The organism is Nocardia sp. CA-120079 (assembly GCF_050955745.1).
In the GTDB taxonomy this organism is placed as follows: domain Bacteria; phylum Actinomycetota; class Actinomycetes; order Mycobacteriales; family Mycobacteriaceae; genus Nocardia.
The window spans coordinates 2,635,869-2,751,211 of the sequence record NZ_CP192088.1; the positions used below are offsets into that span (position 1 = coordinate 2,635,869).

Annotated in this window: 81 protein-coding genes and 1 pseudogene (1 of these 82 only partly in view); 55 read left to right on the forward strand and 27 right to left on the reverse strand. The window is 65.5% G+C overall.

Annotated features, from left to right (window positions below; translation table 11 throughout):
- Positions 1–225: 225 nt before the first annotated feature.
- The 4 genes from ACQPYR_RS12185 (at position 226) to ACQPYR_RS12200 (ending at position 5,122) form a co-directional block, all read left to right on the forward strand.
- A complete protein-coding gene (locus ACQPYR_RS12185) occupies positions 226–1,614 on the forward strand; it encodes an MFS transporter (RefSeq protein WP_433631234.1) in 1,389 nt (462 codons plus the stop codon).
- A gap of 184 nt (positions 1,615–1,798) precedes the next feature.
- The gene (locus ACQPYR_RS12190) at positions 1,799–2,560 is read left to right on the forward strand and encodes a DUF4239 domain-containing protein (protein ID WP_433631237.1); all 762 of its coding nucleotides are present in this window, start codon (positions 1,799–1,801) and stop codon (positions 2,558–2,560) included.
- A gap of 87 nt (positions 2,561–2,647) precedes the next feature.
- Positions 2,648–3,505, forward strand: a complete 858-nt coding sequence (locus ACQPYR_RS12195) for a hypothetical protein (protein ID WP_433631240.1) — start codon at positions 2,648–2,650, stop codon at positions 3,503–3,505.
- A 342-nt stretch (positions 3,506–3,847) separates the two neighbouring features.
- Positions 3,848–5,122 carry a cytochrome P450 gene (locus ACQPYR_RS12200; protein ID WP_433631243.1) on the forward strand — a complete coding sequence of 425 codons (1,275 nt, stop codon included), beginning with the start codon at positions 3,848–3,850 and terminating at the stop codon, positions 5,120–5,122.
- Positions 5,123–5,178: 56 nt separating this feature from the next.
- Here ACQPYR_RS12200 and ACQPYR_RS12205 read toward each other — a convergent pair whose 3' ends face one another.
- The 5 genes from ACQPYR_RS12205 to ACQPYR_RS12225 all read right to left on the reverse strand — a co-directional run bounded on the left by ACQPYR_RS12205 (position 5,179) and on the right by ACQPYR_RS12225 (position 12,961).
- A complete protein-coding gene (locus ACQPYR_RS12205) occupies positions 5,179–6,468 on the reverse strand; it encodes a cytochrome P450 (RefSeq protein WP_433631245.1) in 1,290 nt (429 codons plus the stop codon).
- A gap of 232 nt (positions 6,469–6,700) precedes the next feature.
- A complete protein-coding gene (locus tag ACQPYR_RS12210; protein ID WP_433631247.1) occupies positions 6,701–7,936 on the reverse strand; it encodes a cation:proton antiporter in 1,236 nt (411 codons plus the stop codon).
- Between the two features lie 36 nt (positions 7,937–7,972).
- Positions 7,973–9,700 carry a 3-deoxy-7-phosphoheptulonate synthase gene (locus ACQPYR_RS12215; RefSeq protein ID WP_433631249.1) on the reverse strand — a complete coding sequence of 576 codons (1,728 nt, stop codon included), beginning with the start codon at positions 9,698–9,700 and terminating at the stop codon, positions 7,973–7,975.
- A gap of 40 nt (positions 9,701–9,740) precedes the next feature.
- Positions 9,741–11,228 (reverse strand): NAD(P)/FAD-dependent oxidoreductase, encoded by a 1,488-nt coding sequence (locus tag ACQPYR_RS12220; protein ID WP_433631252.1) that lies wholly within the window; start codon positions 11,226–11,228, stop codon positions 9,741–9,743.
- A gap of 617 nt (positions 11,229–11,845) precedes the next feature.
- Complete coding sequence (locus ACQPYR_RS12225; RefSeq protein ID WP_433631255.1) at positions 11,846–12,961, reverse strand: hypothetical protein; 1,116 nt, start codon at positions 12,959–12,961, stop codon at positions 11,846–11,848.
- Between the two features lie 269 nt (positions 12,962–13,230).
- On the opposite strand from ACQPYR_RS12225, the gene ACQPYR_RS12230 reads away from it, so the two are divergent.
- The 6 genes from ACQPYR_RS12230 (at position 13,231) to ACQPYR_RS12255 (ending at position 33,212) form a co-directional block, all read left to right on the forward strand.
- Positions 13,231–13,401 (forward strand): hypothetical protein, encoded by a 171-nt coding sequence (locus ACQPYR_RS12230; RefSeq protein WP_040692895.1) that lies wholly within the window; start codon positions 13,231–13,233, stop codon positions 13,399–13,401.
- Positions 13,402–13,521: 120 nt separating this feature from the next.
- Entirely contained in the window at positions 13,522–14,226 is a 705-nt protein-coding gene (locus tag ACQPYR_RS12235; RefSeq protein WP_433631258.1) for a PIG-L deacetylase family protein, read from the forward strand.
- 461 nt (positions 14,227–14,687) lie between these two features.
- Entirely contained in the window at positions 14,688–28,715 is a 14,028-nt protein-coding gene (locus ACQPYR_RS12240) for an amino acid adenylation domain-containing protein (protein WP_433631261.1), read from the forward strand.
- 10 nt (positions 28,716–28,725) lie between these two features.
- A complete protein-coding gene (locus tag ACQPYR_RS12245) occupies positions 28,726–29,655 on the forward strand; it encodes an aldo/keto reductase (RefSeq protein WP_433631264.1) in 930 nt (309 codons plus the stop codon).
- 136 nt (positions 29,656–29,791) lie between these two features.
- Positions 29,792–31,150: a wax ester/triacylglycerol synthase domain-containing protein gene (locus ACQPYR_RS12250; protein WP_433631266.1), complete on the forward strand. Its 1,359-nt coding sequence runs from the start codon at positions 29,792–29,794 to the stop codon at positions 31,148–31,150.
- 607 nt (positions 31,151–31,757) lie between these two features.
- The gene (locus ACQPYR_RS12255) at positions 31,758–33,212 is read left to right on the forward strand and encodes a class I adenylate-forming enzyme family protein (protein ID WP_433631269.1); all 1,455 of its coding nucleotides are present in this window, start codon (positions 31,758–31,760) and stop codon (positions 33,210–33,212) included.
- A gap of 296 nt (positions 33,213–33,508) precedes the next feature.
- On the opposite strand, the gene ACQPYR_RS12260 is transcribed toward ACQPYR_RS12255, so the two are convergent.
- Complete coding sequence (locus ACQPYR_RS12260; protein ID WP_433631272.1) at positions 33,509–35,851, reverse strand: hypothetical protein; 2,343 nt, start codon at positions 35,849–35,851, stop codon at positions 33,509–33,511.
- Between the two features lie 130 nt (positions 35,852–35,981).
- A complete protein-coding gene (locus ACQPYR_RS12265) occupies positions 35,982–36,683 on the reverse strand; it encodes a MerR family transcriptional regulator (protein WP_387296684.1) in 702 nt (233 codons plus the stop codon).
- A gap of 264 nt (positions 36,684–36,947) precedes the next feature.
- Here ACQPYR_RS12265 and ACQPYR_RS12270 point away from each other — a divergent pair, with 264 nt between their 5' ends.
- From ACQPYR_RS12270 to ACQPYR_RS12315, 10 genes are all read left to right on the forward strand, one after another.
- On the forward strand, positions 36,948–37,400 hold the full coding sequence (locus ACQPYR_RS12270) for a hypothetical protein (RefSeq protein ID WP_433631275.1): 453 nt from the start codon (positions 36,948–36,950) through the stop codon (positions 37,398–37,400).
- Between the two features lie 53 nt (positions 37,401–37,453).
- Positions 37,454–38,347, forward strand: a complete 894-nt coding sequence (locus ACQPYR_RS12275) for an ROK family protein (protein ID WP_433631277.1) — start codon at positions 37,454–37,456, stop codon at positions 38,345–38,347.
- Between the two features lie 310 nt (positions 38,348–38,657).
- Entirely contained in the window at positions 38,658–39,809 is a 1,152-nt protein-coding gene (locus ACQPYR_RS12280) for a GAF domain-containing protein (RefSeq protein ID WP_433631280.1), read from the forward strand.
- A 77-nt stretch (positions 39,810–39,886) separates the two neighbouring features.
- A complete protein-coding gene (locus ACQPYR_RS12285; protein WP_433635111.1) occupies positions 39,887–40,927 on the forward strand; it encodes a conjugal transfer protein in 1,041 nt (346 codons plus the stop codon).
- A gap of 18 nt (positions 40,928–40,945) precedes the next feature.
- Positions 40,946–41,206, forward strand: a complete 261-nt coding sequence (locus ACQPYR_RS12290) for a hypothetical protein (RefSeq protein WP_062991015.1) — start codon at positions 40,946–40,948, stop codon at positions 41,204–41,206.
- Positions 41,207–41,214: 8 nt separating this feature from the next.
- Entirely contained in the window at positions 41,215–41,733 is a 519-nt protein-coding gene (locus tag ACQPYR_RS12295; protein ID WP_433631283.1) for a hypothetical protein, read from the forward strand.
- The gene (locus tag ACQPYR_RS12300) at positions 41,733–44,261 is read left to right on the forward strand and encodes an ATP-binding protein (protein WP_433631285.1); all 2,529 of its coding nucleotides are present in this window, start codon (positions 41,733–41,735) and stop codon (positions 44,259–44,261) included. The genes ACQPYR_RS12295 and ACQPYR_RS12300 overlap by 1 nt, the downstream gene beginning before the upstream one ends.
- Positions 44,262–44,308: 47 nt before the next feature.
- Positions 44,309–46,816 (forward strand): hypothetical protein, encoded by a 2,508-nt coding sequence (locus ACQPYR_RS12305; RefSeq protein WP_433631288.1) that lies wholly within the window; start codon positions 44,309–44,311, stop codon positions 46,814–46,816.
- Between the two features lie 51 nt (positions 46,817–46,867).
- A complete protein-coding gene (locus ACQPYR_RS12310; RefSeq protein WP_433631291.1) occupies positions 46,868–47,776 on the forward strand; it encodes a hypothetical protein in 909 nt (302 codons plus the stop codon).
- On the forward strand, positions 47,773–49,200 hold the full coding sequence (locus ACQPYR_RS12315) for a DUF4226 domain-containing protein (protein ID WP_433631294.1): 1,428 nt from the start codon (positions 47,773–47,775) through the stop codon (positions 49,198–49,200). Before ACQPYR_RS12310 ends, ACQPYR_RS12315 begins: the two co-directional genes overlap by 4 nt.
- 27 nt (positions 49,201–49,227) lie before the next feature.
- On the opposite strand, the gene ACQPYR_RS12320 is transcribed toward ACQPYR_RS12315, so the two are convergent.
- Both ACQPYR_RS12320 and ACQPYR_RS12325 read right to left on the reverse strand, forming a co-directional pair.
- Positions 49,228–50,412, reverse strand: coding sequence for a transglycosylase SLT domain-containing protein (locus tag ACQPYR_RS12320; protein WP_433631297.1), 1,185 nt, complete (start codon positions 50,410–50,412; stop codon positions 49,228–49,230).
- Positions 50,412–51,839 (reverse strand): DUF4226 domain-containing protein, encoded by a 1,428-nt coding sequence (locus ACQPYR_RS12325; protein ID WP_433631299.1) that lies wholly within the window; start codon positions 51,837–51,839, stop codon positions 50,412–50,414. The genes ACQPYR_RS12320 and ACQPYR_RS12325 overlap by 1 nt, the downstream gene beginning before the upstream one ends.
- Positions 51,840–52,155: 316 nt before the next feature.
- Between ACQPYR_RS12325 and ACQPYR_RS12330 the strand changes: the two genes are divergently transcribed.
- Genes ACQPYR_RS12330 through ACQPYR_RS12365 form a run of 8 tightly spaced genes read left to right on the forward strand, consistent with a single transcriptional unit; the run spans position 52,156 to position 60,062 of the window.
- Positions 52,156–52,596, forward strand: coding sequence for a hypothetical protein (locus ACQPYR_RS12330; protein WP_433631302.1), 441 nt, complete (start codon positions 52,156–52,158; stop codon positions 52,594–52,596).
- Between the two features lie 45 nt (positions 52,597–52,641).
- Positions 52,642–54,237 (forward strand): hypothetical protein, encoded by a 1,596-nt coding sequence (locus ACQPYR_RS12335; protein WP_433631305.1) that lies wholly within the window; start codon positions 52,642–52,644, stop codon positions 54,235–54,237.
- A 30-nt stretch (positions 54,238–54,267) separates the two neighbouring features.
- Complete coding sequence (locus tag ACQPYR_RS12340) at positions 54,268–55,764, forward strand: PPE domain-containing protein (protein ID WP_433631308.1); 1,497 nt, start codon at positions 54,268–54,270, stop codon at positions 55,762–55,764.
- Positions 55,761–56,144 (forward strand): YbaB/EbfC family nucleoid-associated protein, encoded by a 384-nt coding sequence (locus tag ACQPYR_RS12345; protein WP_433602239.1) that lies wholly within the window; start codon positions 55,761–55,763, stop codon positions 56,142–56,144. The genes ACQPYR_RS12340 and ACQPYR_RS12345 overlap by 4 nt, the downstream gene beginning before the upstream one ends.
- Positions 56,141–56,857: a hypothetical protein gene (locus ACQPYR_RS12350; RefSeq protein ID WP_433602241.1), complete on the forward strand. Its 717-nt coding sequence runs from the start codon at positions 56,141–56,143 to the stop codon at positions 56,855–56,857. The genes ACQPYR_RS12345 and ACQPYR_RS12350 overlap by 4 nt, the downstream gene beginning before the upstream one ends.
- An 11-nt stretch (positions 56,858–56,868) precedes the next feature.
- On the forward strand, positions 56,869–57,222 hold the full coding sequence (locus tag ACQPYR_RS12355) for a hypothetical protein (protein ID WP_433602242.1): 354 nt from the start codon (positions 56,869–56,871) through the stop codon (positions 57,220–57,222).
- 31 nt (positions 57,223–57,253) lie between these two features.
- Positions 57,254–57,562, forward strand: coding sequence for a hypothetical protein (locus tag ACQPYR_RS12360; RefSeq protein ID WP_433631311.1), 309 nt, complete (start codon positions 57,254–57,256; stop codon positions 57,560–57,562).
- 7 nt (positions 57,563–57,569) lie between these two features.
- Positions 57,570–60,062: a hypothetical protein gene (locus ACQPYR_RS12365; RefSeq protein WP_433631314.1), complete on the forward strand. Its 2,493-nt coding sequence runs from the start codon at positions 57,570–57,572 to the stop codon at positions 60,060–60,062.
- On the opposite strand, the gene ACQPYR_RS12370 is transcribed toward ACQPYR_RS12365, so the two are convergent.
- The 6 genes from ACQPYR_RS12370 to ACQPYR_RS12395 form a co-directional block, all read right to left on the reverse strand.
- A complete protein-coding gene (locus tag ACQPYR_RS12370) occupies positions 60,053–60,448 on the reverse strand; it encodes a YbaB/EbfC family nucleoid-associated protein (RefSeq protein WP_433631317.1) in 396 nt (131 codons plus the stop codon). The genes ACQPYR_RS12365 and ACQPYR_RS12370 overlap by 10 nt on opposite strands.
- A gap of 10 nt (positions 60,449–60,458) precedes the next feature.
- Positions 60,459–60,884: a hypothetical protein gene (locus tag ACQPYR_RS12375; protein ID WP_433631320.1), complete on the reverse strand. Its 426-nt coding sequence runs from the start codon at positions 60,882–60,884 to the stop codon at positions 60,459–60,461.
- On the reverse strand, positions 60,865–63,879 hold the full coding sequence (locus ACQPYR_RS12380; RefSeq protein ID WP_433631323.1) for a T3SS effector HopA1 family protein: 3,015 nt from the start codon (positions 63,877–63,879) through the stop codon (positions 60,865–60,867). The genes ACQPYR_RS12375 and ACQPYR_RS12380 overlap by 20 nt, the downstream gene beginning before the upstream one ends.
- The gene (locus tag ACQPYR_RS12385) at positions 63,876–64,157 is read right to left on the reverse strand and encodes a hypothetical protein (RefSeq protein WP_433631325.1); all 282 of its coding nucleotides are present in this window, start codon (positions 64,155–64,157) and stop codon (positions 63,876–63,878) included. The genes ACQPYR_RS12380 and ACQPYR_RS12385 overlap by 4 nt, the downstream gene beginning before the upstream one ends.
- Entirely contained in the window at positions 64,154–65,836 is a 1,683-nt protein-coding gene (locus tag ACQPYR_RS12390) for a hypothetical protein (RefSeq protein ID WP_433631327.1), read from the reverse strand. Before ACQPYR_RS12390 ends, ACQPYR_RS12385 begins: the two co-directional genes overlap by 4 nt.
- A gap of 69 nt (positions 65,837–65,905) precedes the next feature.
- Positions 65,906–66,358: a YbaB/EbfC family nucleoid-associated protein gene (locus ACQPYR_RS12395; RefSeq protein WP_433631330.1), complete on the reverse strand. Its 453-nt coding sequence runs from the start codon at positions 66,356–66,358 to the stop codon at positions 65,906–65,908.
- A gap of 152 nt (positions 66,359–66,510) precedes the next feature.
- Here ACQPYR_RS12395 and ACQPYR_RS12400 point away from each other — a divergent pair, with 152 nt between their 5' ends.
- Positions 66,511–68,421 (forward strand): type VII secretion target, encoded by a 1,911-nt coding sequence (locus ACQPYR_RS12400; RefSeq protein ID WP_433631333.1) that lies wholly within the window; start codon positions 66,511–66,513, stop codon positions 68,419–68,421.
- 68 nt (positions 68,422–68,489) lie between these two features.
- On the opposite strand, the gene ACQPYR_RS12405 is transcribed toward ACQPYR_RS12400, so the two are convergent.
- The gene (locus ACQPYR_RS12405; RefSeq protein ID WP_433631335.1) at positions 68,490–69,416 is read right to left on the reverse strand and encodes a hypothetical protein; all 927 of its coding nucleotides are present in this window, start codon (positions 69,414–69,416) and stop codon (positions 68,490–68,492) included.
- A gap of 181 nt (positions 69,417–69,597) precedes the next feature.
- Positions 69,598–70,860, reverse strand: coding sequence for an FAD-binding protein (locus tag ACQPYR_RS12410; RefSeq protein ID WP_433631338.1), 1,263 nt, complete (start codon positions 70,858–70,860; stop codon positions 69,598–69,600).
- A 72-nt stretch (positions 70,861–70,932) separates the two neighbouring features.
- On the opposite strand from ACQPYR_RS12410, the gene ACQPYR_RS12415 reads away from it, so the two are divergent.
- The 4 genes and pseudogenes from ACQPYR_RS12415 to ACQPYR_RS12430 form a co-directional block, all read left to right on the forward strand.
- Positions 70,933–71,349: a hypothetical protein gene (locus ACQPYR_RS12415; protein ID WP_433631341.1), complete on the forward strand. Its 417-nt coding sequence runs from the start codon at positions 70,933–70,935 to the stop codon at positions 71,347–71,349.
- 34 nt (positions 71,350–71,383) lie between these two features.
- The gene (locus ACQPYR_RS12420) at positions 71,384–73,333 is read left to right on the forward strand and encodes a type VII secretion target (protein WP_433631344.1); all 1,950 of its coding nucleotides are present in this window, start codon (positions 71,384–71,386) and stop codon (positions 73,331–73,333) included.
- Positions 73,333–75,453 (forward strand): hypothetical protein, encoded by a 2,121-nt coding sequence (locus ACQPYR_RS12425; RefSeq protein WP_433631347.1) that lies wholly within the window; start codon positions 73,333–73,335, stop codon positions 75,451–75,453. The genes ACQPYR_RS12420 and ACQPYR_RS12425 overlap by 1 nt, the downstream gene beginning before the upstream one ends.
- A gap of 278 nt (positions 75,454–75,731) precedes the next feature.
- A pseudogene (locus ACQPYR_RS12430) lies at positions 75,732–75,888 on the forward strand (hypothetical protein); the annotation flags it as partial.
- 230 nt (positions 75,889–76,118) lie between these two features.
- Here the strand turns inward: ACQPYR_RS12430 and ACQPYR_RS12435 are convergent.
- Positions 76,119–77,192 (reverse strand): hypothetical protein, encoded by a 1,074-nt coding sequence (locus ACQPYR_RS12435; RefSeq protein ID WP_433631350.1) that lies wholly within the window; start codon positions 77,190–77,192, stop codon positions 76,119–76,121.
- Positions 77,193–77,670: 478 nt separating this feature from the next.
- Between ACQPYR_RS12435 and ACQPYR_RS12440 the strand changes: the two genes are divergently transcribed.
- The 18 genes from ACQPYR_RS12440 (at position 77,671) to ACQPYR_RS12525 (ending at position 104,688) form a co-directional block, all read left to right on the forward strand.
- Positions 77,671–78,627, forward strand: a complete 957-nt coding sequence (locus ACQPYR_RS12440; protein WP_433631353.1) for a C40 family peptidase — start codon at positions 77,671–77,673, stop codon at positions 78,625–78,627.
- A 5-nt stretch (positions 78,628–78,632) separates the two neighbouring features.
- Positions 78,633–80,048, forward strand: a complete 1,416-nt coding sequence (locus ACQPYR_RS12445; RefSeq protein WP_433631356.1) for a hypothetical protein — start codon at positions 78,633–78,635, stop codon at positions 80,046–80,048.
- 363 nt (positions 80,049–80,411) lie between these two features.
- Complete coding sequence (eccA, locus tag ACQPYR_RS12450) at positions 80,412–82,172, forward strand: type VII secretion AAA-ATPase EccA (protein WP_433631359.1); 1,761 nt, start codon at positions 80,412–80,414, stop codon at positions 82,170–82,172.
- 5 nt (positions 82,173–82,177) lie between these two features.
- Positions 82,178–83,737 (forward strand): type VII secretion protein EccB, encoded by a 1,560-nt coding sequence (gene eccB / locus ACQPYR_RS12455; RefSeq protein WP_433631361.1) that lies wholly within the window; start codon positions 82,178–82,180, stop codon positions 83,735–83,737.
- On the forward strand, positions 83,734–87,747 hold the full coding sequence (gene eccCa / locus ACQPYR_RS12460) for a type VII secretion protein EccCa (protein ID WP_433631364.1): 4,014 nt from the start codon (positions 83,734–83,736) through the stop codon (positions 87,745–87,747). Before eccB ends, eccCa begins: the two co-directional genes overlap by 4 nt.
- A gap of 129 nt (positions 87,748–87,876) precedes the next feature.
- A complete protein-coding gene (locus ACQPYR_RS12465) occupies positions 87,877–88,206 on the forward strand; it encodes a hypothetical protein (RefSeq protein ID WP_433631366.1) in 330 nt (109 codons plus the stop codon).
- 33 nt (positions 88,207–88,239) lie between these two features.
- On the forward strand, positions 88,240–89,586 hold the full coding sequence (locus tag ACQPYR_RS12470; RefSeq protein WP_433631369.1) for a PPE family protein: 1,347 nt from the start codon (positions 88,240–88,242) through the stop codon (positions 89,584–89,586).
- A gap of 44 nt (positions 89,587–89,630) precedes the next feature.
- Entirely contained in the window at positions 89,631–89,975 is a 345-nt protein-coding gene (locus ACQPYR_RS12475) for a hypothetical protein (protein ID WP_397048986.1), read from the forward strand.
- A 53-nt stretch (positions 89,976–90,028) separates the two neighbouring features.
- Positions 90,029–90,349: a hypothetical protein gene (locus tag ACQPYR_RS12480; protein ID WP_397048984.1), complete on the forward strand. Its 321-nt coding sequence runs from the start codon at positions 90,029–90,031 to the stop codon at positions 90,347–90,349.
- 70 nt (positions 90,350–90,419) lie between these two features.
- Positions 90,420–91,250: an ESX secretion-associated protein EspG gene (locus ACQPYR_RS12485; protein WP_433631371.1), complete on the forward strand. Its 831-nt coding sequence runs from the start codon at positions 90,420–90,422 to the stop codon at positions 91,248–91,250.
- Positions 91,251–91,285: 35 nt separating this feature from the next.
- Positions 91,286–92,785: an AAA family ATPase gene (locus ACQPYR_RS12490; protein ID WP_433631374.1), complete on the forward strand. Its 1,500-nt coding sequence runs from the start codon at positions 91,286–91,288 to the stop codon at positions 92,783–92,785.
- Positions 92,782–94,314: a type VII secretion integral membrane protein EccD gene (eccD, locus tag ACQPYR_RS12495; protein WP_433631377.1), complete on the forward strand. Its 1,533-nt coding sequence runs from the start codon at positions 92,782–92,784 to the stop codon at positions 94,312–94,314. Before ACQPYR_RS12490 ends, eccD begins: the two co-directional genes overlap by 4 nt.
- Positions 94,314–95,663, forward strand: coding sequence for a type VII secretion-associated serine protease mycosin (gene mycP / locus ACQPYR_RS12500; RefSeq protein ID WP_433631380.1), 1,350 nt, complete (start codon positions 94,314–94,316; stop codon positions 95,661–95,663). The genes eccD and mycP overlap by 1 nt, the downstream gene beginning before the upstream one ends.
- Positions 95,660–97,384 (forward strand): type VII secretion protein EccE, encoded by a 1,725-nt coding sequence (eccE, locus tag ACQPYR_RS12505; protein WP_433631382.1) that lies wholly within the window; start codon positions 95,660–95,662, stop codon positions 97,382–97,384. Before mycP ends, eccE begins: the two co-directional genes overlap by 4 nt.
- Positions 97,385–97,397: 13 nt before the next feature.
- Complete coding sequence (locus ACQPYR_RS12510; protein ID WP_387296775.1) at positions 97,398–97,751, forward strand: helix-turn-helix domain-containing protein; 354 nt, start codon at positions 97,398–97,400, stop codon at positions 97,749–97,751.
- 69 nt (positions 97,752–97,820) lie between these two features.
- Positions 97,821–98,888: a hypothetical protein gene (locus ACQPYR_RS12515; protein ID WP_433631386.1), complete on the forward strand. Its 1,068-nt coding sequence runs from the start codon at positions 97,821–97,823 to the stop codon at positions 98,886–98,888.
- A gap of 10 nt (positions 98,889–98,898) precedes the next feature.
- Positions 98,899–99,633: a hypothetical protein gene (locus tag ACQPYR_RS12520; protein WP_433631389.1), complete on the forward strand. Its 735-nt coding sequence runs from the start codon at positions 98,899–98,901 to the stop codon at positions 99,631–99,633.
- A gap of 156 nt (positions 99,634–99,789) precedes the next feature.
- Positions 99,790–104,688, forward strand: coding sequence for an NAD-glutamate dehydrogenase (locus tag ACQPYR_RS12525; RefSeq protein WP_433631392.1), 4,899 nt, complete (start codon positions 99,790–99,792; stop codon positions 104,686–104,688).
- Between the two features lie 193 nt (positions 104,689–104,881).
- Here ACQPYR_RS12525 and ACQPYR_RS12530 read toward each other — a convergent pair whose 3' ends face one another.
- The 6 genes from ACQPYR_RS12530 to ACQPYR_RS12555 form a co-directional block, all read right to left on the reverse strand.
- Positions 104,882–105,148: a type II toxin-antitoxin system RelE family toxin gene (locus tag ACQPYR_RS12530; RefSeq protein WP_433631395.1), complete on the reverse strand. Its 267-nt coding sequence runs from the start codon at positions 105,146–105,148 to the stop codon at positions 104,882–104,884.
- Complete coding sequence (locus ACQPYR_RS12535; RefSeq protein ID WP_433631397.1) at positions 105,145–105,408, reverse strand: type II toxin-antitoxin system Phd/YefM family antitoxin; 264 nt, start codon at positions 105,406–105,408, stop codon at positions 105,145–105,147. The genes ACQPYR_RS12530 and ACQPYR_RS12535 overlap by 4 nt, the downstream gene beginning before the upstream one ends.
- 127 nt (positions 105,409–105,535) lie before the next feature.
- Positions 105,536–106,258, reverse strand: a complete 723-nt coding sequence (locus tag ACQPYR_RS12540) for an ESX secretion-associated protein EspG (RefSeq protein ID WP_433631400.1) — start codon at positions 106,256–106,258, stop codon at positions 105,536–105,538.
- Positions 106,259–106,387: 129 nt separating this feature from the next.
- A complete protein-coding gene (locus tag ACQPYR_RS12545) occupies positions 106,388–106,723 on the reverse strand; it encodes a hypothetical protein (RefSeq protein WP_433631403.1) in 336 nt (111 codons plus the stop codon).
- Between the two features lie 6 nt (positions 106,724–106,729).
- Entirely contained in the window at positions 106,730–107,068 is a 339-nt protein-coding gene (locus ACQPYR_RS12550; protein ID WP_433631406.1) for a hypothetical protein, read from the reverse strand.
- Positions 107,068–107,454: a hypothetical protein gene (locus ACQPYR_RS12555; RefSeq protein ID WP_433631408.1), complete on the reverse strand. Its 387-nt coding sequence runs from the start codon at positions 107,452–107,454 to the stop codon at positions 107,068–107,070. The genes ACQPYR_RS12550 and ACQPYR_RS12555 overlap by 1 nt, the downstream gene beginning before the upstream one ends.
- A gap of 203 nt (positions 107,455–107,657) precedes the next feature.
- Here ACQPYR_RS12555 and ACQPYR_RS12560 point away from each other — a divergent pair, with 203 nt between their 5' ends.
- Positions 107,658–108,539: a helix-turn-helix domain-containing protein gene (locus ACQPYR_RS12560; protein ID WP_433631410.1), complete on the forward strand. Its 882-nt coding sequence runs from the start codon at positions 107,658–107,660 to the stop codon at positions 108,537–108,539.
- Positions 108,536–108,745, forward strand: coding sequence for a DUF397 domain-containing protein (locus tag ACQPYR_RS12565; RefSeq protein WP_433631413.1), 210 nt, complete (start codon positions 108,536–108,538; stop codon positions 108,743–108,745). The genes ACQPYR_RS12560 and ACQPYR_RS12565 overlap by 4 nt, the downstream gene beginning before the upstream one ends.
- Positions 108,746–108,928: 183 nt before the next feature.
- On the opposite strand, the gene ACQPYR_RS12570 is transcribed toward ACQPYR_RS12565, so the two are convergent.
- From ACQPYR_RS12570 to ACQPYR_RS12580, 3 genes are all read right to left on the reverse strand, one after another.
- Complete coding sequence (locus tag ACQPYR_RS12570) at positions 108,929–109,402, reverse strand: hypothetical protein (RefSeq protein WP_433631416.1); 474 nt, start codon at positions 109,400–109,402, stop codon at positions 108,929–108,931.
- Between the two features lie 35 nt (positions 109,403–109,437).
- Positions 109,438–110,013, reverse strand: a complete 576-nt coding sequence (locus ACQPYR_RS12575; RefSeq protein ID WP_433631419.1) for a DUF3558 domain-containing protein — start codon at positions 110,011–110,013, stop codon at positions 109,438–109,440.
- Between the two features lie 316 nt (positions 110,014–110,329).
- Positions 110,330–111,385, reverse strand: coding sequence for an SPFH domain-containing protein (locus ACQPYR_RS12580; protein ID WP_433631422.1), 1,056 nt, complete (start codon positions 111,383–111,385; stop codon positions 110,330–110,332).
- A gap of 198 nt (positions 111,386–111,583) precedes the next feature.
- Here ACQPYR_RS12580 and ACQPYR_RS12585 point away from each other — a divergent pair, with 198 nt between their 5' ends.
- Complete coding sequence (locus ACQPYR_RS12585) at positions 111,584–113,113, forward strand: amino acid permease (protein WP_433631424.1); 1,530 nt, start codon at positions 111,584–111,586, stop codon at positions 113,111–113,113.
- 164 nt (positions 113,114–113,277) lie between these two features.
- Positions 113,278–115,343, forward strand: partial view of a tetratricopeptide repeat protein gene (locus ACQPYR_RS12590; RefSeq protein WP_433631426.1) — the 5' portion only. It continues 355 nt past the right edge of the window; 2,066 of the gene's 2,421 nt are visible here — the first part of the coding sequence; it begins with the start codon at positions 113,278–113,280; its stop codon lies beyond the right edge, outside the window.

Consider the following 115,343-nt stretch of genomic DNA (forward strand, 5'->3'; position numbering starts at 1 on the left):
GGAGATTAGGTCCGGCACCTGATGCCGGTCCAACACTGTTTTGAAATCAACCGATACTCGAATGGCATCGGATCCGACTGTGCTCTCGCCGACCGGCACCCTCTCGTTCGGGTATCGCTCAATACCGAATTGGTGTTCGACGGGTATCGCTTCCGGCCTTTAGCCTCCTTTCACACCCATTGCAGGGTGATCCGGCGCACACCGGCCGGTCACAGGAGGACAGTGATGTTGAAACGTGAGACTATCCCCGCCGTCGGCGGCACCCGCGAAGTGGTGGCACCCACCGAACAGCGGCGCGGTCGTCGCATTCCCACGCGCTATCTGGTGCTCGGGCTCTTGTTCATCATCACGGCCGTGAATTACGCCGACCGCAGCAGCCTTTCGATCACGGGCAGTGCGGTCCGGGCAGATCTCGGGTTTTCCACCGTCCAGCTGGGCTACATCTTCTCGGCATTCAGCTGGGCCTATGTCGTCGCGCAATTGCCCGGTGGGATGCTGCTCGATAGATTCGGCGCACGGCGGGTCTATGCGGCGAGTCTGGCATTGTGGACGCTGGTCACCGCGGCGACCAGCCTGGTCGGCCTGATCACCACGCCGGTGCTGGTCGCATTGTCGATCGTATTCGGGCTGCGATTGCTGCTCGGCGTCTTCGAATCACCGGCCTTCCCCGGTAATGCACGGGTGTCGACCATGTGGTTTCCGACCGCCGAACGTGGCCGGGCGACAGCGGTTTTCAATTCGGCACAGTATTTCGCGACCGTAATGTTCGCCCCGGTAATGGCCTGGATCACCAATCAATTCGGCTGGCGCTGGGTATTCGTGCTGCTCGGTGTGCTCGGCTTCGGCTTGGCCGTGTTCTGGTGGCGCTGGCTGTATCCGCCGCGTGCGCACCGCCGCGTCAACCCGGCCGAACTCGATACGATCGTTTCCGGTGGTGCGCTGGTCGATCTCGATACGACCAAGGGCGAGAACGCGACTCGACGCACGCGACTCGATCGGCGCATGCTCGCGCGCGTCTTCTCCACCCGGCCGCTGTGGGGCGTCTACGTCTTCCAGTACGCGGTGAACGCACTGACCTACTTCTTCATCACCTGGTTCCCGATCTATCTGAACAAGGGCCGCGGCCTGTCGCTGGTGCATGTGGGATTCGTCGCCGCACTGCCCGCGCTTGCCGCCTTCATCGGCGGCCTGGTGGGCGGCATCGTGTCCGATGCCCTATTGCGTCGCGGTCGATCACTGACGGCGGCACGCAAAATCCCGGCGGCCGTTGGCATGTTGCTGGCCACCCTCATCGCGCTGTCCAACTTCAGCGACAGCACCACTGTGATCGTGGCGATCTTGACCGTGGCCTTCTTCGGCAAGGGCATCGGTTCCCTTGGCTGGGCGATCACCACGGATATCGCACCGACGCAGGCGGTCAGCTTCGTGAGCTCCACCATGAACGCGTTCGGCAATATCGCGGGCATTGTCACCCCGATCGTCATCGGCTATCTGGTTTCCTCGACGGGCTCGTTCGATACCGCGCTGTGGTTCGTATCGGCACACGGGCTGCTCGCCGTGGTCGCGCTCATCGGTATGGGCGCCATCCGGCGTATCGAGTTCGATATGCCCTGAGTAGCACCACTTTCCATGGACGTTCCGTCGCGCGACACGCGGAATGTGTTGGGAGGTCATCCATCCGGGCTTCGGCTCCGAATAACAGTTGATCGACGTTGCTGACGCTCGCCGAGCTCGATCTCGGCGAGCCGCGTCACGCGGCGCAGATCTGGTTGGTGGGTTCCGGGAGGTGCGTCGCTACATGCTCTTGATATTCATCGTTCCCGTCCTTGCGGCAACTATCGCTGTGGCCATCTTCGTGATCGGAGATCGGCTGCGACCGAAGTCTTGGGCGTCGACCGACGAGGAAGCGGCTGGTTCCCTCGTACTCGAACTGATCAACACGCTCTTCCTGGCGGTGGTCGCCTTTGTCGTGGTGATCTGCTGGCAGGAGTACGACAACGCGCGCAATCACACAATTGCCGAGGCGAAGGCGCTGGTGGATACCTATTCGACCGCGCATTCCATGCCGGATCCCGAGCATCGCCAGATCCAGGACCTGGTACGGGATTACACCGATCAGGTGCTCACGCGGGAGTGGCCGGTCATGCAGGCGGACCGGCGGCTGAGTCAGCCCACCCAGGACACGTTCGACAGCCTGCGCGATGCCGTCGCGTCGGTGAATACGACGGATCCGGATGTCGCGGACCTGCGCACGAGCGCCATGGCCAGCCTCGATGCGGCTGCCGAGGCGCGCCAGGACCGGGCCATGGACGCGAGTTACAAGATGCCCGTATTCCTTTACGCGGCACTGTGGTTCGGCACCATCCTGCTGCTGTGCACCGGGGTGCTCTCAGGTGTGGAGGTCACCAGGCGCAGTGTGCTGATGACCGCGCTGCTCGGTATCGTCGTCGGCACGACGGTGCTGGCGATCTACAACCTCGACCGGCCGTTCTCCGGCGGAAACAGTGTCCCGAAGGACGCCTTCGAATACGCCATGTCCCGCTACGCGCACATCACCTGAGAGGCCGCCCGAGACCTGCGGAGCTGCGACGGATGGGATATCGGCAACATGGCGTTTGTTGTGCAAAGACGAAGGGCCGCATTTGGCTTGGCCGTGGCAACGGCGGTGCCGTTGTTCGCGGGTGCGCCTGCGGCCGCGGATTCGACCGGCCCCGAGTGGCCGGTTATCGGTGATATCGCCACCGGGAGTGCTGCTGTCGACGCGACTGGGACCGGAAGTGCGGCTGCGGATTCCGGGAGCAGCGCCTACGGCGGCGTCCTGGATCTCGAACCAAGGGGTGTCGCCACTGGCAGTGCGGCGCCGGGGACGGCGATGTCGGCGAATGCGAAGCGGGGCGGCGCGGCGACCGGCACAGGTGGCATCGACAACGGCGCCGATAGCCCACGCGTCGGCGGGCACGCGGATGCGACGGCCGGAGCGGGCGAATCCCTCGGCCTCGACCCGGGCAGCGTCCAGACCGCCTGCACCGGCAGCGCCGTAATCGGCAGCGCGACAATACTGCTCGGACTCGCGACCGGCAGTGGCATAACCGGCTCCGGTTTGATCGGCGCCGGTTCGGTCGGTTCGAGCGGATCCGGCCTCGGCAGCGTCGTCGTCGGCAGCGCGATGACCGGCAGCGCACTGCTGACCTGCCTGCTGCTACTCCCCGCCCCTGAACCGCCCGGCATTCCCCTCCAACTCGGCCCACCGCCGCCCGCTCCAGCGATACCCGCACCGGCCGCGCTGATCGCCCCACCGGAATTCCCGACAGCCGCACCGGCACTCGCGATCGCGCCGGAAACGCCGATCCGCACCACCCCGCACCGGCCACCGGCCGTGGCGGCCGAATCCGCCATGGAGGATCCGATCGCCTGGAACATGCTGGAGCTGGTGACGGTCATGGTGGTCACCGTCCTGACCGTGGTCCGCAAGATTGCTGTAGGTCGCAACAGGCGAGCCGAATGACGCCCGCGGGGAGAGCCCTGATCTGCTGAACCGGGCGAATGCTTGCTCGAACGGCGGTTGGGGCTGCGCGCCTCATGAGCGGTGGCTATCATGACGGACGACACTCAAGAACTGGTCTGGGGCAACGGATTTGGATCATGGGCACCGGCAGGATGTTCATGACCCGCACCACACGTGCTGCCCACGTGGGGCAGATCGGCGCGGCTGAAGTCGTGCGAGCAGTTTGTTCGTAATTCGTTGTCATCAACCTGCCGAAGCTCGCCGCTGTGACGTAACCGAGGTCAGTGCTGGGTCCGCTCGATTGTCAAGGTTCTTTAGCTTTCAAAAGTTCGGAGTTCATCTGTGGCAACGCATACGCATCACCCACCGGAATCACGGTCCTCGGTCGGCGGCTCACCGGGCTTCGGGGCCGGTCCGCGCATCGTGATGTACACCCCGGAATTCGCCGCCGACCCGCACCGGGCCTACGAGCAGATGCGCAAGAAGTTCGGTTCGCTGGTGCCGGTAGATCTCGCGCCGGGCGTACCGGCCACTTTGGTGATCGGCTACTACACGGCGGTCCGCATCCTGACCGATCCGGACCACTTCCCGGCGGATCCCCGGACGTGGGAGCGAAACATCCCGCCCGAGTGCCCGGTGCTCGGCATGATGAAGCGGCGCGAGAATGCCCTGCGCACCGACGGGCAGGAACATAAACGCTATCGCGACTCCACCAGCGCGGCGATCAATGACGTCGATCTGCTCGGCATGCACGCGGTAATCGAGCAGATCGCGATCCCGCTGATCAATACGTTCTGTGCCGATGGACACGCTGATGTGTTGCAACGCTATGTTTTTCCGCTGGTGTTCACCGCGGTGAACACCATGCTGGGAGTCGACTCCGATATCGGCGCGCGGGTCGCGGCGGCGTTGGACGCCATGTTCGATGCGGGGGCCGAGGTCGGTGCGGGCGACCGCATGCTGCACGAGGCGCTGCGGCTGCACACCGAACGCAAGCGGGAGGAGCCCGGTGACGACATCACGACTCGATTGATGCGTCACCCGAGTGGTCTGACCGATGAGGAGGTGATCCAGCAGTTGGTGACGCATTACGCGATCGGGGTCGAGCCGCTGGTCCACCTCATCGGCAACGCGTTGCGGCTGATGCTCACCGACGATCGATTCGCCGCGGGCATGCACAGCGGTAGTCTGTCGACCCGGGATGCGCTGGACGAGGTGCTGTTCACCGACCCGCCGTTGGCGAACTACTGCATTTCCTATCCCCGGCAACCGATTCTGCTCAATAGCGTGTGGTTGCCGGCCCACCAGCCTGTCGTCATCAGCATGGCGGCGTGCAACAGCGATCCCACCGTCAATGCCGTCGACGGCGTCGAGCGCGATGGCAATCGTTCACACCTGGCCTTCAGCGCCGGACCACACATGTGCCCGGCACAGGACGCCGCCTATCTGATCGCACAGGACGCGATCGACCAACTGCTCGATGCACTGCCGGAGATCGAGTTGGCCGGTCCGGCTGCCGAACTCGGTTGGCGCACCGGGCCGTTCCACCGCGCGTTGACCGCGCTGCCGGTCGTCTTCCCGAAGTCCGCTCCGTTCCCGGAGTTTCCGCCTCCCTGAGAACCATGTCGTGCCCAGGGCCGAGATCGCCGTACGTCGACGATCTCGGCCCCCGGCTACATGATTTTCATCGGCGCCGACGGTGAGAAAACGACCGGGAATGCCGCCATGGCACGGTGGAAGGGACCGGGCCGCCAGATCAGCTGATCCGGGTGCACCCCCAGCTGGATGTCGGGAAGTGCGTCGAAGAGCTGATCGATGGCGTACTGAACAGTCAGGTACGCAACGCCTTTGGCCGGACAGGTGTGTGGTCCGGCGCTCCACGCCAGGTGTGAGCGATTACCCAGACGTCGTCCGTCGGCGTCGTCGTTGCCGCGGATCTCCGGGTCGTTATTGCAGCCGGTGAGGCTGATGACGACCGGTTGGTCCGCGGGCAACCAGATATCGTCGACCATGATCGGCTGGCGCGGGTAGGTGGTGCAGAAGTTCGCCATGGGTGGGTCGTTGAACAGAACTTCGTCGATCGCCGTGATCGTCGAGAGGTTTCGTCCGAGGACGTCCGCGCACTTGAACCGGTCGTCGGTGATCATCAGCAGCAGCGCATTGGTGATCAGGTTGCGCTGTGCTTCGAATCCGGCGCCGTAGAAGCTCATCAGCTGGGCGAAGATTTCTATGTCGTCCATGGCGGCCGGGTGATGTGCCAGCCGTGAGGTGACGTCGTCGCCGGGATGCTCGCGTTTGAGCTGGATCAACTCCATCAGTGCCTCTTTGAGCATCGCCATGCCCTGGGCGCTACGGACCGTGTCGAAGCGCGCCGCCATGCCGCTCGCGACACGCTGCCCGATGTCGGGTGGGCAGCCGACCATTTGGTTCAGGACGCCGAGCACAAGCGGAAATGCATACTGGGTAACCAGATTGGCATTCCCGGCCTTGCAGAAGGTGTTGATCAGCGGGATGGCGATCTGCTCGATGATCGAGGGCAGTCCGTGCACATCGATTCCGTCGATACTCGCGACGGAGGCATCCCGATAGCGGGCGTGGGTCGGTCCGTCGTTGTTCCGTGCGGCCGGGAGCCAGGCCATCATCGGCCGCACCGGGCAGTCCTCGGGGACCGTCTTCTGCCAGGTCCGGGGGTCGGCGGGAAAGTGCGTGGGGTCGTTGAGGATTCGCACTGCGGTCGCGTAGCCGATCACGAGTGTGGCCGGGACGCCGGGAGCCAACTCGATCGGGACCAGCGTGCCGTACTTGCGCCGCATCTCGTCATAGGCGTGGTGCGGATCGGCGACGAACTCCGGCGTGTACAGCGGAATCCGCTCGGCGGTAGTGCTCGATGATCCGTGCGGAACGGGGCAGACTCCGGTCATGGTGGTGTGCGGATCGGAGGTGGGGGGATGCGGTGTGGTCAAAGACGTTACTCCAAACGGTGGAACAGAATTCGACAAAGACTGAATCAATGAGCGCGGGCAGATTCCTCGAACAAGATCATCGGTGCGTCGTCGAGCATTCGAAACGACACACCCTCTCTAGGACCTTTCCGGAACCTGGCGACTCGCCCACGCTAGCAACATAGCAACGGGCAGACGACGTTGCCCGGGGAACCTGGTTGCTACCCGGTTGGTTCGAGCGTGTCGTGGACGACTATTCGACCGGACTGCCGATGGGTAAGCGGCTGACCGGGGTGGACTGATCGGTCGGTGGCGCTTCGTCGAAACCGATCAGCTTCAGCATCGGTGCCGTCATCGCCGTAGTCACCAAGGCCATCACCACCAGCACCGAATACAATTGTGGGCCAATGAGTCCCGTGCTGAGACCGACGTTGAGGATGACGAGTTCTGTCAATCCGCGGGTGTTCAGCAAGGCCGCCAAGGCGCCCGCCGATCGCGACGGCAGACCTGTCAGTCGTCCAGCCACATAGACACTTCCGAGCTTCCCCACGACGGCCACCACCATGATCACCACCAACTCGCCGATCGCGGCCCGGTCGATCGCCCCGAGATCGACCGCGAGCCCCGCCACGACGAAGAATCCGGGCAGCAACACCAAGCTCAGGATCCGGGCGCCGGATTCGACCGCCTCGCGCCGCGCTCGGGGGAACACCACACCGAAGGCGAACGCACCGAAGATCAAATGCAGCCCGATCCATTCGGTGACCGCGCCGAGCAGCAGCGCGCCGCCGACACCGACCACGATCATCGTCTGCTCGGTGCCCGCCGCGGCGATCCGCGCCAATGCCGGGCGCACGATCCACCACGTCACAGCTACCACAGGAACCAGCAACGCCAGTCGCCATTGGCTGCCCGTTCCGGGGTGCGCGACGGCCAGCACGACGGCGAGTGCCGTCCAGGCGAAGATGTCGACCAGCGCCGCACAGGCGAGGCTGAGCTGACCGATTCCGGTGCGTGTCAGTCCACGATCGTGCAGGATCCGGGCCAACACCGGAAATGCGGTCACCGCCAGCGCGCAGCCGATGAACAGCGTGAAGCTCGGTAGGTCACCGGTTCGGTGTCGGGCGAGCGCGGTCGCGGCGATGCCGCAACCCAAGACGAACGGCACGGCATAGGCGGCGACCGATACCGCCGGGATCGACCGTCGGCTGCCCGCGAATACGCTGCGGTCGAGTTCCAGTCCGGCGACGAACATGAACACGGCGACGCCCACATTGGCGAGCAGGGTCAGATACGAGCGGATCTCGTGCGGGAACAACATGTCCGACAGATGCGTCCCCAACACGGTCGGGCCCGCGAGTATTCCGGCGGTGATCTCCCCGATCACCGCGGGCTGGCCGATGCGTTCGGCCAGCAGGCCCAAGATCCGAGCCGCCGCCATGATCAGGACGAGATCCATTAGGACTACGACGATTTGGCTACTTTGCACTCACTTCTCCCTCGCGATTCGACGTGCGTGCGCCGATCAGCTTGCCCACATCGCGCTCAATGTGGTGACGACACAGCGCAATGCTCGTCCGGTATCCAGTCTGGTATCGAGGCGATTGCGGGGTTCGCAGTCCAGGTGCAGGCCGGCCGGCACGGTCCCCGTGGTCCGGCAAGCGCTGACGAAGGTGTGAATCGCGGTGGCGGGATCGTCGGCCCGCATCGGATCACACACCCAGCACACCGGGGTACCGCACCGGGTGGCCGCCTGCAACAACGCGGGAAGTGCGTCGGCGGTACGGGTGCCCGACAGTGCGGGGACGAGCGTGAGCCGACCGGGCCGACGCTCGGGATTCAGGTATCGGCACAGGAACTCGACATCGTCCGGCGTCGCGGTGGGGCCGAGGGTTACCGCCACCGGGTTGCGGACGCGGGCGGCGAAAGACAGTTGCTGGGAAGTGAATTCGTGGTTCCGGTCGCCGATCCAGAGCAGTTGGGTCGAGCGGTCCCACTCCGGCCGCGTCAGCCGAGGTCGAGTCGCATTCGAATCGCAGGACCGGGCGGTACGCGAGATATGCAGGGGGGCAACGGAACTGTACAGTTCACGGGAAGCGGCCGGCGCGCTTGCCGCGATGGGGAGCATTGCGGCGACCTCGACCAGCAGATCCCGCCCCACCGACGCCGGGTAATGGTCCGCAGCGCCGCGCAGCATGTTCGTGCAGAGCGCGATGGGCGGGTTCGGGTCGCGCCAACTTCCGAGCAGTGCCGCGGCCCGGCGATATCCCGCCGGCAGCCGATCCCCAGTAGAAATGCTGGAATCGGCTGGTGCACCGCATAATTCGTCGTCGTAACGCAGTTGGCCGATGGTTACGATCGGCGTGTCCAGTCCGTGCTTCAGTACTGCGGCGGCACTGATCGCCAGCGCACGGCGGGCGGGCAGGGTCGTGACATCGAGGGCCGCGGAAGTGCGGGCGCCGAGATGCACTACGAATGCACGCCCGCGCGCTGCGGCGGCCAAATGGGTGGTGAGCGAGTCGGATTCACGCGGATGGACCAGCTCGGGTAGGGCTCGCGAACACTGTCCGCCGGTGCGCGGTGCGTCGATATCGCAGCCACCCCGGCGTGCTGTCGCGGGGTGGGCCGATTGTGTTCGGGTGTAATCGGGCTCGTCGGCCCAACTCAGATCTTCATCCGCGAGGGGGGCATGCTCCGGTGGGACAACGCTGGGATTGAATATCTCGCGGATATAGCACAGCGGCTGATGATCTCCGAGCATGATGACGTACGCCTTGGCCGCGCAGAGGCGACCATCGGGCCATCTCGTGACGCCCGCCCGCAGCACATGTCGCCGCTGGGACAGGCCCCGAGAAATCAAACCGCGACCGATAGGCACATGCAGATCGTCGGTGCCCGCCGCGGTCGCCTGCCCGCTCACGGCGACGACATAGTTCATCGATGCGGTGACCATGTCGGCATTGATCAGACACGAGCGACGGACGATGACGCGGTCGGGACCGGCCAACCGCAATGCGTCGGCGACGGTGGCGGGCAGTTGGTGAGCGGCGAGTTCGTCCTGGCGCAGCACCCGCACCTGGAGATCCGTGCCGAGGATGGCCTCTAGTCTCGGCTGGGTGAAGCCGTCGCTGGCCAGCAGCCGCCGAGTGATCGGATCGCCGAAGCGCGCGATCTGTTGTGTGGCTGTCCGGGAACCCGAACCACCGACCGGGGAATCGCCCGGTGGTTCGGGGTCGGAGCGCGTGATCGTCATAGTGACCGGCTTCGCGCTGTGGTTTTCACGAAGGCCGCAACTAGAGTACGGGGACGTCGGCCGCCTTCGGGGGGAGCACCGGCCGCGCTATGGCCTCGACCTCGGCGACGGCGCGGGGCCGGGTGGTCAGGCCGAGTACCGGTTCGGTGGTGATCCGCACACCGTCGAGCACCGTGTCCGCCAGCGGGTCACGCCAGTGGTCCCAGACGACCGACATGTCCAGATGACCCATGTACTCGAGGTTGGCCGAGTCCGCGTGCAGTTTTTCGGTCTCGGTGAGCGCGGAGGCGATGGTGTCGGTCGGGGTGCGCTCTTGTTCTCCCGAGCTTTCGTCGACATCGGTGAGCCCGGCCATGATTCGGGTGAACGACACCTCTGGGGTGTCGCCTGCGTGCGTCTCGGTGAGTCTGTCCGCGTGCGCGAAGTATTCGTCGGAACCGATGTACTGCTCGTACATCCGCGAGACCAACACGAGGAAGCGTGAGTAGGCCCGGCGGGCAGTGTGCTCGTAGAAGGCCAGTGCGTCGGTCTCGCTCATTTCACCACGCAGGCTGGTCGCGATCGCGGCGGCGGCGACGAGTCCGCCATACGTCGCCAGATGCACGCCGGTGGACAGCAGCGGATCGAGGAAGGCGGCCGAATCGCCGACCAGGGCATAGCCCGGACCGGAGAACCGATCCGACACATAGGAGTAGTCCTGTTCGGCCTTGACCTCGGCGACCTGCCTGGCGCCTTCGAGCAATTCGCTCATGGCCTTGCTGTCGCGAATCGTATTGTGGTAGTAGGCATCTCGACCCTGCTCGCGTAGTCGCTCGCCCGCCTTGCGCGCGGAGACCACATAGCCGACGCTGAATCGGCCATTGGACAGGGGGATATGCCAGAACCAGCCGCCCTCGGGGGTGGACACGACGTTGATCGCGCCCTCCGGGCTGTCCGGGTGCAGGCGCGCGCCTTCCCAGTACGACCAGACCGCGACATTGCGGAAAGCGGGGTGCTGCCGCCGCATGTTGAAGCGTCGTTTGGCGAGCAGGCCGTGTCGTCCCGAGGCATCGACGAGAAAGTCGAATCGGGTGGTCCGGGTACCGTTGTCACCAGGGCCGGTCCATTCGACGGCTACCGGGCGGTCACCATCGAAAATCACGTTCTCGACATTGGCGTTCTCGATCACCTGCGCGCCTTGTTCGGCCGCGTTGCGCAGCAGAATGTCGTCGAACGCGTCCCGCTCGACCTGGTAGGACCAGGCTTCGGCATCGACGAGCTGGGACCAGTCCAGCAGCCAGTTATCGTTCTGCCACTGGAAATAGCCGCCTCGCTTGATCTGGAAGCCATGCGCCGCGACCTTGTCGAACGCGCCGGAGAGACGCAGTGTCGACAGGCATGATGCGAGCATCGACTCGCCAATGTGATACCGCGGGAACGTATCTCGTTCCAGAAGCGTCACGCGGATTCCTGCTCGAGCCAGCAGAGCTGCGGTTGTCGACCCCGCTGGGCCGCCACCGACAACGAGGACATGCGGATCGTTCGCCATATGCACACTCCTTGGAACAGCGGACACCGACGCGGACTGTGCGCCCACATCGGTAACCGAACCAACTCCGGTCCCACGGTGGTGGATCAACCCGGACCGAGCGTCGCCGCCAGTTAGCCATGCGTGACGACGCCCTCGTCAAATTGTAGCGGCAACGATCGAATCATCAACTACCGGAGTCGGTTTGGCGAACCAGACAATAGGTGGTAACCGGTGTCTGAAGGGTTGCGAAATCTCGGAATCGGACCTGCTCGCCGACCCGCCCTTACGAAGCACGCCTGGGTGGGTGTCGGATGCGGCGGCGCGGTGTCCGCGGATGCATGTCAGAGCAGCACTTTTCGTGGAGATCGTGCGCCGCGATCAGAGGGAATCGCCTGGGCGTGACAGGCGAGGCTGTTCGTTGTCGTTTGGCATCACCCCCGCTCTTCCGGCAAATTCAGAGTAAAGCCCAAATCAGGACCGCGCGAGGCGTTCGCAAAGTTGACTTCTGCGGTTGGCGACCGAGGCGCAGTGATCAACGCGCGGATTCCGCTGCGGCGGAAGTGATTTGCCCGGTCGCGCACCCAGCAACGCGGGTGCGAACTGTCAAGGGCACCCGCGTTATCTGATCGTGACGCCTATTCGGGTGTCTGCTCGACGGCCCCTGCCACCGCGACCGTGGCTTCGGCGGCGTGCCGGGCGACCTCGGGGGTGCATCGTCCGAGTCCGCACGCGGTGGCGACTCCGAAGGCATTGCGACCCAACGCATCCTCGAAAAGCGCACGCGCTCGGTTGCTGTTCTCGACCGAATCCGTGGAAACCACGCCCGCGATCACCCGCCAGTCGGTGGACAGTGTTCGCAGGGGAGCGTAGAAGCGAGGTTCCAGTGGTGCGGGCTCGGCGCCGTACGCACACGGAATATGTACCGGAGGCAGCGGCGCCCCTTGTCGATCCAATAGTCGCGCAGTGCGATTGAGCAGCGTCACCGCGGGTGCCAGACTGCGCGGGGACAGCAGGCTTTCGTGCTGATAGTCGCCGTAGCACAGGTGCACAACGGTTTCCGCGCCGATCTCGTGCAACTGCCCGAGGACGCCGGCGAGCTGGCGCGCCACCAGCGGGGCCAGCGCCCAGCGCGAACCCAGCTGTGTCGCTTTGACCATGCTCAACAGCGCGAAGGGGGATTCCAACTGCCAGACGACACGGTCGCCGTGCCGACCGACCACCTCCGATACCTCCTGCACCACCGCTTCGGTGAACACCGGCAGCCTGCGCAATGCGGCGATCGCGAGATCGAAGTGCCGCAATGCCTTTGCGACCGGCAGCCCGCCGGACACGGCCGCGCCCGCGAATACGAACATGGCCAGATCCAGTGGATTCGGCAGGCTTATCTGGACTTTCGTCTCGGCCAGCTGCGGCTGTTCGCGCTGCAGCGAGTCGAACGCCGCCACCACTTCACCGATGCGCTCGACCCGGTCCATCGACACGTGCCGCGGTTCGAGCTTGCGACCGGATCGGAGTCCATAGCTGGGAAAGTCGCTGTAGTCGGCATATCCGCCGTCCTGGACGATCTCGAAGACATCGGAATGCTGCTTGCGGGTCAGCAGATAGTCCATGATCCAGTCGGGGTCCAGATCGCAGGGGAGCGCGGTGACCGGCCGGCCCGCGGTGCGGTCGGCAAACCATTGCAGGACAGCGCGATCGCCCGTCATCAGGTCCGCCGGAAGACTGCCGACATAATGTGCGTACCTGGTCATGGGTGGCCCCTTAAGGTTCGGAATACGTGCGAGCGGACAGCCAATAGTGACGCAGGTGCGCAACGCCGACAACTTCGACGTTTTCCGTTGTCGCACTTGGCGACTTCGGAAATCGGACGGGCCGTCAGGGTGCTGAGCAGAGGTCAGGGTGAACCCTGATCTTCACCCGGATATCGGTGCTGAGCTGGTGATTTATCACCATCCGGCTGCCAGCATGGAGGAGTCGGATCGTCGGATGGCGGTTCGCCCGAGACCTTCTGGAGGCTGGCATGTTGTGGAAAATCATCGGTGTCGTAGCGGTCGTCTGGATCGCGCTCGCCATCATCGGTGCGTTGATCAAGGGGCTGTTTCCGATTCTGGTGATCAGCGCGGTCGTCTTCGGGCTGTACCTGCTGTACAAGGCGGTCGCGGGCTCGGACAACTCCGTGAGCAAGCTGTAGCGTCCGCCCGCGGGCCCGCCGGGACTCGGGCGCCGCGGTTTCGAGAGGTGGGCCGTGTGCCGCCCGCTGCGGGCAGCGCGCGGCCCACCCGCGTTCGGGGCGTCTGCTTGAATAAGCCGTGTGGAGCAGGTTCCCGAGGATTGGCAGCGCGGCCTCGTCGTCGTGGCGCATCCGGACGATATCGAATACGGTGCGGCCGCCGCGGTGGCGCGTTGGACGGGGCAGGGCAAGGACATTCGCTACGTGCTGGTGACCTCCGGCGAGGCCGGAATCGCGGGCATGCCGCCGGCCGAGGCCGGACCGCTGCGGGAGGCCGAGGAGGTCGCCGCCGCCAAGGTGGTCGGGGTGCACGAGGTGGAATTCCTCGGTTATCCGGACGGTCGCGTCGAAGAAACCCTTGCGCTGCGCCGCGACCTGGCCGCCGTGATTCGTCGTCATCGTCCGGAATTCGTGGTGCTGTTCAATTTCGGCGACACCTGGGCTCCCGGCTATGCCAACAGCGCCGACCATCGCGCGGTCGGCCGCGCCGCCCTCGATGCCATATCCGATGCGGGCAACGAGTGGATTTTTCCGGATCTCGCCGAACCGGCGTGGTCGCCCCGGCTGGCCGCGGTGGTCGGCCCGAGTGCCACCCACGCCGTCGACGTCACCGACACCATCGAGCAGGCCGCCGCCTCGCTGGCCGAGCACCGCCGCTATCTCGAGGTGCTCAGCCCCGAGCCGGTCGCGGACCAGGTGCGCGCGGTGGTCGACATGGCGACCGCCCCGAAGCCGGGATTTCCCGCAGCGCGTGCCGTCGGCTTCGAGCTCTACTACTTCGGCTGATCGCTGTGACGGCAGTCACGTCGACAACCGGTCTCGAGGCTGTTTTCGCGAAAATGTCGCGGAAATCACGTTCGATGGTGGCAACAGGTCCGGTCGTAGGTGGTCGCGAGCCATTGCCGTGATAGCGATACCGTACTAACGCCGGTGTTGCGGCCGAGGTTGGAAACGTCGTGACCGACCTTCACCTAGGCTGTTACGGGCCGCGTTGTGAGGCCGATCGCGTTTCTTCGAGCGATGTCGTAACAGATGCCCGCTCTTGGGGATATGTGACGAGTTCGCTCTTGTAAACTCGAACGCTTGGCTCGCGGCGGTATAGCGGCCCGGTAGTGAAGTACGTGCGTTCCATTATGCGGGTGCGGTCTTTAGGCGCGCAATAGGTGAGAGGTGTAGTACCGGAAATGGCAAGGGATCGTCGTTCCGCACGTGGTAGTCGTCGCCGAGTCGGTCTACTCTTCGGAAATTTGCTCGCGGCCGCTGTGGAGTCCGCCGCCGATGCCGTCGCCATCCGGTTCAACCCTTCGGGCGATCCGTCCGATGACAGACAGCTGACCTACCGCGAACTCGACGAGGCGTCGTCGCGGTTGGCGCGCGAACTCATCGAACACGGCGTTGGCGCGGGCGATGTGGTGGCGATCGGTATCGCGCGCAGCATCGAATCCGTGCTCGCCGTGTGGGCGATCGCGAAGACCGGCGCCGCATACGTGCCCGTGGATCCCGGATATCCGTCCGACCGGATCGCACACATCCTCGCCGATTCCGGCGCCGTTCTCGGGTTGACCACCACGGCCCACCGCTCGGTGCTCGGCACGAGTGTGGACTGGATCGAACTCGACGACCCGGCGCACGCCGGGCGCATCGCCGAACGCCCGGCACATCCGATCTCCTACGCCGACCGGGTCCGTCGGCTGGACGAGCGGCACCCCGCCTACGTCATCTACACCTCCGGATCGACCGGACGGCCCAAGGGCGTCGTGGTCTCGCACAGCGGCCTGGCCGGACTGGTCGCCGCGCAGAGCGAGCAGTACGCGGTGACCGGGGAGTCACGGGTCCTGCATGTCTGCTCGCCCAACTTCGACGTTTCGGTGCTCGAGCTCCTGCTGGCATTCTCCACCGGTGCGACCTTGGTGATCGCGCCGCCTTCGGTGTTCGGCGGGGCCGAACTCGCGGATCTGCTGCGGCGCGAGCGCGTCAGCCACATGCTCATCACCCCGGCCGCCCTGGAATCGGTGGATCCGGACGGTCTGGACGAGCTGCGGGTCGTGGTGGTGGCCGGTGACAAGTTCGGCACCGAGCTGGTCGGCCGCTGGGCGGGCGAGCGCGCGTTCCACAACGGCTACGGCCCCACCGAGGCGACGATTCTCGCCACCGGCACCCCGCCGCTGGTGCCGGGCGAGCCCATCACGATCGGCACGGCCATTGCCGGTGTCGGTGCGTTCGTCCTGGACGCGCGCTTGCGTCCGGTGCCCGCCGGGGTGATCGGCGAACTGTACCTGTCGGGTCCCGCGCTGGCACAGGGGTATCTCGGGCGGCCGGGGCTGACCTCGGAACGGTTCGTGGCCAGCCCGTTCGGCGCCGATATCGGCAACCCGGGCGCGCGGCTGTACCGGACCGGAGATCTGGTGCGGCGCACCGAAGACAGTGGTGTCATCGAGTACCTGGGTCGCTCCGACTTCCAGGTGAAGATTCGCGGCTTCCGCATCGAGCTCGGCGAGATCGACAACGCGCTCACCAGCCACCCCGATATCGACTTCGCGGCGACCCTCGGCAAGACGCTGCCGTCGGGTGCGACCGCGCTGGTGGCCTATGTGCTGCCGAGAATCGGGGCCGTCGTGGACACCGATGCGCTCGCCGAATTCCTCGGAGAGTCGCTGCCCGCGTACATGATTCCGGCAGCCTTCGTGGTGCTGGACGAGATTCCGCTGACCCCGGTCGGCAAGCTCGACCGTGCGGCACTGCCCGAGCCGGTCTTCGCCCCGCGCGCATTCCGTGCCGCCGAGACGCCGGTCGAGGAAATCATCGCCGAGGTATTCGCCGGGTTGCTCGGTGTCGAGCGCGTCGGCCGGGACGACTCGTTCTTCGCATTGGGTGGCGATTCGATCCTGTCGATCCAGCTGGTCTCGCGGGCGAAGGCGCGCGGTGTCGTATTCACCGCCGCGGAGGTGTTCGAACATCGCACGGTCGAGGCGTTGGCCGAGATCGCCAGATCGGCCGATGCGGTGGAGCAGCAGCGGCTGGCTGAGCTGCCCGGCGGCGGGGTGGGTGAGCTGCCGTTGCTGCCGATCATGACGGCGATGCTGCCGAGCGACTCGTCGTATCGGCGGTTCTCGCAGACGATGGCGCTGCGGCTGCCAGACGGCATCGATCGGGAGACCCTGGTCGCGACCATCGGCGCGGTCTTCGATCACCACGACATGCTGCGCGCTCGGTTGCGTGAAGCCACCTCGGATACCGCCCGGACCTTCGAGGCCTTGGCGCGCGGCGCCGTGGACGTCGACGCGCTGGTGCATCGGGTCGAGGTGCCCGCCGATATCGACGATGCCGAGTTGTCGCGGCGGGCGAGTGTCGAATACGACGCCGCGCTGGGCCGGCTCGATCCGGCGAACGCCGTGATGGCGCAGTTCGTCTGGTTCGCTTTCCCACAGGGCGGGCGCCGTCGTGATGTCTTGCTGGTCGTCGCACACCACATCGTGGTCGACGGGGTGTCCTGGCGGATTCTGATTCCGGACCTGGCGATGGCCTGGTCGCAGCTCGCGGCGGGGCAGCAGGTGGCGTTGCCCGCCAACGGAACCTCGATGCGGCGCTGGGCGCACGCCCTGCGCGATGCGGCGCAGGATCCGGCGCGGCTTGCGGAACTGCCTTTCTGGCAACAGGTTTCGGGCACCGAAGACCCGCTGTTCGGTGCGCGTGCGTTCGATCCGGCGGTGGACACCTTCGCCACCGTCGACCGCGTCGAGGTGACGCTGCCCGTCGAGGTGACCGATGCGCTGCTGACCGCGATACCGGGCCGGTATCGCGGTGGTGTCAACGACGGCCTGCTCTCGGCGCTGGCGCTGGCGGTGAGCAAGTGGCGTGGCGAAAGCGCGGGCGGCACCGCGCTGGTCAAGCTGGAAGGCCATGGCCGCGAAGAGGAGATCGTCTCCGGCGCGGATCTGTCCAGGACCGTCGGCTGGTTCACCAGTGCGTACCCGGTCCGGCTCGATCTCGGAGGCGCGGACCTCGCCGAGGCGTTCGCGGGCGGAAAAGCTCTGGGCGACATCGTGAAATCGGTGAAGGAGCAGCTGCTCGCGGTCCCCGACAAGGGACTCGGCTACGGCCTGCTGCGCTACCTGAACCCCGAGACCGCCGGACAGCTGAGCACCGCCACCGAACCGGGTGGTGCCGCACAGATCAGCTTCAACTACTTGGGCCGGATGTCGACGGGAGAGATTCCGGCGCAGCTCGGTGCGTTGGGTTGGGTGCCGGTCGCGGATCTGGGGCAGCTGGATGCCGAGATGGATCCGGATATGCCCGCGAACGGCGTGATCGACATCAATGCGATCGTCACCGACGGTGCGGACGGACCGCAGCTGGGTGCGTCGCTCGCCTTCCCGCGCGGGTTGTTGTCGCGGGAGCGGGTGCAGGAGTTCGCCGACCTGTGGGTCGCGGCGCTGCACGCACTGGCCGAGCACGCGCGGCATCCGGATGCCGGTGGGCTGACGCCGTCGGATCTGCCGTTGGTCACGGTCGGTCAGTCGGATATCGAAGTGTGGGAACGGAATTACCCGGCGCTGTCGGACGTGTGGCCGCTCTCGCCGTTGCAGTCCGGTCTGCTGTTCCACGCGCAGCTCGCCGAGTCGAGTATCGACGTCTACACCTCGCAGGCGACGGTCGACCTGGGCGGTGACGTGGACGCCGAGCGACTGCGGGCGGCGGCCCAGGCCATCCTGGACCGCTATCCGAATCTGCGGACCGCATTCGTCGCCGGCGCCGACGGCCGCGCCGTACAGGTTGTCCTGGATCGGGTCGACGTGCCTTGGCGGGCAGTGGATCTGACGCATCTGCCCGATTCGGAGCGGTTGGCCGAACTGCGGCGACAGGTGGCCGCGGAGCGGGAGACCGGCTTCGATATGTCGGCCGCGCCGCTGATGCGGTTCACCCTGTATCACACGGATCAGTGGCATCTGGTGATCACCACCCACCACATCCTGCTCGACGGCTGGTCGATGCCGCTGCTGATGCGAGATGTGCTGGTGCTCTACGCGACTCGGGGCGATCGGTCCGCGCTGCCGCGGGTGCCCTCCTATCGCACCTTCCTGAGCTGGCTGGCCGGCCGGGATCGGGAGGCGTCGCTGCGGGCGTGGGAACAGGCGCTGTCCGGTGTGGCGGAGCCGACGCTGCTCGCCCCGCAATCGCGGACGGTCGCAGGCCACGGCAGCGGCAAGGTGGTCACCGAGATCGACACCGAGCGCACCCGCCGGATCAGCGAGCTGGCCGCCGAACTCGGCGTCACCGTGAACACCGTGCTGCAGGCGGCGTTGGGCATCCTGCTCGGGCGGTTCACCGGTCGCGACGACGTGGTGTTCGGCACCACGGTGTCCGGCCGTCCGGCCGAGCTGTCCGGCGTCGAGTCGATGGTCGGTTTGTTCATCAACACGCTGCCGGTGCGCGTGCGGGTCGACGGCAGGCTCGCGGTCCGCGAGTTCCTGCAGTCGCTGCAGCGTGAGCAGGCCGGTCTGCTCGACCACCACTATGTGGGTCTCACCGACATCCAGCGGATCGCTGGTGCCGGAGCGCAATTCGACACCCTGCTCGTCTTCGAGTCCTACCCGATCGACCGCGAGGCGATCGCCGCCGCCGATTCCATCGACGGCATGTCGGTGACCGCCGTCGGTATGGAGGACGGCGCGCACTACCCGCTGACGCTGGTGGCGATCGCGGCGTCGACGATCGAGCTGACGTGGCGGTATGCCGGTGGCGGGTTCACCGCCGATGAGGTGGGAACCCTTGCCGCGCGGCTGATCCGGGTGCTCGACGCGCTGGTCGGCGAACCCGCGGCCCTGGTCGGCGATATCGACATCATGCTGACCGACGCCGAGCGGGATCGCATCCTGCTGGAGTGGAACGATACCGGTCATGCGGTCGAACCCGAGCTGCTGCTGGACGGCTACCGGCGCGCGGTATCGGCGCATCCGGATCGGGTCGCGGTGGCCTACGAGGGCGCCGAGCTCACGTACGGGGAACTCGACGAACGGGTGAATCGCCTTGCCCGCCTGCTGATCTCGCACGGCGTCGGCGCGGAATCACTGGTCGGCCTCGCGGTCCGGCGCTCGCTGGATCTGGTCGTCGGCATGTACGCGGTCCTCACCGCGGGTGGTGCGTACGTGCCCGTGGATCCGGATCATCCGGCCGACCGCGTCGAGCACGTGCTGAACGCGGCGCGGCCGGCGTGCGTGCTCACCACGACCGCGGACGCTGTGCCGGTGCCGGACGGAATTCCGTTGCTGCACATCGACACCGCCGATCTGGACGGATTCGCCGGTACCCCGCTGGCGGCCGGGGAACTGCTGCGGCCGGTGCGCCCGGAGAGCCTGGCGTATGTGCTGTTCACCTCCGGCTCCACCGGACGGCCCAAGGGTGTCGCGGTCTCGCACCGGGCGATCGGCAATCATCTGGCCTGGATGCAGTCCCGCTATCCGCTGCATGCCGACGATGTGTACCTGCAGAAGGCCGCCTTCACCTTCGACGCATCGATGTGGGGCTACTTCATTCCGCTGCGGCTCGGCGCCAAGCTGCTGATGGCCACCCCCGATGGTCATCGCGACGCTACCTACATCGCCGAAACCATTGCGGCGCAGCAGGTTACCGTCACCGACTTCGTGCCGTCGATGCTCGCGGTGTTCGCCGCGCACACGCCCGTCGGGACACTTCCGACGCTGCGGCACATCATCGTCGGCGGCGAGCTGCTGCCCGCGGAGACCGTGGCCGCGGTGCGCGCGGTCTGCGACGCGTCGGTGCTCAACGTGTACGGTCCGACCGAGACCGCGGTCGCCGTCACCACCTGGCTCGCGACCGTCGACGATCAGGGCGGCCTGCCGATCGGATCGCCGGTCTGGAACAGCCGACTGTACGTACTGGATTCCCGCCTGCGGCCGGTGCCGGCCGGTGTCACCGGTGAGCTCTACATCGCCGGTGATCAGCTGGCCCGCAGCTATCTGGGGCGCGCGGATCTGACCGCCGAACGGTTCGTGGCCAACCCGTTCGGAACGGGTGAGCGAATGTACCGGACCGGCGACCTGGTGGCTTGGAGTGCGCCGAGTGTTCTGAAATACCTGGGCCGCACCGACTTCCAGGTGAAACTGCGCGGACAGCGCATCGAACTCGGCGATATCGAGGCGGCGCTGCTGGCGCAGCCGTCGGTGAACCAGGCGGCCGTCCTGGTGGTGCCGACCGAACTCGGCGACCAGCTGGTGGCCTACGCGGTCCCGGTGCCCGGCGCACACCTCGAGGTGGAGCCGCTGCGTGCCGCGCTGGCAGGCACCCTGCCCCAGTACATGGTTCCGGCCACGATCGTGGAGCTTGCCGAGTTCCCGCTCAGTACCGCGGGCAAGCTGGACCGCAAGGCGCTGCCGCGGCCGACTCTGGCCGGCCGGGAGTTCCGTGCGCCGGCCACTCCGCTCGAGGAGATCGTTGCCGGTGTGTTCGCCGAGGTGCTCGGTGTGGATCGGGTGGGTGCCGACGACGACTTCTTCACCCTGGGCGGCAACTCACTGGTCGCCACCCAGGTCGTAGCCCGGCTGAGTGCGGCGTTGGGCGCGCGGGTGCCGGTGCGCACGCTGTTCGACGCACCGGTGGTCGCCGACCTGGCGGCGCGTATCGTGCCGGATTCCGAGCACGCGGATCGGCCCCCGTTGACACGGGCCGTGCGACCGGCGCGCATCCCGCTGTCGCTGGCGCAGCATCGGATGTGGGTGCTCAACCAGGTCGACATCGAATCCCCGTCCTACAACCTGCCGTTCGCCATCCGGCTCACGGGCACCCTGGACGTGCCCGCATTGCGTGCGGCCGTCGCGGATGTCCTGGAGCGGCACGAGGCGCTGCGCACACGGTTCCCGGTCGACGGCCCGGACGCGACGCCGCGCCAGGAGATCCTGTCCGTGGCCGAAACGCTGCCGAACGGACTGGAGGTCGAGACGACCGCCGATCCGGACCGGGTCGCGGCACTGTTGTCCGCCGGATTCGATGTCACCGAACATCCGCCCGTGCGCATCCGGTTGTTCTCCGATCCGGCGCGCGACGAGCATCTGCTCGTCCTCGTCACGCATCACATTTCGGCGGACGGCGTCTCGCTGGCACCGCTGGCGCGGGATCTGGCGACCGCCTACCTCGCCCGCACCGCGGGGATCGCCCCGGGTTGGGCTCCGCTGCCGGTGCAGTACGCCGATTTCGCGCTCTGGCAGCGCGAAGTCATCGGCACCGAAGACGACGAGAACTCCATTGCCGCACAGCAATTGGCTTACTGGCGGCGACAGCTGGCCGGTGTGAGCGAAACCGCGCGGCTGCCGCTGGACCGCCCGCGTCCGGCGCAGGCATCGATGCGCGGTGCGGCGACCGAAATCGCGGTGCCGGCCCAGGTGCACGCCGGGCTGGCCGACCTTGCGCGTCAGCACAATTCGTCGCTGTTCATGGTCGTGCACGCCGCGCTGGCCGCACTGCTCGCGCGGCTGTCCGGTGGCTCGGACATCGCGATCGGCACGCCGATCGCGGGTCGCGGTTCGGCCGAACTGGACGATCTGGTCGGCATGTTCGTCAATACGCTGACCCTGCGCACCGATGTCGATCGCGACGCCCCGTTCGCGGCATTCGTCCAGCAGGTCCGCGAAACCGACCTGTCCGCCTTCGCCAATGCGGAGATCCCGTTCGAGCGGGTGGTCGAGGAGGTGCTGCCCGCACGTGCCGTCTCGGCTAATCCGCTGTTCCAGGTGATGCTGTCGTTCCAGAACATCGAGCAGCCGACACTGGAGCTGCCCGGTCTGACGGTTTCGGCCGTCGATACCGGTGAGATCGTCGCGAAATTCGACCTGCAGGTGATCGTCGAGGCGCGCCGGCACGACGATGGCACGCCGGACGAGCTGGTAATCGGTTTCGCCTATGCGACAGATCTTTTCGAGGAAGCCACCATAGTGGGCCTCGGCCGCCGATTCGAGCGGATCCTCGCCGCGGTCGCCGCCGACGCGCAGGTGATCGTCGGTGCCATCGACATCCTCGACGAGGCCGAACGGGACCGGGCGCTCGCCGCGCCCGTCCGGACCGCCGAACCGGTCCCGGCCGAAGAGGTCACGCTGCTGCCGCAACTGTTGGCCGATGCCGTCGACGCCAATCCGGACGGTGTCGCGGTGATCTTCGCCGATGCCACCGAGCAACTGGCCGAATGGGAGTACGTCGACCTCGACGAGCGCTCGAGCAGGCTGGCTCGACTGCTGATCGATCGTGGCGTCGGCCCGGAGGATCTGGTGGCGATCGGCATTCCGCGCTCGGCGGAGTCCGTGCTCGCGGTGTGGGCGATCGCCAAGACCGGTGCCGGATTCGTCCCGGTGGATCCCAACTATCCCGCCGAGCGGGTCCGGCACATGATCGCCGATTCGCATGCGGTACTGGGACTTACGGTCACCGAGATCGGCGCCGACCTGCCCGACGAGGTGCAGTGGCTGACCATCGACGCCGACGACATCGATCGGCGGCTCGACGACTACAGCGCCGATCCGGTGACGGACGCGGATCGGTTGCGGCCGTTGCGCGCGACCCATCCGGCCTATGTCATCTACACCTCCGGATCGACCGGTAAGCCCAAGGGCGTGGTCGTCACGCAGGCCGGTTTGTCGAGTTTCTGCGCGGAACAGCGCGAGCGCTACCGGGTGACGAGCAGTTCGCGCACACTGCATTTCGCATCGCCGTCATTCGACGCCTCGGTGCTGGAACTGCTGCTGGCCATCGGTGGCGCGGCGACCATGGTGGTGGCCGCACCGTCGGTCTACGGCGGCGAGGAGCTGGCCGCGCTGCTGCGCCGGGAGCGGGTGACGCATGCGTTCATCACGCCGGCGGCGCTGGCTTCCGTCGACCCGGCGGGCCTGGACAAGCTCCGCGTCGTCATCGCCGGTGGCGAGGCCTGCCCGCCGGAGCTGGTGCGGCGCTGGACGATTCCGATCGCCGGACGGCGCACCCGCGAGTTCTACAACGGGTACGGGCCGACCGAGACCACGATCATGACCAATATCAGCGCGCCGCTGGTGCCGGGGGAGACCGTCACCATCGGCGGGCCGATCCGCGCCATCACCGAATACGTATTGGACGATCGGCTCTCGCCGGTGCCGGACCGCGCCGTCGGCGAGCTCTACATCACCGGCGCACAGGTGGCCCGCGGCTACCATGAGCGCCCCGCGCTGACCGCCGCCCGGTTCGTGGCGAATCCGTTCGACCGTGACGGCGCGAGGCTCTACCGGACCGGCGATCTGGTGCGCCGGACGGTCGACGGTGCGCTGGAATATCTGGGCCGCAACGACTTCCAGGTCAAGGTCCGCGGCTTCCGCATCGAACTCGGCGAGATCGACGCCGTCCTCGCGGCGCATGAAACCGTCGATTTCGCGGTCACCATCGGACATGAAATCGCCAGCGGTGCAACCATTCTCGTCTCCTATGTGCATGCCGCCACCGGTGCGGTGGCCGACGCCGACGAACTCACCGCATTCGCGGCGACCAGCCTGCCCGCGCATATGGTGCCGACCACCGTCATGGTGCTCGACGAGATTCCGCTGACCCCGGTCGGCAAGCTCGATCGTGCCGCCCTGCCCGCGCCGGTGCTGCACACCAGGGCATACCGCGCGCCGTCCGGGCGATGGGAAGAGCTGGTCGCGAGCGTCTTCACCGAATTGCTCGCGCCCGCGACACCGGTCGGCGCCGACGACGACTTCTTCGAATTGGGCGGCAACTCGCTGATCGCCACCCGGCTGGCGGCGCGGCTGGGCGCCGCATCCGATACCCGGGTGCCGGTGCGCCTGCTGTTCGAGGCATCGTCGGTGTCCGCGCTCGCGGCCAGGCTGAGCGAGAACGAGGCCGGAAGCGACCGTCCGGAGCTGATCGCGGGTCCGCGACCGGAGCGGATCCCGTTGTCGGCGGCGCAGCAGGGCATGTGGTTCCTCAACCGCTTGGATACGAACTCGCTGGCCTACAACGTGCCGATGGCGGTGCGCTTGACCGGTGCCGTCGACACGCAGGCGCTGCGGGCGGCGATCGGGGATCTGGTGACCCGTCACGAGATCCTGCGCACGGTCTACCCGCCCATCGATGCGGGCCCGGTGCAGGTGATCCTGCCTGCGGCGCAGGCGATTCCGCCGATGCTGGTCCAGGCCATCGACCCGGCCGAAATCGTGGACGCGGTGGCCGCCATGGTGCGGACCGCCTTCGATCTCACCGTCGAGGTGCCGGTCCGGGTCAGCCTGTTCGACCTCGGTGATGGTGCGGATGGACGCGAATATGTGCTGGCGATGGTCGTGCACCACATCGCTGGCGACGGTTCGTCGATCGGACCGCTGGCCCGCGATCTGATGACCGCGTATGTGGCGCGCAGCGCCGGACAGGCGCCGAATTGGACCCCGCTGCCGGTGCAGTACGCCGACTACGCCATCTGGCAGCGCGAACTGCTCGGTGCCGAGGACGATCCGGAATCGTTGGCGGCCAAGCAGATCGGGTACTGGCAGCAGGAATTGGCCGGCTTGCCGGAGCAGCTCGACCTGCCCTCGGATCGGCCGCGGCCGCTGGTGCGGTCCTTCGCCGGTGGTCAGGTGTCGGTGCGGATCGACGCCGAAACCCATAGCGCGCTGGCCGAATTGGCGCGGGCCCAGGGGGCGACCGTGTTCATGGTCGTGCACACCGCACTCGCCGTGCTGCTGGCGCGGTTGTCCGGGACCAACGACATCGCCATCGGTACGCCGACCGCCGGACGCGGCGACGCCGTGCTCGACGACGTCATCGGCATGTTCATCAATACCTTGGTATTCCGAACCCGATACGACGGCGGCGCGCGTTTCACCGAACTGCTGGCGCGGCAGCGGGAAACCGATCTGCAGGCCTTCGCGAACTCGGATGTGCCGTTCGAGCGGTTGGTCAATGTGCTGAACCCGGTGCGCTCGCCATCGCGGCATCCGCTGTACCAGGTGGGGCTGTCGTTCCAGAACCTGGACCGCGTCGCACTGGAACTGCCGGGGCTGACCGTCACGAGCCTGGATATCGGTGTCGAGGTATCGCAGTTCGATCTGCACTGGTATATCGGCGATGCTTACGACGAGGCGGGCACGCCGCTGGGTATCGGCGGCATGGTCACCTACGCCGCCGATATGTTCGATCCCGCCACCGTGCAGGGTTTCGTGGACCGGTTCGCGCGCCTGCTCACCGCCATCGCCGCCGATCCCGGTGTGGTGCTGGGTGAGATCGAGCTGACTGATGCGACCGAACGGGCCGCGCTGCTCTCGGATGCGGCCGACACCGCGCACCCGGTGTCGGCGGACTACCTGCTGACCGGCTACCGCCGTGCTGTGGCGACGACCCCGGATGCGGTGGCCGTCGTGCACGACGAGACCGCCTGGACCTATCGGGAATTCGACGAGCGCGTCAACCGCCTCGCCAGGTACTTGACAGCGCAGGGCGTCGGTCCCGAATCCGTTGTGGCGCTGGCGATACCGCGTTCGCCGCAGCTGCTCGCCGCGATGTATGCGGTGCTGACCGCGGGCGGCGCGTATCTGCCGCTGGACCTCGATCATCCGGCCGACCGGATCGGGTACATGGTGGCGACGGCCGAGCCGGTCTGCGTGCTGACCACCGACGGCAATTCGGTACCCGTCACGGGAGTTCCCGTTGTCGATATCGACTCCCTCGAGCTGTCGGAATACTCCGGTGAGCCGGTCGAGTTCGGCGAGCTGCGTGCGCCGCTGCACGCCGATCATCCGGCCTACGTGCTGTTCACCTCGGGCTCGACCGGTCGGCCCAAGGGCGTCATGGTCTCGCACGGCGCGATCACCAACCAGATCGAATGGATGGTGGCGGAGTACGGGTTCGGCGCCGAGGATGTCTACCTGCAGAAGACGGCGACGACCTTCGACGTATCGCTGTGGGGTTATTTCGCCCCGCTGTGGGTGGGCGCGCGGCTGGTGCTCGCGGCACCGCATGGACAGCGCGATCCCGGCTATATCGCCGAGCTGATCGAGACGCATCAGGTCACGGTCACCGATTTCGTTCCGTCGGTACTGCAGGTCTTCCTGGCCGCTGCCCAGGTGGATCAATTGGCGTCACTGCGTGCGGTTTTCGTTATCGGTGAGGCCTTGCCGCCCAACACCGTCGCCGATTTCGCCGCGCTGTCGGATGCCGGACTGCACAACCTGTACGGCCCCACCGAGGCAGCGGTCTCGGTGACGTACCGGCCCGCCTCCATCGACGACCGGTTGACGGTGCCGATCGGTGTGGCGCTGTGGAATACCCGCACCTATGTGCTGGATTCCCGGCTGCATCTGGTACCCGCCGGCGTCGTCGGCGAACTGTATTTGGCGGGAAGCCAATTGGCGCGCGGCTACCTCGGTCGTGCCGATCTGACCTCGGATCGGTTCGTCGCCGACCCGCACGGTCCGGCGGGTGCGCGGATGTACCGGACCGGTGATCTGGTGCGTCGCCGCGCCGACGGGGTACTGGAGTATCTTGGGCGCACGGACTTCCAGGCGAAGATCCGTGGTCACCGGGTCGAGCTGGGCGAGATCGAGGCCGCGCTGCTGGCCGATCCGTCCGTCGCCCAGGCTGTCGTTGTGGTGGCGAAGTCGGAGACCGGCGATCAGTTGGTCGCCTATGTGGTGCCCGTGACCGAGCTCGAGGCAGATAGCCTGCGCGAATCGCTGTCACACATGCTTCCGGGCTACATGTTGCCCTCGGCCATCATGGTCCTGGAATCCTTCCCGGTGAACAGCAGCGGCAAACTGGATCGGGCGGCGCTGCCGCGGCCGGTCCTGCGCGCCCGCGAGTTCGTCGCACCGGCGACCGATACCGAGCGCGCCGTCGCCGAGGTATTCGCCGAGGTGCTCGGCATCGCCAGGGCCGGAGCCGAGGACGATTTCTTCGATCTCGGCGGCACCTCGCTGCTCGCCTTCACGCTGCAGCGCGCATTGGCCACCCGGCTCGGTACCGATGTGCCGATGGCGGCGCTGTTCATCGCGCCCACCGTGCGCGGTCTGGCCACCCGTCTCGACAATCCGGACGAGCCGGCGGACGTGTCCCCCGGCACCGACACCGCGACGATCACCACCGACGCCGTGCTCGAACCGGAGATCGATGGTGCGGGTCGCGCACCCGTTCGTGCCGAGGCACCGCGCGACGTACTGCTCACCGGCGCAACCGGATTCGTCGGTGTACATCTGCTGCGGGAACTGCTGTCCAGTACCGGGGCGACGGTCTGGTGCCTGGTGCGCGGCGACGATAGCGAGCGGGCCTACAAGCGGATTCGCGACGCGATGCAGCTGTACCGGATCTGGGACGATGCCTATCAGGGGCGAATCGTCGCTGTCGCAGGTGATCTGGCCGCACCCGGACTCGGGCTCGACCAGTCCGACTGGTCCCGGCTCGCCGAGCAGATCGACGCGATCTACCACAACGGAGCTCGCGTCAATCACATCGAGCCGTATGCGCGGTTGCGCGCCGCCAATGTGTCGGGCACTCGTGAGGTGCTGCGGCTGGCGACCACGGGTCGGGTCAAACCGGTGCATTTCGTCTCCACGGTCAATGCCGTGATTCCGAATGCGCCCGCACCGGATTTCATCGCCCGTGAGGATGTGCAACTGCACGTCGACGAGGTTTCCGGAAACGGTTATGTGGCAAGTAAATGGGTCGCCGAACAACTGATCCGCCAGGCCGGTGCACGTGGTGTGCCGGTGACGATCTACCGTCCGGGCACGGTGTCCGGTGATCCGCGGCTCGGAGTGAACAGTGTCGACGACTCGTTCTGGAATATGATCCGGGCGGCCGCCATTCTCGGACTCGCCCCGGAGATCGGCGACGCCACCATGTCGCTGGTGCCGGTGAACTACGTGGTGGGCGCCATCGTCGCGCTGGCGGAGCAGGCGCCGGTCGGCGCGGCCTACCACCTGGTGAACGCTCGTCCGGTGGCGATCGGCGATATCTTCGAAGCCCTGCGCAGGCACGGGATTCCGATCGAGATCGCATCGATCGAGGAGATCGCGACCAAACTGGCCGAGGAAGCGGCGGCGCGCGATGCGACCGGCGACGATTCACTGGTGCGCGCCGCCTTGGTCAGCGGCAACTACGGCGGGGCCGCGGCCGCCGTCGACGACACCGACACCCGAATCGAATTGGCGCAGTACGGTATCCACTGCCCGCCCATCGATGCCGCAGCCCTGGACGCCTATGTCAGGTCCTTCATCGATGCGGGTTTCTTCCCCGCCCCGAGCGACGTTCAGCTGTAGAGAGGAAAGCATGACCGCCGAAGCCCAGTCCCGTCCCGCCGCTGCCTCGGGCACCTTCGCCCTCGGTGGTGACCTACCGGTCACGCGCCTGGGCTATGGCGCAATGCAGCTGACCGGTGACGGTGTGTGGGGCGACCCGAAGGATCCCGATGAGGCCGTGCGCGTACTGCGTCGTGCCGTCGAGCTGGGTATCACCCTCATCGATACCGCGGATTCCTACGGACCGTTCGTCAGCGAAACTCTCATCCGCCGCGCCCTGCACCCGTATCCGGACGACCTGGTCATCGCGACCAAAGCCGGGCTGGCCCGGCCCCGTCCCGGTGAGTGGGTGCCGATCGGCCGTCCCGAATATCTGCGCCAGCAGCTGGAATTGAGCCTGCGTCATCTCGGCGTCGACCGCATCGATCTGTTCCAGCTGCACCGAATCGACCCGCAGGTGCCGCTCGCCGACCAGCTCGGCGAGCTGGCGTCGCTGCAGCAAGAGGGCAAGATCCGCCATATCGGCCTGTCCGAGGTGACCGTCGCTCAGCTCGACAAGGCCCGCAAGATCGCCGATATCGTCTCGGTACAGAACCAGTACAACCTCGCCAACCGCAGCGCGGAGGACGTACTCGAATACGCCGAGGCCAACAACATCGCCTTCATCCCGTGGTTCCCCATGGCCACCGGCGATCTCGCGCGTCCGGGTGGTCCGCTGGACAGCCTCGTGCGCGAGGATGCCAGCCCGTCCCAACTCGCGCTCGCCTGGCTGCTGCGCCGCTCGCCGGTCATCCTGCCCATTCCCGGCACCTCCAGCGTGGCGCATCTCGAGGAGAACACCGCCGCCGCCACCATCACGCTCACCGATGACGAATTCGCCGCGCTGTCCGCGGTGAGCACCCCCGCAGCGGGGGGCGCCCGCGGTTGGCGTTCCTTGCTGCCGAAAGTGTCGCGTAGCTGAGGAAACGCCGGGTCCCTTGCGATGCGGCCGGGGACCCGGGAGTTGATCGGTAGCGCCGACAACCGATTTTCGATTCCAGCGACGAGATCGCCCCTGACGGATGGCATAGTGCAGCAATCGGATCGACGAGAGCAGCATGATGTATGAAGCGCAGCTGGTGGCCAATGACGCCGCCTATTACTACTTGGCCCGCTCGGGCCGGGGCACCGACTGGCCGATGTGGTGGGTATTCGACAACGGCGACACACCGCTGACCGCTGCCGATATCGCCGACCACTTCGGGGAACGAGCCGAACTGCTCGAACCGCTGCGACGTCGGATCCAGGAGGTGCCAGGCGGGCTCGGGCATCCGTTCTGGGTGGTCGACGACAGTCCGATCGACGCGCACATCGTTACTCATGCTGCGGCGCAACTGGATTGGGCGCAGTGCCAGGACGAGGTCGGGCGCATTCTGGCGCAGCCGCTGGATGCCCGGGTCAGTGCCTGGCAGCTGCACGTATTTCCGAACGTGACCGGTATCGCGACGCCGAGCGGTGTGGGTGCCGTTGTGCTGATGCATATCAGTCATGCGCTGATGGCCGGTCCGGCCATGACATCGCTGTCGGAGGCGTTGTTCGCCTCGGTGCCGTTGCGGATCGATGGGCAGGGTCCGGCCACGCGTCGCCCGCGCCCGGCGCTCGCTTCCGTGGTCGGTGTGCTGAGTTGGCCATTGCGGGCCTTGCGGTTCAACGTCCGCGTCCGGCGTGAGATGCGTCGGATCGCTCGTGAAAACGACGACAGCGGCCCGAACACGCCACCGGTCACCGCTACGGTGCTCAATCGCCGGATCGGGCCGGGACGCGCCATGCGGTCGATTCCGTTGGAACTGCGGGCCGTTCGTGCACCGGGGATCACGGTGACGGCCCTCGGACTGACGGCGATATCCCGCGCCATGCAGCGCTATCTGGAAAAGCGGGATGGCTCGTGTCCTGACGATCTCGCGGTATTGGTGACCGTCGCGGTGCCCGACGCGCCGGTGATGGGTGTCAATTGTGTCGGGGCGGCCGCGGTCGAGCTGGCCGCTGCGGAACCCGACCTCGCCGCTCGTGCACGGGCGGTCGACGCCACACTTCGCGTGCGCCGCGATTCGCCGTTGGGTCGCCGGGAACTCAATCGACTCGGACTCATCGACCTGCTGCCCAGTCGCACCTACCGAACGCGATTCGGTACGCTCGCGCCCGCCGATCCGGATGCCCCTGCCTATGCACACACCATCCTGACCAGCATTCGCTGTGAGCCGACCGTCGAATGGTCACTGGCGGGCAAGCCGTTTCGCTTCGCAGGCATGCTGCCGCCGGTGTATCCGGAGATCGGTTTGGCGCATTCGTTCGTCGGCGCGGGCGACACCTTCACCGTATCGGTGGCGTGTGATCCCGAGATCGTCCCCGACCTGGACGACTACTGCGACATCCTCCGGGAGTCGTGCCACGAAGTCGCGGCCGCCCTCACAGCGTGACAAGTCCGCGCGGCCCGAGGCTGTTTCCGCGCACTGATTTCGCCCGCCGCGCACGTTTTCGCCCCGCGATTTCGTGCGCGCCTTGACGACGGGTGCGCGGGGCTACGACGTTATCGCCGCGATCTGTGTACTGCCGCAACCGGTCCCAGGCGTTTCGGACTCCTTCGGAATGGTCGCCAACCCGAAGCACTTCCAGCGCGCCCAACAGCAACTGCGACGCCGCGCCGCGCGTCGGCGTGGCCCGGACAAAAGCACCGGCACCACACCGTCGAAACGGTGGCAGCGCACCACAGTGCAGCGTAAGTCGCGTTCCCAAAAATGGGAACGGGGATTGTGCGGGCGGCGATGTTGTGGCGGTACAGTTCTGCCCTGGCACCGCTAAGAATTGGACCTCGATGTGGTGCCGGAGGCGTCACGATGCGGAAAGGCGTTGGTCGCGCAGCCCTTCGGGTTCCATTGCTCACCTCTTGTTCCCCCTTGCCGGGAGGTGCCGGGGAAAGCTGCCGCGACCTGCGATGGGTGCCGTTCGTGACCCCACTCCCGATTGCGGAATCTCTAATTCCGCAACGGGAGTGGGACACCGCCCGCGCCATCGGAAGGACAATTGATGGATGTCCGCGATCGGCCGTTTCTTGTTTCCGCCGATGCCGATCCGCTTCTATCATTCGGTCAGCTTGAGGCGTGGGCCGAAACCGTCGCACGGAGTTTGCGGAAGAATGGCGTCGGTGCCGGTGACGTAGTGGTCGCCGAGCTACCGAATTCGCCTGCCTTCGCCGTCGTAATGTCGGCCGCCTGGAATATCGGTGCGGTATTCGCGCCGGTGGATCCGCGGCTGAGTGCGCGGGAGAAACAGCAGATTTTTACATTGGCTCGGCCTCGAGTGGTGGTCGCGCCGACCCTCGCTTCGATCGATTCGCCGACACTATTGTGGCGCAACCCGTTCGAGCCTCCGGCACAGCTGGAGTGGATCCCGGCCCCGCCTGCGCGCCGCGGGGGCTGGATGCCGACGGTGCCCGCACCGACGGTGCACGAGGACGACCGGCTGATCCTGTTCACCTCCGGCTCCACCGGAGCGCCGAAGGCAGTGGCATTGTCCGAGGCCAATATCGCCGCCGGAATCGCCGCTGTCGCAGACCATTTCGCACTCATACCGAACGACCGCACTATCGCACTGCTGCCGTGGGCGCAGAGCCACGGCCTGTTCGCGAACCTCATGGCGACACTGCGTAGCCGGTCCACCATGGTGCTGCCCGCCACGGGCGAGGCGCGTCAAACGCACCGGCTGCTGGATGCGGCGGCGCCGACCTGGCTCACGGTGATGCCGATGCAGCTGGCCGGTATCACCGCGGGACTGGTGGCATCGCGAAAGCGCGCACGCGGCATGCGTTTCCTGCGCACCGCCTCGGCCCCGCTGTCCCGTCTCGCGGCCGAGCGCGCGGAACGGCTGCTCGACTGCCCGGTCGTGGAGGCCCTGGAACTCGCCGAAACCAGCCACCAGGCGGCGGCCGATCCGCCGTCGTGGGAGCGGGTGCCCGGTACGGTCGGTACCCCGACCGGCGTCGAATTCCGCTTGGCCGGCGACGAAATCGCCGGCGGGCGCGAACTGGAAGTCCGCGGCACGGCACTGTTCAGCAGATATGTCGGCAATCCTGCCGCCACCGCTGCCGCCTTCACCGCCGACGGCTGGCTGCGGACGCGTGACGTGGCGCGCCGGGAAGAAGACGGACGCCTGCGAATCCTGGGTCGGCTCAGCGAAATCGCGCACCGTGGCGACCACGCGGTGGCACCGGTCGACGTGGAGGCCGCGCTCGACGAACATCCGGATGTCCTCTCGTCGCTCGCGACGCGGGTGCCGCATCCGCATCTCGGCGATGACGTCGCGGCGGTCGTCCATTTGCGTGCGGGTTCGCAGACCACCAAGCGTGACATCGTGCGCCACTGCCACTCCCACTTGGCCGAGCACCAGATTCCGGGCCAGTTGCGCCTGGTGAACCGGCTCCCGCAACTGCCGAACGGAAAACCCAGCCGTCGCATGGCGGCACAGCTGTTCGAAGTCGGCTGAAACAACCGACCGGACGGATGAATCATCCTGTCCTGCACGGCTTTACCGTGGCGCACTCCGACTGAAGCATGCCTTCCCGGCAGGTTTGGGTCGAGCTCGGAAGCTCGTTGAAGCGGATGCCGAGGACCACCGAGCGTAGTCGAGTTGTGGCTGGTCAGTCAGCACCAAACCACCTTTCGACTACCCTCGGCGGGCTTCGGGCCGCCGCAGCACCACCGATGCCGTTGACCTGTACCTGGCGGTAGCACCGGACAGTGGGCCACGATCAACCTGCGGCCGCGATTATTTGCGAGGCGCTAGAACGTTGGTATGGCCTTCGACGGGGTGAGGGTGCTGCTGCCGGTCCAGTATTCGGGCAGTGCCATCTTCTGCAGGATTCCCGATGCCGTCGCGAAGTCCTCGGCCTCGGCGGCTGCCAAGTACTCCCGACTCAGATGCACATTGATGAACCTGTTCATCAACGCGGCGCGCTCTCGGGTCACGGTGCCGGTCAAGGTGGGCAACGTATTCCCGGTGCCAGACACGACATCCCGGATGGCATGGATGACCGGCTCGGTGGGGTTGTCGAAGTAGTCGCGCAGGAACTGCTGCTCCGGCATGGTGAAGCTGCTGAACTGCAGATCGGGATCGGCGAAGCGCCGTTCCGCGAGCCGATGCGCGGTCCGCTTGAACAGCGCGACATTGGCCGGCGTCTCGCCCAGTTTGAGCACACCGAGCGAGGCGATCGCCTGCCCGACATGCTTGTCCCCGTCCCACATATTCGGCCCCCAACTCGTGCGGTAGTTGTAGGCCTTGATGGCGTTGGTCCGCATTTCCTTGTCCTTGAATCCGGCGCTGAACAAAGCCGCTTCGGCATCGCCGAGGCTGGCGCCGCGGTCGACCACCCGGTCGATCGCGACAGCGGCACCCATCGGCGTATGGCCATATGTCGCGGCCGCGGACCTGGCGGAGTCGATGATCTGCTCGCGGGTGCGGTAGTAATTGCGGATCCAGCCGAACCGGTCCGCCTCCACGGCCATCCGCATATTCGCCAGCTCCGCTTGCTGCCGCATCCCGGCGCGCGAACTCAACGGTGATCGTTTGCGGCCCATGAGATATTCGGCTACCGGACTGGCGTTGACCGTGTTGATCGCCGCGAGTGCCGTGACAAGCCGCTGGCTTCCGGACATGCCGCCCGACCCCATCATGGGTCCCCCGCCACCACCGGCCGGGGCGGCATGTCCACTCGCGAGCACACCACCGATCCGACCCGCTATGCGGCCGGGTGCAGCGGCTAGATTTCGACTCATCCGGCGCAGCAAGACGATCCCGACGAGCATGAACGACCCACCGATGAAAATCACCGCGATGCCATGGCCCTGCGCCTGCTTGAACACATCACCCAGCACGAGAGCGTAAATGCCGAGATAGACGGTGAAGGCGATCATTTTTCCGGCCGAGACGAAGGCATCGACCAGATTGCGCACCAGGAAGGTCTGGCTCGGTCCGTAGACGAATCCGCCTGCGGCGAATCCGAAGATGGCCATGAAGGCGTGATAGATCGCCTCGGCCGCGGCAACCACGATCTTTCCGGAGAGGTATACGCCGAACATGAGCAGCACGGCGGCGAAAATCAGCAATAGCAGGCCGGTGCAGATCTGACCCGCATTGGGATTGTCGGCTTTGGCGTAAGCCGCGATGTCACCGCAACGCTTCATGCCGCTGGCGACCTTGTCATCGCTACCGGCCGCAACTGCGGCCGACCATGCGGCGCGGCAGGCGGGTGATTCGTCCACCACATGGCCGAAGTTCCACACCTGCAACGGATACCGGACGAAATTGTCCGCGAGCGTGCCTTCGATGGAAGTGACGATCGCATCGGTATTCGGGTTCGCTTGGCCGTTGAGACCTGCGGCGACCGCGACACCGACGTCGCGGCCCTGCGCGAGCAGCCCGTCCGAGGACAGCACATCGGCCATCGGATGCGCCAGGTACGTCACGCCGAATAGACCGACCGCGAGCATTGTCACGACCTGAAGAGTGGCCTTGGAGAAGTGTCCACGTAATACGAACCAGGCGACGAAGAATGCGCCGATCGATACGGCCAGTGTCAGCACGATCGGCGTGGCGATCTGGCCGGAGAGGGTATCGGCGACCCGCGTCAACGGTTGCGCGATGAGGTCGAGCCAACGGAAGCTCACCACATAGCGGATCACCCAGATGCCGGTGACCTCGGTGGCCATGAACCCGGCGAATTCCAGATCTAAAATGGTCGACAGCGCCGCATTCCCGGGGTGTAGGACGTTGCCGTGGTTCGTAGTGAAAACGTAATTGGCCAGCGGCACTCCCGATGAATCCCGGACCTCCATCCAGCCGATGGCATCGATCGTCGAGGACCCGGCGCTATCTGTCTGCGTCTGCGCCGTCGCCACCGCACCGATTGTCATCGGAACAACGAAGATTACGAATACGGCGAATAGCAGTCTGGCCGCTATTCGGCGCAGCCGAGTTGCGCCGATCCAGTGCCCGCAGCGACGCAGCACCGCACGCGGCCGCCAACGCGCCGTATCCCAGAACTCCAAGTCCGACAATGCATTCGGGCGGCCCGCGCGGCCGTCCCTGATCCGCTTGCCAACGAGACTATCCGATCGCCCGAACACGCATACGAATATAATTGGTGGTCGAACACCGAAAACCCTTTGGGCTCAGGGTGATTCGTATAAAATTCGCAGGGAAATCCGCGTGACTGTTACCGACAGCACATCGAATTGTTTTGGGCAGAATTCGGTATCAGCTCGGCGGCAGTTCGGAATGTCTGGCGAAGGCCTGATCGATCAGCTCCGATGTGGCGCGCGTGGCGATCAGCCGCGCGATGGCCAAATCCGATTCGAGTTTGGCGCGGTCCTTCGGTGTGCGCCCGGACTGTTCATAGGTCTGGCCCGCCAGGAAGTAGAACAGTTGGGTCGCATACTGATCGGCGATCTGATTGCAATCGGCTCTGAGCCGCTCGACCAGTTCGAAGGCGTCGCGCGCGGAAATACCCGCATCGACGAGTCGGGTGGTCAGGTCGCCGCAGCGCGGATTGGTCACCCGGTAGGCCTCGTGCGGATCGCCGCTGGCGGCGAGCGCCTGCTGCACGTACTCCGGAAGTTCCGGGGGTGCCTGTCTGCGCTGCGGCCGGGGGGAGCCGGGCGCAGCGACCGTCGTCGGCTCGGAGACGGGCTGGTCGTTGACGCCGAGCACCTCCGCCAATCCGTCACCGCGATCCCAAGCTTCGAGCAGTTCCCGAATCCCGTTCAACTTCATGCCCCGACTGAGCAGACGACTGATCGTCTGCAATCTGTTGAGGTGATCCGACCCGTAATAGCCGATGCGCCCCCGGACATCGGGGGACGGGAGGAGTCCTCGTTCGTGGTACACGCGGACGCTCCGCACGGTGGTATCTGCCGCCCGCGCCAGTTCGTCGATCGTGTACTCGGACCCAACAGCCATATCCATAGGAAACCACAATTCGCCCCAAGCGGATGGCCCGCGAACAAATGTACCGTTAACTAACGATACGCCAAGATCACATGTTGGTCAACGTGCCGTTAAGTAGCGGCAGAAGCGATTGCTCGCTGACGAATCGTGAGTTAACGTTCGTGGACCAGCATTCAACGCTGGCCTTCCGGGGACTGTTGAGCAGCCCTGATGACCGCCTGACCAATGGGCCCGCACAACGGAGTTGGCGCGCCCTCGGCATCCCCGGAGACGGCTATGAGCATCACGCAATCTTCTTCCCTCGTCGTGGAAACCGTTGTGACAGCAAAGGTTTCGACGCTTCCCAGTGGTTCGGCCCATCGGCCGCCCTGTGCGGACGGTCCCGACGACTGGGATCTGGACGTCGGCACTCCGGACTCCTGGCGTGCAGCGATGCGAATCTGCGAGAGCTGCCCGGTTTTCGCGAAATGTGAACAGTTGGCGCAGACGCTCATCGAGCGCGGCACCGGTCCCCGCGCGATGATCTGGGCCGGAATTCCCTATGACAGCGCGGGCAAGGTCGTCTCTGACCTGGACCGTCATCGCATCACCCCGATCGACCACAAGCGGCCGCTGCGGATCATCCGAACCGGCTCGCGTCCGGCCCCCGCCGAACCCGCTCCGGCGGCCCCGCGCCGTCACATCGTGCTGGGCCGAAGGCTGGAACCGACCGGAACCGGCGCACACTGACCTATGCTTCGTCCACTGTTCACGACGGACTTCATTCTGGCGGTGTGTAACTCATGACGATGTTGGCTCTGGAGATCGGGCCGAACGGTTTCGCGGCGAGTCGGGTGGCCGACAATGTCGGCGAGGACGAGATCCGGCGGGCCCCGATCCCGGCCCGCGCGGCCTGGGACAGCTGCCGTGACCTGCTGCTCGAGGCCGCCGGCGGCGAGGATGTGACCCGGGTCGGCATCGGCTCCGTCGGCCCGCTCGATATGGCCGCCGGTGTGGTCGCACCGCCCGGTATCGCCGAGTGGGGGACGGGTTTCGGGATCGTGGCGGCCGTGGAAAAGCTGTTTCCGAACGCCATCGTCCTGTTGGCGCTCGACGGCGTGTGCCTCGGCCTGGCCGAGCGCAACTTCGGTGCCACGAACGACGTGCTCGACGCACTCGCGGTCATGGTCTCGGACCGGATCGGTGCCGGGGTGATGGTCGGTGGTTTCGTGGTGGTCGGTCGGACCGGAAACGCGGGAAACCTCGGCCATGTGCTGGTGCCGGGCTTCGATGAGCGCTGTGAGTGCGGGGGCCGGGGCTGCCTGGAGGCGGTGGCGGGCGGAATCTCGGCGGTGAAATGGGCACGCGCGCAAGGCTGGCAGGGCACCTCGGTCGACGACCTGGTCGGTCAGGCACGTGCGGGTGACGAACTCGCGGATGCCGCGCTGACCCGGGCCGGAACGGCGCTCGGCGGCGCGATCGCCTCGGTGGCCGCACTGCTCGACCTGGACCTGGTCGTCCTCGGCGGCACGCTGGCGGCACCGGGCACCTCGCTCTGGAAGGCGCTCGGCGCCGCTGTCGCGACGCATGCCAGGCTCGGCTATCTGACCGGATTGCGGGTCGTGCCATCGGAACTCGGCGAGGTCGGCGTGCTGGCGGGTGCCGGCGTATTGGCGTTGACGGCGGGAGAGGGCTAGCCCGTCGCGGTTGCGGGCGTGGAATTACAGCCTGGGATCAGCGAGTTCGTCGCTGGTCCCAGGCTTTGCGCTGCGATTTGCCGCATCTCGCGCGAACTGCGCTGAGCTGCGGGAATTCTGACGTCCGTACACACGTTCTTAAGCGGACGTTAAGAAAAGACCGCTCGGTGAACATGGGGTGGTCGCGTCATGCAGACTGCAACTGATGTCGACATCTGTAAGCCTGTTGAACGAGCCGTTATATAGCGGTACATTATCCGTGTCACACACAGGTGGCGGCTTCCGACGAACGGTTGATACGGGCAGTGCGATGACAAGTGGCGCAGTAAATCCTTGGATAACGATCGAGACGTTGACGCCCGAGGCCATGTCGGTGGCGTCGGTAGGGGACGCTCCGCGTGGATTCGCCGACTGGCAGCGAGTGCTGCAGCGGCTGATGGCGCGGACTCCGGCGCTCTACGACAGCCTCAAGACTCGCAGCCTGATCGATGCGATCCGGGCAGCGCGCGACGAGGCCGAGGATGTGGATCTGACGCTCGCGACCGGTTCGGGTCCACATGCGCTGCGGATACGACCGGTGTTCGGGCCGGGTGGTGATGTGCACGCAGTCCGTTTGTGGATGGGCTCCGCCACCGCGACCTGCCCCGAATTACCGCCTGCGGTTGGTGCGATCTGGGACCTCGATACCCAGACCATTCAGCAGCCGATCGGTGCGACCCGGCTGACCGGGAACTCGGCCGAGCAACACGTGCCGGTGATGTCGATCGCGGAGTTGTTCCATCGGATCTCGGCCTTCAATCGACATGCCGAGGTCCTGGATCTGCTCTACAGTCCTACGGCCGGTGACAAGCTCCAGTTCGAGGTCACGGTGACCGATGGTCCCGAGCGGCCGGGACGGTGGCGGATCAGTATCCGGGCCCGCGACGACGCTCGCACGCACGGCGCGTGGTTGTTGATCGAGGATGTCACCTCGGACAATGAGCTCTCGGAGTGGCCGACCCTGGAGCGGGTCGGATTGCGCGAGGCCCACCGCCGGGCCGGAACCCACCTCGCGATCGTCCAGACCGAGCGCGCCAGCATCTCGCACTGGCTCACGGATCCGGCTCCCTGGATTCGATGGGACTACCTGTTCCGGCCGGTGGACGTCTTCCATCCGGATGACCGCGTCCGTCTGATGGCGCTGAGCGACCGGCTGCAGTCCGGTGATACGGCGGGTGTCACGGTGCGAGCCCTCAACTACGGCGGCGGCTACACACCGACGTCGCTGCTGCTTTATCCGTATCCGGGCTATCCGAGTCGGCAACTCGCGATCGCCCAGTTGGTGCGCGTCGCCGATGACATGCCGATGCTGGAATCCGGGCGCAACGCGCTGGAAACCCCGCAGGGGCAGGCGCCGATCGGGTACGACGATCAGCTGCAGTATCGGCTCGCACATCGCTTGAAACGTAGCCCTGTGTACTGACCCGCTGTCCCCATTACTGGGAACGATGACGGGGGCTGGAAATGATGCTGCTCTCTACCATTTCGGGAGTGCGGACAATGGTTGGCAGATCGACGGATTCGGGCGATGAATTACTTCGCCGAATGGTCGCACGCCGCCGCCGCGACAATGTGATCGTCGCGGTGCTCGCGGTGCTGGCCGTACTGGGTGGCGGGCACGCGATCCTCGATTTCTTCGCCTCGGATCCGCCGCCGCCATCCGACAGTGCGACGCCCGCGACCATTGGTCGCGCGCAATTGGCCGGTTCCTTCGCCCAGCAGTTCATTGTGACCTACCTGAGTTCGGTTGCCGGACAACAGGATCGGCTCGGCGAATATGTCGGAGCCAGTGCGCAGCAGATCACCCTGCCCGCGACGGCCCGGCAGGTATCCGACCCTGCCGTGGTGTACGTGTCGCGCGTGGGCAGCTTCGACACACTCGAGGTCTGGTCGGTGACCGTATCGGTCAAGGTGGGCAAATCCGCTCCGACTGCCGGCAGTGCTTCCAGCACCGCCACCGCCAACAACAGCGCTGGTGCCGACACCCGCCAGTTCTATCGGGTCGGGGTATCGGTTCTCAACGGTCGACTGCGCGCGCTTGCGCTGCCCGCTCTGGTCGAACCGCCCAGCCGCGGCGCCGATCTGGCGCAGGCATACTCCTCGCCGTGTACGGCGGACACGCCGCTCACACAAGTGGCTTCGGGCTTTCTGGCGACCTATCTGACAGGTAACGGCGATGTAGGCCGGTACGTCACGCTGGACGCCGGCATCGCCGCGCTGCGCCCGGCCCCGTTCACCGCCGTGGAGACCGTCGCGGTCACCTCGGACGACAACAGTTGTGGCACAGCGCGTACGCACGCGCAGGTGCTCGTCACCGTCAATCCCAAGGCCGACGGCGGGGCGGTCGCGACGCTCGCCTATCCGCTGACCATGGTCCGCGACGGTGGCCAGTGGCAGGTGCAGTCGGTCGATGCCGTACCCGCGATGACCAACCCGCCTGCCGTGATCGCCGACCAGCAGAACTCGCGCGCAAGTGCGCCAAGCTCGACGACCTCGCTGCCGTCGACGACGGTGCAGATTCCGCGGGCTACCCAGAACTGATACGAAAGAGGCACGGCCATGGGTAATTTGAGCGCCATCCTGTACAACATCCTGATCTTCGTCCGCTGGGCGGGCCTGATCCTGATCACCATCCTGAGCATGGGTGTGCTGATATCCGAGGCGGCCAAATCCAAGCTGTCGCCCGCGAAGATCCTCGCCGTCGCCGGATCGGCGCTGCTGGCCGCGGTCCTGTTCTGGATACTCCCGACACTGGTCAACTACGCGCGCACCGACTCCAACATCGTGGTCCCCGATCACCCCATCGGTGGCTATCGATGAGTCAGCAGGTGATCAAGGTCTTCACGCCGATCAAGCGGGTTCCCACCATGATCGGCAAGGCCCAGAACGGGCAGAAGCTGCCCTTCGGGCCTTACACGCTGCCGCAGGTCGCGGGAGCGGTGGTGTTGATGGTGATCACCTCGGTATGCGCGATGGTATTTCCGGTCAATCCGGCAGTCACCTTTTTGGTTGGGCTGGTGCTGACGATCGGCGTCGTCTTCGCTATCGGACTGGTGCCGTACACCGGCGTCCGAATGATTTCCCGGGCGTTGTGGGTGGGGCGGCTCATCGTATTTCGCAAGCCGGTGTCCGCATCAGGTATGCCGGTCAACGCCGATTCGGCGCGTCACACCATGTTCATCGAAGAGTCCGTCGTCTTGGTCCTGCCGGATAGTCCGACAAAAGCAGTGGAGAGCGCGAAACCCGATATCCAGTTGCTCGATGTGATCGGTGTCGGCGGCAGCGGGACGGACCTGCGCAACTGGATCAACGGTAACGGTGGCCCAACATCGGAAGGGAGCCGCTGATGGCGTTCGGACGAGATCTACAGCCCACCGCCGCGATTCGCGGAAATCTGCAATTCACCCATTCGGGTCTGGTCACCGCGACCTACTTCATCAATCCGCTCGGCTACGGATTGCGCAAGGCGAGTGACAAATATGACGTGAAGATGGCCCACCATGCGTTGATCAACAGTCTGCCGAGTGGTTCATTGTTGCTCGGCATCCAGGCGCGGCTGAATACGATCGACGTGCTGACCAAGATGGTGGAGGGCGTCGATCTCGACGAATGTGAGGATTACGCCGACGAGGTCGTGGCATCGTACGAGCGAGTCCGTGCGATCGCACCGCAGACCCGGATCTTTCTGCTGACAATTCCGGTCGGCACCGCGAACTCCGGTATTTCGGCGCTGTCGCGGATGTGGCGTGGCAGCACCACAACGATCGACGCGACCGCCATCTCACGCGCTGACCTGGATGCCTACGACGATAAGGCGAACGAGATCCTGTCCCGGATCGGCGGCGATTTCGATCCGATTCCGGTGCCCGCCGCGCTTTTCCAGTGGCTGTGGGAGCACTACCTGTCGCGCGGCGCGGCGGGCGATCCGGTGGCACCGACCCGGGTGGGCGCGCTGGACGACGCGACGGCGGCGGTGTTTTCCTCCGCGGCGCTGGACGAGGGCGCCCAAGCCGACAGCAATCGGCGGATTCGGCCATCCTTCGTTCCGGTGATCAAGGTCGTTCAACCGGATTACGAGTATCGCCCGTCCTATCAGGCGATGCTCACTCCGCATTCATTCCCCTACGCGGGCATGCGATTTCCCGGGGGCAGCGAGTTCCTGAATGTGCTCGAGGGCCTTGGCGACGTCACGGTCGACTGGGGGATGCGGGTGTCGACCAAGCCCGCGGACCAGGTGCTGAAGAACAATGAACTGAGCCTGCGCCGACTTGGTGAGCAGATGGATCAGCGCGACCAGGAGGTGTCGTTCGCGCAGAACACGCTGACTTCGAAGGCCCAGATGCTGGGCGAATACAACCAGCATTTCGAGGTCAACGGCGGTGAGTCGGAGGTGTCCTTCACGACTGTCATCGCCATCGGTGGTCCTTCGCGTGAGATCACGATGGACGCGGTCAATAATCTCAAGCGCCGCTACAAGCGATTCCAGGTCGATATGACGGCACCGCTCGGCACGCAGGTCGATCTGTGGTCGATGCTGGTCCCGGGCAGCCCACCGCGCCGCGCGTTCGACGATTTCGCGCATATCGTGCCCTCGGATATGTGGTCGGGTTTCGTCCCGTTCATCACCAGTCAGATCGGCGACGACAGTGGCCCGGTGATCGGGATCAACCTCTTATCCGGTCAATACGAGCCGATCCACTTCGGCATCATGGAGGCCGCACTGCACGATCTGTCCGCTTCGTTCGCGGTCACCGGTGAACTCGGGTCGGGCAAATCCTATTTCCTGAAGCTCATGGCGGCGCTCGTACACGATATGGGCGGGCAATTCCTGGCCATCGACCGCAGTCAGGTCGGGGAATGGGCGCATTTCGCCGCGGCGATCGATAATGCCGTCGTCATCGATTTGGCGAATCCGACGGTGTCTTTGGACCCGCTGCGCATGTTCGAACCCAAAATCGCCGGCGAGCGCGCGCTCGACTCGATCCTGCCGCTGCTGGATCTGTCGCCGACCTCGGGTGCGGGCGCCGCCGCGAGCAATCTGCTGACCGCCCGCGGCATTGCCGAACACGGCATCCGCAGCTTGCTGGATCTGTTCCATGTCGTGCGGCGACTGCGCGATCAGCCCGGCAATCAGGAGGAATACGCCGACCTGGCCGCGCGCCTCGGCACGATTGTCGAGCGCGTGCCGGTGCTGTTCGACCCTTCGCTCAAAACATTGCGGCTCAATGCCGCTGCCACGGTCATCCGCAGCCACCAGCTGGCGCTGCCGACCGCGGAAGAGCTCACCACCCCGCATCTGTACAACCGCTTGCCGCTGACCAAACGACTCGGAACCGCACTCTACGAACTCGTCGGCGTCGCTGCCCGCGAGGCCTTCCTCACCGATAACGGCAGGTTCGGGCTGCTGGTGGGTGATGAGGCGCACCATTTCACACAGACCCAGGTGGGATCCGCCGTCACCTCGGACTTCAGCCGGGACGGCCGTAAGCATCTGGCGGCGATCGGCTTGGCCTCGCACGATCCGGCGACCGACTTCCAGGGCGCGGCGCACAATCTCATCCCGAACCGGTTCGTTTTCCGTCAGCGCGATGAGACCTTGGCGCGCAACAGTTTGGAATGGCTCGGCGTCGATTTGGAGGAAGCGCCGTTTCTACTGCAGGTCTTGCGTGAGGAGACCTCTCCGCCGGTCGGTACCGGCCGTCAGGTGCCCGAGGAACGCCGCGGTGAGATGTTCATGCGTGATGCGCTGAACCGGATCGGGCGCGGCAAGGTGCTCGGACCGGCCCGGATCGATCGGGCTGCGGCGATTACCAGCACGCCGACTTCCGGTGGGGCCGCGCGTACCGCTGCTCCGGAGAGACAGGCAGTCCGGTGAGATTCGGTACCGGTCGCGATGGTCGACGAGGATTGTCCGACTTCGGAATGGCCGAAGAATCGGAGCTATTCGATCCGGTTCGATGGCGCCCGTCAGCGATATTCCGACGATGTCGCAAGTGGATCGGCGCGACGCGCCGTCGGCGCTGGACCACATGGACGATTATCGCTCTTGTCGTGCTGTTCCTCTGTCCGGGCATCATGGCGGTGCTGGCCACGGCGGAAACCAGCACGGGGACCGTGTCCGCTCCCAATAGTGCGCTGAGCTGGATGCGCGTCAAAGATTCTTCGGGCGTGGAACTTTCGAGTTACTTGTTCGCCACCAATCGCGGCGGTGTGTTGAACCCGGGAAACCTCGTAATGTCGTTCCTGATCATCGTGCTGTTTGCGATCTGGCTTGTTATTACGGTTACCGCGATCTGGTTGCCCACCGATACCCTGGACTTCGGGTGGCTGACCGTCGTCAGCAAGCCGCTGGAGGCTGTTGCGCACAGTCTGTCGGGGCAGATCGCGACACCGATCATGCTGCTGACTTTTGTGGCGATCGGCGCGATTCCGGTTGGCGTATTCATTGTGCGCGGCTATTTCTCCAAGGCCTCGATGCAGGTCGTGATGATGGTGGGGGTGGCGATACTCGGGCCGCTCTTCCTGGCCGAGCCGCTTGCTGAGGTACTGGCCCCTGACGGACTGCTGGCGCAGGGGCGGAACCTGGGCATTTCGGTGGCGGCCGGTTTGAACGGCAATAGCAATCCGAATCCGAACCAGTTGATCCAGACGATGCAGGCGGACATGGCGGACAATTTCGCCCGAAGTCCGTTGCAGGTGTGGAACTTCGGGCATGTGGTCGACGACCGGGCGTCCTGCCGGGCGGCGTGGTCGGCCGGTGTCATGGCCGGTGACGAGGACCGGGTCAAGAACGGGATGAAGTCGTGCGGGGACAGCGCCGCCTATTCTGCGGCCGACAATCCGAGCGTCGGTCAAATCGGCGCCGGAATTCTGCTGCTGTTGTCCGGCACGGTGCTATTGCTATTCGGTGCATACCTGGCCATCAAGGTCATATGGGCCGCGCTCGATTCGATCTACTACGGATTCATGACCATATTCGGATTCGCCGCGGGCGGATTCGTGTACGGGCCGACGCAGACGTTCACCATTCGCTGTGTCGTACACGGATTCGTGTCGGCCGGGCGTATGGCTGTGTTCGTCATATTCCTAGGCGTCTATGAGCTGTTTCTCGGCGATCTGTTCCAGCAGGCGCGCGGTCAGGTCATGTCTGTATTCGTCATCGTAGCGATCGTGGAAATCGTCGCCATCTTCCAGTTGAAGCGACTCAACGCGGGTCTGGAGAAAGGCAACGACTGGATTGCCAACCGTTTTGCGCTGGCCATTCAGAACGGTGGCGCCAGAGCCGGCTCGGGCGGTGGTGGCGGTGGCGGGACCGCGCTCGGTATGGGGCAATTCGGCACGAGCCACAAGATGGGGGGCATGGGGTTGATGGCGCTGATGGGCGGCGCGAGCACGCTTGCCAACTCGCCATTGACCGAATGGATGATGATGGGGCTGCCCGGATCGTTCCACCCGCAATCCAGGCTGAAGAAGGCAATTACGGAAGCGCAGGGAGGTGTGTGGGCCGAGGACGGTCGGTTCGGTGGGCGATTCGGCTGGTATTCGCAGTCTTACATGAACCGCGAACTCTTTGCGGCTAATGCCGCCGCGGAAGCTGGAGCATACGGCGGTTTGGACTCGTTCCTGGGCAATGCCGCAGCGGTGCAAGGTGTTATCGACGTCGGTGGCACTGCGGCTGATGCGTACGGGGCCATGATCGGTTCCGGTGCACGAAACGAGGAAAGGGCGCGACTCGCGGCACGTTCGCGTGCGACCATCGCCGGGGCTGCTGCCAACGAACCACTTCAGGATCGCGACCTGGCGTTCTTGGCTGCCTCATTGCGGCACACCCAGAATTCGGCACGCCTGCTGATCAATGGCAACGGCACTGCCGAGGAGGTCGCGGCCAATATGGGGACCCTGCAGCAGGCGGCCCGGGAGTTCCGCCGAGTCAGGGCGGGCGGCGTTACTCTGGCCAATAACGTCGATCCATATTTATCGCATGAGCGTTACGTCCAGGAGTACATGAATAATGGCCGCCCCCGTCATGTCAACTATGATCCTGATGCGGCTCGAGCGAAGATGGAGGCGCTCAATGATGTGATAAACAACGGTTCCGCCGGATATGTCCGTGGGAGCGGGAGCGCCGAAAGGGACAGGCTGTTCGATGCCGGTGTCGATGAGACAACGGCGGATCGTATGAAGCAGTGGGTTATGAACGAGCATGCGAAGGACGCGCAGACGGCCACCGAACGGCTGATTAATAACGCGGCTGACCCGGAGGCAATTCGTGATCTCCGGGATACGGTCTACCAGGCTGTTCGAACAGAACATTTGGCCGCCGGTCGTACCGGCGATCTGTCGAATACGGTGACGCCGCGCGGAACAAATGCGAATCATCCTAGCTGGGCAAGGACAATGAGTCAGGTCGAACGGCTGCTGCGGAATTAGGTCTACACCTCGGAAAGATAAAGTCGCTCGTCCTGTGCGGAGAGGTATTCGATGATCGGTCGGCTCATGTTCCTCGCCATGGTTCCCGCTTGGGCGTGGTTGTTGCTGGCGGTGGTATCCGGACTGGGCACGTTTCTCGTCATCATGGTGCTCGTGGTCGGCGGAACGACATCGGCCATCTCAGCCGACCTGCACTATCAGTGCGACAGTGCGGTGGGTCCCGACCCGTCGCTGACCGAGACCTCCACCCCGCGCACGACCGCTGCCTCCAGTTCGGGGGCGGCCGCTGCACCCTCGACCGCCCCTAGCGCCAACCCCTACGCGGAATTGACTGTGGCACCGGATGACACGACCGCCTCCGATTGGCAGCGCGCTTGCGTGAGCGCGATCCACACCGCGCCGTATCAACTGCCGCCGCTGCAGACGACCATGAGCGGACTGCTCGGTGACTGTGCCCGCGAATTGGCCATCAATCACGCGTTGAAAGCGTCGGCGGGAAGTGCCGACGGTGCGCCGAGTGGCGCCTCGAGCGCGGCAGGGTTGACGCGGGATGTGATCTATCAGGCCTCGGCTGCCGCGGTGACCGGGCATTGCGATCCGACGACGCAACCGCCGGACGACACCGAACCCGTCGCACCCCCCAACAGGGCTACGTCATCGCAGCCAGGATCGACGGCGGCCGCGTGCGGGCAGTCGTCCAGTATCGGGAAAGCGGTGATCGTGCTTCCGAAAACCGTTGCGGCCCAGGCGGCGTGCGGACAGCGGGTCGATCCCGGCGCGGTCTCGGCGGGTGATCTGGTCTTCTGGGACTACCGCAGCAACGCGCCCACCCGGACCGGAATCGCCCTGGGCGCAACACAAGTCATGACTTATGATCCCTATTCCGGACGGTTCGTCGAGCAGTCGATGCCGACGGGCCGTGATGTCCGCATCAAACGAGTGCTGGGGGGTGGATCGTGACCAGCGCGGAGGTGTGGCCTGCGGACTACCAGGTCGAAGTTGTCGACGAGCCGACCGAAGGCGCTGGGGGAGAGGGGGATTCGCAATCCGGCTCGGCGACGCCGTGGTCGGGTAAACAAGAGCGCAAGGAAAAACCGCGCGCGGGCACCGGTCCGGCTAATCCGGGGTCCGGTACGTCGCCTGGGCAGAACGGTTCATCACCGGCACCGGGGCAGAACGGTGCGCCCGCGACGCCGCAGGGGCAAGCTGCCCTGGGCGGATCCGCTCCGGGTTCGGCTGCGGCGCCGCAGGGAAATATTGTTGCGCCGCCGGGTCAGTCGGTGGGGCAACCGCCCCCTGCTGCGCAGCCGGCGCCGCAGGCGCAGGCTGAGCCTGGTCCTTTGGTGGATCCGGATACGGTGGCGGCGTTGGCGCCCGCGGCGCTCTCGGCGGGGGCGATGGCGTTGGGTGTATTGCCGATGCTGGCCTCGGCGTTGGCCGGTTTGGGCTCCGGTGGTGGCAGTGGTGGCGGTACGGGTACCGGTAGCGGTTCTGCCGGTGATGGTGCGGATGGGGCCGAGGGTGGGTTGTCGCCGGAAGCGCAGAAAGCGTTGCAGGCGTTGAAGTTGCTGGCCGCTGTTTATGGTGACGGTAAGACCGATGACCCGGAGGTCAAGCAGTTACGGCAGCAGTTGGGGATCAACGGGACCGGTTCGGGGGCGACCGCGATCAAGGCGCGGCAGCTATTCCAGCGCAACGCGGCGACCGCGTTCAACAACCTCGACAACCAATTAGCTTCCTACATCACGGGTTTGGCCGGTAACCACAAGGTCGACAAGAAAGCGGTCACCGCGCTGATCCGTGAGGTCAACGTCGCGCTGGCCGAACTCGGACCCCAGGCCTACACCAAGGCCGGACGCCAGAAGGTCCACCAAATCCTCACCAACGCACTACAAAAAGCCAGCCAAATCGTCACCGGCAGCAACGCCAGCGCATCCGACACGGCAAGCGCGATCAACAGACTCACCAACCAGTACCTCTACAACATCGCCGGGAAAAAATATGCGGGCTCGACCGCCGGTACGTCCGCTGCCGCGGACAAGGCGGTCCAGGTCGCCCTGGCCCAACGCGGTGATCCGTATGTGTGGGGTGCCGAAGGTCCGAATTCCTTCGACTGCTCGGGATTGATGCAATACGCCGCAGCTCAGGCGGGTGTGAAGATCCCACGCGTGGCCTCCGCCCAGTATCAACAGTTGCCGAAGGTCAATCCGGCCGATATCCGCCCCGGCGACTTGATCTTCCCCGACGCCCAGTTCAACGGGGGCAGCCCTGGTCACGTCATGATGTATATCGGAAACGGCCAATGCGTCGAGGCCCCGCATACCGGTGATGTCGTCAAAGTGGTCAATCTGCCGAGCGGTTATCACGCCAGCCGGTGGTCTTGACAGTCGAACTCCCGCCCCCGCGTCCGCTCAGTAGCCGACGTAATGTCCGCCCTCGTGCATCGACTGGATGCCGGGCACATTGCTGACCGAACCGTAGCGATGGATGGCGTAGCGCACGCCCGCGATGATGTTGTCGACCGGGTTCCATACATCGCGGTGGCCGGGCAGCGAGTAGGCGTTGAAGGTGGGATCGATGGTCTGCATCAGGCCCTTGGACGGAGTTCCCTTGGCGGCGTTGCTGTCCCAGAGATTGATCGCATTCGGGTCGCCCGCGGATTCGTGCTGGATGATCGCCGCGATATCGGCGGGATTGATGTGCCGGGTGTCGTAGCCGTTGGCGGCCAGGATGCGCAAGGCGTCGTTGATCCACTGACCTTGGCGACCCGACGGGCGTGTGCGCGGCGGACGTGCGCTGGACCCGCTGGTGCTCGGCTGGGCCCTGCGCTGCGGCGGCTGCCGGGTAGGGCGCGCGTTCCGCAGGAAGCGGTCGGCCAGTGCGGCAACTTTGTCCGCGGTGATCGCCGCGGCGGCCTGTCCCTGTCCGAGCACGGTGCCCGCACGCTGTAAGGCATTGCTGAGTGTGGTGGTAAGCATTTGCCGTCCGGCGGCGGTATCCGCGACGCCGCCGAGTGCGGTTATTGCCGTATTGACCTCGGCGATAATGCCATCGATGGCGGCCCGGCCCCGGATGGTGCTATCGGCGGTGCCGCCGAGCAGGCGGCCGAGTTCGGCGTTCAATGACTGTGTCGATTGCGCACGATTTGCCGTGTCGAGGTTGTTCGCCGCGTACCGGTCGCCCGATTCGCCGGGCCATGACGTCGGTTGTCCGGAGCCGAGCGCGGGTGGTGCGTAGGACTGACCGGTATCGGCGGTGGGGTCGGCCCTGCCGTACTGGGCGGCCATGGACGCCAGCGCACCGAGAGCCGCCGCCGCGTATGGTGCGCTGGTGCCGAATCCGGCGAGTGCGTCGGGTCGGGCGATGGGCGATCCGGTTGCGGCGGTACCGGATTCGGCCACCGGTGCCGCGGCCTGGCCGCGCGCGGCGGCGGTCGCGGCAGGCTGCTGCGCGAGTGCGGGCGCCGGTCCGGTCGGTGCCCGCGGCGAACCGCGTCGCGTCGCGTTCCGGTGTGGTGTGGATGTCGTTGTGCCGGGCCGGGGCTCGTGCGCGTCGCCGAGGCTCGGATCCGGTGTGTCCCGCTGCGGTGGTGGCATCAGTAGGGCTCGTACGCTCGGCCGCTGCGTACCGCCTTGACGCCCGGCACATTACTCACGGAGCCGTATCGGCTTATCGAATAGCGGACCCCGGCGACGATATTGTCGACCGGGTTATAGATGTTCTTGTGCCCGGGCGCGGCGTACTGATTGAAGGTCGGACCGATGGTCTGCATGAGCCCGATCGAGGGGGTGCCCGCGGCGGCATTGGAATCGTAGTTGTTGGTGGCACTGGGATTGCCGCCTGATTCGTACTGGATGATGATCGCGATGGCTTGCGGGTCGATCGTGCTGATGTCGTAGCCCAACTGCTGCAGCACCTGCAGTGCCTGCTTGATCCAGTCGCCGACGGTGCCGCCGGGCATCTCGCCGCTCGTGCCGCCCGAGTATTTCTTTCCGGCGATGTTGTAGAGGTACTGGTTTGTGAGCCGATTGATGGCACTGGCGGTACTTTTCGCGCTGGCGTTGCTGCCGGTGACGATTTGGCTGGCTTTTTGTAGCGCGTTGGTGAGGATTTGGTGGACCTTCTGGCGTCCGGCCTTGGTGTAGGCCTGGGGTCCGAGTTCGGCCAGCGCGACGTTGACCTCACGGATCAGCGCGGTGACCGCTTTCTTGTCGACCTTGTGGTTACCGGCCAAACCCGTGATGTAGGAAGCCAATTGGTTGTCGAGGTTGTTGAACGCGGTCGCCGCGTTGCGCTGGAATAGCTGCCGCGCCTTGATCGCGGTCGCCCCCGAACCGGTCCCGTTGATCCCCAACTGCTGCCGTAACTGCTTGACCTCCGGGTCATCGGTCTTACCGTCACCATAAACAGCGGCCAGCAACTTCAACGCCTGCAACGCCTTCTGCGCTTCCGGCGACAACCCACCCTCGGACCCATCCGCACCATCACCGGCAGAACCGCTACCGGTACCCGTACCGCCACCACTGCCACTACCACCACCAGAGCCCAAACCGGCCAACGCCGAGGCCAGCATCGGCAACACACCCAACGCCATCGCCCCCGCCGAGAGCGCCGCGGGCGCCAACGCCGCCACCGTATCCGGATCCACCAAAGGACCAGGCTCAGCCTGCGCCTGCGGCGCCGGCTGCGCAGCAGGAGGCGGTTGCCCCACCGACTGACCCGGCGGCGCAACAATATTTCCCTGCGGCACCGCAGCCGAACCCGGAGCAGAGCCCGAACCAGCAGGCTGGGCACCCGAATTCGGGCCCTGGGCAGCCGCTCCCGGCGGCACCGCATTGTTCGTCGCCCCCTGGTTCGCCGGTGCCGAGCCGTTTTGGCCCGGCGCCGCCGGCTGGCCGGGCGCAGCTGGATTCGTGCGTCGCTGTCGGTTCGACCAAGGGGTTACCGGAGCGGATGGCCCCGGCTCGGCATTGTCACCATCGGTCGGATGCTCAACGGCGATTTCCGCTTCGGCGCTGGTCACCGCACACCGCCGAGCGTCCACCGCGGGCGGGTACAGGTGACCGGCGGCGCCGGACGCCCGAGCGGTAGGCGGGGGAGGAGGTGCATGCGGTTTCTCCTCCTGCGACGATCGCCCGGCGGACCGGAACAACTTGGTGGCGACGGAAATTCGTGCACGTCAGTGCATGCTCTACCGTCATCATCCTGACTCGTTCGGCGCGCGCCGAGTTCCCACTGCTGGGAATCCTAAACAATGAGGGGGTCGATAGACCGTCCGTGCATGGTCGTCAACGATCTATTGCGGGTAGGTGCGCGCCGACATCGGATAGGTGATCACAATGGGTTTCAGTTTATTCGGCCTCAGCGGGGCGGACCTGGCCATCGGCGGCTTGACGACCGCGCTCTCATTTGTTCCGGGAGTCGGGACGGGCCTTTCCATGGTCATCGGTGGCGCGGCAGCGGCACTGCAGGCCAAGCTCGAGGGCAAGGGCTGGGACGAAGCTCTCGAAAAGGGCATCGTTGTCGGCGCCACGAGTGGGATCGCCGGCAAGCTCGTTGGTAAAGCGGTACTGGGTTTGGCGCGGGGGGCAGGCGGGAAGCTGGCCACGAAAGGCGTGCAGGCCGGGGCTCAAAAGCTACGCTACGCACCATGGGGGATGACTGCGACGCGAGCCGTGGGCCGCGGCGCGGGTGCCGCAATTGCGAACTCACTCTACGGTTCGTTCACGGGAGGATCGTCCAGCGCTGTTGGTGAACTACCCATCAAACCCATCTCGTAACGGATCCGGCCGAGGAGCAGCTCCTTGAAAATTCACCAAATGTGGATGCCTGATCCCAGTCAGATGGGCGACGGGACAGAGTATGCGCAGTACAGGCCGCTGCCGTCGACGACAGATTGGTACACGAAGCTGCCCAAGCAGTTCCAAGCCTATTTCGACAGTTGCGGCAACGGCGACGAGAATAAGGGCAGCCCGCCGGATATGCCAGTGCCCGACCAGGTCAAGGATTCGGCCGTGGCCCAGGCCCATTTCTCGAACTACGGGAGCACGGCGACCAGCCTGCGTCAGGCGGCTGACTTGATCGATGACTCGGCCAAAACGATTGCGCCCCTGGCCAAGAAGACCGAGGAAATCTCCATTGCCGCGCAGAAGGCCGTCAATGCAGGAATCGACCACATTACCAACCAAGCCCCGACTGTGCCCAAACCGGGGATGAAGGAAGATCAGCACATCTACGAGTTCTGCAACGAGGCGATCCAGTCCGTCGCAAGCGCTTTCGACGAGGCGAGCGGCGCTAACAAGGACACTGCGGGCAATGCCGACAAAGAGTCCGCGAAACTCAAAGAGCTGGAAGAGCAGATCAAGAAGCTCCAGCAGGAGAACGCGAGCCTGAAGAAGCAACTTGCCGACCCGGCGGACGTGTCCCAGGTGCCTGCGGTGAACCCCGCCCAGGATCCCGCCAACGTTGGTTCCGTCGATGACGGTTCCACGGTCCCCGGGCTGGACGATCTCAATTCGGATACCCCCGGAGTCGACACCGGAACCACGCCGACCGGTGAGTCGCTCGACGACAAGGTGCAGCAGGCGCTCGACGGCCTCAACAACAGCGGCACGACGCCGAGTGCCACCACACCGGCATCGGTGCCGGATACGTCCGCCGCGGCATCACCGGCGAGTTCCGGTATGGACATGATGAGTTCGATGCTGCCGATGCTGATGGCGCAGATGATGAACCGCGGTCAGGCCGATACCGATCTGAACAACCGGCGCAGCGAATACGATCCGTACCAAGATCAAGTCGCCCCCGTACCCGCGGCCGTCGCACCGGCCCAACCGGCGGTGCAGGCCGCGACCAGCACGCCTGCGCCGGCGACCAATACCGGACCTCCGGCGAATTCGTCGTCGTCGCAGCCGACGGCCGGAATGCCGGGCCGTACACCGAATTCCGATGGAACCGTGGTGTACACGTTCCCGGACGGCCGGACCCAGAAGGTATCCGTCACTGTCGCACAGGCTTTGGATGCGGCGTTCGGCAACGCCAGCGGCACCGACGCTCAGGCGGCATACGCGAAGACCCCGGCCAAGTGGTCGGACAAGAAGCAGATCGGCACCCCGGTCGATCCGTATCAGCTGATGACCGGCGATGTCGCGGTCTGGGACGGGCGCACCGCGATCGTGGTGGCCTTCCCTGCCGACGACGGTGGCACGCTGGAGGTCGTGGTCAACGGCCAGATGAAGCAGTTCGCCCCGGAAATGTCCGACAGCGCTGGTGAATTCGGCCAGTTCGTCGGCTTCAACCATCCGAAAGGCATCGAGGCGACCGCGCCGGAGGATCACGATCAGGGCAAGATGGGCGGTATGCCGGTCACTGGCGATCCGTCGGCGGGTGCGGCCATGCCGGCCGTGGCCGCTCCGGCATGATCGTGAGCCGGATGGTGAGAGGAGGAGACGATGCCGCTGAATGTCGATCCGGCGCAACTCGTCGATGTGGCCTCGAAGCTGGCCGCACTGGCGCGTGACACCGGAGCTGGCTTGCCGAACGGTTGGGTGCAGCCCGCGGGGGCCGACCCCATCTCCGGGGCACATGTGCCACGGCTCAACGCACAGGCCGCCTCGCTGTTCAATGGCGTCCTCGGCGTGCTCAATGAAGTGCAGCGCCACGCGCACCACGTCGGCGGCGCGGCAGCCGATTACACCGCGACCGATGATCAGAACGCGCGCATTATCAATGGCAGCGGCGCGGAGATCCTCGCCAATCCGGTAGGCGAGGTGCAGGAATTCGGTCTCCGGCAAGCGCCGACCTTCTCCCTGCCCGCCGCCACCGGATCGGTCGACCCGCTCACCTTCGCGAAGCAATTGCACACCGGCCCGGGTCCTGGCCCGGCGACCAGCTTCGCGGCCGATATCCGCAAGTACACCGGCGGGTTCCACGCCGCGGCCGCCGAAGGTGTCGACGGTGCGGCCACGCTGATGCAGAACTGGACGCCGGTCGGTAGCACGGTGGCCGAGCACCTGACCCAGCATCGGAATTGGCTGGGCCAGCTCGGCGCCGGATTGGGGGCGCTGGCCGACAATGTCGACGCCTACAGCAATGCGTTCACGGTCGCGAAGGCCAAACATCCGACACCCGAGGAGATCATCGCGGCCCGCAAGCGGTTGCTGGCCGCGATGAAATCGAAGAACGAATTGGCGATCCAAGCGGCGCTTGCCGAATTCCAGGAGCAGAACGCCCGCTCTGCCGAGGCGATCACCGGCTACACCACGACTGTCAACTCCAAGGTTCCCGAGGATGGTACGAGCGACACGGGTGGCAGCGGCAAGGGCAGCAGCAGTGGCAGCGACTCGAGCAGCATGCTGTCCCAGATGCTGCCCGCGATGATGCAGGCCATGTCCTCGGCGGCCAGCATGGCTCAGAACCAGGACACCTCGGATCTCGGCGTCGATGACGAGTACAGCGACTATGGATACGACGACCTCGGTATTCCCAGCGGCCTCGGGTCGTCGCTGGCCTCCGGGGGAGCCGGCAGTTCGATCTCGGGCGCCGGGATCCCGGACATCACCGGGGCGAGTACCTCGATGTCGGTGGGCGCCATGCCGATCGTCGCGACCGCTGGTGCGGCATCGAACACCCCGGTCGGGATGGCGCGGACACCAGTCATCGAGCCGCTGTCGTCCGCGTCGTCGGGCGCGGCGGCGGCCGCGCGCGGTGCCGGTACGGGCACCGGGATGATGCCGTATATGCCGATGTCCCCTGGTATGGGCGGTGCCGGTGGCAGCGGTAACGAACGCAATCGGGTGGTCGCCTGGCATCCCGATCGGTTGATGTACGTCGACGACACCCCCCATACCGAACAGGTCATCGGGGAACGGCCGACGATCGCCCCGACCGTGACACCGCCGACGCCATCGCCTGGCCAGGGCCCGACTCAATCCGGAGGTTCCGTGTGAGTGATATCCACCCCGATGTCCAGGCGGCCCTCGACGCCGCCCGTGAGTTGCGGCATCGAATTGCCGATATGCGTGAGCGAATCGACGGCATCCGTGCGCGTCGGCCCTCGCCCAGCGGTGCGATCATCCCCGAGGTGGATGCGATGGGCCGGCTGACGGATCTGTTCATGGCGCCGGGCACCGTGGACCGGCTCACCAATCAAGAACTGGTCACCGAGATCATGGCGGCCATTCGGGAAAGTACCGCTGACGCGGCACGGCAGTACCAGAGCGTGATGGAAGCGGTGCCGCCGCCCGAGCCGTTCGAGTCGACCGGTCCTTCGGGGCCGGTCGGGCCCTCCGTGCCGCCCCCGGCGACAGCGGGTGCGGTGCCGTCATGACAGAACCCGGTGCGGTCACCGTTGCCGATACCGTGCGGTGGCTGCACGACGAGGGCCTGGTCCGGTTGGCCGGTGTCGCGGAACGAATGCCGAGTCTGGTGGCCGCCTACACCGTCGACGTCGCGACCGGAACTGTCGTCGCCCATCCAGCGACCGGTGTCGGTGTCGGATCGGATGTGGTGACTCTCGGCGCCGACGATCTGCCCTATCCGGTCGGCACCGCCAAGCGCTTGGTGATCGTGGGTGTCACCACAGCCGAGGCATTACTGGTTGTCGACCTGGCGACCGCATTGACGATCGCCGTCAATGCCGATCGACCGGAGCTCGCGGCTCGGGCCTGGGCGATGCAATTGCTGCTCAACTCCGAGATCACGGTGACCACAAATAGCGCCGATATCGCGATCGCGAACAGTCCGCGCTGCCGCCAAAGTTTCATCCCCGGTGGCGGCGCGACGATCATGAATATCGACGACGCGCGCCCACCGATCACGACGGTTACGCTCAACCCGACGAACGAAGGGCCGGATCATCTCGATGTCGCCCCGGACGGAACCGCCGAGATGTACCTCGGCGCTCGATTCTGGCAGCTGCGCCAGATCATGAGCATCGATGATGCCGCGTGGAGTGCGCTGGCCACACGACTGGACGCACCCGATGAGGATCCGTCCGTGCGCAGTGCATCCTCGAATCGTCAATCTGCCGAACGACTTTAGGAGGGACTCCGTTGACCGAGCCACATTCGGACGAATTCGACGTGGACGAGGGGGCACCGGCTCCCGACTGGCGGAGCATGGTCTATGAAGTTTTCAATCCCGACCACACCTGCGGCGTCGCCTGCGACCGTGACGGTGAGATCGTCGGGCTGCACATCACCGACGACGCTCGTGACAACGGTGATGCCTGGTTGGCCGCGGAGATTCTGAAGCTCGCGCGCTTGGCACATATGAAGTCCCGGGTCGGCCTGCGTGCCGAAATGGAGTACAAAGGCACGCGTTCCTACACCATCGACTCGTTCGATCTGCCCACCGAAGCCTCGTTCCGTGCCATGGTGAATGCCGAATTCGGCGCCACCAGCTGAATCGAAATAACCTCTCAGACGGGATGCCGACATGGTGGATATGGACGAACCGCACGAAGTGAACGCTGCGGCAGGCAGATTCGCCGGAGCCATCGAAACGGTCTCGGACCAGGTTTCCGGGACCGTCTCGGATCTGGTCCTGCACCATCGGCCCGAATCGGACCTCGACCGGTCGCTGGACGCGCACCGGCAGGAGATCGTGACAGCGTTCGGTCACGCTGTCGCGGCCAATAACCACGGTGCGCGAATCACCCACACCGCGACGGTGAGCACGACGAATGTCCTCACCGATGCGGATGCGACGGGCCGGACGTACGTCCAACGCTACGACTCGATCTGATCACCGGATGCCACCGGAGCACGAAAGTCAATACTGGGACAGGATAGTCCGGGACAAATGGCCGGAGGTTCCGCCCGGCGACTGGAGCGAACTGGAAAACACCTCGCGTGACGGCGCCGCGGCGTTGGACACGCTCGGCGCCGAACAAGCCCGCCACGACTTCGACAATCGGGTCCGCGCCAGCGAGGGGCTCGAGCCCGTCAAACAAAATATGCTCGAGCAGCGCGGGAATCCGCAGGCCTTCGCCGACGCGCTGGATGCCGCGGCCGGTATCTTCGGGTTCTTCTCCGATCTGGTCTATCGCACCCGCAACAAGATCCTCGACATCGTCGAGGAGGCCACCGCCAAGATTCAGCAGGCGTATCAGGCCGCCGCGAACGACGAATCCGATGACGAGGCCGAACGTGAGGCCAAGGCGGACGCCTTGGACGCCCGCGTGAAACGGATCATCGCCGAGGCCCGCGACGAGGTCGACGATGTGGTGCGGAGCGCGCAGACTTCGATCGGCCCGACGATCCTGCGGGACCTGGAGCGCATCAAGGATAAGCTGCGGCAACCGGGGCCAGGGAACCCCGGCGGTCCACGGCTGCCGGAAGGACCGCCGGGACACCGGCCTGCGCATCCACACCTGCCCGGCCCGCAGCACGAGATCGGGCATCCCGTGGCTGGACCGAACCACCAATACCCGGTTCCGCTGGGCTTGGGTCCGCAATTCGATGTGCCGGTGGGGGATCCGTTCGACCAAGGCTTGCCGGGACGCGGGCCGACGGACCTTCCGGTCGAGTCGCCATCGCGGGGCACGCCGACGGATGCGCCGACCACCCCGGGTATGCCGCCCGTGGTTTCGGCCCCGACCTCGACTCCGGGTGTCACCACGGGCTATGCACCGACGGTGCAGCCGGACGGTGCCGATCCAGGTGCCTCCACAACCGGCGTCCCGTCGCGTGCGCCGTCCACGACCAGCTCCGGTGAATTCCAGGGGCATACCGATTCCGGTGCGCCTGGCGATACGGCCGCCGATACCAACGATTCCCAGCAACACGGGGAATCCGGCACGGCCGCAACCGATTCCGGTCACGGCTCCGATTCCACCGAGATCACGCGGGAAGCTGCGTCGACCAACTCGGCAGGTCAGCTGACGCCGATGCTGCCGACGATCCTGCCGCCAGCGGCCGGTTCGACCGGAATATCCGCGCCGCCATCGTCGGCGCCGCCGGTGTCGGCACAGTCCTCGGCGCAAACGTCGGCGCAACCCCCGGCAGCGCAGTCGCGGCCCGGTTTGGAAAACAAAGCCCCACAGGTCGATTCGCGCGCGTCGGGGTCCCCGGCCCCGAAGATATCCGCCGGTCCTACCGGGCCGGTGCCGAGCGCGGCCGCCCAGCCCGCGAAATCGGGTTCGCCGCAACGTGATCCGCATGCCGCGGACGGGCGGCCGGATACCGGCGGCAGTGACGAACTGATCCGCGATGTCGTCGGTGGTGCGATGGTGGCCGCCGCCGCTCCGACCTTCATACTCGGCGAGCGCGTCGACGGTGATCTCGTGCTGGCCCGGACATTGCTGGGCGGTGTACTGGCCGTGGTCGATTCGTCGGTGATCGGCCTGGAGTGGGCAGTGTCGATAATGCGGCATTCCGGCGGCGTCAACGCGTTCGTCACCTCGAATGAGGGCCGCAGCTGGCTACCTGCGGGCCTGTACCTTCCGCGTGAGATTTCGACGCCTTGGATGTGGGAGGTCGCGGACAACGCATGGGAAGGCGTGTCCGATCCGGCGCGGGTGCTCGCCGAATTCGGTGCGGCATGGGGACGCCGGACGGGTGCCAAGGTGACCGCGATCGTGTCGTCGCAGCCGATCGATTCGGCTATGCGCGCCCAGATGCGTGAGGTACCGATGGAGGGGCCGGTATCCGCCTCGTCGGCAATGGATTTGAGCGCGGCGGCAGCGGGTTTGGCGGATCGACTCGGCCTGGTGGCCGCTCAGCAGTTACTGGATCGGGTCGGAAAGGTGCCGGCGCAGGGGATCCGATCGCGCTGCATCGACCTCGCCTGGGATGCGCATCGGCGAGTCGGACAGGCGGGTGCGCCGGACTCACTGGGGCTGCCGCACCTACGCCAGCGGATCCTGGAGGCGATTCGGCAGCGCCGAGAGGTGTCCGCCGACTGGTGGGACGAACTGCGTGATGCCGACGATCTGCTCGCCGCGTCGATGCTGTCGCACCGGGCCGACGTATCACGAGTCACGTTGGGGGAGTTGCGATCCGACGCCAGCGGGCGGTCGGCGACAGAGGCGATGCTGCTGCGCACGATGGTATTCGAGCGCCGCTGTGACGAACTGGCGCTGCTGCTCGCGGAGGAGCCGAATCGGCAGCGCTTGCGCGATGCGGTCTACGCCCACGGCCAGATCGTCGATCATCCGTTGTTCGTGGACACGCCACGCGCACCCGCCGCAACCACCGCCGCTCGGCGACCGACGATCAGCACGGGACCGCCACGTCAGTCGTAGTCGTCGTACTCGTCGTCCTCGTCGACCGGGGCGGGCTGCTGAGCGACTTCTGTGTCCGGTTCCCGAAGGCTGGGCGCGCCCGGCAGTAGATCCTGCGCATCGGGCATGCGGCCGACGATATCTTCGATCGGGCCGATGGTTTCGCTGACCCGCTGATGCGCCAGCCGCGCGGCCTCCCGGGCTGCTTCGGTGACAGCCCGGCCGAGATCCGCCGCCGCGCCACGCAGTGCCTGCGGCTCCAATCGCACGTCGGTGACAATTCCGGACTGGTCGACCGTTACCTCGACCGAACCGTCGCGCGAACTGGCCTTGGCGCTCATGGCGGACAACTCGTCCCGAATTTCGGCGAGCTGTGCCCGTTGCTGTTCGTAGTGCCACTGCTCCATCAGTTGTTGTCTACCTCGAGTACCGGCTAGCCCTCAGCGCTTTCCGCGCATCGTCACAACGATTTCGGTTCCAATCGCAAGCGGCCATTGCCCACCACGGCAGCACCGCCGCAAGCAGCGCGGTTCCGTCGTCGGCGGCGCACTTGTAAGTGAGCTCGATAACGCCTCCTTTCACTTCGGCAGGATCGCCGTTGACGGATGCGATCCGGCGGGCGACGGTATGAGCGAGTGCCATCATCTCGCATCGGGTACGCACAGCGCATGATGTCCGGACATCATGGCCGCGATATCGGTCCGAATCTTCTATGGTCATTTGCGGATCCGCGAGCTGGGTCAATAACCGGTCGGCGTTGTCGCGGGCGCCGCTTCTCCGTTGATCGGTCAAATCATCGTCCTCGCTGTGGCGGTAGCGCTGGTTATGGCGTGTAGTTTTCATGTGGACGGCTGGTGTCCACCCCGTGCCTCGGGAGAGCGGCGAGGACCGCATCGCGAAAGTCTTCATACGTGCCGTCGCTCATGCGGACCGACTGCAACGCCTCGAAGATCGCATCCGCTCGGACTCCACCGAAGGTGCCGTAGTCGTGCGGCTGGGCGCCTATGCCCACACCCTCCGCGACCTGATTCGTCATCGCGGGGACCTGCCAACCGAAAGTGTCGTAGTGCTGTTGCTGGTATTCATGCAGCCAGTCCTCAACCCTGTTGACGTCCTCCAACTCCTTGGCATAAACAACCATGCTGTTTGTACCCAGCTGTGTTGGGCCGCCTACTTCTGCCGCATAAACGCCCGGGAATTGATCTGGACGGTCGATTATCTCGTGCACGATCCCGCGCATGAGAGCCGGGGCCGAATCGCCCCGTGCATTTATGAACACGGGGTAGCCACCGTCGACGGGACCAGCGTCCATGCGGTGGTAGGAGAGAAATCCGATGTCCCATGGATCTAGCCTGCCTGCATTCTCGGGGGTGAGAATCTTGTGAGATCCCCGCATATCCTGTATCACTGCCCGCTGGCTGTCCGGCGCGCGGTTGCGAAGAATATCTCCCAATTCGCGGACATAGGCGTACGGATCGGAAATAGTTCTGATCTCGGGATCGGCGTGAATTTTGGCGAAGACATCGTTCCGAACACCGATGGAATCCTGATCCAGCCAGATCTGCTGGAGAAACTGCTCGAGGTTCTCGCGAGACAACGGTGGCGCTTCGAGTCCGCGTACCTGGTACGAGAGGTCTCGCACTGCCATGAGTCCGTCGAAAGAAATGTCCGGGTCCATGCTGTAGACGAATTCCGTCAACGGCATGTCGGGCCGGAGGGCTTGATGCAATTCCTCGAACGACATGTCCGGCCGTATGAGCTGCGAGAACTCCTCGGGCGACAGATCGGGCCTTACCGCCTGATGGAAATCCTCGAGCGACATCTGCGAACGCAGGACCTGATGCAATTCCTCCAGTGTGCGTGGTTGGTCGAATACTTCGGGGAATTTCCGCACGGCATATTCGAGTACGTCCGCATCCGGATGCCCCGCTGGCCACAGGTCGCCCGCAGCGGGCGATGCTTCCTCGCCGAGCGGCGGCACCGTCCGCTGCGGATCCCCATCGCCTCGGGCGTGGTCGGGTGGCGGTGTCGTCTCTTCCTCACGTGCGCGCTGGGGCCCGACCTGTGGGTCGTGCTCAGGGGGCACCGTTTCTTCGGTGCGCGGTGAGGCAGGTCGTTGTGGCTCGGCCGCGTCTCCTTTGCTCTGGGGGTGTTCTGGCGGCGGTGTCTCTCCGTTACGCGGGACTGTGCGGGCTGGGTCGGCGGGACCTCGTTCGCCCTCTGTGTGCTCTGGTGGCGGAGTTGCTTCTTCGTTGGGTGCATGCGGGGGCCAGACCCGCTTGTCGCCCGCTGGAGGTGCGGTCTCTTCGGTGGTTGGTCGTGCCGTCGGCTGTGGCTCGGCTGGTTCCTTTTCACCTTGCGTGCGGTCGGGGCGCGGCGTCGCTTCCGGCGTTCCGGGCTCTCGAGGCGGGAGATCTCCGTCGGAGTCAGGACGTGGAGTGGCGGGTTCGCCGCCGGCCGGATCACCTGGTCCGGGGGCGTTGGCGTCCGGACGTGGTCCCGTCGTGCCGGGCGGGTGCGGCCCGGATCCGCCTGGCGGCGTGGTGTTTGTCGGCGGTGTGACGGTGCCGGGTGGTGTGACGGTGCCGGGTGGTGTGACGGTGCCGGGTGGTGTGGCGGGGCCCGGTGGTGTGGTGGTGCCCGGCGGTGTGGTGGTCCGGGGGACGTAGCCGTCCCGTGGGACATCGCCATCCCGGGGCACCGCGCGAGGAGTAGACGGAGGTGTTGCGGGCGGTGTGGTTGGGGGAACGTAGCCGTCTCGTGGGACGTCGCCATCCCGAAGTGGCGTCGGAGGCGTGTGCGGTGCTGTGTTGGTGGGGGACGTGGTCGCTGGTGGGGTTGTCGACCGGTTGGTGGAGTTGGTGCGGGTCGGCACGGCCCGTGGCGGCAACGGCCGGGCGAAGACGGTCGCCGAACCGACGAAGCCGCCGACGAAACCTTGGATCACGGCGGTTCGTAGTTCGTCGGCGTTCGGGATGTGCCCGGTGACAACTATCCCCGCGCCCGCGCCGGCGATCGCGCCCATGAATCCGCCGACTCCGCCGATCAGCACCCCCGCCGTGACGTGCGCGCCGTAGCGGACGACATTGGACTCCGACTTCCCGGCGACCTTGCCGAGGAATTTGTTGATCCCTGGCGCGAAGCGCGAGGCGAATCGCGCTCCGGCGGCGCCGCCGACGCCGCCGATGATCGCGGCGTCTTCGACCATGTCCCAGTCCATCTTGTCGCGGTGGTGCAATACCTCTTTCTGGTAGAACTGGGCACCTGCATTGACTGCGGCAGCGGTACCGGCACCGAGTGTGGCCCCGATTGCGGTGGCCTTGGCCAGCGGTAAACCCTTGCGTTTGGTGGCACAGTCCAGTCCGACCTTCTTGACCCGGCCGTAGTACCGGCGAGAGCTGGCGGTCCAGGACGCATCGGCCGCCGCCCGGTCCTCGGCCGCCTTGACAACGCCCGGCGCGGACATCAGCGCATCCACCACCAGCTGCGCCAGCAGCGCGAATCCGGTTCCGATCACCTGTAGCTTGGTGAATTCGCAGTCGTTGGCCTTCTGATAGCACTGCTCGGCCATGGAGTCGCAGTACTCGGCCTGATTGCGCAGATCGTCGCCCAGCTGCACATTCCTGGTCGCCTTCGTGTCCGCGCTGTAGCCGTGGAGGGCGGTCTTCTCCGTTTTGCTCGCCGCATCGTGTCGTTTGCCGAGCTGGCGGCAGCTGTCAGCGGTCGCCTTCCAGCCGTCACCTTCGCGGCGCAGCGCGTCTTCATCGCAATCCGGCCAGTACCCCGCCAGGGCCTCGACCAGCCACTTGGGAAATGCCGCAGGCAGCGTCAGTGTCACAGTGACGCACCAGGTGTGGCGGCCTGCTCCTCGGGCATTCTCGAAACCTCGGAAGCGATGTCGGCGACAACGGACTCGGTGACGAATGCACGACGTGCCGCCGCGATCAGGTCGTCGGTGATGTCCGGATGAGCAAAGGCAATGGTGATCAGTGCCGAGTCGGTGTTCGGTCCCAATCCCACATGCATCCGCAGCGGTCGACCGCCGACAGCCGCGGACAGTTCGGTTTCGAAGGTGCTGTGCCGCGCTTCGGCGGTGTGTCCACCGCCGAAGCTCACGGCGTCGCCGGCTTCCGTGCGGTCTCGATCAGCAAGCGGTGCAACACCTTTGCCGGCGGCGCTGCCTCGGAACCGTTTATCTGGACCTCGGTGAACGCGTCCGCCACCGCCATCCCGGGGTCGAAGCGGCCGTTGTGGAAGGCGTAACCGCTCAGCTGGGCGCGCCATTGCTCGTATTCCGAATTCGACTCGGTGACCGTCTTCTCGCGCGGTGCGGTGCCCCGGGTGCGCGTGAACTCGGCTATCAGCGCGTCCTGAGCCGCCTGCCTGGCGCGGAAGCTACCCGCGACATCGAGTGCGTGTCCGAGTTCGCGGACCATTGTCGAATACACCGGCCGCCGGTCCGAACCGCGCGCGAGTTTCCCGGAATGCGTTGCGGTGCGGACATATTCGGCGAACACACCGGGATTGCGGGCGACTACGGTGTCGAGCACGATGCGACGGGTGAACGGCTCGGGGCCGGCGGCCCCCGCGACCCAATCCCATTCCAGGCGGGTGGCGGCGTCGGCCGAGTCGGCGATCGCTATCTGTCGCAGATCGACATATGGGTACTGGGTGAGTACATCGTCGAGCGCCGCCGCGACCTCCCGGATCGTGTACCCGTCGACGCTCGGATCGTCGAACCCGACGAGCTCGAGATCATGCCGATCGGCCAATGTCCGTGCCAGCAGCGCGTTTTCACCAGCGGCCACACCATCGGCCGCCCACGGATGACGCGCGCCGGATTTCGACTCGGCGCCGAAGGCCTTGCCCGCCGCCTTCGGCGCCGGACGGGCGTATTGCTGTTGTTGGTCCGGCAGGTGCGGTGCGGACATCCGCGGCGGCGTACTCGACGGTGCCGAAACCTGCGGCGCGTTGTTACTCGGTACCGACGTCTGGGCAGGTGCGGCGGCCGCAGCCTTCGGCGCGCTGCCATCTGGCGTGGAACCGCTACCGGACGTACCTCTCGACCACGGTGTATTCGCTTGCTTGCGGTCGGCGGCCGCGGCGTCGGCGGTTGGTTGGACAGCCGTCGGCTGCGCCGAATTGCCCGTTGTGGCGGTCGATTCCGGTCGCGAGTCGGATGTGTCGCGGGTATCCGGCGAGCCCGCGCTGTCACCGAACGGGCTGCCCTGCCCGGGCATGCCGTTCCCGTTCATGCCGCCCGGGATGGTCGGTGCGGTGGCCGCAGGAGTGGGCGATGCGCTGCTCGAGGTATCCGGTGTCGTCGTCGAAGTCGGCGCGGAGGAATCGGCCGGGTTGGGTTGCGATGCCGAAGACGATCGCGTGGCGTCGGGCGTGGTGTTCGTTGCGATCGGAGTCTGCTGATCCTGCGGGTACGGATCGGTCGGTGTGGTCGAGCCGACATTCTGGCTGCTGGGTCGCGACTGTTCCCCGGTGTCGCTGATCGATCGCGCGGATTCGCGATCCTGGCGGTCGAAGCTTTCGACGAGGTCGCTGACGATCTTGCCCTCTTCGCGCAGGCTCGCGACCGTCTTCGCCAGGCTTGCGATTCCTTTGTCCCTATCCGGCACATAGGTCTCGGCGAACGCCTGCCCGGGCGCATCCTTGCCCCAGGGTTCGCCTTCGAGTGCGGCCTTCAACTGATCGAGCACGCGCTGCGCGTCCGCGCCGATATCCTCGAATTCCGGCACCAGTGCACGAAGTCGTTCCTCATCGACTTCCAACGACTGCGCCACCGGGACTCCTCACGCCTGCTGCAGTCAATTCTCACGCGCTCTACGCAATCTTCCCAAGAGTGGGAATGCTCAGTCGGTGCGCGAACCGTCGTTCTCGGCGGATTCGCGGGCGTCGCGCCAGCTCGGCGCCCCCGGTACCAGATCGGGCAGGTCCGGCATGAGCTCGGCGGTATCGACGATCGGTGCGATAAGCGCGTCGTGTTGCGAGCGCGCCGACCGTGCCGCAGCCTGCGCGGCCTCGACAATCGCCCGCCCGACATTTTCGGGCTTCGCGCGCATCGCCTGCGCGGTCAATCGAACGTCGGTGACTACCCCCGCGCCATCCACGGTCACCTCGACCAGCTGATCGGATGAACTGGCCTGTGCGCGCAGTGCGTCCACTTGTTGCTGGATCTCGGCGATCTGAACCTGCTGTTTCTCGTAGACGTCCATGATGTAGTCGACCTGATTGCGCATACCGTTGTTCGCCGACCGCAGGCCTTCGAGCTCCCACTGATCCATTGCCGTCTCCCACTGGTTCATCGCTGTTCTCGTCGCGGTCCGGCGCCCGTCCGGCGGATTCGTCAGCGTCACGGTGCGCCGATTATCGGCCGACTTCCCGGCAGGTGGGGATTCCCCACCAGTGGGAAGGATCGACAATGGAGATCGGCGGCGGGAAAGGATCTGATCGAGCAATGCCGGACAACAGCATGAATATCGACCCGGATGTCCTGCGGCAGCTGGCGCTTCAGCATGAGCAGGTCGGGCGCGATACTCTTGCCTGGTCGGAGCCGCCGCAGGCATGGCTGGACAGCTTCGAGTCCACCTATGGCACCATCGCCGATCCCGTTCGGCAGGCGCTGGTGAAGTACTACGGTGCCCGCGAGCGAGCCGGTAAGGCGCTCGCGCAGGAGCACTTCAACACCGCGAAATCGCTTCGGGACTCGGCGGATTCCTATGAAAACGTCGACAACGACATAGCGTCGAACCTTCGAAATATCGGAAACGACTTCGGGGGGCCGCACAGCGGTCCGACGACGAACGGCGTGGATCCGAATACCCAGTACACCCCGCCGCCCGGCGGCCCTGGTGGTGGGCCCGGCGGCCCGGGAGGTGGACCGGGAGGCGGACCAGGCGGGGGGCCCACGTCGACCGATACCCCGATGGCGCCCGCGGCAACGAACGGTTCGACACCGGCGAGTGGCGGCCCCGGCGGCGGTCCTGGCGGCACCTCCGGTACGCCCGGCGCGGTTTCACATCCGGACCAGACGAGTCCGGGAACGTCCGGTGTGACAGCCGGAACCACACCGCCGCCGGGACCGCCCGGGCCGATCGGGTCCGGGCCGGGCGCGGCGCCGGTGTATGCCGGTTCGGCGGACGATCGCGGTTCGGGCCAGCCTCCGGCCGGGCCGACCGCGGCCGCGAACGGCATCCCCATCCCGGTACCGGTCAGCACACCGTTCGGATCCGCCGTCGCCGCCGCGAAGGATAAGGAAGCCGAACCGGCCTATGTGGTCGGCAATGCGGTGAACGACGATCTGGTCCTGGCCAGGACCCTGCTCAGCAGTGTGCTCGCGGCCGTCGACTCGCCGGTCGGCATGGCCTGGGCCGTCGCGGTGATGCGCGGTCCGGCCGGTGCCGGGGTCTTCATCACCTCGAACGAGGGCCGCGGCTGGCTGCCTGCCAAGCTCTTCCTGCCACGCGAAGTCTCGACGCCTTGGCTGTGGGATGAAGTGCTCGGTCCCGACAGTGGCAGCGCGTCCTGGGAAAGTGTGTCGGATCCGGCCCGAGTGCTGGTCGAGTTCGGCCTCGCCTGGGGGCCCAAGGCGAACGCGAGCCTGTCCGCGCTGGTCTCCTCCGGCCCGATCGATCCCGGTCTGCGATCCCAGTTGAGCGAAGTGGCGATGGAAGGACTCGTAGGCCCGACATACGACGTCGACTTGCGCGAATTCACCCCGGATACGGCGGACCGGCTCGGTCTGGTCGGTTCCCCGACCGCGCTGCAATCCGTTGCGAGCGTTTCGGATCAGCAGGTGCGCGAGCGCTGTGTCCAATTGGCGACGGATGCGCACACCCGGGTCGGGCGGTCGGTGGTTGCCAGCGCGGATGCCGCCGGGGCGCGGCAACTGCGCGAGCGGATCCTCTCGGCCGTGCAGGCCGGGCAGAACGTGTCCCGGCAGCTGTGGGACGAACTGCGCGATGCCGACGATCTGCTTGCGGCGTCGATGCTGTCGCGTCGCGTCGATGTGGGGCGGGTCGGACTCGGCGACTTGCGGATCGACACCGAATCTTCCGCTCTGCGCGACATGATCTTCGAGCGTCGCTGCAACGAGTTGGTGTTGCTGCTGGCCGAAGAGGCGGAGCGGCAGAACCTGCGCGATGCGATCTACGCACACGAGCAGATCGTGGAACATCCGCAGTTCGTGGAGGTCCCGGCGGCGGTCTCGGTCGGCGAGGACGAGCGGGTCTCCCGTCCGGCGGGTGCGGTCGGTGCGCCTGCCGTCAGTGCGCCCGCGGTCAGCGCTCCGGTCACGGCCGGACCGCCGGCCGGCGCCGTGGTCACGCCGAGCTCGCCGCCGGCTGTCGTGGCACCGGATCGGCAGTGATATGGCAAGACGGTGATTGGCTGCGCGCCGGAGTTGTACGGCGCAGTCTTGCCCTAGCCGACCGAGTACTAATCGGTATTCCAGGTGGGCGCGCCATAGACCTTGAGTTTTTCGATGCCTTGATCAGCGGAGAAGCCCATTCCGACGAATGAGTAACGCAGTGTCGCCCCGCACGACTCCGCTGCCTGGGCGAGGGCATCGACGGCATGGGGGGTGCCGTGGTGTCGGGATGCGAGTTCACGTGCAAGCCCGGTCATGTCGTGTTCTCGCGCACCTACGTCGAGTCCGAAGACGGGGGCGCCGGAACCGCGTGCACACGAGATGAAGAAGTCATATCGGTGCAGCTCGGCCGCGTCGGCGCCACACCGAACCAGCTCGGATAACACTTCCCAAGCCGGATCGCCGAAGTAGCGGACCATCTTCATCGGCACGGCGACATCGTCGTACCGGGCCTTCAGGTAGAGCTTGTGGATCACTTCACCGTGCGCGTCTACCTCGATCGTGGCAAAAGTAGGCTTGAAGAGCTTCTCCTCGACGGGTGCGGATGCGAATCCTACGAAGTCCGGCCATGTACTGCACAATTGGCGCACTGCCCCAGGCACGTTCAAGCCGCAATACATCTTGAGACGGGCCGCATGATGCGGCGCCGCCGTGTCATGCGCAATTCCGATCCACGCGGCGCTGCCCGTCGAAACTTTGGTTGGATCGGGATACAACGTCGCGACGAATGACCGAAACAAGTCGACGACCGTCTCATCTCCCTTCGGCAACCATCTGACAAGATCCCCGATCGCGGCGAGTTGAGCGTCGGCGCGAGTGCCGATCTCCATGTTCTGCGTCGCGGCCTCGGTGGTATAGCGCAGGACAGGCGTGAGCTTGCCGCGGCCACCGGTCACACTGACTTCGAACGGAATACCGGACTTGGTCAGGAGGCTGGCTCGGCGTCCATCCGGCCGCCGCGCATCCAGCTGTCCGCCGCAGGCGAGTTCCATCACGGCGCGGATGGTCGCTGGGTCACAACGCAGCGTCAACCGCTCAGCGAGGTCGACCAGGAATTCTCCGGCAGCTCCCATACCGACAATCTCTCCTATTCCGGTCGACATCCACTCGTCCCGATCCCATCCTTCGCAAATGTGACGTGCGTCGGCCCAGTCGTGTCCCCGACGTGGCCAGAGATCAGGTAGGAAGAGCGGCCCGCACGAGTGGAAGGTGCGCGTTGACGTTTTCCAATCGGTGCGCGTCGCGCAGCTGCGCAAGCCGATCCAGGTCGTCTCCGTAGAGTCGCTCGGCCAGCGCGCGGTCCAGGTTGTGGACGCCGTACAGATATGGACGCCCCCCCAGCTCGCAACAGCGTTCCAATAGGTCGCGAAATACGCGCCGGGTGGCGGCTGTGGCGGTCGGATCGCGGCGGACCGAGGTATACACGCCAAGTCCGATCGAGACGGGGGCGCTGTCGACCGGGGTGAATGCGAACGATGTTGTGTCGGGCGGGCGGCGCACGATCAGGATGTACAACATCGTGAGAACACCGTTAACCGGAGCGCGGTGCCGTAGCGCCTCGACGGCCGCGAGCATCGGCGCGAGCTGCCCGGCAGGCACGACGTAATCGGTCCAAAGACGCACCTGATCAGCGGACGGGGCAACCGGCCGTGCGGTGTCGGGGTGGTTCTCGAACGGCAGATCGGGCACAATCGCGCAGTTCTCGTCGCCGCATGGCAGCGGACCGCTGCCGCGCCAGCCTGTGGTGGAGAACAGCTTGCCGCGGCGCATGGACGCGCAGTAGATGTCCACATCGTCGCGCTGTGCGATCCGTTCGGTGTGCTCGACGAGTTCGGTTGATGTGGCGTGGTATCGACGGTGCACGTGTGTGTCGCGGGAGTACGGCACGGTGCGAAGCACCGCCCGTTCGATCAGTCCTACTGTGCCGAGCCCGCCGAGTGCGAACCGGAACAGCTCCGAATGGTGGGTACGCGAGCACCAGCGGCTGGCTCCCGTTCCGTCGATCAGCTGGATCCGCTCCACATGGTCGACCTGCATGCCACACCGCACCGAATTGATCCCGATGCCGCCGACCGACAGGGTGCCACCCACCGATGCATGCAGGTAGTCGGTGAGCACGGGGACGGATCTGCCCTGGCGGTTCAGATATCGCTCCAGGCCGTACCAGCTGATCCCGGCAGGCACCTCGATCAGGCCGTCGCCGAGCTCGCGTATTTGCGCGACCGCCGTATCCGGCGCGTAGGTGACGAGCAGTTCACCGTCGGTGACGGTCTGTCCATCACAGGAATGACCCGCACCGCGCAGCGTCATCGGGCGACCGGAGCCGAGCAGTGCGGAGGGAAACGCGGAGGGCATTCGGTGCACGGCCTGGGGGACGGCGTGTCGTAGACCGCCGAAGTCGGTGGCGAACTCGTCGATGGGGACCTCGCGCAAACTCATGGTCTCGGTCTCGTCTTCGGAAAACCGGCTCGAGATCCGAGTATCGTTCCTTCCCAATGTTGGGAAGGCAGCGTGGCCGTCGTGGCGCATCCTGGAAGATCTATGAGAGAACTCCACCCCGACGTGCGCGCCGGAATCAGCCTGCGGCGGGAGCTGCGGAACCGCATCGCCGACATGCGTGAACGTGCCGATGCGATCGTGGCGCGCCGCCCGTCCCCGAGCGGTTTGGTCATTCCCGAGGTCGACGTGCGGGGACGGCTGCGGGACCTGTATCTGGCGCCGGGAACTTGCGCCCGATTCGGCAATCAGGAACTGGTCGCCGAAATCATGGCTGCCATCGCCGAAAGCTCCACGGACGTGCGGCGTCAGTATCAGATCGTCATGAACGACCCCGATAATCTGCCGCGGCCGCTGTCGAAGATCATGCGGGAATGGCAGGCCACCGGGTCGGATCAGTCGCCCCCCAATTTTGGGAAGCCGGAACAATGAATCTGAGCTGAATGGCGGGAGGAATCAACCGAGCATGCCCGATTACCTGGTTGTCGAGCCCGAGGAGCTGCGCAGAATCGCCGAGCAGAACAGATTGGCTGCGATAGACGTCCGGAAGGCGGGTGAAATCCCGCAAGCTTGGCTCGATGAATTCAGCACCACATACGGCAAGATTGCCGACCCGATGCGGGCGGCTCTGGTGGACTACTACAACAGGCGTCACGACAAGGCCGAACGCGCTGCCGCCCACCATGAGCAGGTGCGAGACCAATTGCTCGCCGCGGCAAGAGCACTCGAAGAGAATGATCAGGCCGGCGCGCACCATATCGACCAGTCGGGTGGCAACGGCCACGCAGCCTCTCCTGGTGGTCCGCCGCCTGGCGCGCACATGGATCCCGTGGCACCGGTGCACACCGGGCCGGACACGCCCGTGGTAAACGGCCCGCATCCCGCTCAGCCATCGAGAGCAACACCCGACAGCCCAGGTCTGTCCGACGGGACGCCTCGCTCCGATCAGGCACCCTTCTCGCCCGCCGCATCGGCACCACAGACCGACGGCCTTCCGCCCACCGGGGTCACCGCGCCGATCGGAACCTCGCCGACCTCGGTCGGCGTACCGGACTACGGTGCCGCCGATCTGCCGGCCGCCACAGTCGGTGACTCGAGCGGCGCCACGGCCACGGCCACGGCCGGTGGCTCGAGCATGGTCGGAGGAATGTCTGCACCACTGGCGACGGATGCGTACCCCGCTCCGGTCGCGCCCGTTGGGGCCGGCGCGGCTGTCGGGGGACCCTCATCACTGCCGGTGGGTCCGTTCGCGGCAGCGGTCCACCCGCCGCAGGACAGACGCGCGCTACCGTCGTTCGTGGTAGGCGAGCGGGTTGAAGACGACCTGGTGCTTGCCCGCACCCTGCTCGCCGCGACGCTCGCCGCCGTACGTGATTCGGCGCGCGGTACAGAATGGGCGGTGGCGGTAGGGCGAGCCGTTGACGGACCCATCGTTTTGCTGACCTCCACCGAGGGACCTGGCTGGCTGCCTTCCGGACTATTCCTCCCGTTGGAGGTCACCCTCCCGTGGCGGTGGTTCGCCCGTACTGCGGAGCTGGAGGCGATCGCGGCGTTGGAAGGAACCGCAGACCCGGCCCGAATGCTCGCCGAGTTCGGCTACTTGGTGGCCCGCCGCAAAGATGTCTGGATCAGCGCCTTGGTGTCGTCTGCGGCAATCCCCGATGGCGTGCGCGCGGCGATGCGCCACGATACCGCTGTCGAGGAATGGGTCGCTCCCGCTGAGTCCGCCCTCGACTTCACCGCCCCCGGTCCCGGCCTGGTCGACCGGCTCGCGTTGGCCGGTTCGGCCGCGTCGCTGCACCAAGCGGTCACGGTGCCCGAAGCGGAAATTCGGGCCAAATGCCTCGAGTTGGCACGGGCCGCGGATGCGCGGGTCCGCGCCGCGGCCTCCGGTGTCGATGGGGAGACCGTAATCCGCCGCGCCAGGCGTCGGCAGATCCTGGATGCGCTGCAAGCTGGTCAGCCTGTCCCGGTGAGTTGGTGGGACCAGATGCGCGCCGCCGATGACATGACAGCGTCGGCGCTGTGGTCGCGGCGCGTGGACGTGTCATCCGTTCCGGTCGGCGGAGTTCGCCCGGGTGTATCCACGGAAGCCTTGCGCGGCATGGTTTTCGAACGTCGTGCCGACGAACTGCTGCTCTTGCTCGCTGCCGGGGAACCCGACCGGCAGACTCTACGCGATGTGCTCTACACGTACGGCCAGATAGCTGAGCACCCACTGTTGCCTGAAGCAGCGCGGGTAGCGGCCGTGGAGACGGCGGGTGTGGGTACCGCGATCCCGGACGTCGAGTTTGCCCATGGTGTCCATGGCGTCAGCGTCGGTTCCAGCCGCCTCGGCGGTCCTCCCCCGGCCATCGCCGAGTCGCTGAAAGGTCCGGCGGGTTCCGAGGGATCCAGCGACCAGAGGAGAGTCTGATGAGTGACGCAGATGATGTCGTCAATCAGATAAAAAAGAACTACGATGCCGATGGCTGGGCCACTGGGCCCTTGGGCTGGCAAGACGACGTCGGTTTCCAGGGCGACCAAGCTAAAAACTCCCTGGAGAGCCTGGATAAGCTGGCCAGATCGAATCCCGAAGAATTCAAGAAGGCCTTCGATCAACTCGTCGGTCACACATCGGAAGATACCTGGGACAATACGGCCGACCCTCTGGGAAAACAGCTTGCAGCAGCTGGTAACGGCGATGATGACCTCAAGAAGAAGTATCCGGACCTCATCAATGCGCTCGACTCGGGTAAACCGGACGATTATATAAAGAAAACGAAGGACGACGCAAAGGCAAAGACGGATGCCGAAAAGCCGGAGTACGATAAGGATTACGGCTTCGATAAGGTTAAGTCCGAGGACAAGCATGCGGGCAACTACACGGTCGACCTGTATTTGCCGCGGGGGCACAGCGAGCAGCTGAAGCAGCTCATCGTGGACACCGAGACCACCATGCAGTGGGACCTGGACACCCTCGGTGTCGGGAATCCGAAGGACAATCCGAGCTTCAGCAATACTCTCGGCAGTGAACAGGTCAAATCCGCCAGCGGTTGGTCGGGCATCAGAGATGCGGCCGACACCCTGAAGGACAAGCTGAGCGCGCGGTGGGAAACGTTCAAGAAGGATCACAAAGACGTCTCGAACGCCACATACGACTCCAAAATAACGGGCTCCGACCTTTTCAAGCAGCTTACGGGGCTCGTGGACGACCTCAACACCAAGCTGAAAGTCGATTTTACGGACGAGAAGAACGCCTATCGTGATGGCGACAAGATCAACTATTCTTCCTTGTCCCGGAACCCTGATAATGATGTCAGCATGACCGTCGCCGAGAAGGGTAAGGATGGCAAGTTCTACTTGACGCCCGAAGTAGAACAGAAATATTACGTAAAGGCTATCGACGATACTGCTGCGACTTGGGATAAGACGTATGCGGCCGCGATCAAGAAATACCAGACGCAGGCCACGAAGGTCGACGGCGACGACGACCCGCCGGCCGACACGACCAAGAAGAATACGACTACAACTACGGCCCCGACGACCACAACAACCGCCCCGACGACTACAGCGACGACCCCCACCAACGACGACTACAGCGGCACCTTCGATGATCTGCTCGGCGACGGTTCGACTACGACCAACGCCGACGGCACGACCAGTACCGACGGCAGCACGAGCACCGACGGCTCGAACAGCGGCATCATGGCCGCGATCAATTCGGCGATCAGTGCGCTCGAGAACAGTGCGAACGGAACCACCAGCGGAAACCAGGCGACCCAGGCCGGGTACAACTCGGGCAGCAGCGGCGGTTCCTCGGGGTCCGGTATGGATATGAGCTCGATGATGATGCCGTTGATGATGTCGCAGATGATGCAGCAGATGATGGGGAACAACGGTCAGGACGACCGGAAACAGCGCGAGGAAGAAGAGCGCGAGGAGCGGCGTCGGCGGCGCAGGGAGGAAGAGCAGCAGGCCGCGACGCAGGCGCAGGCGCAGCCGGCGGTCGCGACGGATCAGCCGACCAATGTGGTGCAAGCCGACGCCAGTGCGACACCACCGCCGGTGGGCGCCGGTGGGCGGTCGATGGTCGATATGAAGCTGCCCGACGGTACGACACAGAAGGTGTCCTCGGCGGTCGCGCAGGCCGTGAACAAGGAACTCAACAATCCGAACGGCAGCGATGCCAGGTCGGCTTACTCGGGCACGACCGGACAGCCTTCCGCGGGCAGTCCGTGGGTCTCGGTCGACAGTGCACATCTGCAGACCGGTGACGTGGTGCAGTGGGCGAATCGGAGTGCGATTGTGGTGGTTGAGCCTTCGGGACTGGAGGTCATCATCAACGGCCAGCTAGTGCCGCTCGACCCGAACAACCCACCCGACGGCGGTACCGGCGGCTACGGCGATTTCCAGGGGTTCTTCCACCCGAGTGGCGCCGATTTGGACAACTCCGCGCAGCAGCCGGAGCAGGCGCCGACGCCGAGCGCGCCCGGGGTCACCGCCGCGCCGGCTGCCCCGACCGCACCACCCGCGGTGACCGCGCCGACGATCTGATGGCGTGCCGCGGTCCTCTGAGGTCCGGGGGCCGTGGTGGTTCGGTGTGTGAGTCGGCCGCTGTTGTGCGCTCGTTGTGGCAGCGGCGTCGGCTTGTGGCCGAAAGCCTCGCCTGCTGTTGCTGCGCTGACGATCTGATGGCGTACCGCGGTCCTCTGAAGCCCAGGGGGCCGCGGTGGTTCGGTATGTGAGTCGGCCAGTGCCGTGCGCTCGTTGTCGCAACGGCACGGCCCGCCGGAAGCCCAGTCAGCGGTTACTCGTCCTTCGGAATCCGGGCTGTCGATATCGAAAACTATGCTGCTGATCCGGGCTGCTACGACATTCCGGGATTCGGTAATCGGTTTCCTGCGAGGCGAACTCGGCAATCCGGCGGGCGGCTGGCCCGAACCGTTCCGCAGCCGCGTACTGGCTGGACACGGACCGGCCAAGCCGGACCCCCGCTGGCGCGCGCCGACGATCTGATACGGCATAGCCGTTCGCTGAAATCCAGGGTCCGCCCGGTGGCCCAGGACGTAAGTTGACGGGGCGCAGATAGGTTTCGCCGTCGTCACGGTACCGCCCGTACGCCCATGCAGACGGAATCCGGTTCGGGCCAGACTAATTCGGCCATAGCGACGACTCAGCAGACGAAATCATCTGCCGAGTCGCGTCGAGGGAAGCAGCGATTATGCCTGCACCACCGGCGAATCCACCGTGACCTCGTCATCGGGATCTTCGTCGTGTGTTTCGTCGGTGTCGCTATCGGTCGGAGTCGATCCGTTGCGATTCACCGCGCGTCGGACATTGGCGCGAGCCGACACCGGAGACATATTCGCCACCGGCGTGGCCGATCCAGGCGCACTCGCGCCGGCTGTCGCAGCCGGCGCCGCCGCCGCGGGTTGGCCTGCGGGTGCCGCCGCGGGGGCGGGACTGCCGGGCGCCGCGCCGGGTGCCGCCGCCTGCGGCTGGCCTCCGCCGGGCTGCGCGCCGTCCTCGGCAACGTCTTTGTCCTTGTCTTTGTCCTTGTCCTGCTGCTTCAGCAATTGCGGCAACTGCGACACCAATGGCATTGCCATCATGGGCAGCATTCCGAGCATCGATACCAATTGCCCGAGTCCGCCGTCGCCGCCACCACCGCTGGAACCGCTGGATCCGGACTGGCCGCTGCTGCCGGACCCGCTGCTGTCGGAGTCCGAATTGCCGTCACCGGCCATATCGTTGTTGAGCTGGTAGACCGCCTCGACCTTGTCGTAAACGAGGTCGATCGCCTCGGCGACCAGTTTCATCAGAGCCACCTCTTGAGCGGGTTTGAGCTTCCCGCTGCCGACGGCCTTCATTTTCGCCTGCAGTTCGGCCACGATCTCTTTGATCGCCCGCAGCGTCTCATCACTGCCCGCGGCGACCACAATGGAGGTCTTCATGACCTTGGTGTCGTAGGTCAGCAGTGCGGTCTGCCGAGACTGGACCTTCGCGAGAGTTTGCTGGTATTGCTCTTTCATCAGGCTGTCGCCGATGCTCTCGTAGATCACCGGCCGCAGCAGATCGTCGACCTTGGGCGGCAGCTCGGGGGTACCCCGGCCCAGCAGGTCGACGGCGGTCTGGATGGCCTCTTCGGCCATGGCGATGAACGCCTTCAATCCCGCGGACGCGCCGGCGGGCGGTGTCAGTTTCACCGTCCAGTAATGGCCGGTCTTGGCCTTGGCTGCGGTGGTGGTTGCAGCGGTGGTCGTATCGGTTGCGCCAGGCGGTGCGCCGAACATGGCGGTGACAGGGGCGGACCCGGGCGCACCCGGAGGCTGGCCCGAACCGTCGGCAGGCGGCTGGCCGGATGGATCTCGGGGTGGCGGACCGGGCGGAGCGCCGGTCGGCTGGGCGGACCCGTCAGCGGGTGGTTGACTCCCCGGAGCACCGGGCGGTTGCCCGGATGGAGCACCAGGCGACGAACCGAAAGGAGCACCGGGCCCGGCGGAATTGCCGGCGGTAGGGGAGCCGAACAGCGTTTGCCAGGTGTCGGCCGCGGTACCCGCCAGTTCTGCCGCCATATTGTCGCCACCGCCTCCCAGAAGTTCTTTCCCATTGTCGTGGCTTCCCGCCGCTGGGAAGATGAATCATTCGCGCAATTGCCTCATAGTCGTTGTCAGCCCCCGAGATTCGGGGCGACCCGGTGCCAACCGGCGAAACATTTTGGCGAGCAGGTCCGGAGAGGCGGTCGGTGATGAGCGAGAGCGAGTCGGTCGAATGTCGCCGGCACTGACAGGCGACCTCAACGAGGTCTTGCGGCAGCTGCTCGGGCTGTACGGCAACGGTCAACCTGATCCGGCCGCCACCGCGAGCACTGTTCGAGCTGTCAGCAACGACATGAGCGCGCACAGCGGATCGGGCGTCGTGAACTACACCGATGCGCGCGGCATCCAGTCGACGATCGCGGAATCGCATGCGGGCAAAGACGGTGTCGTGCACAAGACCGTCGGCGAGACCGGGGACGGCACAGTCGTCAGCCGGAATCGGCTGACCAATCAGATCGCCGACCTGCAATCGCGCATCCAGGCGATCGCATCGGTCGGCGATACCCGGTTCAGCGGCCCCGCCCTGCTCGAGGCGGCACATTCGACTATCGCCAAAGCGGCCAAACAGGTCGACACCGACGTCGCGGCGGCGCGTCAGCGGGCAGCGCAGATCATGCCGCCCGGCATGCCCGAATTGTCCCGGCGCAAGGCCGCCGGTTCGACACCGCGTCGGCGTCGGCGGGCTCGTTCCCGATCCGCGGTGCTGTCGAATGGCCGGCGCGGCCGACCTCGGGTGCCATCGGACGGTACCGCGGGTAGCAAAGCAGTCGGCGCTGCCAGCGAATGGCTCGGCACCCCCTACATCTGGGGCGGCGGTGGCGCAGGTGGACCGAGCGGCGGCGGTTTCGACTGTTCCGGTCTGACCCAGTACGCGATCGCGCAGGCCTCCGACGGCCATGTGGTGCTGCCGCGCACGACCTACGAGCAGATCTACAGCGGGGTGCGAGTCTCCCCGGCGGATGTGCGCCCTGGCGACCTGGTATTTCCCGCGAGCTCGTTCAGCGCGCGGGGGCCGGAGCATGTCCAGTTGGCCGCGGGCAACGGCATGGTCATCGAGGCGCCGTATTCCGGTTCGACCGTGAAGTGGTCGCGCATGTCCGGCGACGCCGTTGTGGTGCGGGTGCTGTAGTGGCGGTGGAGATTCCGCCGGAGGTCGCGGATTTCCTCGACTGTTGTGGGGTTCGGTACCCGGATATCGACGAAGGCGATGTGCGTGGGCTGGCGGTCAAGGTGCGCACCTTTGCCGCGAATACGCGCACGCCAAGTGCCGACGAGAGCGCGGATGCTCTCGCCGAGTACCAGCGGCTGGTCGCGAGTTGGACCGGTGCCGACGGTGACCATCAGGCCGAACTCGATCGGGTCTGCGCCATCATCGCGAAGGCGCTCGATGCGGTGGCCTACGTGATCACCGTGACGAAGGCGGTGGTCCTGACCGAACTCGCCGCGCTGGCAACGACTTACGCGGCGATGACCGCGACACCCGCCGCGCGGATCGCCGGACCGCTCGTCACGGCGGCGGCGCGTCGACTGTGCACCCAGATGGAGCGGGCGCTGATCGGCTACCTGGTCATCGAGGTGATCGGCAGGGCCGTCGAACCGCTCGGCCGCAATGTCGACAGGTTGTTCACCGGTACGGCGTCCGTTCGCACGTCGCCCGCCGAGCAGGCCCGCGAACCGCGAATGCCGGGCGTGCCGGCCGTCGAACCGGGAACAGCATGCGTGCCGAACGCCGCATCGACGATGCCGGGTGTGCTCGAGGCCGAGCCGGAGATGCCCGGCGTGTCCCTTGCCGAGCCGCAGTTGTCTGGTGTGGCTGCTGCCGAATCGCAGTTGTCGGGCGGGACCACCATCGAACCGCGGATGCCTGGCGTGACCTCCGGAGAGGCGCAGAATCCGAGCGTGGTTCCTGGAGAGGCGCAGAAGCCGAGCGTGGTTCCTGGTGGAGCACTGAACCCGAGCGTGGTTCCTGGAGAAGCGCAGAAGCCGAGCGTGGTTCCTGGTGGAGCACTGAACCCGAGCGTGGTTCCTGGAGAAGCGCAGAAGCCGAGCGTGGTTCCTGGTGGAGCACCGAACCCGAGCGTGGTTCCTGGAGAAGCGCAGAAGCCGAGCGCGGTTCCTGGTGGAGCACCGAACCCGAGCGCGGTCCCTAGTGGAGCACCGAACCCGAGCACGACTCCTGATGTACCGCATCCGTCTGACGCGGTCCCTGCCGAACCTCCGAGCCCCGGCGCAGCCCCCGCCGAGGATGCAGCCGTGACCGGCTCCCGCGCCGTTCAAGTCGGCCCTCGTAAACAACCTTCGCCCGGTCCGAGCCGTTCGCGCGGCTTCGTAACACCTTGGGCGCATGCGGTCCGCGCGTCGGCGCAGCGCGCGGCCTTCTCGAAAGGTGTGCCCTCCAAGGCCTTCCAATCCCTGGACCGGCGCGCGACTACAGCGCGTAAGCCGCGGGAAACACCGTGGTCGAAGCTCGCTCGGCAATCGGAGACGACATCGGAAGAATTGGCCGTGACCGTACCCACGGTCCGGCGCCGCGAAGACGGCGACCGGTGAACGGGCCGCCGAAACAGAAGCGGCGGCCGACGGTGTGTGGGGTACCGACGGCCGCCGCGTGACAGATCGCCGGGGTTTTGGGGTGACGATCCGCCGCTTGCCAGGCGATGGCCGGCGGCCGGATCACGGCCACCGACCACCACTGGACGGGGCTGGGTCTTCGGGATGAGGGACCGTCGACCCATCACCAATATACCGCTAAATAACGGCACATTCAATGTCGAGCCGATAAATGATGTGTAAATAGACCCGGACGTCGGGTAACAATGCCGCCTTCCCATTCTTGGGAATAGCTTGCCAATCGTAACCGGGCTCAAAATCGCTATCTTCGGTCCACGAGGATCGTCGGAAGGGAAGCCCGAGTTGTCTGCGGCCGAGGACGCGTTCTACACAGGTGTGCAAAGTCTGGCGCTCGTCGCCGGGGGCGTGCGAAATGAACAGCAGGCGGCGGCTGCCTTCCGCGCCGCCACGGACCTGGATCCGGATATGTGCGATGCCTGGTTGGGACGCGCCATGGCCGGTGAGGTCACCTCCGAGGTGATCTACGGTGCGTACCGATCGGTGCACAACCTGTACCGAGATCAGCAACGCGCCGGTCTGGTCGATCGGGCGCTGTGGTGTCAGGTCGAGATCGGCGTTTTCGGACTGCGCGTGGCCATGGCGGATCGGGATCAGATCGCCATCGCCCAGGCGTGCTCGTACGCTGATGGTGGTGAGTGGCAGGAGGCCGCGGCCATTCTCGCCGAGGTGCCGCGCGACGATGTCGCCGACTTCGTGCGGATGTCGCTGTTCTTCCGCACCAAGCAGTGGATCGACGTGCTCACCGCGCGCAATGCCAAGCCCGCGCTCGAGGATGGGCTGCTGGATATCGCGGCCGAGCTGATGACGGCACAGGCGCTGGCGCATCTCGGTCGGTTGGGCGAGGCCCTGCCGCGCGCACAGCGCATCGTCGAGGACAGTCAGTCCGGCAATCTGTCCTACATCTGGGCGGACGCGCATTACCTGCTCGGCATGCTGCTGCGGCACGACGGCGATCACGATGCCGCCGACAAGATCCTCAAGGGCCTGCAAGGTTCCGCGCTGTGGCCGGACCGACCCGAATGGCAGCGGGCTGTGCGGGACAAGTCCTATCGCCTCGAGATCACCTCCGCCGAGGTCCTCGCTTCGCGCACCAATCAGTGGGATCCGAAGTCCGGTGACGACCCGACCGAGGTCGCCGCGTCCGCGGCCCGGCTCGCTCGCGAGTCCCAGCTGGAGGAGGCCTCCGATCTGCTGCGGGCCCAGATCGGCATGGACTCGGTCAAGGAGCAGGTCGACCGGCTCAAGTCGGGTGTGCTGATGGATCAGGTGCGAGCCAAGCGCGGACTGGCCGTGGATTCCCGGTCGCAGCATCTGATCTTCTCCGGCCCGCCCGGTACCGGTAAGACGACCATCGCCCGCGTCATCGCCAAAATCTTCGCCGGGCTCGGCGTCGTCGAGAACGCCGAGGTCATCGAGGTGTCGCGCAACGATATGGTCGGCACCCACCTCGGCCACACCGCGCCGAAAACCAATGCGCTGATCGATTCCGCGCTCGGTGGTGTGTTGTTCATCGACGAGGCGTACACCCTGATCCAGGAGGGGCTGTCCGGCGGTGACGCATTCGGTAAGGAAGCCGTCGACACCTTGCTGGCCCGCATGGAAAACGACCGCGACAAATTGGTCGTGATCATCGCGGGTTACGAGGACCAGATCGACCGGTTCCTGGCCTCCAACGACGGCCTCGCCTCGCGTTTCACCAAGCGGATCCGCTTCTCCAGTTACGACGCCGATGAACTCGTGCGCATCGCCGATCACATTGCGCACAAGAAGGATTCGATTCTCTCCGGCGACGCAAAAGACGTGCTGCGGGTGCGGTGCGAACAGTTGTCGGGGCAGACCAAGAACGGTCGGCGGCTCATCGATCTGGCGGGCAACGGTCGCTTCGTCCGCAATGTGGTCGAGGCCGCCGAAGCCGAGCGGGACTATCGATTCACCAGGGACAACGCGGATGTGCTTTCGATGACCAATGAGGAGTTGATGACCATCGACTCCTCGGACATCACCGCCGCGCTCGCGGGCTTGGCGCCGGCCGCGACGGGCTGATTCGCATGGCACGCTTCCGGGTGGTGACCAAGCACCAGATATCGGGCTGGCGTTTTCTGCTGCGCCGGATCGAGCATGCGCTGGTGCGTCGGGACGCCTCGATGATCGACGATCCGCAGCGTGGTCGCTCCACCGCGCTGTCGATCGGTATCGCGTTGGCCTGCATGGTGATCGCCGGTGCGGCCCTGTTGGCGTTCTTCAAACCCGCCAAGAAAGTGGGGGAGTCGAGGATTATCGCGGAGAAGGACACCGGCGCGCTCTACGTGCGTGTCGGCGCCCGGTTGCACCCGGCGCTGAATCTGACCTCGGCGCGACTCATCGCCGGTTCGCCGGACAATCCGGTGCCGGTCTCGCGCGATGAGTTGTCCAAGTATCCGCGTGGTCCGTGGGTCGGTATTCCAGGTGCGCCGGGCGTGATCGCGGACAACGGCGACCGGAACTCGTCCTGGACGGTGTGCGATACCGCGAAGGTCGGGGCGGCGGCACCGGTCAATCCGCAGACCGGATTGCCGACGGTCGCGTTGTCGCCGGTGTTGACGACCGCGATCGGCGGTCCGCTGACCGTCGACGGCGATGCGATCCGCGGGCTGGGCGCCGATGAGGCGCGACTGCTGCGCGATGACACCACCACCTGGCTGGTGTACAACGATCCGCAGCAGGGCATTGTCCGGGCGGCCATCGATCTGAGTAATTCGGCGGTAATTCTGGCATTGGGCATCGACCCGACTTCGACCGTGGTCTCCGCGTCCAAGGGCTTCATCTCCGCTATCCCCGAGGTGCCACCGCTGCGCGTGCCGGACGTACCCGGTGCGGGGGGAACCGTGACGTTCTCCTCGGGCTTGAGCGTACCGGTCGGTTCGGTGCTCACGGTATCGGCGCCGGATCGCGGCGCGTTCTATTACCTGGTATCGGAATCCGGTGTGGTGCAGATCAATTCGGTGCTCGCGTCGATCATCCGCAATGCCGATTCGCATGGCTCGGTATCGACGCGGACGGTCGGACCCGACGTCATCGCGGCGAATCTGCGTCCGGGTGCGTGGCCGGGGACGGCCGCCTATCCGACTCGACCGGTGCATGTCGTCGATCCGATGCGCTTGGGGGTGACCTGCTATCACTGGTGGCGCGCGGGCACCGATCAGAATGCCTCGACCGAGTTGCTCGTGGGACGACAACTGCCATTGAAGGTCGACGAACAGAGTCGAACCGTCGGCCTGGTGACGGCCACCGGATCGCGCGGTACCACCGCCGACGCCGCGTATCTACCGCGCACCACCGGACGCTTCGTCCAGGTGACCGGGGCGGATCCGGGGTCGCCGCGTCGGGAGTCGCTGTTCTGGATTTCCGACAGCGGGGTCCGCTACGGCATCAATGCCGTGGTGGAGAACAATTCCACTCCGGATTCGACACTGACCTCGTTGGGGCTGCGGACCCCGGTGCCCGCACCGTGGACCATTGTGTCGTTGTTCGCCGTCGGACCCACCCTGTCGCAGAAGGACGCCCGGATCCAGCACGACGGCATCCCGACGAATAAGGCCGTCATCGGCCTTCCGGGTGGCACCTCGTGACGGCTACCCGCCGGTTCGTGCGGCCCGCTCGGACGGTGCGTGGACCCAAGGCCCCCGCGGTGACCGAATTGCGGTTGCAGCCGCCGACCGAACTGCCCAAACCGGTGCCGCCGTCGCGGCTGAAGATGATCATGCCGGTGATCATGGTGTCGGCCATGGCCGGGATGATGGTGATGATGTTCCGCGGCGGCGGCGGGCAGATGTCGCCGATGATGTTGATGTTCCCGGTCATGATGCTGGTTTCCATGGGCGGGATGATGGGTGGTGCGTTTTCCGGAGGCGGCGCCGGTGGTGCGGCGAGTCTGAACGAGGAACGCAAGGACTATCTGCGCAGCATTACCGATAACCGCAAGACCGTGCATGCCGCGGAGTCGGAACTGCACAACTATCTGCGCTACACGCATCCGGGTCCGGCCGAAATCGCCGCGTTGATCGGCGGTAAGCGCATGTGGGAAGTGCAGGTTGCCAGTCCGCAGTTCCTGCGGGTGCGGGTCGGGCGGGGCCGGATCGCCAACCAGGTGCGGGTCATCGTGCCCGAGGCCGCGCCCACCTCCGATCTGGATCCGGTCGGTGTTGTCGAGGTGACCCGGTTCGCGAAGGCGTATTCGACTGTCGGGGGTATGCCGGTCGCGATCAATCTCCTTTCGGCGCCGCAGATCGGTGTCGACGGCGATCCCGATGCGGTGGCCGCCCTGGTGCGGTCGATGGTCGCCGAGATCGTCGTACTGCACGGCCCGGATCAGGTCGCGGTCGCGGCGGTGCTGTCGAATCCGGACGCACCGGAGTGGTCGTGGCTGAAATGGTTGCCGCACACCCAACATCCGAGTGAGACCGATGCGATCGGGTCGAGCCGGATGGTGTATCGCAGCGTTTCGGAGTTGCGTGCCAAGGCGCTGGCGGGACTCAATCGTGGTCCGTTCTCCGCGAATTCCGAACCGACGCTGGATCGCAAGCATTATCTGTTGATCGTCGATGACAGCAGTCCGGCCACCGATCGGGATATCTCCGGCATCGATGGTTGCACGTGGCTGCGGCTGGGCCGGGCCGAGCAGACCTTGCCGCGGGCGCTGAAGTTCATGGTGGGCGCCGATCGCGCGCTGCACGAGGTGACCCCGCGTGGGCTGCGCCGGGTCGGGGCCGCCGACGCGATGTCGGTACCTACGGCGAAGGCGTTGGCCCGCAATATCTCCCCGTACCGGCTTTCCACAGTGGTCGAGGCCGTGGTCGCGGACCAGGCCAGCGGTGGCACCTCGTGGGAGGAACTGGTCGGCGTTACCGACCCGGGGGCGATCCGGGTCGAACAGCAGTGGCCGCGCCGTCGTGACGCGGACCGCTCCCGGCTGAACATTCCTTTCGGCCACGATCCGGCAGGTGGCGTGGTCCATCTCGATATCAAGGAATCGGCCGAGGAGGGCATGGGCCCACACGGCATGTGCATCGGCGCCACCGGTTCCGGAAAGTCGGAATTCCTTCGCACCCTTGTGCTTTCGGCGGTGGCGACACATACACCGGACACGCTCAACCTACTGCTGGTCGACTTCAAGGGTGGTGCGACCTTCCTCGGGTTCGACCGGTTGCACCACGTGACGGCCGTGGTCACCAATATGGAGGAAGAGGCCGATCTCGTCACCCGTATGGAAGACGTGATCAACGGCGAAATGGGCAGGCGGCAAAGGATTTTGCGCGATGCGGGTAACTTCGCCAGCGTCGCCGATTATGAGCGGGCCCGTGAACAGGGCGCGCAGCTCGCGCCGCTGCCCACGCTGTTGATCATCCTGGACGAGTTCGCCGAACTGCTCGAGCAGCATCCGAACTTCTCCAAACTATTCGTCGCGATCGGCCGGTTGGGTCGTTCGCTGCGTATCCACCTGCTGCTGGCCTCGCAGAAGGTGCCCGCCAACCGGATGGGTGAGCTGGAAGCGCACCTGTCCTACCGAATCGCGTTGCGCACCAACCAGACCGCCGATTCCCGCGACGCCATCGGTACCGCCGACGCGTATCACCTGCCCAAGAAACCGGGTTCGGGTTATCTGCGAGTCGGCTCGGGTGATCTGCAGCGATTCCAGGCCGCCTATGTCGGCTCGCCGTATGTCGCGCCCGCGCAGGCATCGGCGTCCAGCGCTCAACGTGCCAGGCGACCCGGCGGCGGCTATCGGCCGCCACAGCAATTCACCACGGCGCACGTCATCGATGTGCGACCCGCGCCGGTCGAAACCGAGCCTGTTGTGCAGCGACCGGACACGCCGGACAGCGAGCCGGTGACCGTGATGGAGACGGTGCTGCAACAGCTGGGCGGATTCGGCACGCCGGCGCACAAGATGTGGCTGCCACCGCTGACCGTGCCGCCGACCCTGGACAAGTTCATGTCGACCGCGACCGCCGGTTCGCTGCAATTGCCCTGGGCGATCGTGGACAAGCCGAGGCAGCAGCGCCAGGACATCTGGTCGGTCGATCTGTCCGGCGCGGGCGGGCATGTGGCCGTCGTCGGCGGCCCGCAGTCGGGTAAGTCGACCGCGCTGCAAACGCTGGTCATGTCCGCCGCGTTGACGCATACGCCCGAACAGGTCCAGTTCTACTGCCTCGACTTCTCCGGCGGTCTGTCCGGACTACGAAACGTGCCACATGTCGGCTCGGTCGCCTCGGGCCGCGATGGCGATCGGGTCCGGCGCACCTTCGCGCTGATCACCAATCTCATCGCGAGTCGGCAGGTGCTGTTCGGCGATCTCGGCATCGACACCATGCGCGAATTCCGGCGCAGACGCTCCTCACCGCGGGAATCGGCCGAACTCACCGCGCGCGGCGACGAGCACGGCGATGTCTTCATCGTCGTCGACGGCTGGGATGTCGGATTCGCGGTCACCGGACCGTATTTCGACGAATACCTCCCGGTGATGGAGTCGATCGCACTGCAGGGTCTGAATTACGGCATCCACCTTGTGGTCAGCAGTTCGCGCTGGGCGGCGATCCGTCCCGCCATCAAGGATCTGTTGCAGACCCGGCTGGAGATGCGGCTCGGCGATCTCACCGACACCATCTTCCTCGGACAGCGCAGTGTGGTCGCCGCGATTCCACCGGATCGCCCCGGTCGCTGTATCTCCAGCGACGCGTTGCACATGCTCACCGCGCTGCCGCGCATGGACGGAGTAGGCGATGCCGAGTCCGCTGGTGCGGGTATGGCGGCCGCGGTCGAGCAGCTGAACCAGAAGTACCAGAGCCGCCGGGCTCCGGAGGTCAAGCTGTTGCCCGCCCAGATCACTTTGGCCGAGGTCCGCGCCGGCCGTCCGGAACCGGCGAATCTGGCGCAGCGCCTCGTGGTGCCCTTCGGCATCCGTGAATCCGATCTGCACCCTGCCACAGTCGATTTCGGTGTTTCGACACATCTGATCGTGCTGGGCTCGTCCGGCTCGGGTAAATCGACGGTGCTGGCCGCGCTGCTGGAGTCGATCCGTCTGCAATTCAACAAGGATCAGGCCAGGGTGCTATTGGTCGACTACCGCCGGCAGCATATGGACGCCATCCCGGAGGAGCAGTTGGTCGGCTATCTGACCAGCGAGCGTGATCTGCTCGAGGGGTTGCCGCCGTTCGCGGAGAAGATGCGCAGCCGCCGCCCACCGGACGGCGTCACCTCGCAGCAGCTCAAAGACCGTTCGTGGTGGTCCGGACCGGAAATCTTTGTGGTGGTCGACGACTACCACATGGTCGCCCAGCGCGGCATGCGAAATCCGCTGGAACCGCTCAAGGACATCATCGTCGACGGTCGTGATACCGGCCTGCACGTCATCGCCGCACGCAGTATCGCCCAGGCCGATACCGCGCTGTACGACAACGTGCTCGGCCAGATCAAGAATCTGAACTCCTCGGGCATCATCATGGACGGCTCGAAACTGGACGGAATTCTGATCGGCGATGTGAAGCCGACGAAGCAACCGGTGGGCCGGGGCATCTTCGTCGAGCCGCTGCATTCGCGCCGGGATCTGGTGCAGTCGGCCTGGCTACCGCCGCAGGACTAGGCCTGGTCGGCGGTGGTGCGGGGCCGACGCCAGGGTTGTCTTCGGCAGGCTTCCCATTACTGAGAATGCCTTAGCGTTTGTCCTGTACCGCTCGCTATTGAGTCGGCGCTCATCGTTAGGAGAACTCACATGGCTCTCACAGTCGAACCGGCGCATCTCCCGGCAGTCAGTTCCCAACTCGACCTGATTGCCGACTCGGCGATCGCTTCCCTCGTCCAGACGGCGGCTACCTGCGTAATATTTCCGCCCGCGTTGGACGCCGTGAGTATGTTGGTCCTCCCCGCAGTGACCGCCGCATACGGCCAATCGTTCTTCAGTTGCACGGGTGACGGATTCGTGCACCGCGAGGTTGCCTCGGCGTCGCTACCGCCAACGGCTGTCGCCTATTCCGGTAGCGACATCATCAATGGCACCGGTATCGCGGGCACGGGTGCGACCCTCACCGAAGTGCCCAGATAGTCCGAGCCGTAGGTCCGAGCGAAGGCTGATGTCATGCCAGGCATATGGGACGCGCTGCCTCCGGAGATAAACGTTGGCTGCCTGCTCAGCGGGCCCGGGGTGGAGACCATCACCGCTGCCGCCGAGTCCTATCAGATCTCGGCGCAGACGTTGCTGGCCGCGGCGAGTAATACTGCCTCCGCAATGCTCGATATGGGCGAGACCTGGAAAGGGGAGTCGGGCGATCTCGCGCAGGCGGCATTCAGTCACCATACGACGTGGCTACAGCAGCAGGCCATGACCGCCAATGCGGTGTCGGTCGTATTGGATGCGGTGGCAGTTGAATTCAGCGCCGCCCAGTCCGCGATGGCGGCTGTCGGTACATGGCTCGCCGCGAACCGGGCGGAGCAGACCCTTCTTGCCGCGACCAACGGTGGGGGCCAGAACACAATTCCGCTGCTACTCAACCAACTCGAGTACTTTGCGATCTGGGGAGCCGCTGCGGGAGTGATGGACGGCTACGAGGGCGCGGTGGTGCCGACCTTGGAGGCACTGCCGCCGCCGGCACTGCCGACGCCCATCGTCACGGACCCGGGCATACCGCCGCCACCACCGCAATTCGAAGTGCCGGTGTACACCCCGAAGTCGGGCACGCCTCAGCAATTCGACACAACCACCACCAACAACACAACTACGAATAACACCACCACCAACACGGATACGAATAACACCACCACCAACAACAACACCGGTGATACGAATACCGGCAATACCGACCCCACTAATACACCGACCGACACCACTCAGTCGCCGACGCAGACTCAGCCCACCACAGCGGATCCGAGTGAAGTCACTTCGCCACTGAGCGATTCGAGCTCGTACGCGGGCTCGGACGGGTCCGCCGAACAGTCGGGATTTTATGGGACCTCGCCCAATTCGCCGACATTGGCTGGTTTGAACGGTGGCGCGGGAAGTCTGGTCGCGTTGAATCTGGCCCGGGGCGGACTCGGCTCGATGCCGGGTGCGTCCACCGGATTCCGGATGCCGTCCAATTGGCTGCGCGGGCCGGGTACGGCGTACGGCGCGTCGTCGAATCCGGCAGGTGGTGCCGGACCGGCCGGCCGTGGGGCGCCGCGTAAGGGCGCCATCGCACCGAAGGCGCAAATGCGGCGTCGGCGGGACGAGGAGCGGAAACCGGGCAAGGTATTCGTGCCGGGTGAAGAGTTGGAAGTTCCGGTGTTGGAGAAGCCGCCGGTGATCGGCGTCATCGAATATGCCGACGAACGTCCGGAAGATGCCGTTGCCGACGGTGATTCGCTCGTGGGCATCCTCGAGCGCTCCGATGACGACGAGCGCTCCGATGACGAGGCGGCGGTAGCCGAGCCAGAGCCTGCCCGGTGAGATACCGCGGCGGAATTTAGATCCACTCCAGAGAGGAAACAACAGTGACCACCACTTACACCGGTGATCCGAAGGTATTGAACCAGACTGCGGTCAATGCCATGGCTTGCCAGGGCGAACTCGAAGGCTACCTGCGCAGCTGGATGAGCTTGCGTGATGAGTTCGCCAGCGCGGTCACCGGTTCGCAGACCGGTACGCAAATCCAGAACACGATGGACCACGCGCACACCGCCGGTGTGAAGCTGGCCCAGACCCTGCAGGACATCATCGACACGCTGAAAGACACCGGCGTGAAAATTGATGCGACAGACCTCCAGAACGCTGCCACGATGCAGCGGGCGGTCGAGCTCGGTACGAACAGCAAGGTCGACACCGGCTCGTGGCAGTAATCCCACGAGCGGCACGGTACAAATCGTAAAAACCTAGATAAGGCTGGCAGGCAATGCAATTCAACTATGGACACGTCGATTCGACGAACCTCACTGTGCAGGGCGTTCTGAATGGTATGGACGCGAACGCCGCCCACTTGACGTCACTGATCAAGCAACTCGACTCGGTCTTCACCGGTGTCGCGGCGGATGTCGCCAAACCGCTGATGGACAGGTTCAGGGCTGCACTCGGTGACGCCGCGCAGGGCACCGGCTACCAGGGCCAGCTCCAGCAGGTGAAGAACGCGATCCACCAGACCTCCGGATCCGAGGGCTTCATGAAGGAGACCGACCACCAGCAGGGCGCCAGGTTCCTGTCGATCGGTGGCGTCTAGTAGTCACGCAGCCTCGTCGGCCCGGCCACGGCGAAACGAGGCTGCGGACGACTGGTCGTTTGGTGAAGGTGTGGAAACTGATCCGATCGCGATCGATCTGAATGTCGATGCCGCGCTGCTGTTGAAAGACATGGCCGGCATCGATTCTTACCCGCCGATCCTCGCGTTGATGCCGAATATTTTCGACATCGACGACTTGGAGCGGGTGCGCGCTGTCGTCGCCGCACAGCTCACCGAGGTGGGCATCATCGACGGCGACCGCGTGCATCCGACGGTCGAGCACTGGTTGCAGTGCCTGTACCGCCCGGATGTGGAACTGATGGCCCTCGTGCTGGCCACCGGCCTGGATGGCGAACAAAAGGGCATGCTGCGCATGTCGTTGGTGCGTCGCGGCGAGACCCATGTGTTGGCGGTGCGCTGTGACGACGAGATCGTCATCCAGGCGGTGTATCAGCAGGAACAGCAGTTGGATTCGGTATCGGCAGCGGTCGGTGCGGCGCTGGGGTCCACTCCGGCACTGAGTTTCGCGCCGATGACCGCATCCCAGCAGGAGTTCGCCGAGGTCCCCAACGACCAAAACGAACGACGACAGGCACTGTTGGAGTTGGGTGCGCAGCCGCACACCGCGGGTGTGCTGGGTCGGGCGCTCGATGAGATCGTTCGGCGCGCGGAAGTGGTGGTGGTGCAACATCAGGACGGCGTCGAGCTGAAGCCGAAGTACGGTGTGAGTGTGCTGGATACGCTGTCGGGGCGCATCATTGTGACACCGAGTGTGGCGATGGACGGGGAAGTCCGATCGACCTACGCACCCGGTGACGACGCGGCACTGCACGCCGGGATCTCAGGACTTGTCGAGCTGTTGCCGGACCGAAGTTGGTTCGATACCAGCCGGATTGGTTGAAACGTCCCGATGGGTTTTTGGAGAGGACGACAGATATGAGCCGAGCACCGAGCACGAATGGTCATTCGGCCGAGTCCGTCCGACACAAGGGCGGCTACGACGCCTTTTTCATGCAGGCGGCGCAGGAGCCGGAAAGCGGCCCAGCGACCGGCAGCGTTCCCGCGCGCCCGCAATCCGGCTATAACGAACCGGTGATCGGTGCACCCGATCAGTCGATGCCGCAGCCCGCAGCCAGTGGCCCTCCTCCCATGCCAACGCAGAGCGCGACCGCACCCGAGCCTCCCGCGCCGCATGTGGCTGTGCCGACCACGGATTCGGCACGTGAGAACTATGCGGCGGCAACGCCTTCGTCGCCCGAGATGTGGGCGGCCCAGGGCGGCGCCGAGCCCGCTACCGCTCGAATCACGCAGACCGCATCTGGTTCGCCGAACACATCGAGCAGTAATCCCGATCCCAGCGCGGAAAGACCCGGCGCCGAATCCGTCGACACGCCATGGCAACCCGCGCAGGCGACGAGCTGGGTGCCCGATCGCATCGACCGCACGGCGGCCCCGCAGGTCGAGGTGCTGCCCGCGGCACTGACCTCGATGGATCTGCTGGCCGATATCTCGGCGGCCAATCGGGCCAGGCTGCAGTCCAGCTCCGGTGTCCGCGGCGCGCTGAACAAGGTCGGGTTCCGGCTCGGCCTCTCACCCGCCGAGCAGCGCGCCGAGGATCGGCGCGCCCGAATCCGGACCCAGCTGAACACCCCTTATCAGATCGCGGTGATCAGCGTGAAGGGCGGCGTCGGCCGCACCACGACCGCCGCTACGCTCGGCTCGACCTTCGCGGCGTTGCGCCCGGACCGAGTCGTCGCCGTCGACGGAAATCCGGACTTCGGTGATCTGCCGACCCGTACCGCCCCGCACCCGTATGGCCTGACCCTGCGCGATCTGGCGCAGGCGTCGAATCTGGAGGCCTTCTCGACGGTGCAGTCGTTCATGTCGATCAATTCGGCCGATCTCGCCGTCATCGCCTCGCCGTGGACCATCGAGGCCAACGAGGCCCTCTCGGGTCGCGAATATGCCAGGGCCGTGGAGGTTTTGCGCCGCCACTTCAATCTGCTGCTCGTCGATTGCGGTACAGGCGTGCTGGATTCGGTGACAATGAGCGTGCTGCAGACCAGCGACGCCGTCGTGGTGGTCACCCCACCCACCGTCGGCGGGGTGAAAGGCGCGGTGGCCACGTTGAATTGGCTGAGTTCGCACGGTATGCAGCATCTGATCGCCAAATCGATCGTCACGATCGTGCACCAGCAACCGACCAAGCCGGTCGTCGATGTCGCGGCGATCGAGAAGCTGTTCGCCACCGGGCAGCGTCCGACCTGCATCCTGCCCTATGACGACCATCTGGCCGAGGGTGGCGAGATCGATTTGCGCCTGGTAGAGAAGGAAACCCTGCTCGCCTTCGAAGAACTCGCGGCCGGGCTTGCCGATGGATTCCCGAATTATGTTGGTGGCGCCGGCGGCGGCCGGGCCACCGGAGGGTGGCGATGAGTACTGCCGTTGCTTCGCCGCCGGGAGCGGCGCCCGCGGCATCCGCCGAGGTGGCACGCGCCCGGATGGCGGTCCTGGTGTCCAGCTACCAGGTCGACGTCGTGGTGCCGACCAAGTTCACCATCGAAACCTTCATCGATGATCTGCTCGTCGTGCTGGCCAACGCCATCGACGACGAGACCGTCGATTTCACCCCGCCGACCGGGCAGTGGAGCCTGGCTCGACCGGGCGAAGCGCCGATGCCACGGTGGCGCAGCCTCGCCGACCACGATGTGGTCGACGGCACCGTGCTGATGTTGGCCGCGGTCGAATCCGCGGAGGTCTTCACGCCGGTCGTGGAGGACATCACCGATGCGCTCGCCCTGATCAACGAGCGTGAATTCGCCGAGTTCGACGCGGGTACCGCCGCGGTCGTCGGCCTGACCACGCTGGGTGTCGGCGCGATCGCGATCGCGGCGATGTTGTCGGTGTCGTGGACGGAATCCGGGTCGATCTGGTGGTACTCGCTGCCCGCGCTGCTGCTCGGCGCGGTGTGTTGGGGCGGTGCGGTGCAGGCGCGGCAGCGGAACTTCGCGCCTCGGATCTGCCTCGGGTTGGCGCTGTCCTCGATCCCCCTGTTGTTCGCGGGTGGCGCGATGCTGGTGCCACCGGCCTACGGTGAGCCGGGACCGTTCGCCGCGGCCAATCTGGCCGCCGGATCGGTTGTCGTCGCCGTCGCGGCCGCGGCCATGATGCGCGTGACCAAGCTCGGGATCGCCACATTGATGGCGGTCACCGTGCTCGGCGTTACCGTCGCGGCCGCAGCGATTCCGTTGACCTATCTGGATTTGTCGGTGCGCCAGATATCGGGCGGCGCGGTACTTCTCGGACTGATTTTGCTCACCGCCGCACCGCGCCTCGCCGTCGTCGTAGCCCGGATTCGGCCACCGGATCTGCCGGACCCCGGCAACGAGGTCGCCCCGGCCACGCTGACCGATATCTTCGACGCCGAATCCGCGCGCGATGACGCCGAACTCGATTCCGCCGAGGACACCGAACGGCAGCGGGAGCAGGCCGGGGCCGGCATCGAAGGCCGGGCCCGATTGGCGGTGACAAGTCTGCGCGGGCTCATCGCCGCGACTTCGGCGCTGTTGGCGGGTGCCGCCGTGCTGTCGGCCGCGGTGAGTCCCGGTGGTATTCGGGAGATCGTGCTGGCCGCCGCTGTGGCTGGTCTGCTGGCGATGCGCTCGCGTTGGTTCCCGGACCGGGTGCAGGCCATCGCGCTCGTCGTCGCGTCGGCGTTCACTGTGGTGGGTGTCGGCTTCGTGCTGGTGACTGCCTATGAAACGGCGCCGGCCCGGCTGGCGGTCGTCTTGGTGGTCGGCATTGCCGCCGCTGCGGCATGTGTTGCGTCGGTGCGGTTGCCGGGTCGTCGGCTCTCGCCGGTCACCCGTCGGATCATCGATCTGGTGGAGTACGCGCTCATTCTGGTGATTCCGATCATCGCCTGCTGGATCATGGGCATCTACACGGCGATGCGGGCGATCTGATGCGAATCGCAGCAACCGCGACTGCGGTGCTGGCCGGATTCGCGCTGATCGCCTCCGCCGCACCGGCATTGGCGGTGGATCCGCCGCAGGTGGTCATCGGCGCGCCCGCCGATGATCCGCCCGGCCCGGAGCTGCCGACGAAGCAGGACAAGGGTTGCTTGGCGACAGGTGTACTGAGGGACAGCGATCTGGCGCGCACGCCGCCGTCGGAGTTGACGTTGGACCTGCCGAACGCCCGTGCGCTGAGCCGGGGCGCCGGGGTGACCGTCGCGGTGCTCGACACCGGAGTGACGCCCAATGGCCGCTTGCCCGCTTTGGTCGGTGGTGGTGACTACGTCACGGCTGGCGGTGACGGTCTGTCCGACTGCGATGCGCACGGCACCCTGATCGCCGGAATCATCGGCGCCGCATCCGATCCCACGGACGGATTCACCGGAGTCGCTCCGGAGGCCAAGATCATCTCCATTCGATACCGCTCCGGAGCCTTCAGCGTTGAGCGGCCGAATAACGATGCGGCGCAACAGCTCTCGGTGGATATCCGGACGCTGTCGCGGGCGATCGTGCATGCGGCGAACCTGGGTGCCGGCGTGATCACGGTGGCGCTGCCGGTGTGTGTTCCGGTGGGACTGGCGGTGGATCAGTCGATACTGTCGGTGGCGATCGGCTACGCCGTACACGTCAAGGGTTCGGTGATCGTCGCGGGTGCCGGAAATGCCGACACCGGCTGTGATCAGAATCCGGATATCGATCCGACCCGGCCGAGTGACCCGAGGAACTGGCGTGATGTCAAGACCGTGTCCGCGCCGGGTTGGTTCGGTACCGACGTGCTGACGGTGGGCTTCACCACGGCCACCGGCGCCACCATGTCGGATTCGCTGACGGGACCATGGGTTTCGGTCGGTGCGCCGGGTACCGCCATCGAATCGCTCGGCCCTGGCGGCACCGGCCTGATCAATGGTGTCGGTGAACCCGGCAAACTGGTGCCGGTCGGCGGCGCGTCGTTCGCCGCCGCGTATGTCAGCGGAGTGGCCGCCCTGCTGCGCTCCCGATTCCCCAATGAAACTCCGGCCGAGATCATGGCCCGCCTGACCGCCAGCGCGCACGCACCGGCGCGCGGTATCGATAACGTCATCGGCGCGGGTGTCATCGATCCGCTCACCGCGCTCAGCTACCGCACCGCACCCAAGCCGCCGATCGGGCTGTACCGGTCGTCGGTGCTGGTGCTGCCGGATCCGCCGCGCGCCAAGGATCGTCGTCCGCCGTTCGCGGCCGCGGTCGTCATCGTGGCCGCGCTGCTGCTGGGGCTCGGCGCCACCTACGCGAACTCCGCGGTCCGGAGGCGCCGGTGAGCCTACCGAGTGTTCGGGTGGGCGGTGTCGAACGTGGTCCGTTCGCCGTCGCCGTGATCGGCGGCAGCCTGGTGGTTACCGGGCTGTGGTCGCATACCCCGATCTGGGCGAGCGCGGCGGTGATCACCGTGCTGCTGGTGACCGTTGCGGTCGAAGTGAACGGCCGCACGACCAGTCGATGGCTGCTCGACTGGGCCGACTACCGATTCGGCAGGGCCACCAGAGCCGAGGCGCTGGCCGGTCCGGCGAATGTGGCGGACGTCGAGGTTGCCGCGGGGGTCTGCGGCATTCGCGCCGAAGGCACCGTGCTGACGGCGATGATTCAACTCGCCCCCAATCTCGACCTGCCGACGGTCATCGCGGAGAAATCCATCTACACCGAGGACACTGTCCCCGTCGATGCGCTGGTCGGTCTGCTCGATCAATTCGGTCTGGCGGTCGATATCGATATCGTGACCACCGGTCAGCGGGTTCGTCCGACCGGCAACTACAGCATGCTCTACGACCAGCTGATCGGCTCCCATCCGGTCGTCGGCCATCGCCTCACCTGGTTGGTCGTCCGGCTGGACATGGAGCGGAACCTGGATCTGCTGCAGCGACGCGGATTGGTCGCGATGGTCGGGCCGCGTGCATTGGCCACCGCGGCGCATCGCATCGCGGGCCGATTGCGGGAACGGGGCATCGCCGCGCACGCACTGCCCGCGGCAGCGATGCAGGAGGCCACCAGGGTGCTGCACGCCGGTGTCGAACTCGGCGATCTGCGTGAGACCTGGACCTGTATGGAGTCTTCGGTACCGGGTCGCTGTGTGACCAGCTTCCTGATCGACTGGACGCGGATGCACGGTGCCGGCCTGGACGATTGCTGGTCGTGGAATCGCGGCCGGACCACGCTGGTGGTCAGCCTCACCGATGCCACCGCCGGGCCACGCGCGCTCGCGCGGTATATCGGCCCGCCGGTCACGACCGAGCCGCCGGACTATCTGCGCCGGTTGACCGGTAGGCAGGCCGTCGCATTGCTGGCCACCATGCCGACCGGGACGTCGATCCGCGCGGTGCCCGCCGATGAATCGGGCCGCGATATCGCCCCCGATGAGCTCTTGCCCGAGCTCACCATCGCGATCGGTCCCAATGGTCAGATTCTCGGTTCCATCAGCGGGCAGCCACGACATACTTTGGCGCTGCCGCTGTTCGACCCGGCCCGCTATAACCCGCGCCGGCGCACCATCGATGTGCATGCCGACCTGCCGGTGGCGCAGCAGATCGTTTTGCGTGCCATGGTGGTCGGCGCGGACGTCGAGGTCCATTCGGTGCGCCCGCACCGCTGGTGGCAGCTGGTCGCCGCGGTGGGGGATCCGGAGTCGCTGCGCCTGGCGCCGGAGGCCGGAGCTGCGAATGCCGCTGCGGGGCAAGCCGGTTCGGGTCCGCCGCCGTCCTCGGCGACGATCACCGTGTTCGACAATCTGCCGCCGCAGGTATCGACCGCGCATACCACCGTGACCATCAGTGAGCCCGGTGGGCCGCGGCGGCGGTCGGTCGATCTGGCGATCAATCAGGTCAGCGCGACCGCGGTGGATGTCAGTATTCCGATGCGGACGGTGCGCGTCGATTTGATCGAGCCGCGCGGTGAAACCCGCTATTTCGATTCCGCGGCCGAACAACCCGCGATCACCGCGGGTGGCAATGGTGCCACGCCAGGGCCCGACGTTCGGCGCACGAGCTGATGGGAGACAGGTAGTGTCTATCAGCGTGGTTGTGGACTCCCAGCCGAATGACGGCGAATTTGTGCAGGAGGATAACGGGGAGGCACTGACCCCGAGACAGGCCGCGGTGGCGATCTTCTCGAGTCGGCTCTCGGAATTGATCGCGGAATCGGTGGTATCGACCGAGGACGGGTCGACGCGGTCGCTGACCCTCTATTCGCTTGCCCAGCATCTGGAACAGGCGTACCCGGATGTTCCGGTTTCCCAGTCGGGGCTGTACCGGCTCATTCATGGTGACGCGGTACCCAGGCTCGATTTGATCATCGCCTTGGCGCGGGTATTCGACGTGCCGCCGGAACATTTCGTCACCGAGCAGAAGAGTCGCTGATTGCGTTATTCCCGCCAGCGGGAATAACGCGGGACCGCGGCGCAGGCCGGTCTGGATACGATCCCGACCATGGCTGCCGAGGACCCGGGAGATGTATTTCTCCGCCATCGAGGCGCGGTCCTGGATGCACTGCTCTCGGATCCGTCGTTCGGAGAAAACGATCCGGCGACCGGATCGGTGCTGAGTGGACCGCTGGTCGGCGATCCGGAATTCGGCGAACCGGGTTTCGGCGATGATCCGTTCTCCGGTCCCGCGGTGGCAGCCGGTTCGGCTCAGGGCGCCCTGCCCGAAACGGATCTGCCGCCGCGGCGAGCCTCCGACGGGCCGAAGGCCAGTGAGCGGATCATCGCGCTGCTGAACGGCCAGCCGCCGAATGCCGCACCGGCACTGGACTTTTCATCGGACTACTCCGATGTCTCGGCAAGGCAACCTCCGCCCGAGGAACCGGCAAGCACCGCATCCGGGGCGTCCAAGGCGCGCGGGCCGGAGCCCGCGGAGCGGATCGTCGTGCTGGCGAAGAAGCTCAAGAATCCCAAGGTCGCATTGGCGGTCTGCGGCGTCTTGGCCCTTTTGCTCATCATCGCGTTGGTTTCCACCGGTGGGAAGGATGATTCGCAGGCGCCGGATCGCATCGCGGTCATCACCCCGTCGCCGACCGCGGCGGCCCCGACGTCGAAACCGGAATCGTCGACTGCCCCTTCCGGAGCGATCACCCCGAAGTCCGCCACAGCCAATTGCCCGCCGGGCAGTACACCGGGCATGGATGCCTTCGGTGGCCAGGGCAAGGCTTGGTCATGCGTGCGCGCATACAAAGTCGACGGGCAGGTGCTGACCATCGATCTCGGCAAGACCTATCAGATCGATTCGATCGGCATCGTCCCCGGCTGGGACAACACCGGCAGCGACGGCGTGGACCAGTGGACGAAATACCGGACCGCCAGCCGGATTCGGTATACGTTCGACGATCCGAACAAGACGAGCTACACCCAAACGACCCTGGATCAGCGCACCCTGGTCGTCACCAAATTCGAGGTCCCCGTGCAGGCGTCCAAGATCGTACTGACAATTCAGGAATCCAAGGGCGATCCGACGATCAATACGACCGCGATTTCCTCCATCGTGATCACCGGGCATTGAGGCCGCTGCCATGTCAGTAGCCGAGTTGGTCTGCCAGTACTGCGCACACCGCAATAGCGGTAATCCGACCCAATGCGGCCATTGCGGTGCGCCGCTGGCCGCGGTGCATCGTCTATCGAGCCTGACTCATTTGGGGCAGCCCGAGCAGGTGGTCGCGGGTGCCGAGCGGGCCGTGGCGGCCACCGGGAGCGCGGTGGCGGGTGCGGAGCACGCGGTGGCGGGCGCGGAGCACGCCGTGGCGGGTGCGGAAAAGCTTGCCGCCAAACAGTATCCGCGCTGGCAGTGGGGTGCGGCGGTCGCGGGTATCGTGACCATGGTCTTCGGCCTCGGCTTCACGGTCGTCCGTTCGTGTTCTACGCCGCTGACCTCGCTGCCCGGTGTGGGTGTCGATCAGGCGTTGCCGAGCCAATTGCGTGCGGCCGCCTCTTGTCAGCCGGTCGATTCCGCGTCCGAGAACTGTGTCATCCCGGCGGCCGACCCGCTGCTCGCGGGCGGGATCACCGGTGGCAAGGATTTGACGCTCTCGGTGGCACTGGATCCACCCGAGCGCCGGGCCGATACCGTGCGCAACTGGCGGACGGCGGGCGGAACTGTCTTGGCCGACGGTGTCGTCTTCGTTGCGGTCAGTCCGTCGGCAACCCTGCGGTACGTGAATACCCTTGTCGGACTTCGCGTCGAGACGGGTGCCTTCACCGGGCGTACGGCGGCGCAGACCTTCATGGCGCGGTCCGGTCTAACCCCCTGACCGACCGGACTCCGGCCGGTCAGTGCACTTGACCAGTGCTGATCTTTTCAAGATTTTGTTACGCATTTAACGTGCCGCTATACAACGGCACATCAAACCATGTAATGTATGGGAACCGTACGGTTACGGGCTCAGATCTCGGGAAGGCACGAGTCGATGGTGGCAACCACCCAGCAGACGATTTCATTCAAACGGTTCCGCGACGATCCGACCGATCTGGAGGCGGCCTACTTCCGTTGGATCCAGCCCGGCGCCCCCGCGCCGACGATTACCGATCGGGCCGAACAGATCTTCCGAAACCACTTGGAACTGGCCGCGATTCGGCTGCCAGGCGCGGCGATCACCCGGGTGTACCGCCCCGACGACGGCAGCGGACTCGGCGCGGCCATCCAGATCGTCAATGACGATATGCCGCTGCTGGTCGACTCGGTGACCACCGCGCTGCGCCGCCTCGGCGCCGCGGTGACCGAGGTCGTCCACCCGGTCTTCGATATCGTGCGGGACCGGCGCGGGCGGCTGCGGGCGATCGCACCCAAGGAGCCCGACACCGTACCGGCGAGCGGCAGCCACACGGTCACCGAATCGTGGATCCATGTGCAGCTGGCGCCAGGTGTCGGAGCCGCGCTGCTGGATCGGATCGATCGCGAGCTGCCCGCCCTGCTGCGGGTGCTGCGCAAGGTCGTCGACGATACGCCGGGAATGGCGAACGCGATGGTCGCGTTGGCGGGTCGGCTCGACCATATCGCGCAACGCTCCGACGATCCGGAGGTGCCCGAATGCGCGAAGTTGTTGCGCTGGTTGGCCGACGGGCACTTCACGGTGCTCGGCTACGGCTACTACCGCAGCAGCCGGACCGATGCCGGAAACGAACCGCAGCAGGTGCCGGGCACCGGCCTCGGCGTGCTCTGGAACGGTTCGAATATCGATCTCGATGTCCCCGTAATGGGCAACACCCGACCGGTCCTGCGGCTGTCCAACGGATCGGTGGATTCGCTGATCCCGGGATCGGGTGAGCTGTACTTCGTCAGCGTCGCCGACTACGGCAGTGGCGGTACCGGCGTCGGCGCGGTGCAGGGTGAGCACGTCTTCGTCGGCACCTTCACGGTGACCGGCCTGCACGAGAACATCCTCGACATCCCGGTCATCACCCGCCGCGTGCACCAGGTCATCGAATGGGCCGGCTTCGAACTGAATTCGTTCTCCGGGCAGGCGATGCTGGAGATGATGCAGTCCTTCCCACGGGTGGAGCTGTTCTCCACCGATGCCCGGCGGCTGTTCGAAACCGTCTCCGCGGTCATGAATTTGGGGCTGCGCAGGCAGGTTCGCCTGTTCATCCGGCGCGATGGTCGCAGCGGTGCGGTCTACTGCCTGGTCTACCTGCCCCGTGATCGATACTCGACCGAGGTCCGGCTGCGCATGGAGGAGATCCTGCGCACGGAATTCGACGGTGAGCAGGTCGCGTACTCGGCAAGGGCGAGCGAATCCGAGTTGGCCGTGGTGTATTTCACGGTGCATCGCGGTCCCGACGCGGAGCCTGCCGATATCTCCGAATCCAATCGCGAGCGCATCCAGGAGCTGCTGTTCGCGAGCACCCGGAGTTGGGCCGACCGGTTGGTCGCGGCCGCGACCGGCGTACCCGCGATCTCGCCGAAGGCCGCCAACGCCTACGCGAGCGCATTCCCGGTCGGTTACCAGCAGGAGTACGAGCCGGAGCAGGCGCTCGTCGATCTGCAGCGGCTGGACCGCCTTGGCGATGGCGCCATCGATACGAATCTGTATCGCAACGCCGAATCGCCGTCGGGGGAGTGGCGTTTCACGCTCTATGTCGCGGGCGAGGGCGTCTCGCTGAGCCGCGTGCTTCCCGTACTGCAAAGTCTCGGGGTGGAGGTGGTCGACGAACGGCCGCACCGCATCACCCTGCCGGACGATACGCAGAAGTGGATCTACGATTTCGGGCTGCGCGTCCCGGCGACACTGTTGCGCACCGCGATCGATGCCGACCTCGAAGCCGATCTCACCCGCTCGGCCGACGAATCATCGGTCGAAGGCGGTGTGCGGCAATACTTCCCGGAGGCCTTCGCGGCCATGTGGAATGGCAGCGCCGAGGTCGACGCGCTGAACGAGCTGGTTTTGCGCGCCGGTCTGCAGTGGCGGCAGATCTCGATACTGCGTGCCTACGGGAAGTATCTGCAGCAGGCCGGATTCGCCTACACGCTGGGCAATATCTCCCGAGTGCTGCTGGCGCAGCCGACCATGGCCCGGCTGTTCACCGAATTGTTCGACGCCTACTTCGACCCCGAGGGTGTCGGAGCGGTGGCATCGGCGCGGGCAGCGGGCATCGCCGAACGGCTGCAGGCCGAGATCGACGCGGTCGTGAGCCTCGACGCCGACCGTATCCTGCGCGCCGTGCTCGGCCTGATCACCGCGACGCTGCGCACCAACTACTATCGCCACGACAGCGACGGCAACGCGCCGGAGTACCTGTCGTTCAAATTCGATCCGCATGCCGTCTCCGAATTGCCCAGGCCAAGGCCGCAATTCGAGATCTTCGTGTACTCGCCGCGGGTGGAGGGCGTGCATCTGCGCTTCGGTGCGGTGGCGCGTGGTGGCCTGCGCTGGTCGGATCGTCTGGAGGATTTCCGCACCGAGATCCTGGGTCTGGTGAAGGCGCAGGCGGTGAAGAACGCGGTGATCGTGCCGGTCGGTGCCAAGGGCGGTTTCGTGGTCAAGCAGCCGCCGACGGCGACCGGTGATCCGACCGCGGATCGGCAAGCGCAGTTGAACGAAGGCATCGCCTGCTACCGCACCTTCATCTCCGGTCTGCTGGATGTGACCGATAACGTCGACCACGCCTCCGGTGAGGTGCTGCCACCGGAGCGGGTGGTGCGCCGCGACAGTGACGACACCTACCTGGTCGTCGCCGCCGACAAGGGCACCGCGACCTTCTCCGATATCGCCAACGATGTTGCGCGCCAATATGGCTTCTGGCTCGGTGACGCCTTCGCCTCGGGTGGTTCGGTCGGTTACGACCACAAGGCGATGGGCATTACCGCCAAGGGTGCGTGGGAGAGCGTCAAACGGCATTTCGCCGAGATGGATATCGACACGCAGACAACCGATTTCACTGTCGCCGGGGTCGGCGATATGAGCGGCGACGTCTTCGGCAACGGCATGCTGCTGTCCGAGCACATCCGCCTGGTGGCCGCGTTCGACCACCGGCACATCTTCCTGGATCCGAATCCCGTTGCGGCGACGTCGTTCCGGGAGCGGCAGCGGATGTTCGCACTGCCGCGCTCGTCGTGGGCCGACTACGACAAGTCGCTGATCAGCGCGGGCGGCGGTGTCTACGACCGGTCCGCCAAGGCGGTGCCCGTCAGCCCCGAGGTGCGCGCGGCACTGGACCTGGATCCGAGTGTGACCACGCTGTCCCCGCCGGAGATGATCCGCGCGATTCTGCTCGCACCGGTCGATCTGTTCTGGAACGGCGGTATCGGCACCTACATCAAGGCATCCACCGAGACGAATGCCGATGCCGGTGACAAATCCAACGATACGGTGCGTGTCGACGCGAACCAGCTGCGCGCCAAGGTGATCGGCGAGGGTGGCAACCTCGGTGCGACCGCGCTCGGTCGCGTCGAATACTGCGCCAATGGTGGCCGGATGAACACCGACGCCCTCGACAATTCGGCGGGTGTCGACTGCTCGGACCACGAGGTCAATATCAAGGTGCTGCTGGACGCGGTCATCTCCGGCGGCGAACTCGATGCCGCCGACCGCACCGAACTGCTCGCCGCGATGACCGACGAGGTCTCCGAACTCGTGCTGCGCGACAATATTTCGCAGAACTTCCGGATGGGGCTCTCGCGCGCTCAGGCGGTGCCGATGGCGGGCGTGCACCGGCGTTTGATCGCCGACCTCGAGTTCCGGCGCGGTGTCGATCGGCGGCTCGAGGCACTGCCCTCGGATGCCGAGCTGAAGAGGCGTGCCGCGGCCGAGCGTGGGCTCACTTCGCCGGAGCTGGCGAATCTGCTCGCCCACGTGAAGCTTTCGCTCAAGGATGACCTGCTGGCCGGGGATCTGCCGGATAACGCGGCATTCACCTCGGCGCTGCTGGCGTACTTCCCCGCGCCGTTGCGCGCACGGTTCGCCGACGCGATCGGCAGGCATCCGCTGCGCCGTCAGATCGTGGCCACCATGGTGGTCAACGACATGGTGGACCACGGCGGCATCACCTATGCGTTCAGGCTGGCGGAGGAGGCGGGTGCGAGTACCGACGACGCGGTGCGCGCCTTCACCGTCGCCGTGGAAATCTTCGATCTGCACACGCTCTGGCAACGCATTCGGACCACGCCGATGTCGACGGCGGCCCGCGACGAACTCGAGCGGGAGACCAGGCGCACCCTCGATCGCGTATCCCGCTGGCTGCTGACCAGCCGCCCGCAACCGATCGCCATCGGCGCCGATATCGCTCGCTACCGCGACGGTGTCCGCAAGCTCGCAGCCCACATGCTGCCTGCCCGCCTCCCCGCTGCCCACGCCGAGGATCTGGCGACGCATGCGCGCGCGGCCGTGGAGCGGGGTGCGCCGGCGGATTTGGCCGAGGAGGTGTACCGGCTCATCCACCTGTTCCCGCTGCTGGACATCCTCGACGTGGCCGATATCGCCGAACGGGATGCGGAGGAGGTCGCCGAGCTCTACTACGCACTCGACGATCACTTCCAGATCGAGCGGTTGCTGACCGCGGTGAGCAACCTCGCCCGCGACGACCGGTGGCGCACCCTGGCCAGGCTCGCGGTTCGCGACGACCTCTACGATTCGCTGCGCTCGCTCACCCTGGACGTGATCACCGCATCCGAACCGAACGAGAGTACCGCCGACAAGATCGCCGAATGGGAATCGGTCAACCGTCCCCGCCTGGCGCGCGCCGGGGCCTCGCTCGGCGAGATCTTCGCGGCGGGTACGCACGACCTGGCGACGCTTTCGGTGGCCGCACGGCAGGTGCGCAGCATGGTCAGTAGCGGGGAATCCGCTGCGGCAGCGCCTGTTTCGAGCTAACTGGCCGCACGCCCCCCGGTCTCGGCGATCGGTCCGCCGAGGCCGCGGGGGTGTGCAAAGCGTTGCCGGTGAATTTCCCCGTCATTCCCGCGAACATCGGGACCCATACCTCCGCAGTGGGTCCCGGTGTTCGCCGGGATGACGGGGACCGCTCGACATCGATTGCGCGAGAGGCTATCCGAGCGAGTGCTCGTTACCGGTAGACGATGTCCCTGCCGCCGGCCGCGATAACCAGGATCACCAATCGATTGTTCTCGATCCGATAGATGGCACGATAGTCACCGCAGCGGAGCCGATAGAAACCGACGTATTCGCCTGTCATCGGCTTGACCGCATTGTTCGCTGCGTAAGGATCATCACCCGATTGGGCGAGGTTCTGAAGTAGCCGGAGGGCGTCCGTCTTGGGAATATTGCGGATGCCCTGTTGTGCTTCCGGGGTGAACTCGAACCTGTATTTCACTTCGGTTCGTCCAGGATTTCAGCGAACATCTCGGTGAGGTTGATCGCCCCCTCGCCCTTGTACTGCTGGTAGCGGCGTTCGGCGATATCGGCGAGCTGTTCGTCTTCCCGGTTTTCCAGGGCTTGAAGCATGCTCACCGGCACCAGGGCGGCGACGGGGCGGCCGTCGCGGGTGACGATCGTGGTTTCACCGTGCTCTGCCGCATCCAGGGTTGTGGCTAGTCCAGCGCGAAGCTCACGGACGGTCACATGCTCGGTCATACACGCTATGTGTACACGCCGTGGTAGCGACATGATCACACTCTCGTCGATCTGTGGGGTGCCGGTCGCGTTTTATTGCGCCGCGCACGGAATCGTGGGGCATGCCGTGCGTGGGAGCCGCTCGCGGCTACCTGCGATCCTGCTCGGCTTCGAGTTGGGTGGCGCGCGCGATCCAGGTGCTGAAGTGGGCGGCGAGGTCGGTGGGGGTGGTCGGGTGGACGGTGTTGTGTTGGTCGTGGAGTTCGGTGTAGCGGCCGTCATCGGTGATGTCGTGCCATTGGACGGCGGCGAGCGGTTTGTTCGGTGTGGTGACGGGGCCGGTGAACAGCAGGGCGGACCCGCCGCCGTCGGCGGGGCGGTGTAGGAGGCGCTGAATGCGCTCGTGCGGAGTGTCGCCGTTGGCGGGAGCGGCGTCCTGCGTTTGGGTGCCGGGTTTGCAGGGTGGGAGGCAGTCGGCGAGTTGGGTGGGGAGGTGGTCGGCGGGGAACAGGCGGCAGCGGATCGGGCCGTTGGTGTCGCCGAAGGTGGCTTGTGCCAGCGACATCGCGTGCCGGTCGGATCGTGCGCCGACAATACGGTAGACGCGGACGCCGCCGTCGGTGTTCTCGTGTCGGGTTGTGCCGCCGAGGATTTGGATGCGCACCAAAGAGGTGGTCAAGGTATCCAGGGCGAGTTCGATTTCCGCTGATTCGTCGCGGGAGTAGCGCTCGCGCACGGTGGTTCGGTGGGCTTCGAACTCGTTGCGGTAGGCGAAGCGACTGGTGAAGCGGAGCGGATCGGGGATCCGGTCGTTCCCGAGGCTGAACCACAGTGCCACGAAATCGTCGGGCTCCCAAGTCCATTCGGCCATCAGACATTCCAATCGATCGTGCGGGGTTTGGTTGTGTGAGTGCGGTCGGCGAGCTGTTTGCGCCGCTGGAAGGCCAACCATGCGTCGATCTGGTCCAGGCTGCCGCTGTAGACGCGATATTGTGCCTATTCACCAGGGCTTGCCCCAGAGTCGGTGTCGGCGTGTGGAATCGGGGTTGATGCGACCGGCGGCGACCAGTGTGTCGAATGCGGCGTGTTTGCGTTCGCAGTCGTGCTCGCGATGTAGTTGCATCGCGACATGGGCGTCGGCGAGGGTGAACGGCTGCTCGGGTGGGCCGCAGGTCCACGCCTCCGGCCATTCGACCGTCCGCAATCGGCAGCGGCGTGTGGCGGGCCGGTCGCGGCGTGGCTGGTTCATCGGCCACACACACGCCACCCCGACCATCGCGAACACACAGCCGCCGACGACCGCGAGGACGCTGTGCACTATTTGCCACGCCCCCATAGCGGTTCACTTCTCGATGTCGTTGTCGGTGGGCCGTGGTGGTAGTGCCAGTTGGGTGAGCCCTTCGAGCACTTGGTTCAACGTGCGGAGCTCGGGGATGGCCTCGGGCAGGGAGCGGTCGATGGTGTCGACGGGAAAGTCGATGCCGCGCGATCGGGCGCGTTCGCGCGGGCTCGACTGCGGTGGTGCGATCCGGCCGTGCCGCACAAGCGTGTAGTACGCGACCCGCTTCCACGCGCACCGCTCGATCCGGCACGCGCGGTGTCGGCGCATCTGTGCGTGTGCCAACTCGACCTCGACGAAGTCGCAGATATTCGGTGGGTTGAGCAGCGCTTCTTCGTACATCACGCCGCCCCTGTCCCGGCGTCGGACACGCGGTGCGCGGAACGCACCCAAGTGCCTTGCGGGCAAACGGTTTCCAGGTCGAACCCGGCGTCACAGATCAACGCGGGCAGACAGTCGACGTGGTTGAGGTCGAAAACGACGATCACCTGGATTTCGAGCCCGGCCGCTATGCCGAGCCCGTAGGCTATCGGGTCGTCGACATCTGCCGGTGGCCGTACCGTGTACACGTACTGGCAGCCGAGCGTGGTCGCATGCCGCCGCACGTCGAGGGCGTGGCGTGGGGCATGCAGCCCGGATACGTCATTGCGAACGAAGCCAATAGCTTTCGGTATCGGGTTGTCGATTGGCCGAAGGTTCGGCACATCATCCGTAACTCGCGCGTTCATCGGTACCCCCATCATCTTCGGTGTGATCGTTGGGATCGCCGCAGCGGCGGGCCAATCGGTTGTCCCAGCCGCGTGGCGCCAAACGAGTACATCACTGTTTGACTCGAAAATGGAGTCATAACAATCTGATTGATCTCAGCTAGATTCCTTCCAGATCAACTGGATTGATTTCATAGTTCTGCTAACAAAAAGGTGGGGACCACATGGCATCGCAGACGACGACTCTTCCTCGCAGACTGCTGGCTCGACGATTGCTCCAGCTTCGCGAGAAGGCGGGGCTCACCAGGGATAAGGCGGCCAAGCTTTCCGAGATGAGTTCACAAACGTTGTGGCGGTTGGAGAATGGTCAGGTTGCCCTGGTTAAGAAGATGGTGATCCGAGCACTGTGCGATGTCTACAACGCGAGTGACGACGACCGGCACGCTCTGCTCTGGTTGGCGGAAGAGGCCCGCAAGACCGGTTGGTGGCAGTCCTACAGTGACGCGATGTTCGGGGACAAAGACCTCTTCGTCGTGCTCGAACAGGCAGCCTGCCGTATTACGTCGTTTCAGCTGACGTTGCTGCCGGGCCTGGTGCAAACGGCCGACTACCGGCGCGCCGTGGCGCAGAACTACATCCCAGCCTTGACGGATGACGAGATTGCCCGGCACATAGAACTCCTTGTCAAACGTCAAGAGCGCCTGCAGGAATCGCCTGAGCACTTCACTCTAGACGTAATGCTCAGCGAGGCGGCATTGCGTCATCAAATCGGCGGAGCCGCTGTCATGGCAGCTCAGTCGCGTCACCTCATTGAATTGAGCAACTTTCCGAACGTGTCCATCAGAATCGTTCCCCTGACCAGCGGTGACCACCTCGGACTGGAGGCACGTTCATTCGTGTTGCTCGAGTTCCCGGAGCACCCGAACCCGGCACTCACCGAGCCGCCCGTCGTCCACGTCGAGGGCTACACTGGTGCCTTGTACCTGGACAAACCCGACGAGATCGATCGGTATCGCATCGCGGTGTCGAGTATCGAGACCGCAGCGCTCGACGAGGACGAATCCAGGACGCTGTTAGTGGCAATTGCAGAGGAGTACGAAGCTTGAGCATCGATCTATCCGCGGCGAAGTGGTTCAAGAGCAGCCGCAGCGGCACCGGCGGGGATTGCGTGGAGGTTGCGCACCTCGATGGAGGCATGATCGGAGTTCGTGATTCCAAAAACCCAACCGGCCCGGCGTTGGTTTTCACGCCTAGGGCGTGGGACGCTTTCACTTCGGGCGTCTCGGATGGAGCGTTCGACCGCCACGCCTGAGCCTGACGTATCTCCGAGCACCACAGCGGCCCCATCACGACAACTCCGATGTCGAGATGGGGCTGTCTTCCACTCCAGCCCGGTCGAAAACCGCTCTCGCACAGAGCTTCTGATTTCAGACCGGCGTGTCATGCGGAGCGTCGATGTGTGCCCCGTGGCGAAGTTGTGCGCGAGCCCAGAATCCTATGGTCCTGGCCAGGAGAAGATCTTGGCTTGCGCGGGCGCCTGCTGCGGCAGATTCGCCACCAGGTCTTGGTATTTCGCCGCCTGCTCCGTGTCGACGCCGGTGATGCGTTCGCGGACAGTGCGGAAGAGGGTCTGGAAGTCTTCGATGACCTTGTAGTGCGACTCCATCACCGCATAGACGCTGTTCTCCGAGCCCTGGGATTTTTCTCGCCATCGCTTGACCATCGTCTTAGCGGAGATCAGGTCTCGGTCGCCCTGCGTGGGGAAACCCTCACCGAGATCCCACTTCTCTTGCTGCGAGACCTGGGTCATTAAGCGCTGAATCTTCCGGATCTGGTCTTTGAAGTATTCGCAGTCACGGTCGATATAGACGAACTTGTCGAGATCCATCCGAATTGTGAGTCGGCCCTCGCTGGCCTCGGTGATCAGATTCGCCAACGGGCTCGGTGCTGCCTTGTCGCCGTCAGCCATGTAGGTCCCTCCCTATTCCATCTGTTAAGCAATGATCAGGCAGTGGCAGGCAAGCTGGGCACAACCTTCTCTACCAACCCCCGAGCGAGCACGCACGAGTCGGTGCTGCCGGTGTCGCGGTTCGACGGCGGATTGTTCAGGTTGAACTCGAGGCTGCCCCCCTTCATCTCCACATCCACAGTGCACGCCTCCTTGATGTAGGGGCCGTCGAACTGACGGGTTGAGATCGCTCGCCTGCCGTTGATAGTGAACTCACTCGCTTCGGGGAAGTTGCGGCTACGAATGAGATCGATGGTGAGATTCGTGGTGCGGATGCTGACCGAGTAGCCGTTGGATCGCACCCAGGCGCAACCGCGCCATTTGACTCCACCGCTCGCTTCGCTGTTGTCAGGGTCTTTGCCATGCAGCTTTTCCGAGTCCAGCACATTTTGCGGTACGTCCTTGCACGGGTCATAGCTGTTCGGCGCATCGGCAGCCAGCGAAGGCCCCGCACCCGTAGAAGTAGCAACCGGTTTCGCATCCCCGTCGGTCGACGACCCACACCCCGACAGCAGGACAACAGCACCAACCGCCAACGCGGCCCCGAACAGTGTGTTCCCCCTGCTGATCATGCGTCCTCCTGGTCACCGGCTTTATCGACGGCATCGATCAGGGCCGGCCCGGCTCCCGCCCCCTGTTCAGTTGGTTCGACCGTACCGGCAGGCTGATCCGCCTACAAGCTGCGGATGTCTCGTGTCCGACACCGGCATTCGAGGAAAGTACGTCTACGGGACTGGCCGAGGAAACTGCGCACCGCATTGGATTCCGCGGCCGCGGACGTGGATGCGTTGGCCAACGGCAGTTGTACCGGTGGCTTGGCAGCGGAGTTCGCCGCTGGCTGGAGCGATGTCCGCGATGGTGGCGGTCGCGCGCTGATTGGGAACTGGATCAGGTTGCGGCGGCGGTGCCGCAACTTCCGCAGAACTTGGCTGCTGCAGTCAGGTCCGCACCGCATTCGGTGCAGTGGCGCGGGCGGGCCGCCAATGGGTCACCGCAGTTCATGCAGAATCGCGCATTCGCTGGATTGTCGGTTCCGCAGCCGGTGCACACCGGCGGAACCGGTTGTGCGGCAGCCGGAATCGCCTGACGCTGCCACGGATTGCTTGGGGCATGCTGTTGGATGGCGTTCAAACCCAGTGCCGCGCCGAGGAATCCGTCCCCGCCGCCGTGGCCATGCGCGAAACCCTGACCCGCGCCGAGCGCCAATTCACCTGCGGCGTAACGCTGGAAGTCGCCGGCCAGGCGAATGTAGGTGACGTCCTTGGCCAGTCGCTTGATGCGGTCCGCATCTTCCGGTGCCAGGGTGATATCGAAGTTGCCCAGGCGCGGGATGCGCAGGCCGTATTCGTAGAGTGTCAGATTGGTCTGGCGCACCACGGCGGCCTCGATCGGCTCCAATTGTCCGGCCAGGCCGAGCACCGGCCAGTCGCCTCGGGAAATACCCTGTGTGACAGCGACTTTCATGGACTTCAGGAGCAGGTCCGAGCTCCAGGACTCGACTGTAGCCGGGACGCTCAGGTCGGTTGTGCCCGCCAGTGAGGTGACCAGTTCGGCCGGATCCCGCACCGACAGCGCGAATTCCCCGAAGACCCGCAGCGTCACGACCTGTTCACTGACCGGGTCGGCGATATCGGCCAGGCGGCCGCCGAACTTGATGCCGGGGAACTCGCGGGTGGAGACGAAATACAGTTCGGCGCGGTAGAAGTTGTTGCCGGTCAACGTATCCACGAGTGCGCCGAGAACGGGGAGTTCGTCGGCATCGATCCGATGCCGACCGGGCCCCATGGCTGCCACGACCTGCCCGGACTTGACGAACAGGGCGATCTCGTCGGCATTGACGATGGCACGGCTGTAGCGCCGGATGTTGACATCCGGCCACTTGTAGACCAGTTGATTCTTGCGATCCTCAGGGACCGCGATGAACTCCCGTTCGAACCATGCCATGCTCGCGCTCCATCAGCCGTAAACGTATCCAGCGTACCGATGTTCAGCGGTACGATCAACTAACGCCGAGGTCACGGCGGGTAGGGCGGCTCCAGAACGTTTCCACGCGGTTACAAGTCTTGACTCACTATTGAACGTGCCGTTGAATAGCGATACATTAAGCAGCGATATGATCGCCGTCACGTGAAAGGCACCACCATGACAACCGTTCAACACTCCGCGGAAGTGCCGGCGCCCGCGGATGCTCTGCATGCTGAGGATGCGGGCTATCACAAGGCGTTGCGCCCGCGCCAGCTGCAGATGATCGCGATCGGGGGCGCGATCGGAACCGGACTGTTCCTTGGTGCGGGTGGTCGGTTGCACACGGCCGGTCCCGGACTGTTCATCGTGTACGCGGTCTGCGGCATCTTCGTGTTCTTCATCCTGCGGGCGCTGGGCGAGCTGGTGCTGCATCGTCCGTCCTCCGGATCGTTCGTCTCCTACGCGCGTGAGTTCTACGGCGAGAAGCTGGCTTTCGCGGTCGGGTGGATGTACTTCTTCCACTGGTGCATGACCGGCATCGTAGACATCACCGCGATCGCCACCTATGTCCATTTCTGGGGAGCCACCGAGGCGATACCGCAGTGGTTGATCGCGCTGGTGGCGCTGGCCATCGTGGTCAGCATCAACCTGATCTCGGTGAAATGGTTCGGTGAGCTGGAGTTCTGGGCGGCGCTGATCAAGGTCGTCGCACTCGTCGCCTTCCTGATCGTCGGCACCATCTTCCTGGCGGGCCGATTCAAGGTCGACGGCGAGACCACCGGTTTCACCGTGCTCTCCGATAACGGCGGCCTGTTCCCGACCGGTCTGCTGCCCTTGGTCACCGTCACCACCGGTGTCGTATTCGCCTATGCCGCAGTGGAATTGATCGGTACGGCCGCCGGTGAGGCGGAGAACCCGGAAAAGATCATGCCGCGGGCCATCAATTCGGTCATCGCCCGGATCGGGCTGTTCTACGTCGGTTCGCTGGTGCTGCTCGGACTGCTGCTGCCCTACGTCGTCTTCAAGGCCGGTGAGAGCCCGTTCGTCACCTTCTTCTCCAAGCTCGGTGTCGGCGGTGCCGGCTCGATCATGAACCTGGTGGTGCTGACCGCGGCCTTCTCCAGCCTCAACGCGGGTCTGTACTCGACCGGCCGCATTCTGCGCTCGATGTCGATGAACGGCAGTGCGCCCAAGATCGCCTCGCGGATGTCGAATGGCGGTGTGCCCTACGTCGGCATCCTCGCCACCGGCGCGATCGCGCTGGTCGGTGTCGGGCTCAATGCGCTGGTGCCGGACAAGGCCTTCGAGATCGTGCTGAACATGTCCGCGCTGGGCACCATCGCGGCCTGGGGCGCGATCGTGATCTGCCAGCTGCAGTTGTTCCGCTGGTCGAAGAAGGGTCTGATCGAACGGCCGTCGTTCCGGCTGATCGGTGCGCCCTACACCAGCTACGCCACGTTGGTGTTCCTGGTCGCGGTGATCGTGCTGATGGCGTGCAGCCATGAAGTCGAGCAGCGTGGTGCGGTGATCGCCATGGCGGTGGTCGTGGTTCCGGCATTCGTCGGCGGCTGGTTCCTGGCCCGCAAGCGGGTGCTGCAGGTCGCTCAGGAACGTGAGGGCATCACCGGTCAGTTCCCGGTGTTGGCCGAGCGGCCGCGCCGCGAGGGTGAGACGGTCGTCGTTCTCGACAAGCCCGACGAGGAGTAGTAAACAGATCATTTCGAGCGACCCGCAAGCAGTCGCTACGGGATCTCCGCCCCGGACAACATGTCCGGGGCGGAGCTATTCCCATAAGGGGGAATAAGGCATGCGCACGGCGGCGGACGGCGGAAGAGAATGGGTCCCCTATTCACCGGGCTCGAAAGGTTCCCATGCCGGAACAACCCAGCGCCTCCGAGAATCCGCTGCCGCATCCATGGGCGAATCGGCGGATGCGTGGTACCGAGGTTCCGCGACGGACGCCACATCCCTGGGCTACCCGCGGCATGTCGAAACTCGAACCGTCGCAACGCCGCCAGCATCCATGGTCCGGGCCGAGCACCGTGGAACGCGCTCCGTCGCAACGAATCTCCGCGCCTCCGGCACCCGGTGACACCATGCCGGTGAGCGATCCGGTGACGGGCGCCGAGGAGACTCTCGAACTCGACGAGGCGGTCTCCGGTCGAAGCAGTCGCTCCCGGCCGAGTGTGCGCCGGCTCGGTGCGGGTCTGGTGCCGATGCCGCGAGTGGCGCCGGTCGACCCACGCACCGCCATTCTCGACGATCCGGAAGTGCCCGAACTCAAACGGTTCTGTTGGAAATGTCAGGAACCGGTCGGCCGTCGCACCGCCACCGAGCCGGGTGCGGTGGCTGGCGAATGCGGCCGCTGTGGCTCACCGTTCAACTTCCGTCCCACCCTGCAGCGCGGTGAACTCGTCGCCGATCAATACGAGGTGCAGGGATCGCTGGCACACGGCGGACTCGGTTGGATTTATCTCGCGGTCGACCGCAATGTCAGCGATCGCTGGGTCGTGCTGAAGGGTTTGCAGAACCCGCTGGACTTCGAGGCGCATGTGGTCGCGCTCGCCGAACGGCAATTCCTTTCCGAGGTGGCCCACCCCGGCGTGGTCAAGATTTACAACTTCGTCAAACATCGGTCTGCCCGCGATATTCCGGACGGCTACATCGTCATGGAATACGTCGGCGGACAATCGCTGAAGAAGATGCTCGATCTGCGCGGTAAGGAGCGCATTCCGGTAGTAGAGGCCATCGCCTACATCATGGAAATCCTGCCCGCACTGGATTATCTGCATTCCTTCGGATTGGCATACAACGATCTGAAACCCGACAACATCATGGTCAGCGAGCACGAGGTCAAACTGATCGATTTGGGTGCGGTCGCCGCGATGGACTCCTACGGCAGCATCTACGGCACGCCCGGCTATCAGGCCCCGGAGATCACCGAGACCGGACCGACCGTGGTATCGGATATCTACACCGTCGGCCGGACCCTCGCGGCGCTGGCCCTGGATCTGCCGCGCGACCGCAGCGGGAACTTTCTCGGCGGCATACCCGAACCGGATGAGGATCCGCTGCTGGCGCGCTATCCGTGTCTGTACCGCCTGCTGCTGCGCGCCACCGATCCGGAGCCGGAGCGCCGGTTCCCGTCCGCGTATTCGATGTACTGTCAACTCGCCGGTGCGCTGCGCATGGTCCTCGCGATCGATACCGGCCTGGAACATCCGCAACCTTCGGTCGAATTGAGCTCCATGCGAGACGATTTCGGCACCGACACCCTCATCGGCCAGACCGACGGCATCGTCGACGGCATGGCCCGCATGCCAGTGCTCGAGGCGCGCGATGTCGTCGCGGCCCTGCCGACGCCGTTGATCGATAGCGAGGACCCCAGTGCCGAACTGCTGTCCTCCCTACTACACGGCGAACCGCGGCACGCGCTGGACGCGCTGCGCCGGGCGCACGAACGCATCCGGGCCGGCACGATCGTCGCCCCGGAATCCTTCGACCTGGAGGGGCCGCTGACCGCGGTCCGCGCCTATCTGGACCTCGGCGAGACCGTTCCGGCCTGTCAACTGCTGGCCGATCTGCGCGCCGACTACAGCGCGGACTGGCGCATCGAGTGGTACGTCGGCATCGCCGCGCTGCTCGACGGCCATTACGAACGGGCCTGGCAGCATTTCGAGTCCGTGCACTCGATGCTGCCCGGCGAGATCGGTCCGGAACTGGCCCTGGCCGCCACCGCGGAACTGGTGCTGCAGCATCTGGACCACCCGGCCGAATCGGATCGCTGGCACCGCGCCGCGGCCGAGCACTACCGTGCGGTCTGGCGGACCAACCACGGCGTAGTGAGCGCGGCATTCGGCCTGGCCCGCCGGCTCGCCGCCGACGGCGAACTACTCGAGGCCGTCACCGTGCTCGACCAGGTACCCGCCGCCTCCAG

What these genes read in the sequence shown, in the direction of transcription:
- ACQPYR_RS12275 (WP_433631277.1), top strand. Translation starts at nt 37,454, where the DNA reads ATGACGATGTTGGCTCTGGAGATCGGGCCGAACGGTTTCGCGGCGAGT.
- ACQPYR_RS12360 (WP_433631311.1), top strand. Translation starts at nt 57,254, where the DNA reads ATGGTGGATATGGACGAACCGCACGAAGTGAACGCTGCGGCAGGCAGA.
- eccD (WP_433631377.1), top strand. Translation starts at nt 92,782, where the DNA reads ATGAGTACTGCCGTTGCTTCGCCGCCGGGAGCGGCGCCCGCGGCATCC.
- ACQPYR_RS12465 (WP_433631366.1), top strand. Translation starts at nt 87,877, where the DNA reads ATGGCTCTCACAGTCGAACCGGCGCATCTCCCGGCAGTCAGTTCCCAA.
- ACQPYR_RS12340 (WP_433631308.1), top strand. Translation starts at nt 54,268, where the DNA reads ATGCCGCTGAATGTCGATCCGGCGCAACTCGTCGATGTGGCCTCGAAG.
- ACQPYR_RS12365 (WP_433631314.1), top strand. Translation starts at nt 57,570, where the DNA reads ATGCCACCGGAGCACGAAAGTCAATACTGGGACAGGATAGTCCGGGAC.
- ACQPYR_RS12520 (WP_433631389.1), top strand. Translation starts at nt 98,899, where the DNA reads ATGTCAGTAGCCGAGTTGGTCTGCCAGTACTGCGCACACCGCAATAGC.
- mycP (WP_433631380.1), top strand. Translation starts at nt 94,314, where the DNA reads ATGCGAATCGCAGCAACCGCGACTGCGGTGCTGGCCGGATTCGCGCTG.
- ACQPYR_RS12555 (WP_433631408.1), bottom strand. Translation starts at nt 107,454, where the DNA reads ATGAACGCGCGAGTTACGGATGATGTGCCGAACCTTCGGCCAATCGAC.
- ACQPYR_RS12410 (WP_433631338.1), bottom strand. Translation starts at nt 70,860, where the DNA reads ATGAGTTTGCGCGAGGTCCCCATCGACGAGTTCGCCACCGACTTCGGC.
- ACQPYR_RS12375 (WP_433631320.1), bottom strand. Translation starts at nt 60,884, where the DNA reads ATGAAAACTACACGCCATAACCAGCGCTACCGCCACAGCGAGGACGAT.
- ACQPYR_RS12280 (WP_433631280.1), top strand. Translation starts at nt 38,658, where the DNA reads ATGACAAGTGGCGCAGTAAATCCTTGGATAACGATCGAGACGTTGACG.
- ACQPYR_RS12560 (WP_433631410.1), top strand. Translation starts at nt 107,658, where the DNA reads ATGGCATCGCAGACGACGACTCTTCCTCGCAGACTGCTGGCTCGACGA.
- ACQPYR_RS12270 (WP_433631275.1), top strand. Translation starts at nt 36,948, where the DNA reads ATGAGCATCACGCAATCTTCTTCCCTCGTCGTGGAAACCGTTGTGACA.
- ACQPYR_RS12370 (WP_433631317.1), bottom strand. Translation starts at nt 60,448, where the DNA reads ATGGAGCAGTGGCACTACGAACAGCAACGGGCACAGCTCGCCGAAATT.
- ACQPYR_RS12575 (WP_433631419.1), bottom strand. Translation starts at nt 110,013, where the DNA reads ATGATCAGCAGGGGGAACACACTGTTCGGGGCCGCGTTGGCGGTTGGT.
- ACQPYR_RS12245 (WP_433631264.1), top strand. Translation starts at nt 28,726, where the DNA reads ATGACCGCCGAAGCCCAGTCCCGTCCCGCCGCTGCCTCGGGCACCTTC.
- ACQPYR_RS12285 (WP_433635111.1), top strand. Translation starts at nt 39,887, where the DNA reads ATGGTTGGCAGATCGACGGATTCGGGCGATGAATTACTTCGCCGAATG.
- ACQPYR_RS12255 (WP_433631269.1), top strand. Translation starts at nt 31,758, where the DNA reads ATGGATGTCCGCGATCGGCCGTTTCTTGTTTCCGCCGATGCCGATCCG.
- ACQPYR_RS12310 (WP_433631291.1), top strand. Translation starts at nt 46,868, where the DNA reads ATGATCGGTCGGCTCATGTTCCTCGCCATGGTTCCCGCTTGGGCGTGG.
- ACQPYR_RS12190 (WP_433631237.1), top strand. Translation starts at nt 1,799, where the DNA reads ATGCTCTTGATATTCATCGTTCCCGTCCTTGCGGCAACTATCGCTGTG.
- ACQPYR_RS12470 (WP_433631369.1), top strand. Translation starts at nt 88,240, where the DNA reads ATGCCAGGCATATGGGACGCGCTGCCTCCGGAGATAAACGTTGGCTGC.
- ACQPYR_RS12440 (WP_433631353.1), top strand. Translation starts at nt 77,671, where the DNA reads ATGTCGCCGGCACTGACAGGCGACCTCAACGAGGTCTTGCGGCAGCTG.
- ACQPYR_RS12290 (WP_062991015.1), top strand. Translation starts at nt 40,946, where the DNA reads ATGGGTAATTTGAGCGCCATCCTGTACAACATCCTGATCTTCGTCCGC.
- ACQPYR_RS12305 (WP_433631288.1), top strand. Translation starts at nt 44,309, where the DNA reads ATGGCCGAAGAATCGGAGCTATTCGATCCGGTTCGATGGCGCCCGTCA.
- ACQPYR_RS12570 (WP_433631416.1), bottom strand. Translation starts at nt 109,402, where the DNA reads ATGGCTGACGGCGACAAGGCAGCACCGAGCCCGTTGGCGAATCTGATC.
- ACQPYR_RS12585 (WP_433631424.1), top strand. Translation starts at nt 111,584, where the DNA reads ATGACAACCGTTCAACACTCCGCGGAAGTGCCGGCGCCCGCGGATGCT.
- ACQPYR_RS12330 (WP_433631302.1), top strand. Translation starts at nt 52,156, where the DNA reads ATGGGTTTCAGTTTATTCGGCCTCAGCGGGGCGGACCTGGCCATCGGC.
- ACQPYR_RS12300 (WP_433631285.1), top strand. Translation starts at nt 41,733, where the DNA reads ATGGCGTTCGGACGAGATCTACAGCCCACCGCCGCGATTCGCGGAAAT.
- ACQPYR_RS12185 (WP_433631234.1), top strand. Translation starts at nt 226, where the DNA reads ATGTTGAAACGTGAGACTATCCCCGCCGTCGGCGGCACCCGCGAAGTG.
- ACQPYR_RS12250 (WP_433631266.1), top strand. Translation starts at nt 29,792, where the DNA reads ATGATGTATGAAGCGCAGCTGGTGGCCAATGACGCCGCCTATTACTAC.
- ACQPYR_RS12225 (WP_433631255.1), bottom strand. Translation starts at nt 12,961, where the DNA reads ATGACCAGGTACGCACATTATGTCGGCAGTCTTCCGGCGGACCTGATG.
- ACQPYR_RS12230 (WP_040692895.1), top strand. Translation starts at nt 13,231, where the DNA reads ATGTTGTGGAAAATCATCGGTGTCGTAGCGGTCGTCTGGATCGCGCTC.
- eccB (WP_433631361.1), top strand. Translation starts at nt 82,178, where the DNA reads ATGGCACGCTTCCGGGTGGTGACCAAGCACCAGATATCGGGCTGGCGT.
- ACQPYR_RS12215 (WP_433631249.1), bottom strand. Translation starts at nt 9,700, where the DNA reads ATGACGATCACGCGCTCCGACCCCGAACCACCGGGCGATTCCCCGGTC.
- ACQPYR_RS12335 (WP_433631305.1), top strand. Translation starts at nt 52,642, where the DNA reads ATGCCTGATCCCAGTCAGATGGGCGACGGGACAGAGTATGCGCAGTAC.
- ACQPYR_RS12350 (WP_433602241.1), top strand. Translation starts at nt 56,141, where the DNA reads ATGACAGAACCCGGTGCGGTCACCGTTGCCGATACCGTGCGGTGGCTG.
- ACQPYR_RS12395 (WP_433631330.1), bottom strand. Translation starts at nt 66,358, where the DNA reads ATGAACCAGTGGGAGACGGCAATGGATCAGTGGGAGCTCGAAGGCCTG.
- ACQPYR_RS12400 (WP_433631333.1), top strand. Translation starts at nt 66,511, where the DNA reads ATGCCGGACAACAGCATGAATATCGACCCGGATGTCCTGCGGCAGCTG.
- ACQPYR_RS12540 (WP_433631400.1), bottom strand. Translation starts at nt 106,258, where the DNA reads ATGGCCGAATGGACTTGGGAGCCCGACGATTTCGTGGCACTGTGGTTC.
- ACQPYR_RS12580 (WP_433631422.1), bottom strand. Translation starts at nt 111,385, where the DNA reads ATGGCATGGTTCGAACGGGAGTTCATCGCGGTCCCTGAGGATCGCAAG.
- ACQPYR_RS12435 (WP_433631350.1), bottom strand. Translation starts at nt 77,192, where the DNA reads ATGTTCGGCGCACCGCCTGGCGCAACCGATACGACCACCGCTGCAACC.
- ACQPYR_RS12545 (WP_433631403.1), bottom strand. Translation starts at nt 106,723, where the DNA reads ATGGGGGCGTGGCAAATAGTGCACAGCGTCCTCGCGGTCGTCGGCGGC.
- ACQPYR_RS12220 (WP_433631252.1), bottom strand. Translation starts at nt 11,228, where the DNA reads ATGGCGAACGATCCGCATGTCCTCGTTGTCGGTGGCGGCCCAGCGGGG.
- ACQPYR_RS12550 (WP_433631406.1), bottom strand. Translation starts at nt 107,068, where the DNA reads ATGTACGAAGAAGCGCTGCTCAACCCACCGAATATCTGCGACTTCGTC.
- ACQPYR_RS12525 (WP_433631392.1), top strand. Translation starts at nt 99,790, where the DNA reads ATGGTGGCAACCACCCAGCAGACGATTTCATTCAAACGGTTCCGCGAC.
- ACQPYR_RS12320 (WP_433631297.1), bottom strand. Translation starts at nt 50,412, where the DNA reads ATGCCACCACCGCAGCGGGACACACCGGATCCGAGCCTCGGCGACGCG.
- ACQPYR_RS12265 (WP_387296684.1), bottom strand. Translation starts at nt 36,683, where the DNA reads ATGGCTGTTGGGTCCGAGTACACGATCGACGAACTGGCGCGGGCGGCA.
- ACQPYR_RS12515 (WP_433631386.1), top strand. Translation starts at nt 97,821, where the DNA reads ATGGCTGCCGAGGACCCGGGAGATGTATTTCTCCGCCATCGAGGCGCG.
- ACQPYR_RS12420 (WP_433631344.1), top strand. Translation starts at nt 71,384, where the DNA reads ATGCCCGATTACCTGGTTGTCGAGCCCGAGGAGCTGCGCAGAATCGCC.
- ACQPYR_RS12480 (WP_397048984.1), top strand. Translation starts at nt 90,029, where the DNA reads ATGCAATTCAACTATGGACACGTCGATTCGACGAACCTCACTGTGCAG.
- ACQPYR_RS12425 (WP_433631347.1), top strand. Translation starts at nt 73,333, where the DNA reads ATGAGTGACGCAGATGATGTCGTCAATCAGATAAAAAAGAACTACGAT.
- ACQPYR_RS12535 (WP_433631397.1), bottom strand. Translation starts at nt 105,408, where the DNA reads ATGACCGAGCATGTGACCGTCCGTGAGCTTCGCGCTGGACTAGCCACA.
- ACQPYR_RS12490 (WP_433631374.1), top strand. Translation starts at nt 91,286, where the DNA reads ATGAGCCGAGCACCGAGCACGAATGGTCATTCGGCCGAGTCCGTCCGA.